A 115,343-nucleotide genomic window follows, 5' to 3' on the forward strand; every position below is an offset into this window, starting at 1 on the left:
GGCGGGTCGGGCCTCGGCCTGCCGATCGCCGCGACCCTGGCGGCCCAGCACGACGGCTTGCTGTTCGTCGAATCAGCGCAACCGCACGGGTTGGTGGTGACGGTATGTCTGCCCGCCGATCCGGCCGACCTTACATCTGAGTGAACTGCTGAATGAACGGTGAACATCGCCGTTCCCGCGCGCGGTTCGTCCGCGTCCATCCGAAGATCGAGCGGTGGCGCGGCGGCACTCGCGCCGCGTGGTCAGCCCATGGCGCTGAGTGTTACCGCAGGACAACGGGTAAGGAATCGAGATGGCACCGCAGCCGTACAACGGCCGTACGGTTCGGGTCGACCCCGACGCGTTGATCGACAAGGGCAAGAAGCTCGCGGAGTTGCCGAGCGAGCCGAATGGCCTGTTCGAGATCCTCACCACGCTGAACAACAACCTGCAGCGGCTCGGCCAGCCTTGGGGCGACGACAAATTGGGCAAACAGTTCGCCGAAGGCTCCGAAGGGTATCTGGCGGCGCGGGAATCGGTGGTGGGCAATGCCAGCACCGACTCCGACGCCACGGGCGCCGTGCCGATCTACGGGCAGCTGCTGGTGAACTACGGCCGGACTATCGAGCAGGCGGGCAAGGCATTCGGACTCGGCGAGGATCTCTACGCCGAGTGGATACTGAAGAACTACGTCGATGAGGACGCCAAGGGCGATCCGGGGCCGTACAAGGGGCCGGTCAGTTCCGACCCGAACTACGGCAAGAACGGGGACGGCGGCGGTGACAAAGGCCCCTCGGCACCGCCGCCGCCCCCACCCGGGTCGCACGGACCCGGTGGCGGTCCGGACAGCAAGGTGCCGGGTGGCGCGCCCGGTGTGGGCGCGGGCGGCCCCGGGCCAGGCGTCGGCTCCGGGCCCGGCGGCGGGCTGGGTGACGGGCCGAAACCCGAGATGCCGAAGCCGCAGATCGGCGGCGCGCCGCAGCCTCCGACCGCGGGCGAGTCCGGCGCCACCCCGCCACATACTCCGGATCCATCACTGCGGCAAGGAGATTCCAGTGTGCTGTCCGGTGGTCCCGGGTTGCCTGACCCGTCCCTGACCCCGGGGCCGCTGGGCGGTGTGCCCGGGGTGTTCGGTCCGAACGCGGTCAGGCCGATCGATCCCGTCACCGGTCTGCCCATAGACAAGCCTGGCGGTCAGGGCAGCGGATCCGGCACGGGCGGCAAAGGCGGGGGCCTCGGTGGTGCCCTGGGCAACCCGGCCCTTCGGTCGGTGGGCGCCTTCGACGGCGAGAAGCTGGCGGGCAAGAACGTGCCTGGTGTGAACCAGACCCGCGCCGTGGCGCCGGGTACCGGGCCGATGCCGGGCATGCCCGGTGGCATGCCCTCCGCTGGTGCGGGCGGCGGAGCGGGGGACAACCGCGACAAGCAGCGGGAGCGGCGCAAGGTATCGCCACAGGTCGACGAGCCCGCCGACAGCACCGACGTCAACGACCCGTGGCAGCGTTCGGGCTGGCGCACCGGAGATCGATAGCCGATGTCGGTTCCCGACGCCATCGCACAGTCCGATATCAAGCTGCCAGAGAACCTGCACTGGCTGAGCTTCGTCGCCGGTGGCGAATGGCCCACCGGCAGCGAGAACGGTATGTTCGCGCTCTCGGACGCGTGGTCGGAGGCCTCGGCCGCCCTGGCGGCGCTGGAAAACGGTATCGAGGACGCGATCAACGATGTCCTCGCGGCGTATCCCTCCGCGGCGGAACTGAATTCGTCGATGGTGCAGACGCTGAAGCATCTCACCGACGAATCCGGCGACGCGTCGTTGCAGGCCATCGCGAAATCCATGAACGATCTCGCCAAATCGTGCGACCAGGTCGGCTGCGCGATCCAAGAGAACAAGATCATGATCATCGTCGGCCTGGTGCAGCTGGTCTGGGAAATCGCCGTGGCCTGGCTGTTCCCGCCCACCGCTCCGGTGCAGGAAGTGGTGCTGATCGCCTGGTATCAGGTGCTTTTCCGCTGGCTGAAGCAGACGGTCTTGTTCATGGTGGTGGCCGCGCTCAAGGCCATGGGGCAGCAGATGATCCTCAATATCCTGCTGCAGCTCGGCCAGATGGCGGCGGGGCATCGGGACGGTTTCGACGGCAAGGCCCTCGGTCAGTACGCCCTCGGTGGCGCGCTGGGTGGTGCGTTCGGCTCGCTGTTCGGCAAGATCGGCGGTGACCTCTTCAAACTCGCGGGCGGCAAGATCTTCCGGAGCGAGTTCGACAAGCGGTGGCAGCAACTGCTCGTCGGATTCGTGGAGGGCGGTGCCGGTGGCGTCGGCGGCATGGTCGGCGGTGGTGTCGCCAACCAGATCATCAACGGTGGTCCGTTCGAACTGGACCCCCGCATGCTCGGTGCCGGTGCCGCGGGCGCATTTGCCGGTGGCGCGCGCGGGTGGCGCAGTTCCGGTGTCAAGCCGCACTTCGACACGCCCGAGACGCCGACTCTGCGCCCGTCGCCCGGTGGCGGACCTGTGCTCGGCGACGACGGTGGCAGCGCACCGCCGCCCACCTCGAAGATCGAGGGGCCGCCGAACGGCTCGACGCCGACGGACCAGCCGCCGCCCAGCGGCCGGGACGAAATATCCTCGCCGGGAAGCACTTCCGGTGGGCGAGCCGAGGCGCATGACCAGTCTTCGTCCGGTGCGGGGCAGCGCGACGGCTCCGTGGCGGCGAATAGCGGCGGCGCGACCGGTCGCGACACGTCGGCCTCGGGTGGTGGGACGTCTTCGGGCTCGCCGAGTTCGGGGTCGTCCGACGCCTCAGGACAGCAGAATTCGACCGGCCGGAACGGGCAAGCGGGCGACTCGGTCGGTGAGGCGAGCGGGACCAGGTCTGGGGCCGGTGCCTCGGGGTCCACGGTCGGCTCCGGTGATTCTGCTGCCACTACGCCTGGTACGGGAGCCGGCGCTGCGGGCACCGGCGCGTCGGGTGCGGTTGGTTCGGGCTCGGGCGCTTCGGGTGCGGCTGCGTCGGCGGGTGCGGTCGGTTCAGGTGGTTCGAGCACGGCAGGTGCGGCAGGCTCGGGTTCCGGCGCATCAGCAACGGGTACTTCGAGCGCGACTGGTGCCAACCAGGCCGGTTCGAATGCAAACGCTTCTGGCACGGGCGGTTCCAATGCCAACGCTACGAATGCTGGTGGATCGCAGGGAAATCCGGCCAGGGCGGGGGCGCCGGGCGCTGGTTCGGCCGGTACACCGCAGTCCTCGTCGGTCGGCGCTTCGGCTCCGACGCCCGCGCGCGCGTCGTCCGCGAGCAACGATCAAGGGCCGACCGGTGTGGACGCGAGGACGTCCGGCAGTACCGCACCGCCGGCCAATCGCCCGTCGGCGCCGGAGCAGGCCTCGGTGCAGTCGAAAGCCGGAGCGCCGGATCCGCAGCCGAGCGGCGCGCGCCCGAAAACGGCTGATACGCAACAAAACGGCGGCGATCGCAGTCCTGCGGGCACGGAGCGGACGCCGTCATCCGTGAAACCTCGTGCGGGGGATTCGACCCGTAGCTCCGCTACGGCAGACTCCCGTGCCGGTGGCGCGGGCCGCCAGGACGGCGAAGCGGGCCCGGCGTCGGCCGGTACTCGTAAGCGGGGGAATTCGGATGCGGTGGACGCGCCGGATGTCGGCAGGCGGGGAGATGCGAATCCGGCCAACCCATCCGGCCGTGCCGGTGGCGAGGGGGACGACGGTACGCCCGTCGGTGCCAAGGGTGCCGCAAGGGCGGATGCACCTGAAGGTGTGGGTAACAAGGGCGATTCAGACGCCGTTGCCGCCCCCGTCGCTGGCGGCAAGGGGGAGGCACACTCCGGCGACGCCTCCGATGGTGTTGGCGGCAAAGGCAATCCGCGCTCGGACGAGGGGGTCGAGAGCGGCAGCAGGGACGATGGCTCGCCCACCGGGACGCGGAGTGCCGCGAGCACCGATGCGGCGGGCAGTGCCGGGCCCCGTGCCAGGGCGAGCGATGGTGCGGTCGCCGACGAGCACGGACCCGCCGGTACGGCTCGGGTACAAACCGAGGACGGTCACCCCGAGACCGGAGGTGCCGGGCGCTCGGATGCGCGGTGGCGTCGCGTCGACGCTGCCCTGCTCGGACCGGTTTGGCCGGGCGGTAAGGCGTTCCTGCGCTACCTGATTCCCATGCAGGACACGATCGGGCTGATCAGAGGCGCCAAATCGCCGCACGAGGGTCGCGATCCCTACCGGGAACCCGCGGGTAACGACCTGGAGTTGCGGCCCGGGTTCGGGCAGAAGAAGCCGTCGGGCGGCAAGATCGACGATGACAGCACGCCCGGTTACGACAAACCGCTTTCGCGCGGTGTCTATCGGTTGACCGCTGAGGAGATGGCTGAGTACCGCTACGTATGCGGGCCGGACGGCCGCTGGGTCAGAGACCCCGATGTCCCCGTGCGTCAGTCCGATGACGCCACCGACACCGCGCAACGGCCGGACCGGTCCAACTCGTCCGGGTCCGAGGACGAATCGGACGGTTCGTCCGCGCCGACGTCCAGCGCCTCGAATTCCGGCTCGCGTCAGTCGAATGCGGCGTCAAGAGGAGACTCCGACAGCGACATGGTGCCCGAGAGCGGCACCCCGATGACCAAGCTGCCGCGTAGCGGTCCGTTGCTGGAACGCTGGGCCGGGCGCAGTGCTCCGGTGATGCGAACCGTGATCGGTGACCACGACGGTAATTGGTACATCAGCGATCTCCCGCACGAGTCGTTCCACCACGCGGGCGTGTACACGGCGTTCAAGGCCCAATTCGTCGACGGGAAGATGACCGCGGTCTACGACTGGGCGGGCGCCTACCGCCCGGCTCCGGCACGGGTGCAGAGCGCCCTCGGCGCGCACTACGACGAGATCGCGCACTACAACCACAACGGGCACAGGTATACGGCCGCCGACCGGGAGAAGTGGCCGCCCGCCGCCGCACCGACTCCTCGTGCCGCGGACCGAGATCCCGCGTCCGATGCCGACGACCAGGCCGACCGCGACGCCGAGACGACACCCCCGGAGTCGGAGTCCGCGGCGAACCGGCCACCGCTACCCGACGGCATGGCGTGGGACCGGATCGACGGTCTCGGGTCCGATCCGCGCGTGCTGACCAAGGAGCAGTTCCGGACCGCGACCACCGCCGAGGCGGATCTGGTGGTGCTCGGCGACGAAACAACGGCGTATTACATCCGGCGGCGTTCTGACGCCGCAGTGGAAGACGGCGACGCCCCCGACACCGGCTGGCGCCGCGTGGACACCGACGAACCAGTCGAGCGTTCCCTCGACGACCTGCTCGCCGACCCGCGACTGACCTCGGTTCGTATGCCCGGCGAGGCCGAGGTGAGCCTCGCCGACCCGGTGCCGCCCCGTGACTTCGAAGCGGTGGCGCACCGACTGGTCGAGGAGTACCAGCCGCAGGACTGGAGCGGGCTGTCCCGCGATGATCTCCGGGAAGCCTTGGCGGGCGGCAAATTTCACTCTTCCACCGATCCGGACGAGGTCGCGGCGTACGAGCGGGCCGTGACGGCCACCATCGAGCTGATCCGCCGGGAGACCGCGAAGCCCGACGGTGACGGCGGGAAGACGCTGTACTTCACCCAGGTGATGGCGGCCATGGCGATGCGGCACGGCCCTATCAACATGGCAGCGGGCGAGGGCAAGACGCTCGCGTTCCTCGCCGACGCGATCCTGCACGTGGGCTCCGGTGAGTCGCTGCAGGTGTTCACCACTCGCGACACCTTGGCGCACGACGCGTACACGCTCTATCAAAAGGTGTTGGGCCCCTACGGATTCAAGATCGGCCGGATGAACCCGGACGATGGGCCCGATAATGCCTACCCCGTCCAAGAGGACGGTGAGCCGACGGTCTATATCGGCACGTTGAACGATGCCGGGTTCGGCCATCTGCGCGGCAAGGTGGTGCCGGGGCGGATGGCCGTGCTCGACGAGATCGACGAGGCGCTGGTGCACGCCGAGACCACCTGGATCATCTCCGACGGCGTTGCCCAGCCCGCTCCGGCAGGCACCGTCGACGCCGTGATTCGGGCCAAACAATTCCTGGACCAGCAGCTGGAATCCGGTGCGTTGCGTCCGGAGCATTTCGGCCGCGGCCCCGAGCAGATCGGCGGGCCGGCGCGGCTCACCGAGGAAGGTCTCGCCACGGTCACCAAGCTGCTGGATCCGGACGGTTCCGCCGATCCGCAAGTACTGGAAGCCGAAGTGCGGCGGATCAATTCGGCGGCGACGGCGCGCTGGGAGTTCGTCGAGAACGATCACTACATCATCGACCGGTCCGAGGGGAAGATCGTCATCATCGATCAGACCACCCACGGATTGCTGCGTGATCCCAAGACCGCCACCGAGAGTCGGTGGAACGGTGGTCTGGCCCAGGCCGTCGAGGCCAAGCACGGCCTGCAGATCCGCGCGGATTCGTCGGGCTCGCGCAGCGTCACCGCGGGCGAATTGTTTTCCGATGAGAACTACACCACGGTGTCCGGTGCCTCGGGCACGGCCGAGGGTGTCGCAGGTGCGCTGTCCGATCGGTACGGCATGCCCGATGTCGTGGAGATCCCGCGCTACCGTGCCTCGAAACTGCGGTTCCTGGAGGATGTGCTCTCGGTCGATCAGGCCGGCAAGCACCGCCAGATCGCCGACCACGTGGCCGCCGAGTACGGGCCCGACGCGCAGCCGCAGCTGGTGATCGTCAACCGCAACAGCGAGGCAGCGCCGATCTCGGCGTTGCTCACGGCACGCAACGTCGAACACACGGTGGTCGACGCGCAGTGGTTCCTCGACAACGGTGTGCACGCACAGGATCGGTTGACCGCGATCTTCGCCGAGGCCGGTGAACGGGGCAAGGTGCTGGTGATCAATCGCCAGGGCGGTCGCGGCGTCGACATCGCGGTCAGCGACGCGGTGAGCGCAACGGGCGGTCTGAAGGTGCTGGTGTCGGGCAGATCGAGCTTGCACGACATCGACATCCAGGCCGAGAACCGCGCGGCTCGTAACGGCCAGGAGGGCAGCGTCCGCTACTTCATGGCGGCCGATGACACACTCTTCGCGCACTCGCCCCAGCACGCCGTGACGGTAACCCGCTACACCGACGCGGTGGCGGCCCACGAGCGGGCCGAGACCCGGCACCAGCAGGCGCAGACAACGCATGAAACCCTCGCGGCGAGTAAGCGTCCCGTCGATTCGGGTCGTCTCGATCAGGCGCGTGCGGATCTGGAGGCGACGCGGGTGGCCAGGGATCGCGCACATACCGAGCGACGTGCCGCCGAAGCCGACATGGTCGAATTGGTGTCGACATTGCAACGGCACAATGGCGCACATCTGGCACGGACGAACCTCGCGAGCATGCAAGGGGCGCTCGCGCAGGCCGAGCAGAGCGCGTCGATCCCCGCCCCGGCGCCAGCGATCGCACCGTCGCCACCGGTGCCGGAGACGATCGACCAGGACGGGCCCGGCCCGACCCGCGACGACCCTCCCGCCGCGGACGTGCCAGGGGATCGCGCACCGGAGCTCGACATGCGCACGCCCCCTGCGGACATGACGCCGACGATGCCGGTGACCGTGGGCGAATTCCCGCACGCGACCGTGCTTTTCAACGACAGCACCGGCCGGTTGGTGACCCTCGACACGATGGACCCGTTGCCGGTGCTGCCGAGTGACGAGCGCGACGGGGTCCGGGTACAGCTGCCCGATGGCGCCTCGGTCGTGATCTCGGCGGAACTGTCCGCGTCGGTGTTCCGCCGGGTCACCGGGCCGGATGGTGCCGAGCAAGTGGTGCCGGTCACGACGGGAGTGTTCGTCACCGACAATGACGGCGACGTGTTGCAGCTGCTGCCCACGACGGCGCGGGTCCGACCGGATCCGGGGCACGAGGGCATGATGCAGGTGGATCCGGGGGGCGGCATCGGCTGGCTTTCGGTGGTGCCGGAGCGGCTCGGCATCGATGTCCGCCCCAGCGCCGGGGCGCTGTTCGGCGGCGTGGACGGGTTGCCCGCCATCGAGGACCTTCGCAACGGCGTCGCCGCCACCAGCTATCTGCTGTCGGATCTGCGCGCGTTGGCGACTCGGGTGCCCGGGCTGATCAAGGACATGATCCGCGTGCGCACCGACGCCGACGGCAAGCGGTTGTTCAGTGTCCGGTTCTTCGACGCGGCGCAGGGCCGTTGGGTGTGGGTCACGGTGGACGACACCTTCTACGCCGATGCCTCCGGTGCGCTCCCGTACGGCGTCGAGCAACCCGGACAACCGTTGTGGCCCGCGGTGTTCGAGAAGGCGTTCGCGGTATTCCGCGGCGGCGAGAAGGGATTCGCCGGTGTCGGCACCGGCCGGGCTCGGATCGCGACCGAGGCGACCGAATCGTCGGTCGCATCGCTGGAAGTGAGCCATGGCGTGCTTGCCTCGATCGTGCGCGAGCCGGGCTTGCTTGCCATGTTGCTCGAGTGGGCGAATCGGTTCTTCGCGACTTCGGTGCGCGGCACCGTCGACGCGACCCGGAAAGCGTTCGCGGAGTTCCTGATTCGCGAGGTGGCCACGGCAACGGACCGAGTCGGTGCGGTGCTGGACGAACAGGGCCTGACCCCCGATCTCCTTGCCGCGCTCGAGCACACGGAGCTGACCGTGCTGCTGGGCGAGCGCACCGCCGACGCCGTGCGGGAGGCACTGGCGCAGCGTCCGGAAACCGGTGGCCGAGCGGAATTCCTGGCCTACCTGGGTGCGCACTGGCGTGCGTCGGTGGCGGCCCTGCCGGGGCAACTCGACGCGTGGAAATCCGATGCCGAAACGAACGACGGCCCGATCGCGCAACGGGCGGACGAACAACCCGACCGGCCTTCCAGCAACGATGGCACGGAGGCCGTGGTCGAGCGAGCGACGGAGGCCACGACGCCGGCCGCCCTCGGTACGACCCCGGCCGCGCCCGGTACGACTCCGCCCGCGCTCGGCACGACTCCGCCCGCGCTCGGCACGACCCCGGCCACCACTCTTGGTTCGGCAATCGACGGCACGGCCCACCAGCCGACCGGTATCGACCAGTCGACCGCGGCCGGTGGCCCGTCGGCCGTCGCGGCATCCGGTACGCACTCAGCGAGCGTGCTCGGTCTGCGCGGCCCGGTAAGGCAGCACGCGTCGTCGGCAGCGCGGCAGTTCGTCCCACCGCCCGAGCTGCCCTCGGAGCTGACAATGTCCGGCTCAGTGGTCGACCTGCGCAATCGTGCAGACCAGACGGTCCACTGGTGGGATCAGCACGGCGGACGTTGGTGGAACGCACTGCGTTTCAACACACTGCCACCGGCGGAGCAATACGAGTTGGTGACCCGCTACCACCGGCTGCGCAAACTGGACGGCATCCCGGTCGGTGTGCGCGACACCCTCAACCGCACCTACCTGCGTGCTGAGCTTTCGAGACTAACTGAGCGCGAGCAGGCTGGACAGCTCACCGCGAACGAGCAACGTCTGATCTCCGTTGTGCGGGCGGTCGATTCGACGCTGACCGACGCCGGTCAGGTGGCCGCGTGGGTGGCCGAGCGCTCGGGTATCGCGACGCCGCAGGTATTTCTGCAACGGTTCGAACCGCAAGCGTTCGGTGGAACCGGTTCCCTGATACTCAGTTTCGGGGACACCGACCTTGCGCGATCGGTCGTGTGGCACGTGCCGGGAGCGGAGCAGTCGGCGGGGCCGACCCTGCGTCCGGGGCTGGAGCTCGGCGCCGACCGGTACGCGGCGCTCGAGCACCAGGATGCGCGCGGCCGATCGGCGGTCGTGGTCTGGCTGGGACACGGGGGAGTGTCTGGGTCGGACCGCGGCACGCGGGCGCGCCGGTGGGTGTCGTCGCCACTGGTCAGCGGCAGGCAACGGTTCGCCGACGCGCTCACCACCTTCGGGGTCATGCGCCATGGCATGGAACGTCGCGGTCTGCTGCGGCGGCCGGAGTCAGTGGAGGTCGTCGATCGCCGCTGGGGCACGACCGTCGAACGTACTGGCCGAGGCATGGATCCGCTGTGGAACGCCGAGTTGTCGCTGCCGCGAGCCGAACTCCACCTCACCGATCCGGTCGTGTTCACCTCGACCGAGCCGCTGACCCGAGGCAGACAGGTACGGCTCGCCGCCGGTACCACCGTGCCGATGTATCGGAGTCCGGATCGGCCGGACCAGGTCCTGGTTCGCGACCCCGCCGCCACCGACGACGCGACGGCCTGGCATGCGGTGCCGGAGCGGATGTTCGGCACAGTGGTACCCACCCTTGTCTGGCTCGGCGGACCGCTGTTCGCCCCCGACGGTATTCCCCGGGAAACGGACGTGGTGTGGGACAACACCGAAATACACAGCGGCGCACAGTATTTGCATGCCGAGCTGATTGACCTGGTGCGGGAACGGCCCGGCTGGGTGCGGCGGATGGTGCGCGAGCGCCCAGACGGGGTCTTCGAGGTCCGTTTCACCGCCCCCGACGGAACGGCGCAGCGCGTCGCGGTCGACCGCAGGTTCTATGCCTACGACGGCAGAATTGCCTACGGGGCGCACGTTCCAGGGCAGCCGCTGTGGCCCGCGGTGCTCGAGAAGGCCTGGACGCTGCTGCGCGGCCCGGCGCTCGGCGACGCCGGCGAGGGCGCGGAGTTCGGGGCGGTGCTGCGCGGTGGTGCGACCGTCCTCGATGACGCGATGGTCGGGGCGCGCCTGCCCAGCGCGACCACCGCGTTGCGTCCGGCCGGAGAATGGGCGCCTGCGGGGCGCTGGCGTGCGGGTAGCGGCGTCGAATCCCGGGAGATCGCGCACCCGATGCGGATGGACGAGCGCACGCTGACGCGGGTGCTCGGGGATGCGCGCGTCGCGCGAAAAATATTGTCACACAAGGATTCGTGGCGTGCGAGACGCATGGTTGCCGGCAACCTCGAGATCTGGGAGGATGCGCGCGCCCGGCTCTCGTGGTTCCGTGCCGAAGGCATCGACACCGACCCGCTGTGGTCGTTCCTACAAACCGCGCGTATGTACGACGATGCCGCGTTCGCGCGTGCACTCATGCGAACCCTCGGTACGGAGGGCTGGCCGTACGCCGGACCGCTGCGGGAGCTGCGGGAGCACTTGCGCGAGTGCGGCCCGGCGGTGTGGCGCGGTTGGCCTGCGGTATTCGACGCTTTGCTGCACGCCGAGAGCGCCACGCAATTCACGAATTGGATGCGGCACAACGATGTGCGCACTGAGGCCGGCTTCCGCGAGTTCCTGCGGCAGCAGTTGCCCCCTGGGGACTTCGAACGTCCCGCTCTGCGTCTGCTGTTGGACAGCATGTCCGACTGGGAATCGGATGCACCACAGGGCGATACACCGCTGACCCGGATGGCGGGCGGCAAGATCCGCCGCCTGTTCGAGCGCAGTTCGACATTGGTCGTCGCCACAAGGCCGCGCTGGGTCACGAGTCCCGCCGACACCACCCTGCTCGGTGACTACCGCTACCTGGTTTCGGACGTGGTGTACGACGAGTCGACCGCCACGGTGACCGAGGTGCTGCTCCTCGACGAGTCCAATCGGCAAACAACGGTCCCCGCACGACATTTCAATCAGTTCGCCGTGTTCTCGGCATTCGGCTCCAGTGAACGGCAGACCCGCAGGGCCGCGCGGATGTGGGTCCCGCCGAGTGTCGAGTCGCCGATCTCGTTCGCGCCGCTCGGCGAGTGGAGCAACGAGCCATCCCTGGAGCCTGCCGCGATCGGCCCGCGGCCACGTCGTCTCGCCGGACCGATCTTCGCCGCGGGCGGTCCGACGGAGGCAGACCTTGCGCACCTGCCGGATTGGTCCGTGACCCGGGAACTGCGCGCGCGGGTCGCCACAGCGGGGAGCATCGCGAATATGGTGCGCTTCGTGGTAGCGGTCGGCGACCACGCGGTCGCGGTTCGCGGCGACATCATCTACGCGCGCGGGAATCGAGTCGACTCCGCTGGAAACGTGGTGCACGACGCTACCGGCGACGTGGTGACGGACTACGTTGGCAACCCAGTCGGCGACGGTGTGGGAAACATCGTTCGGGACAGCGATTCCGGGCTGGTGATCGATAACGCCGCAGTGCTCGGCCTTGATGTGCTGCTGACCGTGGCCGGTGCGCCGCGGTGGGTGCGCGTGGGCCGGTCCACCGCGCTGCGCGTCAGTCAGCCGGACCATGCGCCGATCTGGCCGCTTCTGCTGCTGGAGGCGCATGTCGCGGTGCATGGCAACGATCGCGTGGATGCGGCGCGGACAAGCCACCCACCGGCAGATCCGGGGTATCTGGTCTTCGAACGGCAGCAGGGACCGCTGCTGCTGGAACAGGGACTACCGGCGGACGTGGCCGCCGGTACCGCGCCCGCGGCGTCCCAAGACAGCGCGACCGTTGTGGGGTTCACCGGTGTGCATGCGGCTTCCGCTGCGCAGACACCGGGTGTTTGGGCGTCGATGCGGGGCGGCGCGGAGGCGGCTACGGTTGTCGCGTCCTCGAGTGCCTTGGTCGAAGGGGTGCGTGCGCCACGAGGTGGGGTGTGGAAGTCCATGCCGGGTGATGGGAACTGTTTGTTCCATGCGCTGGCGACCTTGCTCGGGATGAATGATGAAGGCGCGCACGATGATTTGCGTGCCGCGGTGGTCGAAGGGTTGAGCGTCAAAGCCGATCGGCAGTGGGCCGAACTCTTCGGCGCCTTCCGGCCGGGGGAGCCCGAGGCCGTGCGGCAGGCGAGTTTTGTGCAGCAGCTGTCGAATTTGCTGCGGGACAAGATGTTCCGTGAACCGGCCGCCGAGTTCCTGCTGCCGTTCCTGGTGCGTGAGCTCGGACTGAATGTGGACATCGTGCGTCCGGCGGTCGACGGTGTCCCCGGCGTGACCACCGCGCTGCGGCACGGCGGTGGGCGTCCCGTCTTCACGCTGCTGCGGGCGACGGGCGCGGGCGATGGGCACTATCACGTCGCGGTGGACACGGACGGCGCCCCGTTGCGTCAACCCCTGCTCGATCGCAGCGTCACAGCGACCGAACCCGCGACCGACCGGTTCGGTGATCGGAAACCGATCGCGCACAATCAAATTCGTGCGTCGGCGCGGATCCTGCTGGATCATCGGTTTGCCCAGGAAATGGCCGCCGCCCAATGCGACGGTACCGCGGCGGGGCTTGTGGCGGTGCGCGAGCAGCTGGCGCGCTCGGAGCACCGGACCGATCGTCTCGCGGCACGGGTGCTCGACCGCTTCGTGCTCGCGTCCGAGGATGTCCGAGTCGGCCTGGCCGAGCTCGAGGGCCGCCGATTCGATCCCACCATCGAGCAGCTGCGTGCCCTGTGCGCCGCCGGTCTCGAACTGCGTCGGGTAGCCCCGGACGGCAACTGCCTGTTCACGGCATTCGTGACGGCGGTGAACAGCCACAAGGACCCTGCGAGTGTGCGCGCCGAAGCCCTGGACCACATTCGGGCGAACCGGCAGCGGTTCCTGGACCTGTACCACCCCGCCGGCGTCGAGCAGGAGCGGGAGCGTGCCGCGCGTTTCGAACGTGAACTGGCCGAGCTGGGCGTCGATGGCGCGTTCAACAACGACCTGGCGGATCTACTGATCAAGGCGATCCAGGAATCGCAGTCGCTCCCACGGCCGATCGTCGTCGTGGACGAGCGCTTCGCGCCGCCGGTGGACGATCTGGCCGACGCCGACTGCGTGCTCGTTCGCGTCGACTACGCGGGCGGGCACTATCACGCCGCGACCGGTGCCTACAGCGGACTGGACAGCATGCTCGCCCTACCGCAGGATTGGCTCGAACCGCGGCAGGCGCCGACCGCACCGGCATGGTCGGCATCGTCGGCTCGGCAAGCGCCATCGCTCGCCGAGGCGGGCGCGGTGCGCGCGGTGCCGTTCCCGGCGCGGGTCGTCACCAACGGTACGTTGAAGGTGACTCTTTCCGACGGCGAACTGTATGAATTCCGTTCGGGCGCAATAGACAAAGATTGGTTCCTGCGCGACATCAAGACCGGGGAGATCTGGGTCTCCACCACGACTGGGACCGGTCGTGCGATGATCGATCCCACTGCGTGGCCCGACCTCGAGGTGCGCATCGATCCGCCCGGCGACATGGCCGAGTTGCGGTGGTCCGGCGCGAATCCGGGGTTGCGCTTCGCGGCCGTCGGTGACCGCGCTCCGGTGGCCATTGAGGACGGCGCGACGTGGCTTGCTCTGTTCACCGCCGACGGCGGGCTCGTCGTGCAGGATCCGAACCGGACGGACGGCCGATGGTATCGGGTGCCGGTGGCGTTGGAGGACGTGCTGACCCTGGTTGTCCCGGCCAACCGCAACGCGAGTCCCTTGTTCGACAACGATATGCCGTCGCCGAACGACGTGGAGCAGGGCACGATCGGCGACTGCTATCTGTTGTCGGTCTTGAAGAACATGGCCACCCACGCGCCGTGGGCGATCAAGGAGATGATCCACGAGTACGAGGACGGCACCGTCGGTGTGCGACTGTTCCGCGCGGACGGGCCGACGTGGGTCCACGTGGATAAGAAGATCTACATCAATCGGTACACCCGGCATGGACACTATGCCGGGCATCGGGCAGGGTATCCGATCTGGCCCGCGTTGATCGAGAAGGCGTACGCGGCGGAATTCGGTGGGCACCTCGGTTACTTGGGAATCAGCAAGGGGGGCGAGATCGCCTATGCGGCCAGTGCGCTGCGGCAGGGCTTCCAGGAGACCGGGAGTGCGGGCCGGGTGCTGCCGCCCATCACCACTGGGAGCAGTTTCTTCTTCTTGCATCCCAGCGGTTTCGGTCCGGACGCCCTGCACGAACAGTTCGGTCCTCGCGATGGCGCCGGACGCGACGTCGACCCGAAACGGGAGTTCGCGACGGCGTTGGTCTCGGCCATGGCACAGCGGCAGCGGCTCCTGGAGACCACCCTGGATGCTTTGGGGCGACAGTACGCGCCAACGGACGCTGCCTACCTGAGCGTGTTGCGGCAGTTCGAATCCGACCATGAATTCCAGACCCCGCTGGGCATGGATCGGCTCATGCGCGAGACATTCGATCGGGATGGTGTCAGTAAATGGGCTGTCGAACGTGCGCGGATCAATCGGTACATGGACGATATCTACGCCACCGAGACGCACCTACGGTCCGCCGCTCGATATCCGATCCTGGCCCGCGAATTCGCCGCCCGCATCGACTACGCGCTGTCCCGTGGTGACCAGGTCCTACTCGGCACGCCCCTGTTCGGTCCAGGCAAGGAAAATACGAGTTTGGTTCCCGGACTGGTGGGCACGCACGCGTACTCGGTGATCGGTGTGGAACACGATGCGCGTGGCAACCCGGTGCGGGTGGTCATGGACAATCCGTGGAACATGTATCCCGCCGCGGTGCCCGGGCCTGGTATCGAGTATCGCCCGAACATTGGGCGGGGCGTTATCGCCGTCGATGTCGAACATCTCGCGAAATTCGACAGGGTCGCTACCCAGGGCCGAGCCACCGCCGCTCTGCATGTCGCGGAGTTCCGCTACCACGCAGCCGTCAACCATGCCGCCGTTCCTGACGCGGTCGAGACGGTGGCCGAGGTCGGTGACTCGCTGCGCGGCGGAGCGGACGAGACCACGGTGGCCACGGAACTGAACAGGGTGGTCGAGGGCGTCGCCGCGCCTGCCGGCCTGGTGTGGAAATCCATGCCCGGCGGCGGCAACTGCTTGTTCCACGCGATGGCGGCGATGCTGCGTATGCCGGGCGAGACCGCGCACGAAGATCTGCGCGCCGAGGTGGTGGTGGCGCTGCATCAGCGGGCGGCGGGCGCCTGGAACGGATTCTTCGACGGGTTCCTGGACGATGCGCCGGAAGCGGAGCGGCGCAAGGCATTCCAGGAGCAGCTCGCCGTATTGCTGCAGGACGGGGCATATCAGGACGCGGCAGCCGAGTTCTTCCTGCCGTACGTGGTGCGAACACTCGAGTTGAACGTCGACATCGCACGTCCGGGGCACCTGATCGAACATCTTCGCTACGGTGCGGATGGGCCGGTGCACACGGTGCTGCGGGCGACCGGCGACGGGGCCGGGCACTACCACGTCGCGGTCGGTGCCGACGGCGTGGTGCCCGCCGAGCCCGACCCTGGGCAGATCGGTTCCAACGGTGTTCGCCGATTCGAGACCAACTCGGACGGAGCGCGATACGCCACTCGCTATCTGGCCGGCATGCGGGACTTCCAGGGCACCGAGTGGTTCGCTGTGCGTCAGGCGGTGCACGCCTATGAACGAAACACGTGGGTGAATCTGATTCTGCGCAGCATCGCCGGTGTCGACTCGGTCGAGGCCGAAATCGGTGCATACGTAGAGCGATTGCGGCAGGCCGTCCGCGCTATCGAGGAACTGAAAGGCGAAGACCACTACGCACTTCCGACAGTGGAGGAACTCGAAGAGGACCGGACACTCCTGATCGAGGATGGGGCCACGGTCGAGACCAGTGCACGCCTGCGCCTGATCGAGGAAGTCCTGAACGATGCGCGGCGCGACACGCGACTGGCGGACCTCCAGGAGAAAGAGGAGCTGTACGACTCGCTGCTGGATTACTACGGCGTCGACGAGGTGACACCGGCGCCTGTGCTGCGGCAGGCGCGCCTGCTCGATCAGGCCACCGTGCGATCGTTGCGGCTGTTCGAACCGATTCAGGTGATTCGCGTCGTGGAGACCATCGGTTTCATGCTCGACGCGGACGGCCAACCGCTGGGCGACGGTGATCCCCGGCAGCTCATCGGAACCATTCAGACCGAGCGCGGTTATCTGTCGACCTCCGTCGGGGCGGAAACGATCGTGGCCTCAGACAGCGACTATTGCCTGGAACTGGTGGTGTGGCCGGGCGCGCACGGCATGTACATCGGCGCGCTGAGCGCCGCGCCGGGCGGGGATCAGCAGGAACTGGTGCTGCCCCGCGGTACCAGCTACCGGATCAACGACGTCAGGGTGGCCGCGACCGGTCGGACCATTCTCACCGCCGATGTGCTGCTGCCACCTGCCGCCGTGGCCGACAACGACGCGGTGGGGACCGCGCTGCCGTATCGCGGGGGAGGGCAGGTCCTGTCCGCCCGCCGTGCCCGCTCCGCCCGCGCCGCCTCGACCCAACAGCGGCCGACTCTGCCGCGGGTGCGTGCCGGGTCAGCGCGCCGAACCCGGGATGTGGTCGGTGGATTCGTCGGCGCGCTGGGTCAGGTGCTGCGCCGGCGTCGCGGCGCGGCGGGCCCGACAGCTTCCGCCCCGGCCACTGGTTGGTGGCGGCGGCACCGCAGGCGGGCCAGGGTTCCCCTGGCGCACGTTGACCGGAATGACGCTGTGCGAGTGGATAATCCGAGTGCTCCCGCAGTGCGCGAACCCACTCCTGCGCTCGAAACCTCGCTCGAACAACAGGTCATGGTGCCGTCTCCGGACGCGCCGGTGCCAGTAGCCGACGAACAGTCTGTGCCGCCCGACGAGTTGGCCGGGCTGCCCGCTGATCCGGTGCACTCCGTAGTGGATGAGCAAGCCGCGGTGTCTGTTCCGGATGGCTCGGTGCCCTCGTCGGCGGTAGCGCCGACCTCATCGTCGGAATCGGTTTCGGCACCGGGTGACTCGGTCGCGTCGGACCCGACCGGCCCGGTACTCGCGCCTGCGGTCGTGGGGCACGGTGCGGACCACGCCGCGAGGCAACAGTTCTTGGCCGACACCGAGGAGCTGGTCCCACCGCCGTCCACCACCCCGGTCACCCTGGCCTCGGTCCCGCTGCCAGAGGGTCTGGTGTTTCGTCGGGTAAGCGAGCAGACCCGGGCCGAGTACCGGCTCGTCGTCGGGAGCAACGGACGGTTGTACCGCGCGGTGGACGGCTCGCTGTTCGACACCACCTGGGGTGCGCGGATGGGTGCGGCCGATCCGGACATCTTCGGTGCTGCCCAGTGGCACCAGCATCCGGCGAACCGGCGCGCGTTGCTGGTGCTCGACGTCTTCGGCAACATCTATGCCATCGCCGACGCGCAACAGCCACAGACCCGGCTCACTCATGCCTCGCTGCTGCACGGTGCGGCTGCGACCGCTGCGCTCGAAGTCGAAGTGCGCCAGGGTATTCCCATGGTCTTCGCCTATCGGAGCGGGGAGTACCAGATTCCCGACGACCTCAACCAAGAGGCACTGGCCTTGCTCACGGCTGAGCCGTACCGGCTGAGAATGCACCGCGACGCCCGGATACTTGCCCCCGCCCTGGGCCGTTGGTGGGAAGACGAGGAGGTGCTGCCGGTGGACTCGGTTCGTGACGACTTCGAGGCCGCGCCGGTGCCGTACGACGGGCCCATCTCGTTGGTCCCGGTGGGCACGGTGACCAACGAAGCGCCGGTCCGAACCCCACGGGGCGAGCAGGTTCGGCTGCCCGACCCGGGCCTGCGCACCGACCGAGGCCTGGCGATGGTGCCGATCGCGGGCGGACTGCTGAACTATATCGACACCCCGGCCGCCCAGCGCACGATCGACGGTGTCGACTACCTGTGGGTGACCGGCGCGAACGGCCCCGGCTGGGTGGCCCAGCAGGATCTGGTCAACGCGGGGTTCGCATATCGACGTCGGTGGGCGCGGCTGGCCCAAATGATCACGGTGACCGGACCGGACGGTCCGGTCCGGCTATATGGGTACGAACGGGTCGAGCGGGCTGCTACCAGAATCGAGGAGGACGGGCGGAATTCTGTTCTGCTGCAACGGCTCGTCGACGACACCCAGGTGTGGGTCCACGGCGAGGGAGTCGAACAGCTCGGTCTGCCCCGATGGTGGGAGCTGACCGGTCCCGCCTGGCCGGACGAGGTCGGTCCACAGCTCGCCGACCTGGAGCATCTGCCGGATACCCCGGAAGTCGCGCAGCTGCGGCAGTTGGTGACACAGAGTCCGGAACGGATCCGGAGCATGATCCGTTTCGACGAGCCGGGGGTGGTCGATGTCCATCTCATGGTCGAGGGTCGGCCGCAGTGGGTCCGACTGGACCGTGCGACCACGCTGCCCGGCCCCGCAGCGGATTCCTCCTGGGACGGCCACCCGAGCTGGCCCGCCATGGTGCTCGAGGCGTACACCGCCGCACGGGAACACGACAACGAGGCCCGGGAATTCCTGGCTATCTACGACCTGGAATACGCCGACATGGGCAGCGAGGAGTACCCGCAGATCCCCACGGCGCAGCGGTATGAGCGACTGGCCGGACAGGTCGAGCAGTGGCTGGCGCGGCACGGGGCCGATCTCGACCCCGCCGACCCGGTGCAAGCGGAATACCATGTGCCGCTGCGGCCCACCGGATCGAGCGAGACCGATGAGAACGGCGAGACCTGGCTCCAGTTCGTCGAAGTCCACCGCGGTGAAGACGCGTCCGAAACCGTGGTGCAGGTGCGGCGGAGCCTGACGTGGTTGACCGAGAACCATTATCTGTACCTGGAGGAGCGAGACGTATTCCATCGCATAGTCGGCGGGCCGATTGCGCTGGCGCCCTACGTGATGGACCGCTCTGCCCCGGTGTTGCGGCACACCCCGGCCAGCGAACGGACACTCACTACCGCGGCGGTCGACGAGTTCGACGCCACTCGGATCTTGCCGGTGGGTGCGTCGGTGCGTATCCGTTCCGACATCAACCTTCCCCACCTGGTTGTGCTCGAGGCGGCCGGGGATTCGGTGACCGTGCGCAGGGATTCGCTCGAGTCGATGGGGCTGTCGATGCCGCAGTCGCTCGGCGGCCCGCTGTGGGCGACGAACGGCCCTTCGGTACAAGACCTTGCCGACCTGCCCGCCTCGGCCGCGGTGCGGCAGTTGCGGGCACTGGTCGAGGAGGACCCCGCGCTCGTTGTCACGCGCATGCGGAGGAACCTCGACGGCACCGTCGATGTGCACCTCATGGTCGACCAGGCGGCGCGTTGGGTGCGGGTCGATCGGGTCAGCGACCTGGCATGGGCGGACGACCGGCCGATTTGGCCCGTGCTGTTTCTGCGCGCCGTAACGGCGGTCGAGGAGGGCCTGCTCGAGAACTTCGTCGCCGACGACGAGGTCCCCCTGATCGGTGATACCGGAGTGCCAGTGCCTGCCCGCAGTACGACTGTTGCGACGGAACTGGACCCGGTGTGGGCGAATGCCGCATACCCGGCCTTGATCACGGATGAGCAGCTCGAGCAGCTGCGCCTGGTCGTCGGCCAGGACGGGCGGTTGTACCGCGCCGGTGACGGCGTTGTCTTCGATACCGCGGGTCGGCGCGCGCTGTTCGTCATGGACCGATACGCCAATATCTATGCGGCGCAACGGTTGGCGGACACTGAGTCGCAGGTCACCCACGCGTCCATGCTCCGTGGCACGCCCGCGACGGCCGCGGCCGAGGTCGTGGTGCGAGCGGGCGTCATCCAGATGCTCGTCGATCGCGGCGGCGAATACCCGAACACCACGCGCTACAACGACGAAGCGTTGGATTACCTGATAGATGTCGCGAATCTGCGGCTGGCGCCGAATCTCCTGCTGCTCGGCTTCGACGCTGTCCACGGACGGGAGGTGGACCGCACTCAGGTCAGCCGCGGTGCCCGGCTTTTGTTCAACGCGCCGCGGCTGTACACCGCCGCCGGTGAGCTCCTTCCTCCGCATCTGGGCGGGTATCTGCTGCACCCCGATCACCCGGCCGCGCGTCGACGGCACAACGGGGTCGACTGGCTCTGGGCCAGTGGTGCCGGACGAACCGGCTGGTTGCGCACCGCCGAGCTGACCGACGTCGGCTATCGCTGGCAGCCCGGCACCGGTCGGCTCTTCCGCGGCGTGCAGATCGGCGGACGCACGGCCGCCGGACAGCAGCACAGCATCGTTGTCCACGAATCGGAGCGGGTTGTCATCGACGAGAACCGGGTGGTCGACGACGACGGGACGACGTGGGTTCGGTTGATGCACGATGGCAACGAGCTCTATATTTTGGCGGAGACCGCCCACCAGCTCGGGACATTGCCAGTGACCCCGTTGATCGGACCGCTGTGGGGTCCGCGCGGCCCGGTTCCCGCCGATCTCGATCATCTGCCCAATACGCTGCCGATCCGGCAGTTGTGGGAGCTGACGCAGGTACCCGAACAGCTCATGCGTGGCCTGGTCGAAAACCGGGACGGCACCATTGATGTCAACTTGGGATCAGGGTGGGTGCGGGTGGGGCGCCTCACCGACCTACCGTGGCGGCCCGATCCCGAGCGACCGATCTGGCCGGCCATCGCGCTCGCCGCGAGCGTGAGCGCCACAATCGACGGCTTGCTACGCGACGCGTCGGTCGACGCCGACCTCCAGTTCACCGCGCTGCCCGTGGCGAATCAAGACGAGCAGCACATCGAGACGCTGGCGATGGGCTCGACCCCGGACGATCTCGGCGACCACCAGGACCTCCCCGAGCGCTGGGGGACACCGGACCTGAGCTCGCGGGGCGCACGGGCCAACGTCTCCGTGCGCTCGGTGCTTTCGCAATCCGGAGGCGACGGCGCACAGGAGAACTTACTCTCCTCGCAGGCTGTCAGTGCGCTGCGGAGCTTCCTCGACAACGGAGCCGTACCAGCCCAGCACAACGCGCAGGAGAACCTGTTCTCCGCTGAGGCTCAGGACGCATTGCGGAGTTTTGTCGACAACGGTGTCGCGCCCGTGACCGGCTCGCCGCTGGAGCCGGTGGACGGGCCCACCCCAGGGGCCGCGTCTACCCCAGGGAATCTGTCTGTGCCTGCTGACGCGCCCGCGGCTAGCCCGGCACGCCCGGCGGCGGAGTCGAACCCAGACCAGGTCGTGGTCGGCGACAGCATACCGGCGAGTGATCCTGCCGAGAGCGAGTCCCGGCCGGCCGAACAGCCGACGCCTCGGAACGATTCCGCAACAAGCGGTTCCGGCCCGGTACCCACACGGTCGACGGTGCCGACCGCCCCGGATACCATCGCGCAACCCGACGACGGTGCGCCGGGTAGTTCGACCGGCGCGCGAGTCCTGCCAGCCGGGCCTGTCCCGCTCGCGTCCGAGGTCGGGCCCAAGATGCGTAGCGACCCGCTGCGGCCCACCCAACGTCACATTCGGCTGCCGTTCACTGCTGTGTACACCGATCGTGAGGCGGTGCTCAGACCGAATGCTTTCGGTGTGCTGCGGTCCCCGAACGATCCGTGGAATCGGTACACCGACGACACCGGAACCAGGTATCGAGTGTTCGGTGCCAACGGGGCCGGGTGGGTCTGGGACGCGTCGCTGCGCGCGGCCGGGTTCCGGCTCGGCGCGGATGGCGAGACCTTCCGATACGCCCACGACCTGCCCGGCATCGACGGACCACACGCGGTCTATCAGCGTGAAGACGTGGTAGTAGACGAGTCCACCGGGTCGACCGAGCAACACGCGGGTGCGCTGCGCTTGCATCTTCGGGGGCGGTCGATCTGGGTCGACGAGTCCGCCGCTGCCGCGCTCGGGTTGTTTCGCCCGCTGCCGCTGCGCGGACCGTTCTGGGTGGATGGTGGACCGCGAGCCGCCGATCTCGACGGCTTGCGCGGGCCGGTCTTCGGCCAGTTGCGCTTGCTGGCCCACCAGCACCCGGAATTCCTTCGGGACATGTTCCGCGTGCAGGACAGCGGAAGTGTCGACGTTCGCCTGCTGGCAGACGGGCGAGCTCGGTGGGTGCGGGTCGCCCGGTTCGACAGCCGTGGTCGTGACTGGCCGGCGGATCGTCCCACCTGGCCGTTGCTCGTCGTAATGGCGACCGAGGAAGCGGCCTGGCACACCATGACAGAGGCCGCGCTGAACGATCTGTTGCCCGACCACCCGGATCTCACCGACGTGGATCTGTCGCTGCCGCCCGCGCACGCCGTGGCGCACCGAGATCGGCTGACTCTGCGGGGTCCGCAGCTCTACCTGCACGGGCCGGTTCCTCCCGGGCCGCTGCGGCTCACCGCGGCCGAGGTGGCCTCCGACTCGCCGATCATCCAGGCGCCCAACGGTGTTCGGGTGGCGATGGCCGCCGTGCGGCTGACGACCTGCGATGCGGAGGAGATCGATCCGTTCGCGGACGGGTCGTTGACCGTCGACCACACGGCACACGGCGACGAGTCACGGCCGGTGCCCGACGCCGGGCGCGGGTGGCGCTGGGTGGTGGGCGACGACAGCCAAGGCTGGGTCGATGTGGTCGAGCTCGCCCGGCACGGTTTCCAGCAGGTACCAGGAACCTTGGAACTACGGCGCAACATGACGCTGCCCGCGGATGTCACGGTGTACGACGGCGAATTGGTCGAGATCGCACCGGGATCGGCGGTGGATGAGATGGTGTTGCGTCGCGCGGACGGCACGACGGTTTCGCTGGATCGGGACACCGCCACCGCGCTCGGCCTGCGCTTTCCGCACCGGCTCGACGCGCCGCTGTGGCAACCGGGTGGTCCGCGTGAGGTCGATGTCGCGGGCATGCGGCCGATGCCGGTCCCGGCGCCGCAGCGTGCGATCGAGCAATTGCGCAGGCTGGTCTCGCTTTATCCCGATATCATCACGGCCTCGGTACGCGCGGTCCCCGAACAGGACGCTGTCGACGTCCGCATGGTGTACGCGGACGAACCACGCTGGGTGCGCGTGCGCCTGCTCGGCGACTGGCCTGCGCTGCCCGCCGGGCACGTGGGATGGCCCTACATCGTCCTTGCGGCGCATCGGCTGCTGTCGCTGCAAACCACCACCCCCGCCCCCTATTACCTAGAGGACAGCGAGTCAGCGAGCCCGACGCGATCCGCCTCCGAAGCAGGATTCGACGAGGCGCGGCCTGCGCCGTCTACTGGCCGGGGACCTGGCGAGCGAGGGGAGGAGAGCACGGTGTCGCCGAGCGGTCCGTCGGGTTCGTCCGAGCAGCAACGTTCCGGTGACGCGCCGAGTGGCGTGGACTTCTTCGACCGCAGCGCCTTCGGCGGGTGAGCTACGTCGGCCGACCGCCCCCGGCGTGTGCAGGGGGCGGCCGCGCCGATCAGCTCTGCGCGGGGAGGTGGCAGACCTGGATGAGGTCGCGGCCGCGGGTGCGCGACACCAGCAGGCCGCGGCCCGGCGGATACTGCGCGGGGCGCACGTCGCCGAGCAGCACACCCTCGTCCTTCGGTGTGCTCATCAGAATGCCGTCCACCGACATATCTTTCATCGGCCCGAGCACGGGGTCGTAGAGCGCACGGGCCGCGCCGCCCGCGCGCCGCGCGATGATCACGTGCAGGCCGATATCGCGGGCCTGCGGCAGCAGATCCATCAGCGGCAGCAGCGGATTGTTCGACGCCACCATGTCGTAGTCGTCGACGATCACGTACACCTCGGGGCCGGTCCACCAGTCGCGCTCGCGCAGCTGGGCCGGCGTGATGTCGGGTCCGGGCAGACGTTTCGACACGAACCCGGCGACTTCCTTGAGCGTGGGCACGGAAGTCTGTGCGGAGGTGGAATATCCGGCCAGGTGCGGCCCGTCGATCACGCCGAGCATGGTGCGGCGGTAGTCGACCATAATGACCCGCGCCTCGTTGGGATGGGTGTTCTCCACCAGTCCCTGCGCGATATTGCGCAGCAGCGTGGTCTTGCCGCAGCCCACGTCGGCGAACACCAGCAGGTGCGGTGACTCCTCGAAATCGAGCACCACCGGCGCCAGTTCCGATTCGCTCAGCCCGATCAGCACCCGCTTGTTGTTCATGGGCAGGCCGAGATCGCGTGCGGTGGCCAGTACTTGGTCGCGGTCGAGTTCCGCGGGCAGCATGCGGACCTCGGGCGCCCTGCGCTCACCATAGAGCTCGACCAGGCCCGCCTTCGCGGCGGTGACGCCGTCGGAGAGCGTATCCGGATTCACCTCGCTGTCCAGGCGGGGCAGGGCGATCAGCATGTGCAGCTTGTCGGTGGTCATGCCGCGGCCCGGACGGTTGATCGGAACATGCACCGCCGCACGGCGATCCATTTCCGAGTCCGATGGATCGCCGAGGCGCAGCTCGATTCTGGTGCCGATCTGATCCTTCACGTTCGGCCGGATCTCGGCCCACCGGTTCGCGCCGAGCATGACGTGGATGCCGTAGGACAACCCGCGCGCCGCCAGGGCGAGCACCTGGCTTTCGATCAGGTCGAAGTCCTCCCGGAAGGCCGCCCAGCCGTCGATCACCAGGAACACGTCGCCGAACGGGTCGGCGGCGAGTGGATCGGATGCCCGTTGCTCGGCGCTCAGTTCCGCCAATTCGGCTTTGCGCTTGCGGAATTCGCGCATGTTCGCCACCCCGAGTTCCAGGAAGCGGGCCTCGCGGCGGCGCAGCAGCGCGCTGAGTTCGGCGACGGTGCGCCGGACCCGGTCGCTCTCCAGACGCCCGGCCGCCGAACCGACGTGCGGCAGTCCGGTGAGCGCGGCCAGGGTGCCGCCGCCGAAGTCGAGGCAGTAGAACTGCACCTGTTCCGGGGTGTGGGTGGCGGCGGCCGAGACGATGATGGTGCGCAGGGTGGTGGATTTGCCCGATTGCGGTCCGCCGACCACCGCGACGTTGCCCTGGGCGCCGGCCAGGTCGAGCGCGAGTACGTCCCGCTTCTGTTCGTACGGCTTGTCGACGATGCCGATCGGCAGCCAGAGGCCGCCGTTGCGGTTGGCTTCGCTGCGCCAATCCGGTTCGGGCAGCAGCATATCGACGGTGGGGGAGATGTCGAGCGGGGGCAGCCAGACCTGATGGGCGGGCCTGCCGTGCCCGGTCAGCCGTTCCACCACCACCTGCAGCAGCGACCGTTCGGGTGCGGCGGGCGGCGTTTCCCCGAGCAGGGCGCTGAGATCCGGCAGCTCCACCGGGATCGGCTGCTGCACTTGCTCATTCGACTCCAGCTCGGTTCGTTCCGCGACAGCCGCCGCGGTGAACAGATCGACCGCGGCCGCTGCGGCGGCGGCCGGTCCACTCGTCCGTCCCGCGACCGGCGGCACATATGGCCCCGACACATACGTGGTGTTGAACCGCAACGGATCCGACGAATCGCTCTTCAGATAGCCCGCCCCGGGCTGCGCGGGGAGGTGGTAGGCGTCGGTGATGCCGAGCACCTGCCGGGATTCGCCCGCCGAGAAGGTGCGCAGGCCGATCCGATAGGACAGATGCGAATCCAGCCCGCGCAGCCGGTTCTCCTCGAGCCGCTGCGAGGCGAGCAGCAGATGCACCCGAAGGGACCGGCCGAGGCGCCCGATCATCACGAACAACTCGGCGAAATCCGGTTTCTGCGACAGCAATTCGGAGAACTCGTCGACGATGATGAACAGCGCGGGCAGCGGGTCGAGCGCGGCGCCCGCCGCACGGGCCTTCTCGTACTCGGTGACGTTGGCGAAGTTGCCCGCGGCGCGCAGCAGTTCCTGTCTGCGGGTCAGCTCACCGGCCAGCGCGTCGCGCATCCGGTCCACCATCGAGAGCTCTTCCTCGAGGTTGGTGATCACCGCGGAGACGTGCGGCAGCGGGTCGAGGCCGAGAAATGTCGCGCCACCTTTGAAGTCGACCAGCACCAGATTCAGCAGATCGGGGGAGTGGGTGGTCACCATCGACAGCACCAGCGTGCGCAGGAACTCCGATTTGCCCGAGCCCGTCGCGCCGATGCACAGCCCGTGCGGGCCCATGCCGTTCTCGGCGGATTCCTTGATGTCGATCTCGACCCGGGTGCCATCGGGGGTGACGCCGATCGGCACCCGCAACCGTTCGCGTGCCGACCTCGGCCGCCAGACCGCGTCCGCGTCCAGGCTCGCCGCGTCCGCGACGCCGAGCATCGCCATCAGTCCGGGGTCGACGCTGACCTCGGCCCCCAGGTCGACCACCTGTGCGCTGGTGGCGATCCGGTACCGCGACAGCCCGCGCGCGAAGGTGGTGGCGACCGCCGGGCTCACCAGGTCGGGACCCGCGAAGTTCTCCACGGTGCCGCCGGTCCGCGCGCCTATCACCGACTCCTCGACCACCAGTTGCAGGCCGCGCCGGACCGCTAGACCGGTCTGCGGCGCGGTCAGGTCGAGCACGGTCACCGAGTCGAGCCCGGCGTCGCTGACCGTGCGTTCGGATCCGCTGACATATCCGTCATCGATCACCACCACCAGGTGCACTCGGCCCGTCGTCGCCGGTGCGTTGCGCAGGAAGCGACCGCGCTCGAGCAGATCGTCCGACAGCGAGGTCTCCAGTTCCGACAGCGATTCGAAAAGCATGCGCGCCGAGCCGATCCGGTCGGCCTCACGCGGATGCTGTAGGTGCGGCAGCCATTTGGTCCAGCTCCACGCCGCGCCGTCGGGATCGGCGGTGACGATCGCGAAGAGCATGTTGTCCGGGCCGTGAAAGGTGGCCAGCTCCATCAGCATCGATCGGACCAGCGCGCGGCCGTGCTCGCGCGGCCCCTCGATGTTCACCGCGGGGAACGCGCGCAACGAGATCGCGGTCGGCAGGCCGTGCACCACCGAATGGGTGCGGACGAAGCGGCGCAGCGCCACGGTCGCCACCGGCTCCAGGTCCTCGAGCGGAACAGTCTCGGGCCGAACGAGTTTGGTGGCCAGGCGATGGCTGCCGACGCCGATCCGGATATGCCCGAAGTCGGGGTCGGTGGGTCTGCGTTCCCACATCCGGCGGGTGCCGATCAGCGCGTGCAGATCGCGCGGGTGCGGATGACTCCAGAACAGGGCTTCGCGCTGGGCGGTGCCGGTGCCGCGGACATCACGACGCAGCTGGTCGAGGTAGCGGAAGTAGTCCTTGCGTTCCTCGTTGAGCTCGGCGGCCTTCTTGCCGCCGCCACTGGTGCGATTGGCGAACATGCCGATCATCGACATCAGCATCATCATCGGGAACATCATGGCGAGCGGATTGGTGAACATGGAGCGCCCACTCATGGTGAACATCAGCCCCATCATGCCCACCATGGCGACCACCATCACCACCGGCAGCAGCCGCTGCCACAGCGGCGCCGGAATCGGCGGGGTGATCTCCGGCGGTGCGTTGAGGATTACTTCGCCGCCCGGTGACCGCGGCGGGGCGATCCTGGCCAGCCGGATGAAACCCTTTGTACCCACTGGCAATTCCTTCGATTAATCGTCGCCCGGCAGGACGAGGGGCCTGCGCTGTTCGCGCCGGAACGGAATGGAGAGGATGAGCACCAGCGCCAGCAGCGTCAGGCAGCTCGCGGCACCCGCGAGGCCGATGCGGCGCGGCCACGGGCTGATGAACGCCGGTGGCGTCGGGCCTGCGATCGCGACGCCGGCGCCGGGATCGTGGTCCTGGCGCACCGGCGGCAGCACCGCGGTGAGCGCGGCCACCGGGTCGATGAGACCCGCACCGAGGCGTACATCGCGGCCGTTGCCAGGGGCGTGCGCGGTGCGGGTGATGCGTTCCATCACCTGGGCGGCGGACAACTCGGGAAAGCGGGACCGCACCAGGGCGGCCAGGCCGGAGACATACGCGGTGGCGAAGCTCGTGCCGTTGACCGCGGCCACCTGACCGTCGGCCTGCGGGGTGCCGTTGACGAGCCCGGTGCCGCCCGGGTTGCTGTCCAACGACATCAGATTGCTGCCCGGCGCGGCGACCGAAACCCAGGGGCCGTACAGGGTGAACGGCGAGGGCGAACCGTCCGGCTCGACCGACGCCACCGACAGCACATAGGGCACGAACCACGCGGGGGTCGCGATCGTCGCGACCGCGTCCCACCCGGCGAGACCGTTCTGTTCTTTGCACGCCCCCTGCTGTTGCAGATTCCCCGCGGCGGCGACGACCACGACGTCGTGTTCGAAGGCGTACCGCAGCGACGCGCCGAGCGCGGCGTCCACCGGGTCGGTGCCCGCGGGGCGGCAGGAGACCGCCGACAGGTTGATGACGGTGGCGCCGCTGTCGACGGCGTGCACCACCGCGGCCGCGAGGGTGTCGACGGTGCCGTAGCCGCCCGCCGACATCGCCCGCGGGTCGTCGGAGCGATAGCTGTTCTTGGCCTGGTAAGCCAGGCTGGTCTGACGGATGGCGAGAATCGAGGCCGCGGGCGCGACACCGGAGAAGCCGTCGTTGCCCTCGGGTTCGGGATGGCCCGCGATGATGCCCGCCACCAGCGTGCCGTGCCCGTCGCAGTCGGCGGTGCCGTCCGAATCGGCGACGTAGTCACCGCCCGGGCGCACCGACAGCCGCGGATGCGGATTGACGCCGGTGTCGATCACCGCGACGGTCTGCCCCGCGCCCTGGCTGAACTGCCAGGCGCGGTCGAGCCCGAGTATCTTCTGCGCGACGGGCACGCCGATCGGCGCGGGCCCGGTCCAATTCGGTTGGGAGCACAGCAGTTTCTGCTCGGCGGGCACCGGAGGGGCGACCGGTGCGTCGGTGATCGACGTGCCAGGGTCGACCACCGGCGGCGGCACGCCGAGCGCCGTGCCGATCGGGGCTGCGGTCAGTGCCATGGCCATCGCGACGACCAAGCCCGAGCGGCGCACCGCGGACTCACGCATTGCGCGCGAAGGCGTAGATGTCGAGAATCCAGAAGACCAGCGGACCGATCACGCAGATGAGGGCGTACTCCACGATCTCGCCCGCCCGCTGCACGACCGGCGACACCTCCATGTTCGGCCCGGCCACGCCGATCACCATGCCGAGCGCGGCGACCAGCAACAGCGCACCGACGGCGGGCAGCGCGAGTTCCGGCATCCGCACACCCCACAGCACGGTCGACCCGATCAGCACCGCGCAGCCGCCGGCCACCAGTACTGCGGCCTGGGTCAGGTCGGCGAAGGCCCGGCCGCGTCTGGCGAGGACGACGCCGACCGCGGCGGCGAGCACCGCGCACTGCCAGCGATGCTCGGTGGTCAGCGCGGTGACGACGAGCGTCGCGAGCACGGTGACCGCGACGACGCCGCAGATCATGCCGGACTGAAAGTCGTTGGCCCGCCTGGACCGTTGCTCGAGGCCGGCCGCCGAGGGGATGGCGGTCGCGCCGATGGCGCCGATGCCCTCGATGGTCGGGCGCGGTTCGTGATCGCGCGGGTCGATGGCCGCGCCCGCGGTCGGCACCGGTGGCACCGGCAGCCGCGCGGCCGCGACCGCGATCCGCGGGGCGAGCGTGATGGCGAGCAGCGCGAAAACGATGACACCGCTCGCGACGTGCACCGGCGTGCAATCCCAGATCGTCACGGTGGCAGCGGCGCCGGTGGCGAAGGCCGCGATCGTGAGGACGCCGGTGAACATCATCGGGCGCACCGCGATCATGCGCATCGCGATGACCGTGAGCAACACGATGGCGGCCCCGCCGAAGAGCAGGTGTGGCGCGCCGGGGCGCCCCGGCACGAATGCCGCTGCGCCACTTCCCATCAAGAGCAGCCCGGCCAGGGCGAGGACCGTCGCGGGGGTGGTCGCCGCGTATTTCCTGGCGACCACCGCGGCGCCGATCGAGATCACCAGACCGGTGCCGACGCCCACCGATCCGGCCAGGACGCCCCAGCCGCTGCCCGCGGCGAACAACAGCAGAAAACACATCGCGACCACCGCCGCGATCGCGCCGCCCATCCCGGCCCGGCCCGCCGATTCGCTCGACCAACCGCGGAAGGAGTCGTCGGTGAGCCGTGCGACCGCGTCGATCACGTCGTCGAACAACGGCGGTGACTCGACCGAGTCCACCGCGCGCAACACCAGCAGATCGCCGTCGAACACCTCGGCCTCGGTCAGCGTCCGTTCCGGGTCGATCGCGCTCTGCCCCGGCATCGCCAGTGTCCAATGCTGGGCGGCCAGTGGGCCGTTGTCCTCGTGTTCGGACAGGTCGGGATTGCGAGAAGCGATGAGCGCCACCACATCCGGGATGAAGCTCGCGATCGCGACGGTGGCGGGCAGCACCACATCCACCTGGGTATTGCCGCCGATCACCGACACCCGGCACAGTTGCGGCTCGATTGCCGTGGACTCCAACACGTTCGGGAAATTAACAACGGACTCGCGCCCGCGCAGCGCCCGGACCTCGAGTTCGCCTAGTCGTAACCCGCGCCGAGCGGTGACGTGCGATTCTGCGCGCCAAGCGGTTTCGTTCGGTTAAGCGACGGTGAATGCGACGTACGCGTGCGTCGGCCGCGGCGTGACGGCACCGCACCGCCGCGCTACGTTGCGCGGCATGTCAGCGATTCGTCAAGCGCAACAGGTCTTCGACGCGGGCGTGCTGTCGTTGGGTTTGACCGTCGACGGTCAACAGGCCGCCAAGAACCTCGAATACGCCAAGGTGGCCTTCCGTCGCGCCACCGAGCTCGACCCGGACATGTGCGACGCGTGGCTGGGCCGGCTCGCGGCCGGTGATGCCTCCGCCGAGGTGTTCGCGCAGTTGCATCGCACCTCGACGACCTCGCTGCTGCGCGAACAGCGCAGGCTCGGGCTGCCGCCGCGCCAGTTGGCGGGACGCTGTCAGATCGGCCAGTACATCGACTATCCGGTCGCCGGGCTCAGCGAGATCTGGATCGCGCAGGCGATGCAGCTGTTGGCCGACAAGCAGTTCGACGACGCCCAGCAGGTGCTCGACGAACTCGATGAGCGCCGCAAGAAACTCACCGACGACCCCGAACGCGAGGTGGACGATCGGCTGTGCGCCTACGCGCGCGGCGTGCTGTACTTCACCGCTCAGCTGTGGCCCGACGTGATGGCGGTGCTGGCCGGATCGGCCGAATGGCCGGACCAGTACATGGCGGTGGGCGCCCACGTCATGGTCGGCACCGCGTGCGCACATCTCGGCCTGTTCGGTGAGGCGACGCGGCGGCTCGAACTCGCCGAGCGCGGGCCGATTCCGGCGGCCCGCACCGCGGCCATGTACTGCCGCGGTCTGGCGTTGCGGGAGCAGGGCAACGAAGACGAGGCGCGCGCGTTGTTCGAGACCGTCTACAGCCAGGTGCCCGGGTTCGCCTCGAACGCGCGCGCTCTGCACGATCCCACCTTCCGAATCATCGTCACCACCCGCGAGCAGATCGAATCCCGCACCGACCGTTGGGATCCCGCGACCGCGCCGTCCCTGGACGAGGCCGCGCTGCAGGAACACCAGGATCGCGCCGAGGAGATCTTGGCCGCCGCCCGCGCGGAATTGCAGGCGCAGATCGGCCTGGCCGCGGTGAAGGTCCAGGTCGCCAAGCTGCAATCCTCGGCGGCGATGGCGAAGATCCGGGCGGAGAAGGGCCTCAACAGCATGCCCCGCGGCCAGCACCTGGCCTTCACCGGTCCGCCGGGCACCGGAAAGACCACCATCGCCCGCGTTGTCGCCAAGATCTACTGCGGCCTGGGGCTGTTGAAGACCGACAAGGTGGTCGAGACCAAACGTTCCGACTTCGTCGGTCAGCACCTGGGGTCCACCGCGATCAAGACCAACGCGTTGATCGACTCGGCGATGGACGGCGTGCTGTTCGTCGACGAGGCGTACACGCTGATCCAGTCGGGCCTGTCCGGGGGCGACGCGTTCGGCCGCGAGGCGGTGGACACCCTGCTCGCGCGCATGGAGAATGACCGCGACCGGCTGGTCGTCATCATCGCAGGCTACGACGGCGAGATCGATCGCTTCCTGGCCAGCAACGACGGCCTCGCCTCCCGGTTCGCCAAGCGCGTCAAGTTCGACTCCTACACCCCCGAAGAGCTCTGCGATATCGGCGAATTCATTGCGCGCAAACGCGATTCGTCGCTGTCACCCGATGCGGTCGGCTGCCTGCGCGCCGCCTGCGCCCAGCTGTACGCGACCGAGCGCACCGACCAGAGCGGCCTGCCACGCCGCGGCGTCGACATCGCGGGCAACGGCCGGTTCATCCGCAATGTCATCGAAAGTGCCGAGGAAGAGCGGGAATACCGCCTCGCCATGGACGAGTCGCTCGACCTGCGCGCCCTCGACGAAGACACCCTGATGCGCATCGAGGCCGACGACATGAGCAAGGCGCTGGAGAGCGTGCTCGCTACGTTGACGTGAGTGCTGCTCGCCGCGCCGGTGTGCGACCGGTGCGGCGAGCAGCGAGGTCAGGAGGATCGCGCCCGGCGCCGATCCACGAACACCAGCACCGGCTCCACCACACGGGCGGCAATCGGTCCGAGGACCGCCATCAACAGCACGTAGGTCGTTGCCATCGCGGTGAATTCGTCCGGTACCGCGCCTGCGGAGACCGCGAGTCCGGCGATCACGATGGAGAATTCACCGTGCGCGACGAGCGCGGTGCCTGCTCGCGCGCGCCCGAATTTGGACACCCCGCCCCACTTGCCCGCCCACCAGCCGGTGGCGATCTTCGTCGCCACCGTGACCGCGGCCAGCACGCACGCCCAGCCGAGGACCGGCGGGATGCTCGCCGGGTCGGTGCTCAGACCGAACAGGACGAAGAACATCGCGGCGAACAGGTCACGCAGCGGTTCGAGTAGTTTGGTCGCGTTGTGCGCGGTGGATCCGGAGATGGCGATGCCGAGCAGGAACGCGCCGACCGCGGCCGAAACCTGCACCGCCGAGGCGACTCCCGCGACCAGCAGCGCCGAGCCGAGCACCTTCAGCAGGAAGATCTCGCGATCCTCGCTGTCCACGATCATCGACACGTAGCGGCCGTACCGCAGCGCGATCACGAGCACGACGGTCACCGCGGCGAGCGCGATGCCGAGGGTCTGCAGCCCGGCGAGGAATCCGACGCCGGCCAGCACCGCGGTCAGCACCGGCAGATACCCGGCCATCACCAGATCCTCGAAGACCAGGATGGACAGGATGATCGGGGTTTCCCGGTTACCGAGCCGACCGAGGTCGTTGAGGACCTTCGCGACGATGCCGGACGAGGAGATGTAGGTGACGCCGGCCATGGCGATCGCCCCGGTGGGCCCCCACCCGAGCACGAGCGCGACCAGCACACCGGGTGTGGCGTTGAGCACGAGATCGAGCACGCCGGCCATCCACGACTTGCGCATCCCGGTGACCAATTCCGCCGCGCTGTACTCGAGTCCGAGCAACAGCAACAGCAGCACAACGCCGATCTCGCTGGCGATGTGGATGAACTCGTCGACGTGTCCGAGCTGCACCAGCCCACCGGACCCGAAGACAAGGCCGCCGAGCAGATACAACGGAATCGGCGACAGACCGATCCGGGCGGCCACCCGCCCCAGTAGTCCGAGACCGAAAAACACCGCCCCGAGTTGCATCAGCGCAAGGGCGGTTTCGTGTGCGACCACCGGCTCAGCCGTCGGTGAGAATCGTGGCGGCGGCGTCTAGGCCGTCCGCGGTGCCGACGACGATCAGCAGATCCCCGGCCACCAGGACCAGATCCGGGCCCGGCGAGGCGATCGGATTGCCCGCGCGCATCACCGCGACGATGGACGCCCTGGTGCGGGTGCGCATCTCGGTGTCGCCCAGTCGGCGCCCGTCATAGGGCGAGCTCTTGCGGATCGCCAGCTGCCGGGTGGTGAGACCTTCCAAGTCGCGGTGTTCCTCGCGCAGCTGAGCGACCAGCTGCGGCGCGCCGAGCAGATTCGCCAGCGTGGACGCTTCCTCCTTGGTCAGGGGCAGCTGTTCGGTCACCTCGGGATTGTCGGCCTTGCTCAGGATCAGGTCGATCGACCCGTCTTTACGGTCGATGATTCCGAGCCGGCGGCGCGCGCCTTTCAACGGAAAGTCCTTGCGTACACCTATCCCCGGCAGGGGTGTCACCTCGATATTCACACATCGCACCCTAATCACGCCGTCCGCGCGGCGCGCGCCACCTCGCCCGATCTCCCGCCGCGCCCTTCCGATCGCACAGATCAGCTTCGCGCGCGGTGCGGACATGCTGGATGCGCGCACACGCACATGCATATGTAGCAACTATTTAGCTAATGGCATATTTTGGGCGAATGTCGCCCAGGCGGGTTTTGTCCGTGTAGCGACCCGTATGCGTGTCCGATATAGGGTGAATATGCCTCAAATCACCCAAAATTCCCGACTTTTGGTAGAAATGCCGTTCTATCAGGCATTTTCAGCGATGTGCATTGTGCATAATCCCCCGTGGGGATCTTCGTGTACATGCACAATTGATCGCTTCTATTGACGGGTTGGCGCATGGCGCGCACTCTTCTCCGCAGTCCAACAGTTAACCGTTGGCTAACAACTTGTGGAGAGGAATGTTCTATGCGAAGAAGTTCCGTCTGGGCAGGGGTGGCCTTGCTGTCCGCAGTCACCGTGGCCGCGCTGCCCGCTGTCGCCACCGCTGATCCGGTTGTCCAGGAGAACAACACCTACGTGTCTCCCGGGGTCGTCGGACCGCCGCCGGTCCCGCCGTCATGGCAGAACCTGGAGGACGGACGCACCGATTTCGAGCCGGGTACCAACGGCGTGCTGAACCCGAACGTGATCGACCCGCAGTACTTCGACCTCGTCCAGCAGCGTCGCCATGACCTGGTCGCGGCCGCGGTCCTCGACGGCGCGGTCGACGGCGCCGCCACCGGCGCCATCGCCGGTGCCGGTGTCGGCGCGGCCCTGGGCGGCACCGCCGGAGCCGGTGCCGGCATCGGTGCCGGCACCGCCGCCGGACTCGTCGCCGGTCCGCTCATCGGCGCGGCGACCGGCATGGCCGCCGGCTGCCTCGTCGGCCTGCCCGCCCTGCTCGTCGGCTGCGTGCCCGGCGCCATCGTCGGCGGCACCATCGTCGGCATCGCGGGCACCATCGTCGGCCCGCCCGCGGGCGCCGCCGCGGGCGGCCTCGTCGGCGGTGCCGCGGGCGCCACCGTCGGCGGCGCGATCGGCGCGGGCATCGGCACCGGCGTCGGCGCGGCCATCGGCGCCGCCACCGCCGCCTCCGAAGCCAACAGCCAGTACGCCCAGCAAAACCTCAACGACCTAGAAGGTTTCGCCTACACCCGCAACCGCTAGTCACCCCAGAAGCCGGCACCCGGTTCGTCACCCGGGTGCCGGTTTCCAGTTCTCCCGAAGCTCCCGCCGCGCGGACGAGCTCGGCCTACTCTCAGTCCGTGGTTCGACGGGCGATGACTCGCATATGTAGTCCGCGTGGGGCGATAAAGGTGGCGAGTTTCGGGCGAACTCGGTGGCGGGGATGCTGCTGCAATCTCCAGCGGGACGTGATGGTCGCCAGGGTGAGAACGGCGTCGGCCGCGCCGAGCGAGTCGCCGATACACTTTCGGCCGCCACCGCCGAACGGTATGAAGCCTTCGTGTGGTATTCGGCGGTCGGGCAGCCATCGATCGGGGTCGAAACGGTCGGGGTCTGGATACAGGTCTGCGCGGTGGTGGATGATGTACGGGCTGTAGACGATGTTGGTTCCAGCGGGAATTACGTACTTGCCGAGCTGGGTATCAGTAGTGGCGATGCGAGTGAGCAGCCACACTGGCGGCCATAGCCGTAGGGTTTCGTTAATGATCCGAGTGGTCAGCGGCAGGCGAGGCAAGTCTGCGAAGGTGGCATACCGTCCGGCAAGGACAGCGTCGACCTCGGCGTGTAGGTCCTTTTCGATTTCGGGATGTTGGGCCAACATGTGTAGCGCCCATGCGAGAGTAGCTGCGGTGGTGTCGACGCCGCCGATGAAGAACGCCATGATCGTATCGACGATCTGGGAGTCGGTTAGCTGTTGCTCGTCGCTTTCCGGGGCGCGGGCGCTGAGCAGCGCTGTCAACAGGTCGCCTTCGTCTGTGGCTTTGGCGCGCCGGTCGCTGATGGCGGCGTAAATGGTCTCGTGCAGACGAGAGTTTGCTAAATCGTCGCGGCGGTTGCCGAGTATGCGTAGACGGTCCAACGGCGGGGGTAGCAGCATTCGCCAAAAGACGGCGGCTAGGACGATGTCGAGGTCGGCGAGCACTTGCGTTTGCTGCTCGGGCGCCACGCTGGTGGGGAATATCGCGGCAAACAATCCTTTAGACACTATTGTCCGTGTTTCAGCGGCGATGTCGAGGACTTGACCGTCACGCCAGCAATCGATAACGGAAGCCACTGTGGTCATCTTGACCTGGGTGTAGTCAGGAATGCGTTTCCGGTGAAAGGTTGGTTGTGCCAGGCGTCGCAGGCGTCGGTGCTGGTTGTGTGGGCACAGGCCCAAGCCATCGCCGATGAGCTTCCGGCCCTGATCATAGAGCGGACCACCCTTGTCGAACGTCCGGTCGTCGCGCAGAAGTTGGCCGGTCAGGGAGGGGTCGCACACCACGACTGCTTTGACTGGGCCGATGCGGATTCTTACTAGATCGCCCTGCGCCGGCAAAGATGCAAGAAAAGGCCCGAGCCGCCACAGGAGGGTTACGTGCCCGATAAGCGGTAGTTCACCTTTGACGGTCGGGATCAGTGCGGTGACTTTGACGTCGTCTTTATGTCTATGGCTTCCAGGCTCGTGCCGGCGATGCGGTCGTAGACCGCCTGAGCGTGATTTCACAGTGGTCTCCGTTCTCGACGCGCCGCATTCCGCGCAACGCAGGCGAGTCAGACGGGAGGCAATCAGCCATCGCGAGGTGTCCGTTCTGCCCGTGGGTGCCAATTTTAGAGCCGTGGGTAGTTAGGGACGCCAAAATAATTTGTACCCTCGAAATTTTTCCAGCACGAGCCCTTGGAGTCTCGAGCAGATTCTCGGCGCGACAACATCGTGGAAGGTGTCGAGGCTGACCGGAGGTTGCGGCTCTGGCGCACCGGGTCTCTTAAAATCTCGGCGTATTGGTGCCAACATAATTTGGATCGCTGTAAATCCGTGGCCAGTACGCAGCCGCCGAGGCCGCCGCCGGTCAACTCGGCGCCCTGCCTGCCGATACCCCCATCGCCGAACTCGTAGGCCTGGCCAAGGTCCGCTGGCGCATCGAACACGACTACCGCGAACTCAAAACCGGCCTCGGCCTCGACCACTTCGAGGGCCGATCCTGGCTCGGCTGGCACCGCCACGCCACCCTCGTCACCGCCGCCCACCTGTTCATCACCACACCGCGACTTACCGACCCGAAAGCAACGGGGCAGGACTGACCTTCTACGGCATCCTCCACAAATCCAATGCGCACTAGCTATTTGGATCGGCACCTGCCCACTCTGCCGCCACACCTTCCCGACCTAACAAAGCACTACTAGGCCGTGTAAATGCCCGCATAAATTTTGGAGGGCTACTTGCGCCCTGCTCGACGTGTCCTCGGCTCTATTATGGTTGCAAGGTTGCTATCGTGCTTGCTGCACCCTTCGGCGGGGCAGGTGGACTATCTGCAGGCCTCCCTTCCGTTGTGCGGTTAGCGCGAGAAACGCGCCGCGTGGCCGGAGTCGGACGAAGCCGTCAATGCCTGCCTAGAGAAGTCGAGGAGATCAGTGCTTTTTGAGTGCTTCATGGTCTTGATGGCTGTCGTGCAGATGGTGCTAGCCATCCGACTGTTGGCCGCCGGGTTGCGAAAGATGCGTAAGCCAGCGGAGACAAGAATTGCAATGGCGCGATATCGAGTAGTGCCCGAACCCCTGGTGACCTTTATGGCGGCGGCATTGCCAATTGTAGAGATCGCGATCGGCATATTCCTGCTCGTCGGTGCGTCTGTGCGATGGGCGGCATGTGCCGCCGCAGGACTGCACATTGGATTCGCGATGGTGATCAGCGTAAATCTCTTGAGAGGCCGTTCGTTTGATTGTGGGTGCCATGGAGCCGACGCTGGTCGGACAATCGACTGGGCACTCGTTGGCCAGAACCTTATCTCCGCTGTCGCGGCGGCACTGCTTGCGATCCATCCTTTACCCAGGATTCCCGGCATGGACACGGTCGCAGTAATCGCGGTGACTGCGATGGCGTGGTGCCTCGCACGGCTGCTGGTCACCATGCGCCATGTGGCTGCGCAGGCCGGCCAGGTTGAAAGTCATTTGCTGTGGAGGGTGATCTGATGACGTGGCCGTGGATGATGGTGGTGCTTGCCCTTGTTGTCGTGGTCGTCGGGCAGAGCATCCTGCTGCTCGGACTGATGACGCGATTAGAGCCGACTCTGGCCAAACTGGAGACCCTATTCGGGCCGGGCACAGAGTTGTATCCCGCTACTGGCAAACAACTTCCAGAGACTGAGTTGTACGACGGCAGCGGCGGGAGTGTCCGCTCCGGTCAGTGGCTCGGGACGCAGCAAGTGTTGCTGTTCGCTGCCGCGTCGTGTCCACCGTGTATGCACTTACTCGACGGTCTGCGTGCAAGCCCCGCCCGAGAACCTGATGTTCCAGTCATGCTCATTACCAATGAGGCTTCTGCGCAGGTCCTGCGCGATGCCACGCTCCCTGACTGGCTCATAATCCTCCACGAGTACGAGGACGGGTTGGCTGAAGGCCTCGGAGTGGACCGTACACCGTTGGCAGTTCTGGTCGACGAACATAATCGGGTTCAGCACACGACCGTCCCCAAGACGGTCGATGATATTCTCTCTGCTCCGAGAATCACTGCCGAACGGATCTTGTCCGGTCCATAATGCGAGTTTACGCCAAACCGTCCCACAGCACCGACCATTCAAGAGTTCACTTGCCGACGTGTCCCAGCGCCGCAGTCAGACGCCATCAAGTGTTAGTCGACGCCATTTCAGGATAATTGGATTACCCCAGTATCAGAACGGATGGAGTTCGACCATGTGTGCATCTCCTCGACCCGCCGATCGTGTTCCCCGAGCTTCGGTGCCGACCTCTCGTCGAGCGCTCATCCGAATGATCGCTACCTCTGCGGGAGCGGGTGCGCTCGCGATGATCGGCATGTCTACGGCCCGAGCGCAACCAACAACCTGCAATTGGAAACCTTCTGCTACATATAAGGGCGTCTGCGGTAGTGACCAATCCTGCGAAGATGAATGCGTAAGGCGCAACGGCGCGAAAGGTGGACGGTGTTACTACGTATACCCGGCGCACCGCTGTGAATGCTGTCAATAAGAGCGATGTGGTTCTCAAATTCCGATTGCCACGTCCTCTCGTCGACAACAGACCGGCGAAAAGAGCCAAGGGGCAGAAGAAGGCTCTGCTCGAACCTCACCGGGAGGTACCTGTGGTGCGGCGCATCTTCGCCTTGCTGGGCGCTGCACGCGCCGTTGCTGATGTCGAGGCGGGGGTGGAGCGGCTGGTGCGCGAGCTCTCGCCGGGCCGAATCGGAGAGTTCGACGTCTTCTATGGGTGGGCGGCGACTCCACATCGGTTGCGTGCAGGGCTACCCACCGTACCGTCCCGCTGTCATCGGCACTCGCCGAGGAAGTCGGGTTGCCTGATCGAGGAGGTGGGGTGCGGCAAGATATCGACCCGTTGCGCGGCGGTCTCCGCGCGGAGTTCCTGGGTGTTTGAGTGCTGGGTGGAGTGGGTATCCCCGCTCTGACCCGGACTAAGTCCAGGTCAGAGCGGGTGTGGCGCCCCCGGCGGGGCACCATATAGATGGGAACAGTGCCGACCAGCATCTTCTTGGTGGTCGGTTGGTGCTCGAAGCTGACTTCGCGCTGTGACGGCCGCCGATTGTTGTGTCGGTCCCAATCATGCGGCGTTTCGAACAGCATCCATACAAACGTCTACCCCTCGTGAACCGGCCTACTGACCGAAGAAATACGAGCTGGGATGCCTTGCAATTGCCGAAGTATCTCGAAAGGCGTGGGCCCCAGACGGTCGTCCGCGGGGCGGCCATCAGAACGTGCCTGGCACAGCGATTCGAACAGCTCCTCGGCGACAGCTTGAGATTCGCTCACAAATCCATCATCCATCCAGCTGCCAGGCCCTCCGCTCCTCTTTCCCGACTTCGGCCATGCTGGCCTGACAACTTCAGGCCGCCGAAGGTGCGCCGAAGCCCAGTGCACGTGAGCGGTTGAGGTGACTGTGCGAGCGGCACCGATCCAAGGTAGTCGTGGCTACGAATACCAGCTTGGTGTGCACGACCAACCTGGCGGCACACGGTCTTTGGCGGTCGATTTGAATCGCTAAGGCTTCTTGTGTCCGTATCTTGCCGGGCTCGATCTCCTGAGGAGCGGTGTGTTTCAGTCTGGAATCACTTGTGCAGGGTTCGTCAGAGGCTAGTGTGTGCCGGGTTTTGTTCGTTTCCTTGGAGGTTCGCCGGACCGCGGAGGTTTGACCTGCATGTTCGCTGGAGGTGGGATCAGCTCGTTCGTTCGGACAGTGTGCCCGGTGTCGCTGGTGTTGCTGCTGGGTGTTCCCGCCGCTGGTGTCGGGTTCGCGGAACCCGGTATCGACAAGGCGCAGACGATGCAATCGCCGGAGGGCTGGGAGATTTCGATAGCCAAGACCGAAGAGACACTGGATGCAGTGCCGCCGTTGAACGCTGCGGCGTTCTCTCGTGAGGCGTTCTTGTCGGTTACCGCCAGTGCGACGATTGGTGGACAGGGCACTACCCCGGTGCGGGCGGGGGTGATCGCGGCAGGGGTGATGATCGGCTGCAACACCGATGTCTCCCCGGGACTGACGTTGGGCTTGAACGCCAACCTCGGGGCGAACCTCGGTGCCTCTGGTAACGGGACACTGTCGCAATCCCCTGCCGGTACCGCTGGTCTCAACGGAGGTGCTAACGCAGGACTCGGTGGCAATGTTCAGGTGACGTTGCGGCCGGGCTCGATCACCACTGTGACCTTGGCGTCCAAGCCGATTGCCGCTGCGACGGGAGACTTGGCGTTGAAAGGGGTGGCGTTGCACGTGGATGCCTGTATCGGGCAGGTGGCGATGCGCACGATCGCCTCGTTCACCGTGTCCACCGCGACTCGCGATGACTCGGTCACTGTCTATGGCGAACCCCAGTCGTTCTGATCACGTCACCGGCCTCCCCGTGGTGACCGGATTGTTGCAATCGGCAGTCATTGATGCAGGTCAAGGCAGTGTGGTAGCGGAGTAGCATCCCGACAGTACTGATCTGATGGTGCTGTCGTGTGAACAGCTCTCCCCGCATTCTCCTAGTTCGACCACGGCTGTAGAAGCAGGCGAAGGGAGCATGGGCAGTGACTACAGAAGCATCGACCGCGGCGGGTAACCCTGGAGGGTCGTCGGCAGCGGATTCTGGTGAAGGGCTGGTGCGTCCGGTGGCCGCTCTGGTGGTCGGGCTGGGTGTGCTGATCGCGGCGTTCGCGGTGTTGAATCGGATACCAGGATGGGCCGATGACTATGGTGCGATCTGGGTGTATTTGGGCTATTTCGTGGTCATGTCGATCGCGGGCCGATTGTTCTGGCAAGGTGCCGACGCGCTGATCGCACGGATCCGTACCGGTGAGGCCGAGCCCGGATCGGGCCGGTGAGGACCTCCACCGCGGTGTCTTCAATGCGGCGGCGAGTAGCCGGGTATGTGATGGCGGCCGCGGTCCTCGCTGGTGGTGTCGCGGCGTTGTGGGCCAGTCCGGTTGCGGCGCAGCCGATCTGTATTCCCTCTCCGATCGTGTCGTGTCCGCCCCCGCCGCCTCCGCAACCTCAGCCGGGGGCGCCGAGCACTGCGCCGGTGCCGACACCGGTCATGCCCACGGTTCCCGATCAGCCCGGCACGGGTGGTGGACCCAATGGTGGTGCTTTCGTTCCGCCCGCACCCGGCCCCTACAACGGCACTCCCATCATCCCGGTCCCCGGTGCACCCGAGCCTGTTCTGCCGGGCAACTTGCCTCCAGTCCCGCCAGCCCCCGCGCCGGCACAGCCGGGGCTAGCACCGGCTCCCGCACCAGAAGCCCCCGCGCCTCCACCACCAGACGCAGATATCGTGACCCAGCTCGAACGTGCCGCGAAGCTACATGAGCAGGGGTTGCTGTCGGATCAAGAGTTCGCCGACCTCAAACAACGCCTGCTCAACGGCAAGGTCGCACCACCGCGACCACCCGCCCTCGAACAACCCACACAACCGGAGCCCACGACTTCGACCGATTCCCACCGAGGGGGTAGCGACAAACGCATTCCGGCGCTGCTCCTCGCCGGACTGACAGCATTCCAGGCGGCGGGCCTGCGGCGGCCGGTCCGCAATGGTCCCGCTACAACACAAGGCATCGGTGCCCCGTTTGCCCGGTCGCGGCCCGCCACCGCGGCGGGTAGGTTCGGCGGCTTGGTCAAGGAAGCCAACAGCAAACCCGAGATCGGTGCCGGAGGCGGTGGGGGGAAGTCCGGTGCCGGGCAGTCGTCGTCGATGGGGACGATGGGGATGCTGGCTGGTGTCGACCCCGTACCGAAGCAGCAGCCCGGAGTCGGCGACCTGCCCGACGTGATCGACATCGTCAACCAAGGCACACCCGAACCGGGCCAGAGCAGAACCCTCCCCAGCGGTACCGGCGTGCAAACCAATCCCGGAGGCACCAGCACTCAGTGGTCTCCGCCGGGAGGCCAACCGTTTACCACCGAGACCACCCCACCCCGCCCGAAGCAGCAATCCACACCTTCCCCCTCGCAACAGTCGTCGATCACGCCTCAGCAGTTGACCGGTGTCGAACCGATGCCGACGCAACAGCAGGGGCCGATGGACCTCATCGATGTCCTCGCGTTGACCAAGCAAGGACCGATCAAGCCGAACACGACCACGGAACTGCCCAGCGGCTACACCATCGAGAACACGACCACGACCACCGAGAACGGTGTCACCGTCAGCACCAACACCTACAGCTACCCCGGCGCGGAAACCACCAGCCGCACCGAATACACGCGCACGTTCAACGAACCCTTCAACGGCGAAGGCAGCTCCTACGACGCCACCGTCGATGAAAACGGCAACCTCATCTCCGTCACCGTGCACGGCTCCAAGACCATCAAACAGATCACCTTCAACCCCGACCACTCCTACACCGTCACCGGAACAGACGGCAGTACACAACGATTCGACCCCACCGGCAAACCGATCACCAAACCACCCACCGACCTCGACAACCCGAAATCACAAGCCACCAAAGACTGGCTACGAGAAGGCTGGCACACCGCCACCAGCCTCAACCGCTTCATCCAAAACCTGCAAGGCGCCCGTGGCGTCGACGGATTCAAAGACGGCGCCGAAACCCTCGGCAACGCCGCCACCGCCTACGGTGAGTGGGCACTCAAGAACCAGAACAACCCGAGCGCCAACGCCGAACTCCTCGCCAAATTTGGACAGAAACTGTTCCGTTACGACGAACTGGTCCAATACGGCCCGCAGTACTGGCAGCAGAAGATGGGCCTCGATATTGCCACCGCTCTAATCGGTGGAGAAGGCGCTGGTGCCGCCCGGCCGTTGCTCCGTGCGGGCGACGAAGCAGCAGAAGGCCTCGGCGCAGGCGCGACCGCACCGAAAGGCGGGGCGGCGTTGCCCGGTACTGTCGATCCGTACGGCATGAAGCTCGACATCGACGGGCCACGGGCTTTGGAACGTCCGGGTCCGTCGAATAACCTCGGTTTGAATGCTGGGGAACTAAGTTGGTCCAGGACGGCTGAAGGTCATTTCGGGGACTACGGAAAAGGGCTGGACCCCTATCCATCGCGACCCTACATGCGCTCCAACGAATTCACGCAGATGATCATCGACGCTGTTCCTCCCGTGCCCGACCCTCAAGGATATCCCGGGGCTATGCTGTGGGAAGCGCCGGGATCGTTGCGTGGTACGCCCGGAACCTACGAGTTAGTGATCGATGTGCCAAATCAGACAATTATTCATTACTTGTTCAAGGGGGACCGTTGAGTCGGCTGGAATTTCGTACACACCCGGGTGATCCCCTTGAGCTGACCCCGGTCTATCGGAAATCGGAGCACTCCTTCGATGTGACACCGACCACTATCGAGAGCGGATTCGGTAGACGCGGTGTAACCTCGCTCACCATCAAGTACCTCCAGCTCGAGGTGGACATAGAATCCGCGCGGATACTGCACGTATGGGGCCTGCACTACAGTCCGAATTGGTCGAGTGCGAACCTGGAACCGCCGGAATCCGAACCTGCGATAGTGACCGTCTGGTCGGACCCTCCGCTACTTGCGGGAGTTTCTATCAGCCTCGATGAAGGCACCGACTGGACTACCGAATACGACGAACGAACGGGATGGGTGCGAGTAACTCGAGCCGATTCTCGGCCCGGGCAAATACTTGAAATCGCAACCGGAACGTTGCTTGAACTCAGTCACGAGGGGTTGACCTCGATATGGGTTCGCCCGAAATTCGTTGACTAGAACCGGCAGACCGGCAACCGGCAGACCGATTGCAGACCGCTGCAACCGCGCGATTCGGTCCGGCGACTTCATCGTATTCGGCGGTGTGGGCGGTGCCGCTGGTTTCGATCGCGGCGATGATCACACGGTGGGCGTCTTCGCTGCCGAGGCCGAGCTGGCGGCATACGGCCAGTAGTCCGGGTAGTAGGGCGGCGTGGGTGATGCCCAAAGGCCTCGCGCCCGGCACCGGGAAAGCTGCGACCGCTTCCGATGCAACTTGGCGGTCAGGTACCCACGAGAAACCAGCCCCTGACCGGCAGCCAGATCTCGGGCTGCGGACGTTGATGGTGCTGAGGCAGTCAAACGTCCCACGGCCGAGTCACTCCGAACCTGACGAACACCGGTTGGTCCTTGGAGAAGTCGTGGGATGGCTTCGCCGTGCACACGGAGGCTGGCTTCAATGTCGGCAAACCCTGCTACGGCCACAAAGCCCGACTCGTCCCGCACCCGGTACCGGCGAAAAGAGCCAAGGGGCAAAAGAAGACCCTGCTCGAACCTCACCCGGCGCAGGCGCCTGTAGTGCGACGCATCTTCGCCCTGCGGTGCGTGGAGCGGCTGACGTATCAGTAGATCGCCGATCGCCTCAACCTCGATCTGGTCAGCAACCCGCCTCCGGTCCCGGTTGATCCGACGACAGCGGTCGGGCGCTGGACCTGGTCCAACGTCCGTGAAGTCCTGACCAACCCGAAACACACCGGCCACATGGTGTGGAATCGGAGGGGCCGCAAAGCCAACAAGAATCGGCGCAATCCTGTCGCGGAGTGGGTGTGGTCACCGCAGCCGGTCCACGAGGCACTGGTCAGTATGGAGGACTTCCTGGTGGCCCAACAGCCCAGCGCCCGCCACCGCTCCCGCGCGGGAGCGCAGCCCAACTCGCATCCGGATACCAAGCGCACCTATTGGTTCCGTTCATACCTGAAATGTGATCACTGCGACCGCCGCATGTTTGGCAAGACTCGCAAGGTCGCGGCCTACTACGCGTGTCAGCCGAAGAAGGGGTACGCCGCCGAGGACCACCCCAGCGGGGGATCGTTCTTCGTCCGCGAGCAAGACCTGCTCGAACATCTGGGCACCTTTCTCAACGAGCAGGTGTTCGGTGCCTATCGGCGCGCCGCACTCGAGTCCGGCGACGCAGATTCTGACGCCGAAGACGAAGGCCAGCGGAAGCGCGAAGCGCTGCGCGCGCAGATTGCCGATGTCGAGGCCAGGATGAGGCGGCTGGTGCGCAACCTCGAGTTGCTCGACGACCCAGATCCGGACTTTGCCGCCGACATCAACCAGCGCCGGGCTGAACTCAACGACGAACGAGCTCGTCTCCGCGGCACACTCGCCGCCGTGGAAGCCGAGGTGGTCGAGACACCGAACCTGAATCTGATTGACGCGCTTCCAACTGGGTATGTAGATATCCAAGCCTTGCCGTACGAACTGGCTCGGCAACTGTTCGAAGCCTTCCGACTGGAGGTTCGCTACAACAAGACCCACCATCGCGCCAAATACCGGGTGACACTCACCGGTCAGACGTTGCGCCTGGCGGCCGATATCGCGACCACGGCCCTGGGGACCGCGAACGCCGCCACCCGATTGGGTGGCGGCGGGATCAGGCGCGTAGATGGGAACAACGGTGTTGTTCCCATCTACATAGCGCCCCCGGCAGGAATCGAACCTGCGACCTAGGGATTAGAAGTTCCTCAGCCCGAAACGGTGTGCTGACCTGCATAAATGCTGCTTCTGCGTAAGCCAGTCGGCAAAATCCCTAGGTGCGTACTACTGCTCTTGTGACCTTGCTCTCTGTCCGGGTCGACTCCGCGGGCTCGAAGCGCGAACTTCGGCCACGGTAATCTTACGAGCGTGATTTCTGCGGTCGTCTTCGATGTCGGTGAAACCCTGGTGGACGAGACACGTGAGTACGGCACGTGGGCGGACTGGCTTGGTGTGCCCAGGCACACCTTTGCGGCTGTCTTTGGTGCTGTGATCGCGTCTGGCCTCGACTACCGCGAGACCTTCCAGGTTTTTCAACCCGGCTTCGATCTGACTGAGCAGCGAGCGGCCCGAGCCGCGGCGGGACAGCCGGAGTGGTTTGGGGAGGACGACTTGTACCCGGATGTGCGGCCGGCACTGAGCAAACTCCAGGAAATTGGAGTGTGGGTCGGCGTCGTCGGGAACCAGACGGTCCGAGCAGGGGAGCTTCTGCGGCAGCTCGACCTGCCCACTGATTTCATTGCTACCTCCGATGACTGGGGTGTCCAGAAGCCTGCAACTGAGTTTTTCAGCAAGGTGATCGAGGCCGCAGGGCGTCCAGGTGACGAGATCATCTACGTCGGTGATCGGATCGACAATGACGTGGCGCCAGCGAAACTCGTCGGCATGCGCACGGCGTACCTTCGCCGCGGTCCGTGGGGTTGGATTCATCGGGACAAGAACGAGGTCGCTGATCTGTCAGATTGGCAGATCAGCGACCTGACGGAATTGGCTGGGATCGTCGCTGCTGAGAACCGCTCCGGCTAGCTGACGAGAGAGTTCACCGTCGTGTGCCAGTCATACAGTCGCTCGTCCAATGCGCGAACGGCAGGGCGAGAGTCCCACTGGCGGAGCGACTGCCGAACGGATTTGATGCGATCGAGAGCTGTGGCGTACCAATTCCGTGTGAGGAGATCGAGCGCCTCTTCAAGCAGTTCGCAGGCAGCTTCCGGGTTCTTTTCCAGAACGCACGCCGCTGCTGCGTCTGCCAGATAGATCGGTTTCTGCTTCACCTCTTCAGGAGGTAGATCTTCGATCACAGCCGTCAATGTCTCGCGTGCTTCACGCCCGCGTCCTGCGGTCAGCAGGGTATTCCCCTTGAACCCCGCGAGTCGTGTAGGCGAGAACCAATCCATCCAGGATGGCGACGGATCGACGTCTGGGTCGAAGCTCGCATACGCCTCCTCCGCATGATGGATTAGCGCAAGCGCTCTCCGGCTATCGCCGAACCGGGTTTCAACTTCGGCTTCAACGGCGTCGAGCCACGCCGTGAACTCTGCGTTTGCGCCGCCCCGGCGCGAGAACGCGCGGGCTGCCCGGAGTCGTTCCCGTGCCTCCTCTGCTCGTCCAGCTTCGCCGGAGAAGGCTGGCGCGAATGCCATGTGGGCTAGAGCGGCGGCTCCCAGGAGGGAGTCTGAGGCCTCGTGGGCTGCTTGGAGGGATAAAACGAGACTCGTGTGCGCCGCCTCCGGTTGCTGGAGGTCGAAGAACTCGAGCCGACCCGCGAGCAAATTTGATTCCGAGGCTGCACGAGCCAAAATTTCCTTCGCAGTTCCGGTCACTTGCGGCAGTAGATCGATTCCGAGCTGGGCATGCTCGGTGACGATCCGGTGCAGCCTGGTCGCCGGGATGGACCAGTACAAGTGACGGTGAGCGACGGTCACCGTCGCGAAATCTGTTGCGACCGAGGGGGGAAGCTGATGTGCAGCAGTGTGAAGGCGCTGTCCGGATCGTGCCTCGGACGCGGAGCTGACGCGTTCGGGCGATGACCTGTCTTCGGCCCACGGTGGAGTGAACCCCAGGTCGGTGATCGGGCGCCGAAATAGCGCCTCAAGCACTGTGACGTGGTCAGAGTGTGGCCACGGAGGTTCTGCTGACTCCCATCTGCGAACGGTCCGGGGAGCCACCTCTGCGCGCAGGCCGATCTCGCGGGCCGTATTCGTCAGCGCCGTAGCCAGAGCGGACTGAGACCGGATGCCGAGGGCCTGCCTGGCGGCGCGAAGTGCTGCGTTACCTGTGGTGGGCATAAGGCCAGTCTAGTGCTGCATGTGGCCGTTTACAGAGAAAGTGGCCGTGATATGGCCCATAGATGTCCTATATTTTGGCCTTTTTTAGGACTTATCGCCGAGAGAGCCTGTCTTGGAAGAACTTTCCGTATCTCCCAGGAGGCCTCCATGACACTGAATCTCCCTGCTAGCCCGGTCCCCGAGGACCTCATCACTGTTCGAACAGCGGCATCTCTGGTTGATGTCGACGCCAAGACGATCAAGAACTGGATCAAGGCCGGCGACCTTGAAGGCTGGTTGGTCAACGGGAGTCGGTGGCGGGTCCGCCGTGCTGCGGTGCTGGCGCTGGTGCAGTTGGCCAGCGTGTCCGGTGTCGGTGGTGACTCGAAATGACCACGCCAAACGACCGCACGCTACAAGCCCGAATAGCCGCGCACGAATCTTGGTCGAGGACTGACGATCGTGCGGCACGAACCGCGAAGGCCCGCGATGCGCTACTCACAAAATTCGACCGCGTCGTCGACCCCGACGGATTGCTTACTCCTGAGGAAAGAGCGTATCGGGCGGGACAGGCGCGGAAGGCGCACTACACACGTCTCGCATTGAAGTCGGCGCGGGCACGCCGAAACCGCCGACACGAGGGCGGTGAGTTGTGATGCGCCCCAGGACGTTTGGTCTGGCTGTGGCTGCGGTGGCGGTCGGCTACCTGATCCTGACGAATCCGGCGGTGGTCGGGTTTACTTTGCTGGTACTCGGTGCGCTGGCGTTGTGGCGGTCGAGTCGTCGGTGGGGGGTTCGGCGATGAACACGCCGCTGCCTTCTGATCCTTTCGACGGTATTGACCCGTACGTGCGCGATGCGATGTCTGCGTGGCGGTCGCTGACAGCCGAACAACGTGATTATGCAATGGGTTTCGTTTGCGCTTGGGCGCCCGATGTGGTCTTGAGTGCGTCGAAAAGGGCTGTGGAGATCTCGCGGATCGATCAGGAGCTTGTACGAATCGAGTCGCAGGTCGCTTCACCCCGGAATCCGGCTGTGCCTGGCCAGGATCTGCAGCCCAACCGTCGACTTGTCGAAGCGCCTCAGGTTGATCGGGGGCGGTCGCGGTGAGCGCGGATTGGCGGAACGCCCCGCCACAGCAGGTGCACACGGTCTATGTCGATCGAAGCAGGGCGCATACGCCGTTGCATTCGATGGCGGGCCCGGAGTTCACCGGTGTGGGTGCGGTGTACGCGCCGCTGGGTTTGCTGCCGCCGGCGCTGCGGTTGGCCGCGATCGCGGTCCTGTTGTTGGTCGCGATTGGTGGCTGCACCGCGGCGTGGGTGGATTACAAGCAGTACACGCCTTCCCCGAATGTCTGCCGATCGGCGAATGCGGGTGTGCCGGCGGAGAAGCCAGGTTCGTGTGTTCGGGCCTCGCAGCTGCCGGGGGTGACCCGATGAGCGCGCCGGCCGATGACGCGGACCGGTTGTGGTCGGACTACCAGCAGATCGCCGAGGTCCGCGACCTCTTCGATGACATCGACGCGGCGGCGTGGGCGTCGATGGAACGCAAGAACTTCGCCGACTCGACGGCGGAGATCGCCAAGCTCGCCCAGATCAAGGGTGCCCGGGCTGCGGTCGGCGGCGAGGTGAAGGAGGTCTTCGACCGCTACCTCGAGGCGTCGGCACGCACGGCACCGGTCGATGAGATCACCGCGGCGGTCGAGGACTTGTCCCGGCGACGTCGACGGGGGATCGAGAGGTCGCGATGAGCGGGTTTCTCGATCCGGACGGTGCCCGGCATGGGTTGCCGACGTGGCCGTGGGGGATGGCGCCGCAGCATTTGAGGACGTGGCGGCAGCTGGACGCGGAGAACAAGCGGCCAGTCGGTGAGTACGAGGCGCAGGTTCGCGGCGCGGGTTGGCGGCAGGCATACCTGTACGACTCGCGTGAGGTACGGCCCAAGCGCGAACCCTCTGCGGCGCAACTGGAGTCGTTGCAGATCGCGCGCTGGACGCGGTCGGTGGATGCGTGTGAGCGGCGCGGGATCGACGCGACGGACATGCGCGAGGTGATCGAGCAAGCGCGCGCCGATATCGCCGCTCAGCGCGCTGCTCGCCAAGTCCCGCGCGGTGGAAGGGAGCGAAACCGATGAACCACAACACGGGTAGGACCACCGGGCGCCCTGATCGGTATTCGGTGCTCGAGGTCGAGTACCGCAACCAAATCATCACCGGGCTGCGCGGGGTGGGGGTCTCCTATCAGGAGATCGCCCGCACCTTGAACATTCGCACTCGCCGGGTGGAGGCGACCTTGGGTGAGATCCGCGTGTTGGCGGGGCAGGGCTGCAGTCAGCACGAGATCGCCCGCCGGGTCGGTCTGCCGCGCACCACGGTGCAGGATCTGTTGCGGGACAAGAAATCCGGTCGTTCGACGCCACGCAAGACCGCGGTGAAGGCCGCGATCTCGGACATGCATGGCATGCAGCTCGACGTGTTGGGCTGGTTTTTGGGCATGGAACGCAACCACGTCCACAGCCTGGCCAAACAGTTGTTCGACGAGGGGGCGATCCACGAACTCGAGCAGGTCCAGGCTGGGGCACCGTGGGTGGTGCCGACGCGGGTCACCGCGGCCCGCTATTTGGGTTGGCGGCCCACCGATTGGCATCCGCCGTTGGGGTTGGCTGAGCACTACCGGGCGGTCGCGCAGGCGCGGGTGATGTTGGTCGGCGCCGACCGTGCCCTGTGGGTGCCCGAGCGTGTGTTGCGGCACCGTATCGGCAAAACCGCCGGCGGAAAGTCGAAGTCCGGTGAGGTGCTGGCGTCTTCGGGGCGCACTCCGGTCCTGGGTTACCCGCATGTGCACGACGGCCGGTTCCTGGGGGTGGTGGAAGGCACCTACGGCTGGTGGGCCCTCGAGGTCGAGTTGTCGAAGAAGGACCCCGAGCACATGGATATCGCCCTGAGGGGCGCGATCCGCGCCGCGCGTGACGCCACCGAGGAGTCGATGGTCGGGGTGCTGTATCTGTGCCGCACCTCGACGGTGATCGACAACGTCAACGCCGCCTATGAACGCCTGCCCGACAACGAATTCGGTGAGGTGCTGGCGATGGATCTGAAGGTCCGTGACTTCGACAAGAAGTGGCGCAAGTTCCTCACCCACTATGCCGCGATGCGCGAGGCCGCCAAAGCCGAGAGCTCGAATCGTCGCCGCCGCACCATCATTCACCTCTCCCAGGAAGCGTCATGACCCACCAGAACTGCCAACCCATCCTCACCCCCTTCGACTGCGACCCCCTCGGTACCGCCACCGCGGCACCGCCGACACCCACCCCGGCACCGGCGCCTGCCGATCAGGCACCCCCTATCGAGGTACACCCGGTCAAGCCACCTATCAAACAACTCGACCGCATCGACCTGCCCGACCTGTCCGTGGTCGGTCATCATGCGGGGACGGCGGTGGTCGCCGGGCTGGTGCTGATGGCCATGCTGGTGCTGATCGTGGCGGTGGCGACGTATTGGCCGTTGACCGCGCACCGGCTGCGTAACTTCGCCATCGCCGCGTTGCTGTTGCCGGTGGCCTCGATGGTGGCGGGTGGTTCGTGGACGACCCCGGCATCGCTGTTGTGGTCCGGCGCCGAACGCGTCGGCGACGGTGACTGGTCCGGGTTGCGGATGATGCTCGCCCTCGGCGCGCCGTTCGCCGCGATCACCGCCACCTATGTGCGGGCCCGGTTCGTGCACAAGGTGCGCACGGTCGGTCTCAAGAACCTCGGCCGCACCGAACGCGTCAGCGAGGCGATGCTGGCCCGCGAGTTCGCCCGCGCCGCCAAGGCCGCGCAACTCGGCGCCCCGTACACCACCGCAGAAGGGGTGGTGCTGGGTCCGTTGGTGAAACGTGGCACCGCCGACACGCCAGGGTTGTGGCGGGAGCTGATCGCACGTCACGAGCAGTGGATGGTGATCCCGCACAAGCAAGCTCGCCGAAATATCGGGTTGGTCGGCACGACCGGCAGCGGCAAGACCGAGGTGATCAAACGCTACTTCGTCGGGATGCTCGACTACGAATGGACCGCCTGGCAGGCCTGGAAAGACGTGCCCGGCATGCGCAACCGGTACCGGCGCCCGTTGCAGGTGATCATCTCGTGCAAGGGCGGCCAGGACGATGTCGAACTGGGTCGTGAGATCCGGGACATGGCCCTGGCCAAGGGAATCGAACCCCACCGCATCGCGATCGTGGTGCCCGGCGGGGACCGGCTCGAAATGTGGGCCAACACCCCGGCGCGTGACCTGCGTGCCGCGGTGGGGGATCTGCTCAACGCCGGTGAGGCCACCACGAGTGAGGGTCAGCATTTCGACGAAATGCGCCGCCGCATCGTGTCTTTGGCGTGCATGGCCCCGATCGGGGCACCGGGATCGTTCGCCGAATTCGTTCGGCGGTTGGACAAGGCGGTGCTGCTCGACGCATGGGGCGGGGACCCGAACGTGAAACGGATGCTCGACGCGCTGCAGGAGGAGAAAGTCCCCCAGCTCGACGACGCACTCATCAAGGCCAGCAACCTGTTCGAGCTGTTGTGCGACCAGGACGGGCAGACCGTGTTCGACGGCGGCCGCGATCTCGACGAGCTCGACGTGCTGTATGTGACCGTCCCCGGACTGGACAAGGATGCCGCCCGCGCCCAGGTCGCCGCCATCTTGCGGATGGTGATGCAACGCGCCGGACGCACCTCGAAAGATCAGCGGCGTTCGGTGACCCTGATCATCGACGAACTCTCCGCTCTGACAACAGCGAAAGGGTCGATCGGGCTCGCTGATGTGTGCGAGCGGGGCCGCTCCCAAGGGGTGGCGTTGTTGTTCGCCGCGCAATCCCAGGAAGGCCTCGCTCCTGATGCGTGGGGGCTGAACCGGCTGCTCAAGGCGTGCGCGGGCGGGTTGATCCTCGGTTACAACGAGAACGCCGGCGACCTGTGCAAACACCTCGGATCGTTGCGGTCGATGCTGCCCTCGCGGCACCTGATCAAGGGCCAGCGTCACGGCGACGAAGGCCAGGTCTCGGTCGGGGAGAAATGGCTGGTCGACCCGGATGTGCTGCGCCAGCTCGACACCGGCGAATTCGTCTACGCCCGCGGCCGGCGCGCCGACTGGGTCCATGTCGTGCGCGTCGCCGATCACCCGCTGACTCCGATGCGCGGCACCCCCGCCGCACACGCCGCCGCCAGCCGGGGCCGCAAACCGCTGATCTCCGGTGACACCGCCGTCGCCTGATCCACCCTGTCCGCTCTATCCCCATTCGAACCTGTTGAAAGGCAACCCAATGCGCTACAGCCGCGAAAACGACCACAACGACGACGACCCCGAGGACTACCAGCCGGGTGGGCCCGCGCAGCCCGCGGACGAGTCGCGTGAACCGAAGGCGATCGGTGACATCCTCGCCGCACAGTTCGCCAGCTTCCTCGCCGACGCTGTCGCCAAAGTCCCACCGCCAGAACCGGACCCCGACGACACCACCCCGGCGACACCGCCCCGCCCGAACCTGCGTCTGGTGACCACCCAACCCGACCACACCGCGCCCGCGGACGGGGACGAACCGTTCACCGTGGAGGCCGCCGTGAACGCCGCGCGCACCGCGCGGCGGAAGGTGGTGCGCGGCGCGGCCAGCGGCTCCACATTTGTGGTCGCCGCTGGTGTGTTCGCGGGCTGGGGCGAGCCGCTGATCGTGGCCGGTCCGCTGGCCGTCTACGGCGCGGGCTGGTTGGCCTACCTGTGGTGGAACGCCGCCCTGCGCCCCTCCCTTGGTCAGGTCCTCACCACGGTTTTCGGCGCTCTCCGGACCGCGGTTGCGGTCGTGCTCACCACCCTCGCCGGGATCGCACGCGGGCTGCTCGAGCGGGTCGATACCGCACGGGCACGCCACGAAACCACCCGCACCTCACCAGCCTCGCCATCGGCATGACCTGAAAGGACCCAACCATCATGAATCACACCACTATTCGTGCCATCGCCATCGGTGTCACCGCCGGAGCAGGCGTGTTCGCCGCCCTGTTGGCGTTGGTCGAGTACGACCCGTGGCACGTGGTCGCCGAGCAGATCGCGCGGCGACAGCTCAGCCCGGCAGAGCGCGACGAGCTCGAACGCCTCCGTATCGAGCAGCAGGACCGAGACAGGCGCAACCGCGCCTACATCGAGACCGAGCAGCAACGCCGGGCCGAGCGGGACGCGGCGGTCGCGGCCGGTTTCAACCCGGATCTGCTCTCGACTGCGACTGTGCCGGTGGGCGATCCGCACGAGTTGACTCTCGCGGACCTGGTAGCCGAAATCGAGCACGCCGAACAGGCCTACCGCCACCGCGACCGCGGATTGCTGTACCCGCATCGAGAAGCCCTGCACCTCGAATTCACCCGCCGCAACGACTGGCAAGCCCGCATGAGCGTTTCGCGCGCGGACCAGCTGCGCCTGGACCTGGCAGCCAACCGCGTCCAGGCCGCCCGCTCGCAGCCGCTGGACTACTGCCCACCCCCACCGATGGTGTGCGACGGATACTCGGACTTCACCGGCCCCGACCTTGCCGACCTCGACCCTGAGAACGGGTGGTGACCGGTGATGCCTGAGAACCAGAACGCTCCCATCCTGCCGGTTCCGTCCGAGCTGTATCGGGACATGAGGGAGCTCGGTGACCACATCGAGGCCCTGCGCGACGAGCTGGCATCCATGCGGGCCCGCTACCGCGAGCTCGGCGCCTGCCCGGAGTCGCTGGCAGTAGACGCACTCGGCGAACCGATCGAGCCGAGCGAGGCGAACGAGCGGATCCTGGGCGGCCTCAAGTTGACCGACAGCGAGTTGCAGGCCGCCGCCGAATGGCTCGACACCACCCGCACCCGGTATGCGAGCCGGTTGAAACTCACCGACGCCGCCGACGCCGAACGCGAACGCCGCCTCACCCAGGCGCGGCGCAGTCCCCGCTTCCGGCAGTTCTGAAACCCCTTATCCCCGAAAGGAACACCAACAATGACTGACCGTAGCCCTGAAGATGAACTGTTCGCCGAGGCGATCAAGTTCGGTCGTTCGTTTCAGCAGATGCTGCGCTTGTATGCCCAGGCAGGGGCCTGGCTGGACAAGCGGCGCATCCGCAAGCAGATCAGTTTGGCGTTGCGCGAGCAACGCCGCGAGGAGCAGACCTTGCGTGCCCATCAGCTGGATTGGACCCAGCAGATGGTCGACCGCTACCGGGTGCACGCGGAGACCGTCGCCGAACGCGCCGATGATCCGACTATCGATCACCAACGCCGCTACCACGATTCGCGGATCTTGGCCGAGCACGGCGATTTCCTGCGCTCGAAGATCATCGCCAATCCGCGCCTGACCCCGACCGAGCAGGGGATCGCCCTCGACGGGCTCGACGCGGCTACGACCTACCCGCAGTGGACGACGGGAAGGCTGTTCGACCGCGCCCACAAGGTGAAAGGCATTGAGGCCCTGCGTTACCGGGCACAAGTCCATCGGGCGAAGGCCAGCCTCAACACCGTCGACTGGGAGGCCGGCCGCGACCGCGACCAGGTGAGCGTGAAGCGGCCGGAGCGGTACGCGGTGCAGATGACGTGGACCGATCCACGAGGCTGGGTGTGGAGCGAGTTCGGCTCGGCAAGAACCGTCGACGGGGCCGCGGCATGGGTCAATGACAACGTCGCACGCTCGGACTGGATGTCAGACACCACCGTCGAGCTGAACATCACCGACACCACGGACGAGTCGGCGCCGCGTTATCGCGATGGTGGTGAGCCCCGCGAGGTCGCCGAAAACCTGCTCGACTACACCGGCGCCCGGGATCGGGCGGCCCGCCGTGACGCGGCAGCACAGGCCGCGCAGGGGCGGCGGTGGACCAGCGTTGTGCGCTATCACGCGCCCGGTGATCTCGCCGCCGAACAGAGCCGGGTGGCGCGCGGGTTCCACGACGAGCGCGACGCCGCGGCGCGGTGGGTGCACGACACCGTGCAATCACTCGAGATCGAGCCGCGCACAAGGGTGTCGGCGACGCTATGGGACAAGGACGCGGTCCAGCCCGCGCATATCGCTGCAGGCCGGCCCAGCGACGTCATCGAGGAGGTTCGTCAACGCTGGCACCGCTACACCGCCCAGTTGAGCTACGTGCCCGAGGGCGCGGACCGGGCGGTGCACGAAACCCGCGGCCATAACAGCGAAGCTGAAAGCGCCGACTGGGTCCGCCGTGAGCTCGACGCGGTCGGTGTCGAGCCAGGCTCGCGAGTTGAGGCCAGCGTCTACGACGGTGACCGCAGCGACTACGAGCCGGTGTTCCGCGCTGAGGGCCCGATCGGCATGGTGGCCGACGAGATCGACATGCTGCGCGCCCAGCACCAACACCGCAACGACCCGCAGCGGGCGCGCTCCACCGAGCCTCCCGATGTCGGTGTCGACGATTCCCGGATCGCCGAGGTCGAGCGGCAGCTCACCGACATGGCCGCCGACCGGGACCGGCTCGGTTCCCGGGTCGAGATCCTGCAACGAGGCCTGGACGCGGTGACCGCCGACCGCGACGAGATCCGCCGCAAGCTCGGCAACGCCGAGTCCCAGATCGAGTCGTTGAAGAACCGCAACCAACGTTTGGCCGCCGAGATCGGCGAACTGCGTGATCGGCCCGCCGTGGAACAGGTTGCGGCGGAACGGGATCGCTACAAGCGTGAACGCGACGAAGCCGTCACGAAACTCGCCCAGCGCACCCCTCAGCAGCAGCGCTACGGCAGCAAGGAACGCGTCGAGTTCGACAGGCTTGGTGACACCCAGCGTCAGCCCCGCGACGCCGTCACCGGCGATGCCGATACTGCCGCGGATGCGGCGGCGCGTGAGGCCTATGGCTGGGCGATCGCCGAGCAGATGTCGGCCGACTTCGCCAAGGTCCACGGCGATATCTACGACGAGCCCAAGCTGCGTGAGTTCGCCCGCGAATGGCTGACCAACGCCGCCAAGGAGCATCAACAGCGCAGCGGCAACGACGGCGGTAGCGAGCGTAACGGGCAGTCCCGCAACGGGATCGAACGGAGCCATTGACATGAACCGCGACGATAATCCGCAGCCCGGGCCTCGTTACGCCGAGATCGAAACTGCGGCAAGGGAATTGCGTGAGACTATCGCGCTCGAGACAGGGCGTCTGGCCGACCGGCTGCTCGGTCGCCCGGAGTTCGGTAGCGCGCAGTGGCAGCTCGAGTGGGACCAGCGTGGCACGCCGGAAGGCCGGCGCCGACAAGTCGACTGGTATCTGGTCAAGATCCGCATCGATGCCGCGGCTGGCCTGGACCCGCACGGCAACGCGGTCAACGCCCGCGGCTTCGGTGCCAGCTGGGCCGAGATCGGTGATGCCTACGGAATCAGCGCCGAGGGCGCGGCCGAGCGCTGGGAACGCGCGGCGACCGACTTCATCGAACGCTATCGCGGCACCGCCCTGCTCCCGGAGTGCGAAACCCCGCCCACGCCAACGCAAGTTGAGCCGGGCAAGGAACGTCCGAATATCGGGATCGAACGGAGCCGCTGACATGGAACACACACAAGATCAGCAGCCTTCACGCCGGTATTGGGGTCCGGCCCAGTTCGCTACCGCCCTGGGTATGCCCACTGGTGTCTTCGACCGTGCCCTGCGTTCCGGGGTAATCCCGGCCGCCGATGCCGGGATACCGTCGCGGCCGGCGCGCTGGACGGCTGAGACCGTCGCCGAAACGGTCGGCCGGGTCGAGGAGATTTGTGCCCAGGTCGGCCGCCTCGATGATGTGGGCGCGGTGCGCGCTGCGGAAGCATTGTCGGCGACCTTCGGCCGCGATATCGACCCAGCCACCGTCGAGGAACTCGGCCGATCCGGTGTGATCCCGGTGGTGGGGCAGTTCAAGGGGCATGTGCTGTATTCCGGGTCGGCGCTGGAACGTTTCGACGACTCGATCGTGCTGGAGCAGGCCGAACAGCGTGGCCGGTTGTTCAGCCTCGAACAGGCCGCAGCCCACCTGCGAGTACGTGTCGCGGATTTGCGTCACGTGGTTGACGGGCGCTGGCTCGTACCGGTCAAGCATGTGCATTCACGGTGGCAGCGCCGCCGCGAGGCCCCGAAGGTCGCGCTGTTTCGGGCGGCGGACCTCGACGCCCTGGCCGTCGATCCCGCGATCGACTGGGACGCCGTGCGCGCCACCCCGGCAGGGCGTCCCTCACCCCTGGCGCCGCTGAGCGGCACTCGAATCCGCAGGGGGCGCTGAGATGCACGGCGAGCACGAGGAAGCGATGCGGGAGGCGTTCACCGAACTCGATCGCCTCACCCGCCTGGCCTACCGGCCGCAAGCCAGCGAGGCCGATATCCAGCGCCTCTACACCGAGGGCGCCGCGATCGATCAGGGCTGGCACTACGGCCCGCATCAGCGGCAGTGGGAATTCTTGAAAGCTGTTCGCAGTCAATGGGAATGCGAACCCGAGGCCGTGCGCCAGGCGCTGCGCTACTGCGGCGGCAACGGCGGGTTCGATCCAGTGCAGCGCCGAAGCATCGAACAAGCCCGCATCCTGTCCGCCGCCGCTCCGCGCCCGGATATCGAGCGGGGGAGGTGAGGAAGTGGGCACCGCATCCGGGGAAGAGAACTCGACCGCCACGGCTTGTGGCCGGTGTGAGCGGGTCAAACCGCCGCTGCGTCGCGGGTTGTGCGGTGCCTGCTACGAACGCACCCGCCAACGCGGAAAAGCCTACGGCCGATGGGATCCCGACCGCACGGCCGCGGACCCGGTGCGCAAACACATCACCCGCCTGGAAAAGGCCGGTCTCAGTCACCGGCGCCTGGCAGAGCTGGCCGAGCTGCACCGCTCGACGCTGGGCGCCCTCCTACACGGGCGACCGGGACTGGAACCGCCGCAATGGATTTCCCACGCCATCGCGCAGCGGATCTTGGCGGTGCCGGTGCCCGAATCGGTGACCGCGGTCGCCGCGCCCAACGCGTCGGTGCCCTCGATCGGGGCGCAACGTCGCCTGCGGGCGTTGGTGGCCGACGGCTGGCCGCAAGCCACACTGGCCACTGATCTGGGCATGACCGCCACCAACATGGGCCCGCTCATGCATGGGGACCGGCCGATCACCGCGCGCCGGCACCGCGCCGTTGTCGAGTTGTTCGCTCGCAAGCAGCTCACCCCGGGCCCGTCGCAGCGGGCCCGGGAGTACGCGCGGGCCCGCGGCTGGGCGCGGTCGTGGCAATGGGACGAAGACAGCATCGACGACCCGAAAGCACGACCGGACCCGGCCCATTGGCGACGCACCCGTCAGCCGCGTCCCGAACTCGGGTGGGGCGTCCACGCACCCGGCCCGACAACTCCGGCGTCCGGGGGCAACTGCTGCGTGCACGACCTCGCCGTACCCGTGCGGCACCGCCCGATCCAGCGCGGACGCTGAACAACCCTGCACCCCAACCTGTTTGGGCAACCGACACAGAAAGGAACCACCCGACATGGACTCCGAACACGAAGAGGCCATGCGCGCCGACTTCGCCCGCAACAACGAGTTGCGTGCTCGAGCATGGCGTGCCAGCACTCCCGAAACCGAAATGAACGAGCTGTTCGCGCAGATGAGTGCCACCAACCGTCGCTGGCTCGAGGGCCCGCACCGCGAGCACTGGCAATACCTCGACGACGCCTACTCCGATTGGCATGCCCGGCCCGACACCATGGCCCGCATGCTCGACAACGTCGAGCACAACCGCGCCCAAGGCCATGACTTCCTGACCGAGGTCGAGCACCGCAGCCAACTCCAGGCCCGCGACATCACCGACGCCGAACGCGCCCGCAAGCGCGACCGGCCGCCCCGGCAGCGGTGACCGGTCATGGACGAGCCGAAGAGATTTCGTGTACTGGTCACCGGGTCCCGGACCTGGACCGACCACAGCGCAATCCAGTACGCGTTGGCGCCGTTCAGGTCCCGTGACGCTGTCCTCGTTCACGGCAACGCACGCGGCGCCGATCGCATCGCCGCGGGGATCTGGCACGCATGGGGCGAGCACGACGAACCCCATCCCGCGGACTGGGAACGAGAAGGCCGCGCGGCTGGGTTGCGGCGCAATCAGCGCATGGTCGATGCGGGCGCGGATGTGTGCCTGGCGTTCATCCAGGACAACTCTTGCGGTGCCAGCCACACCGCCGACCGCGCCCAGGCCGCCGGGATCCCGACGATGCGCCACCGCCGCACCACCATCACTCGCGCGCCGATTCAGCGGGAGCGGTGACGATGAAACCTCAACAGCCACCCGGTAATTCGTGGAAGGTCATCACCACCGCACTGGAGAAGGCGATGGGCCCCGGTCACGGCAGCGGAGACCCGACGCGGTGGACGAACTACCTGTGCCCGGTGCACGAGGGCGACGGCCGCCCGCACACCCCGAGCCTGGGGGTTCGCTACGACCCGACCCAAGCCCGCACGATCGTGCGCTGCTGGGCCACCTGCGACGACGAAGCCGTCCTAGCCCGGATTCCGCACCCCACCGAGAACCGGCAGCTCGCGGTACGTGACATGTTCGACCGACTTCCGGAACGGCGATATGACACCGGGCAAGGGCGGCAACGGGGAGGGGCTGAGGTCGTCTCGCCGGTGGAGAAGGCGATCCTGGCTGCCCGGTTTCCGATCCTGTCCAAGCCGGATCTCGGTGCGCGGATCGGGCCGCCGGAGAAGGTCGAGGCCTACCTGTATCGGTGGCCGGACCGGCACGTCGAGGGTGCCGTGATCCGGGTGCACACCCCGCACGAACACGGACACCGCAAGGACTTCTACCAACGCCATTGGACCGGAACCGAATGGGAGGACGCCGGTTTCGCGCCGATCCCGTTCCAGCTGCCCGACATCCGCGAAGCCCTCGACACCGGCCGCGAAATCTTCGTGTGCGAGGGGGAGAAGGACGTCCTGCGCGCCAACCGGGCCGGGCTGATCGCGACCTGCAACGTCGGCGGCGCCGGATCCTGGACACCGCAGCACGTGCGCTGGCTCGCCGGCGCGGGACGGGTGATCGTGGTCGCCGACCGCGACCGCCCCGGATACCGCCACGCCGCCAAAGTCGCCGACTCCCTCACCGGCCGCGTGGGTGAGGTGCGAGTGCTGCAGGCCCGCGGCGGCAAAGACCTCGCCGACCACCTCGACGCCGGATACGACCTGTCCGAACTCGACCCCGTGCCCTATCTCGACCGCCCTCGCCAGCAGCCGCCCCGATTTCAAGACCGGGCCGTGAACCGGACGCGCACGCGCAGCCGCTGAAACCCCAACCACCACAACGGAAGGACTACTCGCGATGACCGAATCAAATGCAGCCGAAAACATGACAACCGACGATCCCGGCACACAGCCGGTACACGCCGACGAGAGCGCGTCTTGGCCTCGGCGGCCGATGCGGGCTTGGCCGGTGTTGCTGCTGGCGTTGCCGGCGTTCGTCGCGATCTGGTCCGGGTGGGTCGGGCTGGGTGAGTTAACCGGGTTCGGGCCCGTGCGGCCGTTGCCGGGTATCGCGGACACCTTCACGATCAACACTGCGATCACGTTGCCGATCGGGATGGAAACCTATGCCTCTTACGCGCTGTATGTGTGGCTGGGCAACCGGATCCGATCCGCGGGCACCCGCCGCTACGCGAAGTTCTCCGCGTTCGGCAGCCTCGCGCTGGGCGCGGTCGGTCAGGTCGCCTACCACCTCATGCAGTCCGCAGGGGTGCGGACCGCGCCGTGGGCGGTGACCGTGCTCGTGGCCTGCCTGCCCGTCGCGGTGCTCGGCATGGGAGCCGCGCTGGCACACATGATCCTGCGCGAGCACCACCCCGCCACCGCCGAGGAGACCATGCGAACGGTGGTGCACAGCGGTGCAGAACGATCGAATCCTGCTCCGGAAACGGTGCGGACCGACGGTGCGCACCCCACCGTCGCTGCACCAGCGAACGCACCAGCGCTCGACCCTGTCGCATCAGGTGGTGCACACGCTCCAACCGGTGCACCACTGCGGCGGGCAGGAGTGGTGCGCACGCACCGGCGCGCTCGATCCCACGTGGGGCACCGTCGGCCCGGCCGCTCTATTCGCCCGCACACCGAAGGCCTCACCGCAGGCATCGCGGCTGATCAACCCGCATCAACCCGAGCAGCCGAAGCGGCGTCTCCGACGACCGAGCAACGGCTTCCGGCCGACCGTGACGCACTGATCCAGGAGCTCACGGCCCGAGGTATGTCGACCCGCCAGATCGGTCCGCTCGTCGGGGTGGCTCACTCCACCGTCGTGCGTGTGCTCGAACGCACCAAGGCTGCACCGGCCGATGCACCACCGGCGCGGCGCACACCAGTCAACGCACCACCGACACCAGAGCCGGTGCACACCACACCCTCGGCGCGGCATCCCGGGCTGCAAGTCGTGCACAACCGTGCGGGCGGACCGGTCGATGTGATCGACGCCGAGCTAGTCGAGGACACCGGACCCACCGGCGATGCCACGCGGAGGCAGGCATGATGAGTGGGATCGAGTGGACCGAGGTCACGTGGAATCCCGTGACTGGGTGCGACCGGATTTCACCCGGCTGCCTCAATTGCTACGCCTTGACGATGGCCAAACGGCTCAAAGCCATGGGCGCCGCGAAATATCAAGCCGACGGCGACCCGCGCACCTCCGGGCCGGGGTTCGCGGTGACGATTCACCCTGAGGCATTGGGGATTCCGGCGCGCTGGCGCACCCCGCGGCTGGTGTTCGTCAACTCCATGTCGGATCTGTTCCACGCCCGTGTCCCGGAGTCGTTCGTGCACCAGGTGTTCGAAGTGATCGCTTCGACACCGCAGCACACCTACCAGGTGTTGACGAAGCGGCCGTTGCGGATGCGGCGAATGGCGCAGGCGGGCTTGGTGTTTCCGCCGAATCTGTGGGTCGGTGTGTCCGTCGAGGACCAGGACAGCACCACCCGGATCACCCACTTGCAAGCGACACCGGCGGCGGTGCGGTTCCTCTCGTGTGAGCCGCTGCTCGGACCGGTCGATCTGGACACACACCTGTTCCCGCAGCGATGCCCGGGTGTCTGCGGGTGCCGTCGTCGCGACGACCCGGACCGGTATGAATGCGGTTGTGGTGGTGAATGTTCGGGCGGGAACCCGCACCCGGCGCTGGACTGGGTGATCGCCGGCGGCGAGTCCGGCCCCGGCGCCCGCGCGATGCGCCCGGAGTGGGTACGCGACCTGCGTGATCAATGCGTCGAGGCGGGTGTGCCGTTCTTCTTCAAGCAGTGGGGTGGGCGCACACCCAAACAGCACGGCCGCACCCTCGACGGGCAGATCTGGAACCAGATGCCCACCACCTGACCCCACCCCTGCAGCACGAATCCAGGCCCGCCAGGCACCCGCCAGGCGGGCCTTTTCGTGTGTTCAGACAGCGTTCCCAGCCGGGACCTGGACGGGAAAATGACGGGACTTGGACGGGACACTGACGGGAAAACCAAGTCCCGTCCAAGTCCCGTCAAGTAAACGCTCAGAGTGCCTCTGAGCTGGGTGTTTTGCGCCGTCCTCTGTCCCTGCCCGGCTGACACTCTCTATGGCTTCGCTGTTCATAGAGAGTGTCAGCCGGGCAGGGACAGAGGACAACACAAAACACAAAGAACAAAGATCAAAAGCAAAGGCAGGGAAGAGGAGAAGACCAAAAGAGAGACCACAAGGGAGGGGTTGGGAGCGGGGTTGCGTCAGGTGGGGAAGTTACGTCTAGAGCTGCGCCACCTACGGTGGCGTGTTCGCGCGCCGGGGCGCGCTCAGTGCGGGGATTAGGTCAGGTGCGGACGCGGCGGCGTAGGGCACGCGGATTCGCAGGCACGCCGGTTCCTGGGCGCGCGGCGGCAACCGAAGGGGCGAGCAAGGACCACAAAGCGGAGGGGGTGGCTCAGCGCAGCTGCGGGCGTTGAATTGTAGATATCAATACGTCGCTGATCGATATCAATTTCACTGTGGCAGCGCATATTTCGGTAAAATGGAACTAGAAATCAACTACCCGGGGAGGGTGCAATGAGTGTCGTTTCTGCTGCGATGGTCGCCGCGATCGATGAAGCGTGGGCCGGTGTACGCTCCCGGCATCCAGAGGTCCCCGACGTGATGATCACGATCGCGGCCGGGTCGGTCGGCCGGCGCGGTGTGCGCTTGGGCCAGTTCGGGCCCGACCGCTGGGTGCACGGCGATGCCCGGTTGCCGGAGTTGTTCGTCGGCGGTGAAGGATTCGTCGACGGGCCGCGCGAGGTGCTGGCGACGCTGTTACATGAAGCGGCCCATGGTGTCGCGCTCACCCGCGGTGTCAAGGACACCAGCAGAGGCGGGGCTTACCACAACGGCAAGTACCGCGAGATCGCTGTGGAACTCGGTTTGAGTGTCGATCGCAGCAAGGGTTCGGGATGGTCGGATACCGCCATCACCGATCGGGCTGTCGACAGTTACCGGACGCAGATCGACAAGCTCGGTTCCCTGCTGGTCGCGCACCGCCGCTCCGAACATGACTACCTCGACGAACTCGTATCTGCCACTGACGACGACAGCGGGGAAGGTGAGACCGAATCGGAGGCGAGCAACCCGAGTCCGCACAACGGTTACGCACTGAGATGTTCGTGTGACCCGGTGCGTCGGATCAGGGCCTCCCGCAAGGCATTCGACGTCGGTCCGATCGTGTGTGGGGTGTGCGCGGACCCGTTCACGGTGACCACCGAAGACGATGATTCCTAGGACTCAATTCGGGTGCTTCTCAACAGAAGTCGAGGATTCGTGACTCGCGCGCCGATACCTCCCAGGATATCGAATCTCACCGTCGGCGGGCGTGGTTCTGCCGTGAGCAATTCGAGCCGACTGATCGCGGGAACGAGACGATGAAGTTCTACCTGGGCACCCACCAACCCCACTGGCTTGCCCGCACCACCGAGCCACTGTTCATCAGTGACGCTCGTCTGCGTGATCGCAAGTCCTTCCCGCGAGCACAAGGCGAATGGGCCCTCGACAGCGGCGGTTTCACTCAGCTGCAGAAGTACGGGAGTTGGGATTCGGTCAGCCCGCGCCAATACATGGATCGGGTGCGGCGCTACGACGAAGAGATCGGCGGCCTGGCGTGGGCGGCGCCGCAGGACTGGATGTGTGAATCGTTGATTCGTCACGGCGGGGTGGGATCGCGAGGGATCCGTTTCGTCGGAACCGGGTTGAGCACCCGTGAACACCTCCACCGCACCGTCGGCAACCTCATCGATCTCCGCTCGCTGGACTCAGGCCAGCGGATCATTCCTTCGATCCAAGGTGAAAACCGCGAAGACTACGAACTCTGCATCGACCTCTACGCCAAGGCCGGCATCGACCTAGCCGCCGAACCGATCGTCGCGGTCGGCAGCGTCTGCCGACGACAAGCCACCACCGAGGCCGCTGACATCATCACCGCCATCACGGAAGCCGTGCCCGGGATCCGCCTGCACGGATTCGGGATCAAAACCTCCGGACTCGCCGCCTACGGCTCACTGCTGGCATCCTCCGACAGCACCGCCTGGTCCGACACCGCACGACACGAAGCGATCCTGCTACCGGGATGCACAGGACACAAGAACTGCGCCAACTGCATCCGGTGGGCCTTCCAATGGCGCCACAAGGTCCTCGCATCATTGGCTGGACACGCCACCCGAATCCCGCTGTGCGCGAGCCCGTCCGACCGTCCGCTGTCCAGAAAACTGGACAGAACCCTGTGTGCTTCACACCGGTTGGCGCTGTCTGGGTTCCGCGACGAAGCCGCCCGCCTCGAACGCGACACCACCATCCGTTGGGCCCACCGCGACGGTATGACCGTGCGACAGATCGCAACTCGCATGGACCTGAGCCCCGCCCGGGTGGGGCAGATCCTCGCCCAACCCGAGCAACGCGCGCTGCTGCCACAACTTCAGGACTTGCGCCGTAAATGGAACGTCGACGCAGAACCAGCAACCCGTGCGGCGGCCGACCATATCATCGCCACCCTCACCGCCGCAGAACTAGCCACCACCTAGGGCCAGGGGGTCGCTGCAGTCACACACCATCGACCGGGAGGTCGCGGCAAGGAGATCAAATCCGGCCAGACGACGATCGACCGCGCGATACCATCGTCTGCGGGATCTGCGCAGCCCTTCACTATCCAGGGCCAGCTTGACGCATAAGCCTCAATTCGGCCCACCATCCGGTGGTCACTCGCCCAGTCTGGGGATCAAATCCGTTCGTGCGCATCGAAACCCGGTTTCTGTCATACCCGGTCGCTACCGTGATAGACGGCCGAAGTCCGCGTGGTTGTGCAGGGGTGAGCGATGGCCATGGCTGATCGAAGTCGGCGCCAAGGATCGCGTAGCGGCGCTGTGATGATGACTGCGGCGCTGACGCCCGGACGGGAGTATGTCGACATCAGCCACGATGTTGTTTTCCAGGCATGGCATGGTCGTGCCGGATTGACATGTTTGGGCTGCAAGGATCGGCTCACCGTCGTCGCTCTGCCGACGGGTACGCGGTTTCTGCGCCACGAAGCTGGCAGGAAGGCGCGCACCGGCGTGGGGGAGCACCACAGCGGTGAGGAAACCTATCTGCACAACCGTGCCAAGCACTGGGTGCGCAACCAGTTGCGGTCGGTCGGCGTGACCGATGCTGAGGTCGAGCGTGCCATCGCCAGCCGGACACCCGACGTGTCCGGTCACTACCAAGGGCACCTGTTCGCGGTCGAAGTCCAATGGTCCCCGCTGACGGAAAACATGGCTCGCGAACGAACCGCTGCACTCGGCGCGGCCGGCGTCGACCACCTCGTATGGCTGACCCAAGACTGCGACTGGGTCTCTCGGCTGCCGGCGCTCGGGATTGCCGACTTCGACCCCGCCGAGGACGAATACGAGGCCTTCACCGGCTTCTACCGCGGGCACTCGCGAGGAATGCGCGAGACACGACACCCGGTCAGTACTTTTCTGCGGCAATGGATCAACGACGAACTCGGCTGGGCACACATCGACCTCAGCCGCCGAGGATGGGCCATCGTGACCGACTGGGAACAACGCACCCGACAGCAATCCGCCACCCTCACCGACCTCAAACGTCAACTCGACAACCGAGTAACCGAGAACGCTGAACTCGAGACCGCACTCGACGCCGCAACCACGTCCGCGGAGAAGGCTGCCGAGGATCTGATCAAAGCCGAGATCGTCGTCGATCAGCTCAAGGACAAGAACCGGCGACTCGCCACCGAACTTCGCCACGAAACGGGTCTAACGCACACCGCGGCTGGCTTTGCTGGGGTTCTCGGGATCGTCGCGCTCATCCTGCTGGTGCTGCTGCTCGTGCTCTAGGCGGCGGTATCGCGCACTGGCTCCGAGCCAACGGTTGGCTCCCGCTCCTCGCCGCTGCAGCCATCGGCGGCCCCGTTCGATAGTCAACCAGACCCACTTTGCCACTCGGTTAGCCGAGCGTGTCGGGGCCTGTTTGTAGGCTCGACGTGGCGCGCGACTGTGATCACGCAGTTGGCCGCCGCGGCGGACCGCACGAAGGAGGGTACATGCCTGCTTGGGCGCTGTTGACGAAGGCTAAGGGCCGGAGTTGGGAGAGCAATGAGGGGTACCCCGATGTGCTAGGGAGCGAGTATGTCTACGACAGTGCGGTAGGTAACCACCGTCAGGTTGCGGTCGGTGACGTGGTGGTCCTCCGAAGCTCGGAAACGGTCTATGGGATCTCACGTATCGATCGAATTGACACCGAATCAACCGTGAAGACCCGGCTGCTGTGCCCCAACTGTGGCAAGACCGGCTTCGACCGCCGGACTTCAATCAAACCGATATTTCGGTGTGGATCCTGCCAACACACTTTCGACACACCGAACAAGGCGGAAGTACCGATCGTCCGATACAGGGCCGGCTACGCACAGCGGTGGCACCCTCTGGACGGTGAACTGACCAGCAAACAGATCGAGCCAGCTCTCGACAACGCAAAACAGAGCGCAATTCGCCGCTGTGATCTCGATATTCTTGCCGGAATACTCGACGGGATCGGCGTTCGAATCCCGGATCCGGTCGACACCTCGACGACTTCAGCACACAGCGGCCCCGCTTCCGATGTCAATGTCACCGCTGTGGGTGACGAGATCAACGCGACCGATAGCGCCACTGTCTGGAAAAGGGCTACGGTCTCGATTCCAGCTATTTCCGACGATGAGACACTTGGCCCTGATCTACTCGGCATTGCGCCGGACGCACGTGCGCTAGCAGCACTCCTCGCGTCAAAGAACTTGATCACACCGTTGGCTGTGGCGCTGTATGGGGAATGGGGAGTCGGCAAGACGTTCTTCATGAACCAGATTCAGGCATACATCGATGCTTTCACCAGTAGTGACCCGGAAGGCACCGTCTTCCAACCCGGGGTGCAGCACGTCGTGTTCCGGGCATGGCACTACGAGCGAGGCGACCTCATGGCTAGCCTCCATCAGCACATCTTCGAAACTCTCGATCTGCCGCCTGAGACCCCTGCAGAGAAACTGCAGAAGGCGCACGACCGCGTCGTGGCCCTCGCCGAATCGGTTGCGACTGCCCGAACGCAAGTAGTGGCGATCGAAGGAGAAATCGACAGACTCGGTGCGAGGATCGAGACTGTCCGAATTCGTCACGAAGCAGAACTGGAATCGCTCAAATCTGTACGACCAGAAGACATCTGGTCGGCGGCTACCGACGGTGACGCGTTGCGTAGCCAGTTCGAGACGGCCGCCCAACAGATGAAGATCTCGGAGGCAGTCGACAGTGTTCGAGAGTTGCGTGACTCTGCCGATGAGATCGTCGCGCAATGGAGCAGGATCCGGCTGCTCGGAACCCCGTCAGCGCCGCGGCGCACATCGCCACTACTGGGTGGACTCCTCGCCGGCCTGTTTGTCCTGATATTGACGCTGATTCTCGCGAAGGTCGGTCCTGATGACTACCACGCGGTGGCTACATCGGTCGGATGGTTCGCGGCGGCGATCGCAGGCGTCGCAACAGGTTTGAGCAAACTTTCCAAGCTGATCTCAAAGATTCTTGCGCCGGCCGAGCGGGTGCAACGGTGCATCGCACGCCGGGTCCAAAATAAGAAGATTGACCAGGCAGTCGAGCTTGCGGACCTAGAAAAAGAAGTGGCTCAGAAGCGTAGCGAGCTTGCCGAGGCCTGTCGCGCAAAGGTCGACGCACTCAAGGAGTTGGACGAGGCGCGCCGCGAACGTGATGATCTGAAACCGTCGATCGTGTTGCAGCGCTTCATAGCCGACCGCGCTGCAACGGTGGAGTACGAGGAAAACCTCGGTGTGACCACCCGGATCCTCCGCGATCTACGGAACCTGTGCCAACATCTCAGCGACGCAATCGCCGAGCCTGAGGCCAGAACCAAACGTGTGGTCCTCTACATCGACGATCTCGATAGGTGCTCAACAAAGACCGTCGTAGCTGTACTGGAAGCAGTTCACCTGTTCCTTGGCCTCCCCCATTTCGTGGTCGTGATGGGAGTTGCCCCGCGCAGTCTGGATCGATCCCTCCGAGCATGTCATCCAGAACTGCTCGAATCCGGAGATTGCGCTCCCACACCGTCGGACTACCTGGAAAAAATCTTCCAGTTGACTTTCACCTTGCCGCCGATGAGTCCAGAGGGATGCAGAGCCATCCTGCGCGAGGTTGTCGACCGCAACGATGGACCAATCCCGAGAAGCGGTTCGACGGAAGTTTTGCCAGACGATCAGATCAACGAGGTCCCCGGTCCCGACGAGACCGACAGTGCTGGAGACCTGCCCGGAACTTCGGCCGACGGCGTTACAACCGAGCAGGACAGTCCGGCAGGGCATTTCGATGCGATGCCCGACGAACTACTTACCGAATCGTTGGCGCTGTCCGAGAGCGACCGCGAGATTCTGGATCTAGTGGCACCGCTCGTAGCAACGACTCCGAGACGGGCCAAACGTTTCGTCACTGTCTACACCGTGGTCCGAGCGCGGCTCTCTGCAGAACCACACGACCCTGCCGCGCTCGCAGTTCTCGTCGCGGCCTTGCTTGGTGCACCCGAAACTCTCGGCTGTGCGCTTCGCCATTGTGATGCCGCGACCGAAACGGCGGAATCCTTCGGGAACTGGGCTGAGAGCATCCAATATCCCAGTGTCGCAACTCTAGAGGGAAGTCGGGTCGCGGCGTTTCTTGCCAAAGCAGACCGGTTGCTCGACCTTCCTATGGAGACCGTTCTAGCCAACCGGCATCAGGTCTTGCCCTACACAATCGGCATCACCAACAATCCGCCACTGCCCGGAAACGAATCCGATGATCCCGCGGACGGTGGCGATCTCGAAGTTCAACCGTTCGATCCCGACAGTCGTGCGGAGCCAGCGATTCCGGTGTGGGTAAGCCGGTAGGGGTGTAGCACAAGGCGACGGTAGGTCGGAAAGCGATCGGATCACGCCCGCGGCGGCATCCAGCCGTCCTTCTCGGGAAGATGAGGAATCCACGCTTCAACGAGTTCAGCCGCTTCCTGTAGTTCCTGGAGAAGGATGCGTGCTTCTTTTCGCGTGCCTATGAACCCGCACTGCCCGAACATCTCTGCCTCTATACGAGGATTTCCCGGCGTTCCGTCGGCGCTGATGTTGCAAACCAAAGTCGCCATGAACTCGAGCGATCCTTTAGCTAGGTACCTGGGGATAGAGGTACCTGCCGAGTCGCTCATATGAAGGACGTCCTCACGGCATTTTTCTATGGTGTGTGTCTCCGTGCACCAGTCTGGACACGCATATTCGGGGATTAGTGAGGTCTGCGTGACTGTATTCACGGGTTCCGATTATCGCGACCAGTAGGAGAATCACAGGTAGGCGCGCCCGGAACGTACTTCGCAAACCGACAATGAAGTCAGCACTACCGCCGACCTCGGCCGGGCGGTCATTGCGGGCGGGCAGTGCTGACGTCGAAGGGTAGAACTTCTGCCTTCCAAGCAAACACCGCCACGGAAGCCGGGCGACAACAGCAAGCTAAATAGTTCAGCGTCGGCGTTGACGGCGCAGCCACCGCCAGCGTGATAGAGAGGTACCGGGCGCTGGTTTCGGTGCTGCTGCTAGATCGATGGTGTGCCGGTCTGCCCAGGCGCCGGTGAGCGTGCGCCGTACCGACCCTTCACCGACCACGCGCGTGGCGATAGCCAATGCGCCCGGCTCGTCACTGAGCTCCTCAGCCCGCAGCTCAGTGCATGCCGCGGCGGCTGCGGCGATGTCGGGGTGCAGCGAGAGGTGCACGACTGCACCGGTTTCCGACGTGATGACCAGTATCCCTACCGCGGTGCTGGCGGTGTCTTTTGCCAGCCGGGTCTGCTTGTCGAGCACTCCGCCTGGCTTGGCGCCGAAGCGGTCGACGACCTCGATGCGGGTTTGAGCCAAGTCCAGCCACAGGCATCGTTTCGCGATATCTCGTTCGCTGATCCCGAGCGTGGCGACCAGCTCATCCATGCTCGGCGGTGGGTTCGCTGCCCAGGCGTGGATCAGTTGTTCGTCGGCTGCCGCGTCCCAGTATGGGATTCCTTGCTGGGTGTGCGCGGTGCGCGCCATCTGTTCCCAGTCGAAATCCGGTGAGGCGGCCATCTGTCGCAGTTTCCGTAGCGCCATGGTCTCGCCCCAGGCGTCCAGCAGCAGTAGTTTCGCGCGAGCCCGGATCGCGGTGAGACTGCGACCGAGGTGGTCGGCTATTTCCTGGTCCGACATCGACGTGCGCAGCGCGGCAACGAATTTCTGATAGTCCTCGCCGTTCCAGAAACTGTCCCGACGATCCTCAGCCCCCAGCGTCATGAGCACATCCTCGCAAACGGCACCGACACGCTCTTGTGCCCGCTGGGTTCAGGATTCAGTTGCGCGGTGTGTTGGTCAAGTAGTCGGTGCCGACTGTCCAGCGAGGTGCGCCGGAAATCCGCCAGGCGCGCCCCGGGCGATGTAGATCAGTAGCAGTCGAGGTGGCCGGCGAAGCCGATCCGATAGTCCGCGACCGCTTCGGCAAGGAACTGGAGCCTGCGCGCGACCACATCCGCCGGTCCGGCGATCTGCCATCCGTCGCCGTCCGCGCGAAGTCCGCCGATGTTGGGCAGCGCCAGCAGCTCCAACGCGGCAGTGACCTCGTCACAGGTTGGTGCCGGGTCGAGGGCGCGGCGAACGACTCGGAGAATGTCTGCGGTCGCGAACCCGCCAGTGCCGTCTTCGTCGTCGATCGCGGCCATCACCACCGAGAGCACGTCACCGGGCCGTTCTTCGGATGTCGTCATCAAGAGCTCCTGCGGTTTCTCTTCGGTTCGATCAGCGAACGCCGCGGGCACCACTGGAAAGCGGGAACGTGGCCGCGCTGATCGGCGGTGGGGATCACGAACGAGCACAACCCGATCCAGGAACCGTCGATGCACTCCGCCCACGCATGAACCAGTCCTGGCACTGTCCGACGCAGGTCTAGGCCGGCCGATTTGACGCGCAGCGAGGCGCCGCCACCCCGTAGGTGGGTGATGGTAGAGATAGCTGTGCCGAGCTCGACGAGAACTGGCTTCGGTGGGTCGACAACCCGCCAAAGCGACGAGGAGAACTCATCGGTCCAGTACTCGAACATAGTTTCGAATGTTAGCGCGTGTCGACCCTGGTTAGTCGGACGCTCAAGTTAGGCTGCGATCGTGGCGTTCGTGGAAGGTTCCAAGGTCAAGATCGGTGCCAACGGCGGCTCCGAGTTCGTTGTGATCGAAGTCGAGCACAACGGAGACCCCGGCGTCGTGCTGATCAAGCCGGTCATCGACGCCGGCTACGAGTTCCCGATGCGCGTCGCCGATCTGGTGCTCATCGACGACCACCCCGAAACGGCCTAGCGCCGGGCTCTACTCTGTCGAATCGCGCGGCGGCAACTGTTGGAGCTGCTCGTACAGTGCGGCGATGGGGCGCATGCCTCCCGGGTCGTACTCGTCGAGGGGATCGACGGGGCGGTGATCGGTCTTGCGTCGTGTGATCTCGAGTTCGCCGACTGCCTTGTGCCACCGTTCGTAGGCCGCTTGTTTGGACTTTCCGCACGCCGCGCCCACCTGCTGCCACGTCGCGCCGGCGAACCGCGCTGCCGCTACCGCGCCACGAACATCCATGTTCGCTTTGCATAGAATTCTGAGTTTGGTCAGTTCCAGATTCAACCGCGTAGGAGACCGGTCGGAATTGTTCCCAGCATTCAATTTCGATACATCTTCGCTGTTTGTCGCATTACCAAGCAGTAGCTTCGTGGCGAGTTCGCTGCATTTGGTAATCATTGCTAGCTCCAGGTCGGTGGCGGCCTGGGCAATCTCGTCGTCATCAGGGCACCGCGTAAGGTCGTCTACGTTGTCGCGCTGGTTCTCCATGGGTAAAGGATTCCTTGACGCAGCTAACCGTGTCAAGATTTTCTTTATCGTCATGTTTTCAACATCTTCCCAGCGTGTCGGTTTGAAACAGCGCTGTTCCCATTGTTGGCAGTGACTCAGATCACCAACTGACTGTGAGGTTTGTTACACCCGATTCGGGAACTTTGATCTTGATAACCGATGAGGCATTCCGTTTTGAGTGCTTCAACCAGGGCGAAATCGGGAATTATCGCCATTTGGTAGCAAATGCATCGCGGTCGACGCAATGTTATCGCCCTGTGATCCGGGCGAGGTATGCAGCTAAAGTCTGAAGCAAGCGTTGTGGTGGGCTGCTGTGCCCAGCCTGAAACAACGAGTGGTAACCGATGCGTGTCCGCCCCCGTGCCAGCGAGGGCGGATCACGGGTTTCGACAGCCGCCGCAACGCGTCCGATAACCGCTACAATGCCGGAGCTGTCCTTGCCAACGATATCGGTTGCTGCTGTCCCATTCAATCGAACATGGTTGTTCGAAAGAACATTTGCAAAATCACCTGCACGTACATCCACGACTCTAGAGCACCGTAGCACTCTCCTGCTGGGGGGCTCCCGTGGAGAATGACCGGCTGGACGGCGGTGCGCCGCCCGCTCCCTTTCGTCAGTTCGGTGAGACCTACACCATCATCGGCGTCGTGCCCTCGGACCGGGCGTCGCTGGCGACCGTGCAGACCGCCGAAGAGCTCGCCCGTGCTCTGCGGCATGTCCAGATCGAGGTCAACCTCAGCATGGCTGAGATTGCCCGGCGTGCAGGCGTCTCCCAGATCGCGGTGATGAATATCCTTGTCGGTAGGCAGATCCCGCGCAGCCGGCACTCGTTCCTCGCGATGGTGCGCGCGCTGGGCATCGTGGACCTCAAACCATGGAACGCCGCGTTCAAACGTGTGCGAGGCAACGCCACCCGCTTCCAGCGGGGTCTGATCATCGGCGACCACGCCGACGTCAACGGCGTCGGTACTCCCGCGCCGATGGAATCCGTCGATCCCGAAACTCTGCATCAGGGCTTCTGGTCCGACTTCCTCCAGCAAGCACTCTCCCAGGCCCACAGCACCTTCCGATGCGCGATGTTCTTCACCTCGGTCGGCGCGCTGATCCTGCTGACCGGCGCCTGTCTGGCCATCGCGAACGCCAAGAGTGCCGACGGCAATCTCTACGCGGCCGCCGCGACAGGTCTCGGCGGACTCCTCATCACCACCATCAGCGGCGCATTCACTGTCCACGCCAACAAAGCCCGCCGCCACCTCACCGACCAAGCCGCGCTGATTCACCAAGCCATTCAATCCGACAGAGTCCTGAACCAAGCGCTGCAGCTGATCGACTGCGTCGAAGATCCACACCTTCGCGACCGACTCCGCAGCGTCACCACCGCCTGGGTACTCGGCCTCGGCCCCGCACCCCTGGACATGACGAATCACGAGCCGCCACAACAAATCGAAGCTGCTCGCGATACGGAGATGAACTAGGCGAGGCGTCCGGATCGGTCGGCACAGGGAGCTTGCCGAGGAAGGGGAAATAACGTAAAGCCGCAGTCGAACGAGCCGGGATCGCAATGTGTTGGACCACACTCCCCAGTGTCGTCGGTAAGGCCTTGTTCGCCGATCTTGTTCAAGCAAAGTTTGGAGTTTCCGATGTATGGCTGCAGATTGCGCGAGAAGCTATCTAGTTATCGGATTGAACCCTCGGTTACCCTCGGCGGGCCTGCTAGGTCTGGGAAACTTGACAACTAAGCAAAACGACCCAGGGCAGGAGAGAACTGCATTGGAGTTCGGGCCCGACGATCGGTGGCCGCCGCACACGGAACCGTTCTGGCGGGAGACACTTGACCACGCCAGGGCGCGCGGCTGGTGGCTCCACCGGTATACAAGCCATGCGTTCGGCGTAATCAAATGCATGACGGGCGAGTGCGAGCGTCAAGTTCCCTGTACAGCCAGGGGGTCGGAGAGCATCGCTCGTGATGTTCGTAAGAAGATCGATCAGTGCACGCACGGTAGTTCGACTATCGGACTACTGGCGGCGGTCGACCAACGGCTCAATCAGGCTCACAACTTGATCGTGGCTGCGAAGGCGATGGTCCTCAGAGGGCGTGCTGAAGCGGTGCTTACACTGCTCGATGACGCTGAATCGTTGATCGACGGTTCCGTGGACTACGACGAGTTCAGTCGGCGCGTCGATGAGGTTGACGAGCAAGACATGATCATCGAGGGCGCAGCGCAAGCGGGCGGCTTCGATGTGCCGAGCACGCCAGCGAAGGCCGTTGACCTCGCCAACTCGCAGGTCAGGGCCGCGCGCAAGACGCTGGCTGATGCACCGTTAAGTGCAAGCGAAGTCAGAGCGCGGCAGCGGAGATGCAAGGAGCTGCTTGCGGAGATTCGTACTGTGAGAAAGTCCCTATTGTGATAAAGCTGATCGCTTAGTCATGCCATCATTGAGGAGTTGGCGATTGTCAACCAGTGCGGGGCGACTGCAGGGAGGAGCGGGTACTGCATGTCAATGTCTGTAGAGCTGCAGGTAGAAGGCGTTGACTTGGCGCAGGAAGCAACGCAGCAGGCCATCGCAACTTCCGACCTGTCGTCGGCGCTCTGGTCTAAGGTCAACGGCATCGCAACTGCCACGGTTTACCCCACTTCAAACCACGTACCGAGCGAAGTCCTTGAGTTTGCCAGGCAGCTGGCGAGCTTGGTCCCAGGAGCTCGGGCGATTCGAGTACATCGAGACTTGGTCTCTGCAAGCGACATCGCTCACCGAACGGGCTTCTCTCGTGAGACTGTCCGGAAATGGGCAAGTGGCTCGACCGAACGTTCCTTTCCAACTCCGTTCGGCGCTGTTGGTGACGGGACGCGGACGTCGAAGGTCTGGTTGTGGCCCGACGTTGCCGACTGGCTGATCACCAATTACGCGTTACCGATCGAGAAAGACTGGCCGGACGAGTCGACGGTGGCGCACATCGACGCATGTCTCGCGCGTGTCCCGGACTACGCAACGCAGGAGTGGCATGCGCTCAAAGTCTGGAACGACACCCTTGAGCTGGCCCTGAAGCGGCATTTGCAGACCTGCCGACCGCGGGCTGCGCGGGTGCTGGCCACGAACTTTGCTTCCGAGCAGCAGCGAGAGATTGCTCGTGAACAAAGTGGGGTCATCAGTGCCTGAGTCTGTGGGTGCTCCACGTCCATCGCTGGTCGCGCGCACCAAAATTTGCGACGTGCTGACTGTTCAGCTGAGGGCCGACGTGCGGACGGTCAAACTTCCCGAGGAAGTCAACGCCAAGATTAGTGTCGACGAGCCGAAATACACATTTGAAGGGGGTGACCTCTTCATTCGTGTGACCTACGATGCCTCATTTTTTCCCGCTAGTCCCACTGGCGAGGACTCTACGGACGATGACAGCAAACTTGCGGAGATCCGCGTCGCGCACGTTGCCGTTATCAAGGTGGAAGGTGACGCCCCTGATCGTTCAGAGATCGACCGGCTGTTTGTTGAAAACGTAACTTTTATGATTCATCCTTACGCGCGTGCGTCCATACAACGGCTCGCAACCGACGTGGGTTTGCCGCCTGTGACCTTGCCGTATATGCACCGGCGCGGACCGATTGCAAACGCCGTCGCCGTGGTTGCGGAGTTGCAGGGAAAAGGGTCTAGCTGAGACCCGAGAATGGCCTCAGAGTATGGCCCCGGGGCCTGTCCGGAAACGGACTATGAGTGCACGGCCTACGACAAACGCTCACTTTGTGATCAGCACAGCGTCCGGACGGATCGACCTCTTAATTCAGAGCTGGTCGCCTAGCCTGGCACGTCGATGGGCATCGCGTGCACGTTCTTCAGCGACCGATGCGCCGTACCTGCCGAGCATCTGGCGCGACCGCCAGCCGGCCAGCATCATCAGATCTTGTTCTTGACCGCCGCTCGCCAGCCAGTTGTGCGCGAAGAAGTGTCGGAACTGGTGCGGATGCAAGTGTTCGATACCTGCGGCGGCAGCACGGCGTTCGATCATCTGCTGAATGCCGGACGCGGTCATGCGGCCCTGCTGACCGAGCCACAAGGCGGAATCGCCGCTTGCTGCCGCTCGGTGCCCGGCGCGAACGCGTAAGTACCGGCGCAGGCATGTCCTCGTCTTATCGCTGAACGGCAGGGTGCGCGGCCGACGGCCCTTGCCCAGCACCAAGACAGTGTTCTCGACGAAGTCGATCGCGTCGACATCCAGCGGGGCGAGCTCACCGATGCGCGGTCCGGAATCCGCGAGAAGACGGATGATCGCCATGTCGCGGCGGCTCTCGAAGTCGGTGCCCTCGCACTCGGCGATCAGTTTCCGGAGGGCGTCGATCTTGGGTACCGGAATCGGCTTGTCGGGGACAACCGGAGGCGTCAGCCGGTAGAACGGATCGGCAGGCAAGATGTCCTCCGCTACCAGGTATTTGCAGAATTGCTGAAGGCTGCGGTATTGCCGGTGTGCGTACTCAGGGGTGACCGGCCGCCCGGTGCGACGGTTGGTGCGGGTGAGGGTGTCCTCGATGTAGGCGCCGATATTGGCCCGGGTGAGCTGCGCGGAAGTCGTTGGGAGCTCCCTCGATTCGAGGAACTCGCGGAAGTAGCGGATGTCGCGGCAGTAGGTCTCGATGGTGCCCCGCGACTTGTTCTGCTGGCGCAGTTCGCTCGCGAAGTCCTCGGCTAGCTCGGCCAGGTCGTCGAAATCGCTCCCCATGCACGAAGTCTACTCGGCAAAGTTCCTTGGTGTTTGAGCGTTGTGCTGAGCGGGTATCCCCGCTCTGACCCGGAGTATTACCAGGTCAGAGCGGGAAAGCGCCCCCGGCAGGAATCGAACCTGCGACCTAGGGATTAGAAGGCCCTTGCTCTATCCAACTGAGCTACGGAGGCAGTGGGTTCCACCTTGGCCGACATTGGTCGTGCTGTCCAGCGCGCCAATTATAGCGACCGACCAGATGGCTAAGGGTCCAGCGTGACGGCGAGTACGAGCATCGCGGCCATGATCACCTCTAGCACCAGGTAGAACCAGACGGGGTAGAAGGCGGACGGGCTTTCGGCGACGGACGACCACACTCGGCCGAACGCCATGCCGCCGAGCGCGGCGGCCACCGCCAGGCATGCCCCGAATCTGAGTTCACCGACGTCTGCGGCGGCCAACCCGAGGATCACCGCGATGGCGATGCCGAAGCCGCCGTAGACGGCCCGCACCTCGGCGCGGGCGTCGGCGCGGTCGGCTAGCAGGCCGAGCGGGTCGACGAGTTGGCTGGGCCGCAGGAGCCCGAAAACGCCCATGGCGGCGAAGAACAACGCCACCAAGGCAATCAACACGATCGACACGACCGACACAACACCTCCGTGATCCGCAGCCCACAATATCGGCCCAAACCCGACGCGGCCACGCGATAGCCCTCGAACTACGCTCAGTCGTATGTCGTCTGCGCTTGGCCCGTCCGCTTCCCCTGATCTGGAGAGCACTCGGCCCGCGGCGACATATGCGGTGGTGATCGCGCTTTCCGCGGCGATCGCGGCGGTGGTCGCGGCGCTCGTGGTCGGGCTGTCGGCGGCGCAGGCGCTGAGTTTGCTCGGCATTCCCGATCCCGGCGCGTTGACCACCTACGGTCTGCCCGCGGTGCGCGCGCTCGCGGATCTGTCCGCGGCGTTGACGGTCGGCGCCCTGCTGTTCGCGGCGTTTCTGGTGTCGCCGCAGGCGAGCGGGCTGCTGGACGTTGGCGGATATCGCGCGGTCCGGCGCGCTTCCAACTTCGCGCTGCTCTGGGCTTGCTGTGCGGCGCTGCTGATTCCGTTGACCGTGTCCGACACGACCGGCCAACCGGTGCGCGACACGCTGCACCCGGTGGCGCTGTGGCGCGCCATCGATCAGATCGAGCTGGCCGGCGCGTGGCGCACGACGGTGCTGTTCGCGTTGATCGTCGCGGTCGGCGCCCGGCTGGCGTTGCGCTGGGGTTGGACGCCGGTGCTGTTCGGTGCGTCGATCGTGACGATGATGCCGCTCGCGCTGACCGGTCACTCGTCGTCCGGCGGCGCGCACGACGTGGCCACCAACAGCCTGATCCTGCACCTGGTTTCGGCCGCGGTGTGGGTCGGCGGCCTGTTCGCGCTGCTGGCGCACGCCCGCCGCGGCGGCGCGCACACCGGACTGGCCGCGCGCCGCTTCTCGCTGACGGCCACCGTCGCGTTCGTCACGATCGGGGTGAGCGGGGTGATCAACTCGTGGGTTCGGGTGCCCTGGGACGAGCTGTTCACCAGCACCTACGGAAAACTGGTGCTGGCCAAGGCGGCGGCCCTGGTGGTCCTGGGCGTTTTCGGTTACGCGCAGCGGCGCGCGGCGCTGCCCGCGCTGGCGGCCGATCCGAAGGACCGCGGCGCGCTGATCCGGTTCGCCGGGGTCGAGGTGCTGGTGTTCGCGGCGACCATGGGGCTCGCGGTCGGCCTCGGCCGCACCCCGCCACCGCCGCCGACCAGCATCCCCTCGCTCGCGGAGGTGGAGCTCGGCTACAACCTGGACGGTCCGCCGACGGTGGCGCGCATGCTGTTCGACTGGCGCTTCGATCTGATCTTCGGCACGTTGGCGATTCTGCTGGCGATCGCGTACCTGCTGGGCGTGCGCAGGCTGCGGGCCCGCGGCGACGCCTGGCCGATCGGGCGGACGATCGCGTGGCTGTCCGGCTGTGCGGTGCTGCTGCTGGCCACCTCGTCCGGCGTCGGGCGGTACGCGCCGGCCATGTTCAGCGTGCACATGGGCGCGCACATGGCACTGTCCATGCTGGCGCCGATCCTGTTCGCGCTCGGCGGCGCGGTGACGCTGGCACTGCGGGCACTGCCGCCCGCGGGACGCGACGGCGCTCCCGGTCCGCGCGAATGGATCCTGGCCGCGGTGCACAATCCGGTGTCGCGCTTGCTGACCAACCCGATCATCGCCTCGGTGATCTTCGTCGGCGGGTTCTACGCGCTGTACCTCGGCGGAATCTTCGACACGTTCGCCGACTCCCATGCGGCGCACCTGCTGATGAACCTGCACTTCTTACTCAGCGGCTACCTGTTCTACTGGGTGGTGATCGGCATCGACCCGAAACCTCGCCGGGTGGAACCGCTGACCAAGCTGGCCATGGTGTTCGGCTCGCTGCCGTTCCACGCCTTCTTCGGGATCGCGCTGATGAGCATGACCACCGTGCTCGGCGGCTGGTTCTATCGCGGCCTCGGACTCGACTGGAACGGTGACCTGCTCGGCGATCAACGCACCGGCGGCAGCCTGGCCTGGGCGAGCGGCGAGGTGCCGCTCGTGGTGGTGATGCTCGCGCTGCTGATCCAATGGTCACGCAGCGACAAGCGTTTGGCGCAACGCACAGACCGGGCCGCCGACCGCGACCACGACGCGGAGCTCGCCGCGCACAACGCGATGTTCGCCGAACTGGCCAAACGCGATCGGGGAGTACAGAAGTCGGCGAGCGACCCGGCGCAACCGTGATTTGAGTGGCACAGTGTGTTCCACTGACACTGTGTCTTGCGAAGGCAATCTTGCGAAATCCGTCTTGCGGGGCGGTGCTCCGCGACCGGAGACGGTGCTTTCGGACATGGTTCAGTCGTGGTCGAGTCGAATGTGGTCAAGGTGTGGTTGTGAACGAGCGTTCCATGGTCTTTCCCGAACACGACCACAGCGACCGTGTCCATCGTTCCGATGTGCGGGCCGCGCGCAGGCGACTGACCGGACGCACCCGTAAGACCCCGGTCTTCCACACCTGCGTCGACGGCCCGGACGGTCCGGTCCCGGTTACCATGAAGCTCGAATACCTCCAGTACGGCGGCACTTTCAAGGCGCGTGGCAGCCTCAACGCGCTGCTGGCTGCTCCGGATTGCGCCGAGCAGGTGGTGATCGCCTCGGGCGGGAACGCGGGCATCGCCGCCGCCCTGGCCGCCGCGCAGCTCGGGAAGTCCTGCACCGTGGTCGTTCCCGAATCGGCGCCGCACACCAAGGTGGCCGCGATGTGGTCGCACGGCGCCGAAGTGCTCTGGCACGGAACCACTTACGCCGAGGCGCTCGACCACGCCACCGAATTGGCAATGGAACGCAAGGCATTGCGTCTGCATGCTTACGACCTGCCCGCCGTTGTCGCCGGCGCGGGCGTGGTCGGGCTGGAGATCGAGGAGCAGGTGCGCGGCCGCCCGCCGGTGCTCGCCGCGGTCGGCGGGGGCGGGTTGGTCGCGGGCATCGCCGCGGCGATCGGCAGGCGCCAGCGGGTGATCGGTGTCGAGCCGGAGGGCATCCCCACCCTGCACGCCGCGCTCGCGGCGAACCGGCCGGTCGAGGTCGCGGTGTCGAGCATCGTGGCGGAATCCTTGGGCGCCACCAGGATCGGCGATATCGCGATGGACGCGGCGCGGCGCTACGACATCGGCGCACTGCTGGTCACCGACGACGCGATCACCACGGCACGTGATTATCTGTGGCGAGAGTTCCGGATCGTGGTGGAGCTGGCCGGTGCGGTGGCGCTGGCCGCGGTGCAGAGCGGTGTGTACGTTCCGGCGGTCGGCGAGCGGCCCGTCATCGTGCTCTGTGGTGCGAATACCGACGTCGCGTCGCTCTGAACGTTCCGGTTCTGATTCGACCGCTCCGGCTCCGATCCTGACCGCCCGGCTCCGATCTGACTGCTCGGGCTGATCTGACTGTTTCGCGTCGCGTCCAATGGCTCGGCGCGAAACCGACTGCTCCGGCTTGCATCTGACCGCTTCAGCGCGAATCCGACCGCTCCGGAATGAAATCGCCTGCGAAGCACCGCATATCCACATCCGGGAAAGTTGTGCACATTCTCGGCTCGCGCCGCCCGATCGGCGCCCGGATCAGCGACGCTGGTGACACCCCAGCAAGGGGGCGGAACTTCCCGGGCAAGCCGGCGGAATGCGAAGGGGCGGCACCATGTACGAGGCGAATGCGACCGTGATCGGCACGATCGTGAACCATCCGGTGAGGCGGGACCTGTCCAACGGCGAGCAGGTGCTGACCTTCCGGATGGCGAGCAACTCGCGCAGGCTCGACCACACGACCGGGGAGTGGGTGGACAACGGCACGTTGTTTCTCACCGTGTCCTGTTGGCGCAGACTGGTAGCGGGCGTAGAGGCGTCATTGCGCCGCGGTGACCCGGTTCTCGCATACGGCCAGTTGCGCTCGCGGGAGTACCGCGGCAAAGACGGCATGGCACGTCGGGATCTGGAAATGCGCGCCACCGCGGTCGGTCCCGACCTCGCCCGCTGCACCGCCCAGGTCACCCGCTGGTCCGCGGAGCGGTGGACCGACGAGCCGGCACCGGCTCTCCCGGTCGCGGCGTCCGGCGTGCTGTCCGACGCCCTCCCGCCGGAACAGCCGTCGCACCCGGTGACACAAGACGAGGCGCTGCCCGCTCCGGTGTGACCGCGCGACGCCTTCGCCCTGCTCCGGTGGTGTGCCGGCCGAGTCCTCGGCCGTCCTCGAACGACCCCGCGACCGCGGCGCGGTGGGTGCCGGTGGGGTGGGGAATCCCGGTGATCCGGTGCTGGTTGAATGTACGGGCCCGTGAGCTGCGAGGGTGGGGCAGTGGGGCGTAATCGTTGATCCCCTTACCGATAGGCTTCCCTGTATGGCTGAGTTCATTTACACGATGAAGAAGGTTCGCAAGGCGCACGGCGACAAAGTCGTGCTCGACGATGTCACCTTGAACTTCCTTCCCGGCGCCAAGATCGGTGTCGTCGGCCCGAACGGTGCTGGTAAATCCAGTGTCCTGAAGATCATGGCCGGACTGGACCAGCCGAACAACGGCGACGCGTTCCTCGCGACCGACGCGACCGTCGGCATCCTGATGCAGGAGCCTGCGCTCAACGAGGAGAAGACGGTTCGCGGCAACGTCGAGGAGGGCCTCGGCGAGGTCAAGGTGAAGCTGGATCGCTTCAACGAGATCGCCGAGCTGATGGCGACCGACTACTCCGACGAGCTCATGGACGAGATGGGCAAGCTGCAGGAGTACCTCGATCACGCCGACGCCTGGGACGTCGACTCCCAGCTGGAGCAGGCCATGGACGCGCTGCGTTGCCCGCCGCCGGACGAGCCGGTCACCAACCTCTCCGGTGGTGAGCGTCGCCGCGTCGCGCTGTGCAAGCTGCTGCTGAGCAAGCCCGACCTGCTGCTGCTCGACGAGCCGACCAACCACCTCGACGCCGAGAGCGTGCTCTGGCTCGAACAGCACCTGGCCGCCTACACCGGCGCCGTCCTGGCCGTCACCCACGACCGGTACTTCCTCGACAACGTCGCCCAGTGGATTCTCGAACTGGACCGCGGTCGCGCCTACCCCTACGAGGGCAACTACTCCACCTACCTGGAGAAGAAGGCCCAGCGGCTCGAGGTGCAGGGCAAGAAGGATCAGAAGCTGCAGAAGCGGCTCAAGGACGAGCTCGCCTGGGTGCGCTCGGGCGCCAAGGCGCGCCAGGCCAAGAACAAGGCGCGCCTGGGTCGCTACGAGGAGATGGCGGCCGAGGCCGACAAGCACAGGAAGTTGGATTTCGAGGAGATCCAGATTCCGGCGGGCCCGCGCCTCGGCAACGTGGTCGTCGAGGTCGAGCACCTGGACAAGGGCTTCGGCGATCGTCAGCTGATCAAGGATCTGTCGTTCACGTTGCCGCGCAACGGCATCGTCGGCGTGATCGGTCCGAACGGTGTCGGTAAGACGACGCTGTTCAAGACGATCGTCGGCCTGGAGGCGCCGGACAGCGGCACGGTGAAGATCGGCGAGACGGTCAAGCTGAGCTACGTCGACCAGAACCGCGCGGGCATCGACCCGAAGAAGAATGTGTGGCAGGTGGTTTCCGAGGGCCTGGACTTCATCCAGGTCGGCAACCAGGAAATGCCGTCGCGGGCCTACGTCAGCGCGTTCGGCTTCAAGGGTCCGGATCAGCAGAAGCCCGCGGGCGTGCTCTCCGGTGGTGAGCGCAACCGGTTGAACCTGGCGCTGACCCTCAAGCAGGGTGGCAACCTGATCCTGCTCGACGAGCCCACCAACGACCTGGATGTGGAAACGCTCGGATCGCTGGAGAACGCGCTCGAGCAGTTCCCCGGTTGTGCCGTGGTCATCTCCCACGACCGCTGGTTCCTCGACCGGACCTGCACCCACATCCTCGCGTGGGAGGGTGACTCGGACAGCGAAGCCAAGTGGTTCTGGTTCGAGGGCAACTTCGAGGCGTACGAGGCCAACAAGATCGAGCGCCTCGGTGTCGAAGCGGCCCGTCCGCACCGCGTCACCCACCGCAAGCTGACCCGCGACTGATCCCGGTCGTTCCGGGGTAGGGGCCATGCGCACCTACCCCGGTCAGTGATACCCGAAAGACCTCATCGCACTGTCTCGGATCCGGCACAACGGCGACCGGCCCGCGCACACGACCCGCGCGGATCTCGCTAGGGTGGGACACGTGAATGCGAAGGCGCAGTTCGAGCAATCGGCGGTCCGCTCCGCCGACCTGGTGGCCGAGCTGAACCGAGGTACTTCGGCCCCGTTGCCGCCGCGGAAAGTACCTGTCGCGCACACCTGACGTTCGTGGGTCCGGACCGATGCTGTGCCGAGATCATCCGTTCGAGATCGGCAATCGCGTGGCGAACACGGCGGTTGAGGTGAACAACCCAGGATTGGAAGGGATTTCACCCCCGCGTCTTCGGCGTACAGCTACTCTCGGACCGGCGTCGCTTTGTTACGGAACCGAATCCGAGGAGTTGGCGAAAAAATGACGGTCTCGTCCGAATTGTCCAGTGCGGCGTGGGCCGCGAGTTTGCCGCAGGCACTGCGCGGCGAACTGGCGACCCTCGAGGAGGCGTATTTCCGCCACGTCGACGCTGGCGATGTGGACTGCGCGATCACCGGCATCACACAGATCTTCCGGCGGCACATGGAATTGGCCATGCACCGTCCGGCAGGCCGGGCACTAGTACGGGTGTACCACCCGGATGACAGCTCCGGCCTCGGCGCGGCGGTACAGGTCGTCACCGACGACATGCCGCTGCTGGTCGAGTCGATCACCTCGTCGCTGAGCAGGCTCGGCGTGAGCGTGAGCGAAGTTATCCATCCGATTTTCGAGGTCGAGCGCGACGCGGACGGACGCCTCGAGCAAGCCGCCCCGCACGAGGTGGACGGCAACGGCGCGGCCGGGCTGCGCGAATCCTGGATGCACCTGCAACTGCATCCGGCCACCAGCCGGGCCCAGCTGAGCCGGATCGAATCCGGCCTGCCGAACGTGGTCGCCGACGTGCGCCAGGTCATCGGCGACACCGAGGCGATCAAGCAGGTGCAGAGCGGGCTCGCCGACGACCTGGAGTTGGCCGCGAAGTCCGGCAACGCGCCGTTCTCGGAGACCGACCTGGTCGACACCGCGAACCTGCTGCGCTGGCTGGCCAGCGGCAACTTCACCGTGCTCGGCTACGCCCGCTACCGGCTGAGCTCGGATCAGGACCAGGAAACGTCCAACGCACTGCCCGGCACCTGCCTGGGCGTGCTGCGGCCCGACGTCGGCACCGATTTCCAGGTGCCGATCAACGCGATCGATCGGCCGCTGCTGATCCTGACCCAGGGCCTGGTCCCGGCCACCGTGCATCGCTCGGTCTACCCGTACTTCATCGGGGTGGCCGATTTCGACGAGGCGGGCACCATCGTCGGCGAGCACCTGTTCATCGGTGTCTTCACCGTCACCGCCGTGCACGAGAACGTGCTCGACATCCCGGTGATCGAGCGTCGCGTGCGCTCGGTGATCGAGGAGAGCGGGTTCGATCTGGAGTCGTTCTCCGGGCAGGCGATGCTCGAGGTCATCCAGTCCTTCCCGCGCACCGAGCTGTTCTCCTCCGACAACGACACGATGCGCAAGACCGCCGTCGCGGTGCTGAACGTCGGGCTGCGCAGGCAGGTGCGCCTGTTCCTGCGCGCGGACGGCTACGGCCGCTTCGTGGCCTGCCTGGTCTACCTGCCGCGCGATCGCTACACCACCCGGGTGCGCCTGGAGATGCAGGAGATCCTGGTCAGGGAGCTGGGCGGCGTCGACATCGACTACTCCGCCCGGGTCGCCGAAAGCGATTTGGCCAGTGTGTATTTCACGGTGCGCATGCCCGCGGCCGAGCGCGGCGCCCCGCGCTACGCCGCGGCCCCGGCGGCCGACACCTCCGAGGCCAACCGGCTGCGCATCCAGAGTCTGCTCGCCGAGGCGAGCCGCACCTGGGAAGACCACCTGAACGACGAGGTGAGCACCTCGACGATGCTCGATCCGGCGGTGGTGCAGCGCTACGCCGAGGCGTTCCCCGACGCCTACAAGGAGGACTTCGAAGCCGATCGCGCGCTGGCCGATATCGTCCGGCTCGAACACCTGCGCGACGGCGGCATCGACCAGTACCTGTACCGCAACGCGGGCTCGGATCCGGGCAGCTGGCGCTTCTCCCTCTACGTCGGGGGCGCGGGCATCTCGCTGAGCCAGGTGCTGCCGGTGCTGCAGAGCCTTGGTGTCGAGGTCGTCGACGAGCGGCCCTACCAGCTGGAGCTGGAACCACAGCTCGGCGCCGACCCGAGCAGCGGCGGGGAGCGCTGGATCTATGATTTCGGCCTGCTGGCCCGGCCGGAACTGCTGCGCAGCGCGCTCGATCGGGATCTGGACGCCGAACTGCTGGAGTCCTCCAAGCGCGCCGCGGTGCTCGAAGCCGAGGTGCGCGGTCTGCACGACCGCTTCACCGAGGCGTTCGAGGCGGCCTGGTACGGCCGTGCCGAAGCCGACGCGCTCAACGAGTTGGTGCTGCGTGCCCGGCTGCCGTGGCGCGCGGTGTCGATCCTGCGCGCCTACGCGAAATACCTGCAGCAGGCGGGCTTCCCGTACAGCCAGGCGAACATCTCCCGGGTGCTGCTGACCTATCCGGACGTGGCACGGCTGTTCGTCGATCTGTTCGGGGCGCGCTTCGACCCCGACACCGTCTCGGCCGAGCACGCCGCCGAACTGGAACACCAGGTGCGCAGCCGGATCGACGAGGTGGTCAGCCTGGATGCCGACCGCATCCTGCGCGCCATCCTCAACCTGATCCGTGCGACGCTGCGCACCAACTACTACGTCACCGATGCCGAAGGCATGCCGCGCGACTACCTGTCGATGAAGGTCGAGCCGCGCGAGATCAGCGAATTGCCCAAGCCGCGGCCGCAATTCGAGATCTTCGTGTACTCGCCCCGGGTCGAGGGCGTGCACCTGCGGTTCGGTCCGGTCGCGCGTGGCGGGTTGCGCTGGTCGGACCGCCTCGAGGATTTCCGCACCGAGGTGCTCGGCCTGGTCAAGGCGCAGGCGGTGAAGAACGCGGTGATCGTCCCGGTCGGCGCGAAGGGCGGCTTCGTGGTGAAGCAACCGCCCGCGGCCACCGGTGATCCGGTCGCGGATCGGCAGGCACTGGGCGCCGAGGGCGTCGCCTGCTACCGGACCTTCATCTCCGGCCTGCTGGATGTGACCGACAACGTCGATCGCGCCACCGGCGAGGTCGTGCCGCCCGCGCGGGTGGTCCGTCGCGACGGGGACGACACCTACCTGGTCGTCGCCGCCGACAAGGGCACCGCGACCTTCTCCGATATCGCCAACGATGTGGCCAAGCGCTACGGCTTCTGGCTCGGTGACGCGTTCGCCTCCGGTGGTTCGGCAGGCTACGACCACAAGGCGATGGGCATCACCGCCAAGGGCGCGTGGGAGAGCGTCAAGCGCCACTTCCTGGAGATGGACATCGACACCCAGGCAGAGGATTTCACTGTCGTGGGCATCGGTGACATGAGCGGTGACGTGTTCGGCAACGGCATGCTGCTCTCCGAGCACATCCGCCTGATCGCCGCGTTCGATCATCGGCACATCTTCTTGGACCCGAATCCCGACACGGCGGCGTCCTACGCCGAGCGGCAGCGCATGTTCCAGCTGCCGCGCTCGTCGTGGGCGGACTACGACGCCAAGCTGATCAGTGCAGGCGGCGGCGTGTGGGACCGCACGGTGAAGTCGGTGCCGATCAGCCCGCAGGCGCGCAAGGCCCTCGGCCTCGCCGACGATGTCGAGTCCCTCTCGCCGCCGGAGCTGGTGCGTGCGATCCTGCTCGCCCCGGTCCAGCTGCTGTGGAACGGCGGCATCGGCACCTACATCAAGGCGAGCACCGAGTCCAACGCCGACGTGGGCGACAAGTCCAACGACCCGGTCCGGGTCAACGGAAACCAGTTGCGCGTCAAGGTGATCGGTGAGGGCGGCAACCTGGGTGCGACGGCGCTCGGCCGGATCGAGTTCTGCCGCAACGGCGGCAAGATGAACACCGACGCGCTGGACAATTCGGCCGGTGTCGACTGCTCCGACCACGAGGTCAACATCAAGGTGCTGCTCGACGGCGTCGTCAGCAGTGGCGAGCTGCCCGAGCCCGAGCGCAACCCGCTGCTCGCCTCGATGACCGACGAGGTCGCGCAGATCGTGCTGGAAGACAATGTGGCGCAGAACTTCCTGATGGGGATCTCGCGCACCGACGCACCGCAGATGCTCAACGTGCACATGCGGCTGATCGACGACCTCGAGCAGCGCCGCGGCCTGGACCGCGAACTGGAGGCGCTGCCCTCGGAGGCGCAGATGCAGCGCATGCTCGAAGAGGGTGTCGGCCTGACCTCGCCGGAACTGGCGAATCTCATGGCACACGTGAAGCTTTCGCTCAAAGCGGATCTGTTGGAAACGGACCTGCCGGACAGCGCCTACTTCACCACCCGGCTGCCGGACTACTTCCCGACACCGCTGCGCGAGCGCTTCGGTGCGGCGATCAAGAAGCACCGGCTGCGTCGCGAGATCCTCACCACGATGATCGTCAACGAGATGGTCGACTACGGCGGCATCACCTACGCGCACCGGTTGAGCGAGGAGACCGGCGCCACCGCCACCGACTCCGTCCGCGCGTTCGCGGCGGCGACCGAGATCTTCGGCCTGCCGCAGATGTGGGCACGGATCCGGGCTGCCGATGCCACCACCTCGGTGCGTGACCTGCTGGAGCTGGAGACCAAGCGGACCCTGGACCGGGCGTCGCGCTGGTTCCTCAGCAACCGGCCGCAGCCGATCGCGGTCGGCGCGGAGATCAACCGGTACTGCCGCGGCGTGCAGGAATTGGCGCCGAAGGTGCCGGGTTGGCTGCGCGGCCACCACGTCTCGACGCTCACCGACCAGTCGGCCGAGCTGATCGCCCGCGGTGCGCCGACCGATCTGGCCACCGAGGTGTTCGGGTTGCTCAACCTGTTCCCGCTGCTGGACATCGTGGACATCGCCGACATCACCGATCGGGACGGCGACGAGGTCGGCGCGCTCTACTACGCGCTGAACGAGCACCTCAAGATCGACTGGTTGCTGGAGGCGGTCAGCCACCTCGAACGCGGCGACCGCTGGCACTCGCTGGCCAGGCTCGCGCTGCGCGACGACATGTACGCCTCGCTGCGCTCGCTCACCCTCGACGTGCTCTCCGCCGGAGACCCGGAGGAGAGCGCCGACGAGAAGATTGCATACTGGGAGTCGAAGAATCAGTCGAGGCTCGGGCGTGCCCGTGCCGCGCTGTCGGAGTTGTTCGAGTCCGGAACCCACGATCTCGCCACGCTGTCGGTTGCGGCGCGGCAAGTGCGAAGCATGGTGAGCGGGGTGGGCGCCCAGTCGGAGGTAGCAGCACGGTGACGAGTCCGCGGAACGGACACGGGGAGACGCAGGGCGGCCAAGCGGTGCTGCCCAAGCGTTTCCACACGCAGGTCGAGGTCCGCTGGTCGGACATGGATGCCTTCCAGCATGTGAACCATGCCCGCATGGTGACCCTGCTGGAGGAGGCGCGCATCCCGTGGCTGCTCGAGCCCGGCCGGCCGACCGCCGCGCTGGGCGCGGGCTGCGTCCTCGCCGATCTGCGTGTCCGTTACCGCGGCCAGTTGCGGCACGAGGACACACCGCTCGACATCGCCATGTGGATCGAGCAGTTGCGGGCCGTCGACTTCACCATCGGCTACGAGGTGCGGGCCGCCGCGGCGGCACCGGACTCGCCGCCCGCGGTGATCGCCTCGACGCAGATCGCCGCGTTCGACATGCGGGCGCAGCGGCTGCGCAGGCTGACCGACGATGAGCGGGACTATCTCGCGCAGTGGCGTAACGACTGACACCACACGGTCGTGATGTCTGAACAACGTGTGTTGCACGTGTCCGATCCGGCGGAGCGGGAGAATCTCGCGACGTTCCTGACTCGGGCGGTGCGGCTGGACCCCGCGGCGGTGGTGCGAATCCGCCGCCGCGGGGAGCAGTACGTGTCGGCCTGGGTGGCAACGGGTTTCGAGACGCTCGCGGTGCGCACCGTGGTCGCCGAGCTCGGCGTCGACGATGTCACCGTCGACGCCGAGCTGGTGTTGACCGGATTGGGCTCCGGCCTGCCGATCGACCTCGGGTATTCGATGGATTCCGCCTGGCGCGGCGCGCTGCCCCCGCCGGACGGTTTCGCGCACATCGACGATGTCCCGGCGCGCACCCTGGTCGAACTCGCCGAGCAGGGTGCGCGGTTGGCGAAGGAACATGGCAGCAGCCACGGTCCGCCCGCCTCACTGCTCGATCAGACGGTGCTGACCGTCTCTGGGTCGGGCACCCAGGTGCAAGTTCCGATGCGGGTCGTCTTCGCCCTCACCGCGATGGATTTCATTCCGCACTCCGGTGACAAGGCGGACTCGCGGCGCATCAGGCCGACCGAGATCGTCCGCGTGCGGGCCAGCCGAACCTGGCTGCGCATCGACGCCCGCTACGGTTCGGTCGCGCGCCGCATCGGCGGCGGAATACCGCTCTCGCCCACCTGATCACGCGCACCCAAGGAGTCGGGGGCACCGTGTTCTGCGGCTGGGTTGGTTCGCCGCTGCTGACTAGCCTTCCATGTGGGTGGGATGTATTGAAAGGCAAGGGATTACGGTGACATACGACTTGTCCGTTCGGGAGGGAGAACCGCCGTCGGATGAGGTCGTGTGCTACGACATCGATCAGGATCGGCTACGCACTGAGTCGCGTCCGAAGCATTGAATAGGTTGCCGTGCAACATGTCTCGGCGCTCAGGCGACGCCGAGAAAACGTAGGAGTGCGGTCGTCGCGGCGGCCGCGAGGATGACCACCAGGATCGGCAATTTGCGCCACGCCAGCACACCGGCTACGAGAACCCCTGCGGGCAAGGCGAATCCGAGATGACCGGTGCCCGCAGGCAGCGCGGTCACCGCGACGAGTGCGGCGAGCAACACCACCGCACCGACCTCGAGCACGCGAACTACCCGCGCGGGGAAGCGGATTCGCTCGCGCAAGGCCGGCCCGGCCCAGCGGAAGGCGAACGTGCCCGCGGCGAGCGCGAACATTCCGGCCAGCAACATCATTCGCAACTCGGCTCCAGGCTGGTGGGTGTGCGTTCAGGCGCCGGCACGGGTTGTTCTCGCCGTGGAATCGCGACCAGTACGCCCAAAAGTGCCACCAGCACCGGCATTCCGGCGGGCAGGAACGGCGCGCTGAGCAAGGCGAGTGTCACGCCGACCAGCACTGCGCGTAGCGTCGCGCGGTCACGCGACGCCGGAATCACCAGCGCGAGCAGCACCGCGGGAAATACCGCGTCCAGTCCGAGGATCGAGGTGTCGGATACCGCCGAGCCGATCAACGCGCCGACCGCAGCCCCGGTGGGCCAGGCGAGCAACACGCCGAAACCGGTGGCCCAGTAGGCCGCCCGTCTGCGTGCGGCGTCCGGTTGCGCGAGGGCCATCGCCACCGCTTCATCGTTCATCAGGTGCACGCCGACCATGCGGCGCCAGCCCGTGCCCACCACGTCCGGCACCGACAGCCCGTACGGCAGATGCCTGGCGTTGACCACCAAGCCCGCCAGCACGGCCGCGATCGGACTGCCGCCTGCCGCGACGATCCCGATGAACAGGAATTCCGCCCCGCCCGCCAGCACCGTGACGCCGAGCACGATGGGCAGCCATCCCGGAAGTCCGCTGGTCACCGCGGTGGCACCGTACGAGACGCCGATCACCCAGACCGCGAGACAGACCGCCGCGATTCCGGTGGACGTGTCCCGGCCGAGTGTTCGCCATATCGAACGCATGTTGTTTATGGTGAACATGGTGGCCGGATTCGTCAATATGGTTTTCTGTTGAGCGGTCTGCTACGTGAGGGGAGCTGGGATGGTGCGGGACGAAGCGACGGCGACGACGCCGCAGGCGATCATCGCTGTCGCGCTGCGGCGGGAACGGGCGCGGGCCGGGCTGTCCCTCACCGAGGTCGCGGGTCGCGCGGGCATCGCGAAGTCCACACTCTCGCAATTGGAATCGGGCACCGGCAATCCGAGTATCGAGACGCTGTGGGCGCTGTGCGTCGCGCTGGACATGCCCTTCTCGCGCCTGCTCGATCCGCCGCGACCGCGGGTTCAGGTGATTCGCGCGGGGGAGGGGCCGGTGCTGGCGGCCGAGCGTTCCGACTATCGCGCCGCGTTGCTGGCGGCCAGCCCGCCAGGCACGCGCCGCGACCTGTTCCGGGTGACCGCCGAACCCGGGCACGCGCGCAGCTCGGACCCGCATATGCCGGGCTCGGTCGAACATGTGCTGCTCGCGGCGGGCCGGGCCATGGTCGGTCTGGCCGACGAGCCGGTCGAACTGCACCCCGGCGACTACACCTCGTATCCGAGCGATCTCCCGCACGTCTTCGAGGCGCTCGAACCCGGCACCTGGGCGATGCTGGTGAACGAATACCCGTGAGCCACCGAGGCGTTCGGGACGGTCAGGCCGCGCCCTCGCCGAGGTACTGCAACCAGACCGGGTCGAGATCGGCCGTGGTGGACAGCAGCCGCCAGTGCGGGCCCTTGGGCGAGACCAGCGGTGCGCGCAATGTCCAGCCCAGCTCGCTCAACAGCTTGTCGGCTTTGCGGTGATTGCACGGCGCACAACTGGCGACGCAGTTCTCCCAGGAGTGTTCGCCGCCCCGGCTGCGCGGGATGACGTGGTCGATGGTTTCGGCCTTGCTCCCGCAGTAGCCGCAGCGATAGCGGTCGCGATGCATGAGGGCGGCGCGGGTCATCGGCACGCGGGCCCGATACGGCACGTGGACGTAGCTGCGCAGGCGGATCACCGAGGGAATGGTGACGGCGGACTCGGCGGAGTGGACTACCGGGCCGTCGGCGTCATGATGGACGGTGTCGGCCTTGTCGCAGATGAGCAGGACGATCGCGCGGCGCGCGGACAGAGCGGTGAGCGGCTCGTAGGTGGCGTTCAACAGCAGCACTCGGCGCTTCAACCAGCTCGGTGTCTCACTGGGCGGCGGTGCGAAGCGGTGCGCATGCTCGGGATGACCGTGATGCGCGCCCGGATGATAATCGGACAAGATATGCAGCGGAGTAGCCCCCGACCCACGATTGTGGACGTCGGCGGGCTGGAGTTGTCGATGCGCTCGCGCCTCGTGTGACCTGGCGCTATGCCGCTGCTTCATCTGGACCTCAATTTCATGATTGGCAGGATCATGCTGTTAGCTCGGCAGAGATTGCCACTCAGTTGACCATGGAACGACGGCCATTGCACGGTGATTTTCAACAATGTCCGGTTAACTGTGGCTGAAGAGCCACCAGTCCGCGATTTTCTACCGCCGGAAACGGCCATGTGGGCGGGCTGTGCGACCACGAGCGCGGCGATCGGAGCGCGCTTGCCCGCAACGGCCGCGCGCCGCGGAATTGGCGATCGTCGCGATTCTCGGCGATAACCGTGGGGATGGGGCAAAGGTGACGGGGCGCTGGGAAGGTCGCACAATGGTTGAGGCGCATCCAGCGAATCGAGAGGGTCTATGACTTCGGGCGAGCAGGCAGCAGCGGCAACGGCGGGCGAGCCGACGACGTCGTTCTACGAGGCGGTCGGCGGGGCGGAGACGTTCCGGCGCATCGTCGCCTCGTTCTACCGCGAGGTGGCGGCCGACGAGGTGCTCCGCCCGCTCTACCCAGAGCAGGACCTCGGTCCCGCCGAACGCAGGCTGCGGATGTTCCTCGAGCAATATTGGGGCGGCCCCCGCACCTACTCCGAGGAGCGTGGCCATCCGCGGCTGCGGATGCGGCACAACCCGTTCGTCATCGGGCCGATCGAGCGCGACGCGTGGCTGCGCTGCATGCGAATCGCCGTGGCCGAGATCGAACCCGAGCTGCTCGACGACGAGCATCGCAAGGCGCTGCTCGACTATATGGAGATGGCGGCGAATTCGCTGATGAACGCACCCTGGTGAGGTCGCCGCACGCGCGTACCCCTGCGGCCCGAGGTACTTCCCGTCTCGGCCGACGCATCCGCGCGCTCGCTGGCAATTTGCCCGAAGTTGAGATTACTGCTCCGCCTAAGGGTTTTTACCGTAGATCTTTGGCACTATTGCCTGTGTGACTGATACACCAGCCGGGCCGGCGACGGTGGATCGCAGCACACCACCATGGTGGCGGTCGGCCGTGTTCTACCAGGTATATCCCCGATCCTTCGCGGATTCCGACGGCGACGGCGTCGGTGATCTCGGCGGGGTCCGCGACAAGCTCGGCTACCTGGAACTACTCGGGGTCGACGCGCTCTGGGTGTGTCCGGTGATGCGCTCGCCGATGGCCGACGGCGGCTACGACGTCGCCGATCCCCGCGATATCGACCCGATGTTCGGCGGGCTGGCCGCGATGGACGAGCTGATCGCCGAGGCGCACTATCGCCAGATCAAGATCACGATGGACCTGGTGCCCAACCACACCAGCAGCGAGCATCCGTGGTTCCACGAGGCGCTCGAGGCGGGGCCGGGCAGCCCCGAACGCGCCCGCTACATCTTCCGCGACGGACGCGGGCCGGGTGGCGACGAGCCGCCGAACAACTGGCCGAGCATCTTCGGCGGTCCGGCCTGGAGCCGGGTCCGCGAAGCCGACGGCACGCCCGGTCAGTGGTATCTGCACATCTTCGCGCCCGAACAGCCGGATCTGAACTGGGAAAACCCGGAGGTGGCCGCGGACTTCGAGAAAACGCTGCGCTTCTGGCTCGACCGCGGCGTCGACGGCTTCCGGATCGACGTGGCGCACGGCATGGCCAAGCCCGAAGGGCTGCCGGACATGGCGAAGGTCACCTCCGCGTTGCTCGTCAACGATGACGACGATCTGCGCTTCAACAATCCGGCGGTGCACGAGATCCACCGGCGCATCCGCACGGTGCTCGACGAATATCCCGACGTGGTGTCCATCGGCGAGGTATGGGTCAACGACAACGTCCGCTTCGGTGAATACGTCCGTGCCGACGAACTGCACCTGGCGTTCAACTTCCGCTTGGCCGAGACCGAGTTCGACGCGGACAGTGTGCGCGACGCGATCGACAACTCGCTCGCCGCGGTCACTCCGGTAGCCGCCGCCCCCACCTGGACGTTGTCCAACCACGACATCAAGCGCGAGGTCACCCGTTACGGCGGCGGACCGGTGGGGGTGGCCCGGGCACGCGCGATGATCCTGCTCGAGCTCGCGTTGCCCGGGGCCGTGTTCATCTACAACGGTGCCGAACTCGGCCTGCCGAACGTGGACGACCTGCCGGACGACGCGCTCCAGGACCCGGCGTGGGAACGGTCCGGGCACAGCGAACGCGGCCGCGACGGTTGCCGGGTGCCGATTCCCTGGGAGGGCGACACGCCACCGTTCGGATTCACCACCGGCACACCGTGGTTGCCGATGCCCGCCGCCTGGGCGAGCGATACGGTCGAGGCGCAGTTGGAGGAACTCGGCTCGACCCTTTCGCTGTACCGGATGGCCATCGAGCTGCGCGGCATGCGGCCGGAGTTCGCGGGCGACCGGATCGAGTGGTACGGCAGCCCGCCCGGTTGCCTCGCGTTCCGTCGTCCGGGCGGACTGGTCTGCGTGCTCAACGCCTCGAACACGCCGACCCAACTGCCACCCGGCGACGTGCTGCTCGCCAGCGTCCCACTCGAGGGTGGGCTGCTGCCGCCGAACGCGTCCGCCTGGCTGGTCTAGTGATCACCCGAGTGCGTGTGCACAGCTGAGCCGGAGTGCGTGCGCAATGGCAAAATCGCTGGGCGCCAAGGGATTTGCTGGAATTCCAGCTGCGACCGAGCGTGGTCCAGTGCGTTTGCGTGGGTCTCGCACCTGATCGCGGGCGGGCGGTCGCAGGGTGCCGCGACGGGTCCGGACGGAGGGCGACACGGTGGGTGAGGGCCACCAGAAGGCGAACTACTACACAGCATCGTCTACCGTTGGACTGTGAGCATTCTCGAGACAGTGCTGATCTTCGGCGGCATCCCGCTGGTGATTTATGGCGCGATCGCCGGATTGTCGTATCTCGGTAAGCCACTCGCTGGTGAGAAGCCGGCCCACTACGACCTCGGTCAGCAGTGGACGTCGGCGCCGGTGCTGTGGAGTGCGACCGACGAGGTGACCTCGGCGGTTCATCACGAAAGGGCGGAAGAGGCGCACGGCGGGCATGCGGAGCCGCATGGTCATCACGCGGCCATCGACGCCCCCAAGGCGGAGCTGATCGGAGGCCGGGCAAGTGGCAAGTTCTAAGTGGCCCGCGGTGGTCGAGGCCGACCTGCCGCACGGGTACGTCGTCACCAGCAGCGGACGCGTGTCCGGTGTGCACGAGGCAGGCGACGTGTTCAAGGAGGCCCCGTTCAGCGATGAAGAGCGCCTGACCGTCGACAACGTGCTCACCGAGGCGACCCGCGCGACCAAGGTGCGGTTCAACATCTACATCGGCGATCTCGGCGCCGATCCGGCCGCGGGCGCGGACGCGATCTTCCCCTCGACCCCCGAGGCGAAGGGGTCGGTGCTCATCGCCGTCTCGCCCAACGACAAGGCGATCGAGGTGCGCTCCGGTCGCGATGTGGCCGACCGCGCGAACGACCGCGTCTGCCAGCTCGGCGTCACCGCCGCGCTGAGCTCGTTCCGGCAGGGGCAGCTGATCGACGGACTGGTTTCCGCGGTCCGCGTGATGGCCGCCGCCATCGGCCGCTGAGTATCCGAAACCAGGCGTTACCGCCGCTGGGCGGTCGCGTGCCGCATCGGCGAAACCGCGAGCGTGTTCTTCTTCCGGCGCGCACACCCGAGCAGGGTGTGCGCGCCGGTTTCGTTCGCGTGCACCAGCGCGCGCAGACGTGATCCGATTCTTTTCGGCAAGCACCAGATATAGGGGTTGTTGGTCGTCGCGCCGCTCGCGCACCGTGGGGAGATGCAGATTCTTGTCACGGGAGCCACCGGCAACATCGGTCGCAAGGTCGTCGATCATCTCGTCGCGGCCGGAGCGCCCAACGTGCGTGCGCTCACCAACAACCCGGCGCGGGCCGCGCTGCCCGCGGGCGTCGAAGTCGTCGAGGGCTACCTGGGCCGCGTGTCCTCGCTGCCCGCCGCGTTCGAGGGGGTCGACCGGATGTATCTCGCGCCGCTGCTGGACACCGTCGACGAGGTGGTGGCGCTGGCCGAGCAGGCTGGTGTCAAGCAGATCGTGGATCTCTCGGGCGAAGCCCATTGGACGCCGATCGTGACCGCGGTCGAGAACTCGGGGATCGACTGGACGCATCTGTTCACCGGTGACTTCATCGAGAACTCCACGATCTGGGCCGATCAGATCCGTGCGTCCGACGAGATTCGCGATCCGTTCCCCGAGGTCGCGAGCATGCCGATCACGATGGACGACATCGCGCGGGTCGCCGCGGCGGTCCTGCTCTCCGACGGTCACACGGGCCGGACCTACGAGCTCACCGGTCCGCAGGCACTCACTCGTGCCGAGCGCGTCCAGCAGATCGGCACGGCGCTCGGGCGGCGGCTCACGGTGCGAAAGGTGCCGCGCGAGGAGGCGATTCAGATCTTCGCCCGCAGCATGGGGGACGGCGCCGAATGGTACGTGGACACGACCGGATCTATGGTCGGTTGGCAGCCCGAACCCACCGGCACCGTGGCGGAGCTCACCGGTAGTCCCGCCACCACGTTCGCGAGCTGGGCGGCGGCCAATACCGCGGCCTTCGCGTGAACGACGAAGCCCCCGCCCCGGTCCGGTGATCCGGCGGGGCGGGGGCACGACGCACTAGCGCGCGTCGAACGCGCGGGCGCGCAGGGCGCGTTCGACGCCCGCCTTGCCCTCGCTGACCAGGCGGCGCAGGGCGGGCGGGAGGTCACCGGCGAGGAACTTGTCGGCGGCGGCGACCGCGTCGGCGCTGACGTCCCAGATCGGGTACAGGCCGACCACCACGGTCTGCGCGACCTCGCTGGAGCGCCGTTCCCAGACCTGCGGTACCTCGGCGAAGTAGCGCTCGACGTACGGCGCGAGCAACTCGGCCTGACCGACCGGCGCGAAACCGGCGACGATCGCGCGGGTGGTGATGTTGGAGACCGAGTCGTCCTCGAACACCGTGTGCCACGCCTGCGCCTTGACCTCCGCGATCGGACGCGCGGTCGCCGCCGTGGCCGCCTGGCGCTTGCCCGCCGCGGTCGGGTCGTTGGCGAGCTCCTGGTCGATGAACGGGGTGGCCAGGCCGTCGGCGTCGATCTCGCCCGCGATCGCCAGCGCGATGACCAGGCGCCAGCGCAGGTCGGTGTCGACCACGAGGCCGGGCAGTCCGACCTTGGCCGGGTCGCCGTCGAGCAGCTCGCGCAGCACCTCGGTGTGCCAGGCCGACAGCTTGGCGCCGGCGAGCGCGTTGACGAAGGCCAGTTGATGATCCGAGCCCGCCTCGGCCTCGCGCGCGAGTTCCAGCAGCCGGTCCGCGTACTCGGTCCAGCCGGTGCTCGCCGCCCATTCCGGGTCGGCGTAGCTGGCGAGTGCGAGGTTGGCCTGCATCAGGAGTCGTTGCACCACACCGATTTCGGTCTCCGCACCGACGCCGCGCTGGACCAGCGCGAGGTAGTCGCGGGCCCGCAGTTCGGCCTGCCTGGTCATCTCCCACGCGGCCGACCAGGCCAGGGTACGGGGGAGCGGCTCGGCGATATCGGCGATTCGGTTGATCAGCACGTCCAGCGAGCCCGGGTCGAGGCGCACCGAGCAGTAGGTCAGGTCGTCGTCGTTCACCAGTACCAGCTGCCCGCTGGATGCGCCGACCAGCTCGGGCACGTCGGTGCGCTCGGCGGGGTCGAGGTCGAGCTCGACGCGCTTGGTGCGCACCAGCTTTCCGTCGTGGTCGTCGTACACGCCGATGGCGAGCCGGTGCACCCGGCGCTCGCCGGCGCCGGGTTCGGCGCCGTCCTGCACGACCGCGAACGAGGTGAACTTGCCGTCACCGTCGACCTCGAACTCGGGGCGCAGGGTGTTCAGGCCGGTGGTCTTGAGCCACTGCGCGCCCCAGGTGGAAAGGTCACGCCCGGAAGATTTTTCGAGCGCGGTGAGCAGATCGTCGAACGTCGCGTTGCCGTAGGCATGGTCGGCGAAGTAGGCGCGCAGCCCGGCCAGGAACGGCTCGAGCCCGACGTAGGCGACGAGCTGCTTGAGCACCGAAGCGCCCTTGGCATAGGTGATTCCGTCGAAGTTGACCTCCACTGCGGCCAGGTCCGGGATGTCGGCGGCGATCGGGTGGGTGGAGGGCAGCTGGTCCTGCCGGTACGCCCAGGACTTCTCCACGTTCGCGAAAGTTGTCCAGGCACTGGTGTATTCGGTCGCCTCGGCCTGGCACAGCACCGAGGCGAAGGTCGCGAACGACTCGTTCAGCCACAGGTCGTCCCACCACTTCATGGTGACCAGGTCGCCGAACCACATGTGTGCCATCTCGTGCAGCACGGTCTCGGCGCGACGCTCGTAGGACGCGCGCGTCACCTTGGACCGGAAGACGTAGTCCTCCAGGAAGGTCACCGCGCCCGCGTTCTCCATCGCGCCCGCGTTGAACTCCGGCACGAACAGCTGGTCGTACTTGCCGAACGCGTACGGCACGCCGAAGTTGCTGTGGTAGAAGCCGAATCCCTGCTTCGTCTCGGTGAACAGCCGCTCGGCGTCCATGTGCTCGGCGAGCGAGGCGCGGCAGTAGATGCCGAGCGGGATGCTGTCGTGGTCGTCGGTGTAGACGTCGGTCCACTGCGCGTACGGGCCCGCGATCAGCGCGACGAGGTAGGTGCTCATCCGCGGGGTGGTGCGGAAGACATGCTTACCCGGTTCTGCCGCAAGGGTTTCCACGACGGCGCTGTTGGAGATGACCTGCCAGTCCTGCGGCGCGGTGACCCGCACGTCGAAGGTGGCCTTCAGGTCCGGCTGGTCGAAGCACGCGAACATCCGCTTGGCGTCGGCGGTTTCGAACTGGGAGTACAGGTAGACGGCGTCGTCGGTCGGATCGACGAAGCGGTGCAGGCCCTCGCCGGTGTGGGAGTACTCGCAGTCGGCCTCCACCACCAGTTCGTTGGTCGCGGCCAGGTCGGGCAGCGTGATGCCGGTGGACTCGTCGTAGCCGGTGACGTCGAGCGCGGTGCCGTTGAGCACCGCCGAGCGCACGCCGCGTGCGACCAGATCGATGAACGTGCTCGCGCCCGGCGTCGCGGTGAAGGTGACGGTGCTGCGCGAGAAGAAGGTCTGTTCGCCCGGTTTGCCGGCACCGTCGGTCAGGTCGAGGTCGATGCGATAGTTCTCGACCGAGACGGTCGAGGCGCGTTCGATGGCCTGGTCGCGAGTCAGGTTCGGTGCGGACATAAGGCTCCTTCGGGTTCGAAGAACTACTCGGGCGCTCCCCACGATGCCACCTGGGTAAGGTTGCCCGCGCGGGACTTTTTTCTGAAACCCTATCCAGGAATGGAGCTGCGCAGTGAAGCATGTGCACGCCGGCAAGGTGCGCGACCTCTACGAGGACGGCGACACCCTGCTGCTCGTCGCGTCCGACCGGGTCTCGGTCTACGACGTGGTGCTGCCGACGCCGATCCCGGACAAGGGCGCGATGCTGACCCAGCTGTCCAACTGGTGGTTCGACTACTTCACCGATGTGCCCAACCATGTGATCTCCGCGACCGATGTGCCCGCCGAGTTCGCCGGCCGTGCCATCCGGGTCAAGCCGCTGAAGATGGTGCAGGTCGAGTGCATCGCCCGCGGCTACCTGGTCGGGTCGGGCCTGAAGGAATATCAGCAGACCGGCGCGGTGTCCGGTGTCGCGCTGCCGCCCGGCCTGCGCGAGGGCGACAAGCTGCCCGAGCCGATCTTCACCCCGACCACCAAGGCGTCCGAGGGTCACGACGAGTCGATCACCTTCGACGATGTGGTGCACCAGGAGGGGCGCGCGGTGGCCGAGCGGCTGCGCGAGCTGACCCTGCACATCTACACCCGCGGTGCCGCGCACGCCGCCGAGCGCGGTGTCATCGTCGCCGACACCAAGGTCGAGTTCGGCTGGGACGGTGACACCCTCACCCTCGGTGACGAGGTGCTCACCTCCGATTCGTCGCGGTTCTGGCCCGCCGCCGAGTGGGAACCGGGCCGTCCGCAACGTTCCTTCGACAAGCAGTTCGTCCGGGACTGGTCCACGTCGACCGGATGGAACAAGGAATACCCCGGCCCCGAGATTCCGGCCGACATCGTCGAGGTCACCCGCCAGAAGTACCGCGAGGCTTACGAACTCATCACCGGCAGCACCTGGTCGTAGCCCGGGTCACGCCTGCGCGAGCTGCTCGCGCAGGCGATCCAGGTACGGGCGCTGGCCCGCGCCGAGCTTGTCGCGCGCGGTGGTGAGATCGAACCAGTCGGCGCGGTCGATCTCCGGAAAGGTGGCCTGCTTCCCGGAGCGAGGCGGCCATTCCATCTCGAAGGTGCCCGGCACCATGTCGGTGAGATCGAGGTCGGCCTCGACGGCCCAGACGGTGAGGGTCTTCTTGCCTCGGCCGCTGCTGTAGCGCACGTCGCCGAGCGCGATCCACTCGCCCGGTGGCACGAAAAGCCCTAGCTCCTCGTGGAATTCGCGGCTCGCGGCGGCCCTGGCGTCCTCCAGCTCCGGCTCGTACTCGCCCTTCGGGATGGACCACGCGCCGTTGTCCTTGCGCGCGAAGAACGGGCCACCCATGTGCCCGAGCAACACCTCGATCGTCTCGTCGTTCGTCCGCCGGAACAGCAGCACGCCGGCACTGGTCTTATCCGTCACCCTCGCAGTCTGCCCGCACCTGCCCGTCGCATGACACCCGGCGCCCGCGCATGTCGGCGCACGCCTGGCGCAGGCGGGCGGCGCGCAGGGTGAGATAGCGGTGTTCGGGGACACTATGCGTGCGGTCCGCGGCGGCGAGGTAGGCGGCGATCGCGGCCTCGGGATCGCCTGCCATCTCGTGCAAATGGGCGCGGACGGCGTCGAGCCGGTGGCTGCCTGCGAGGCGGTCGCCGAGGGTGTCGACCAGGGCGAGACCAGCGTCGGGGCCCTGCACCATCGCCAGCGCGACCGCTCGATTCAAAGTCACCACCGGGTTGTCCGAGAGCCGGTCCAACAGGTCGTACAGGGTGAGGATCTTGGCCCAGTCGGTGTCCTCGGCGGTCCGCGCCTGCGCGTGCAGTACCGCGATGGCCGCTTGGATCTGGTACGGCCCACCGAGCCCCGCGGTCAGCGTGCCGGTCGTCAGCGTGACGCCCTCGACGATCTGCGCGCGGTCCCACAGCGCCCGGTTCTGTTCGGCCAGCGGGATCAGTTCGCCGTGCGCGCCGGTGCGGGCCGCGCGCCGGGCATCGGTCAGCAGCATCAACCCGAGCAGGCCGGTGACCTCGGTATCCGTCGGTAGCAGCCGATGCACCATGCGGGCCAGCCGGATCGCCTCACCGGAAAGGTCCGTGCGGTGCAGTTCCGGACCCGACGTGCTGGTATTGCCCTCGTTGAAGATCAGATACAGCACGTGCAACACCGCGGCGAGCCGCTCGCGCCACTGCGCCGAATCCGGGTCCGCCGTCGCCGCGAACGGCCGGTCCAGTGTCGCCAGCTTCGCCTTGGCGCGCGTGATCCGTTGCGCCATCGTCGTTTCCGGTAGCAGGAAGGCCCGCGCGATCTCCGCCGTGCGCAATCCGCCGACCGCGCGCAGCGTCAGCGCCACCGCGCTGGCGCTCGACAGCGCCGGATGGCAGCAGAGCAGGAACATGGCCAGCGTGTCGTCCTGGTCGATCGGCCTGGCATCGATCACGTCGCGGTCGAATGCCGTTGTCTCCCTGCGTCGCCGGGCTACCTCGGCGCGCACCGCGTCGGCCATCCGGCGCTGTGCCACCTGGATCAGCCAGCCGCGCGGATTATCCGGAAGACCCTCGACGGGCCACTGCGTCGCGGCGGCGACCATGGCCTCCTGCAGCGCGTCCTCCGCGGTATCGAAATCGCCGAAACGGCGGACCAGCGCACCGAGGACCTGTGGCGCCAACTCGCGCAACAGGTCCTCGGCCCTCGCCGGGAGCGGTGTGTCGTCGGGCACCGCTCGCCGGTTGGTCACTGCTGGGTGGCCGGAGCGTGCATGACCGGTCGCACCTCGATGTATTCGCCGATCGGTTTACCACCCGGACCCGGGGCCGCCGAGGCTTGCGCGGCGATCTCGTAGGCTCGTTCCGGGCTTTCCACATCCACGATCCAGTACCCGGCCAAGAACTCTTTCGTCTCCGGGAACGGTCCGTCGGTCACCATCGGCGCGCTGCGGCCGTCGGAGCTGACGATGCGGGCTTCGGACGGACCGGCGAGCCCCTGCGCGTCTACCAGCTCACCCGACTTGGCCAGTTGCTCGCCGAGGGCGCGCTGAAAGTCTATGTGCGCCTGGATCTCTTCGGGGGACCACTCGTTGATCGGTGTGTCGCAGTGGGCGGCGGAGCCGTAGGTCTTCAGCAGCATGTATTTCATCAGCGGGTCCGTATCACAGTGGTTTCGAGGTGTCGGCGAGCGCGTCCGGGTCGACCGGTGCGCCGTCCAGGATCAATTCCTTGATGCGATCTGTCACGTCCCAGACGTTGACATTCATGCCCGCGAGGACGCGATTGTCCGCGTCCAGCCAGAACGCGACGAACTCGCGGCCCGCGACATCGCCGCGGGTGACCACCCGTGCGTAGTCGCCGGGCGCGGCGAAGCCGGTGTACTCCATGCCAAGGTCGTACTGGTCGGTGAAGAAGTAGGGCAGCCGGTCGTAGCTCGCCTGCTTGCCGAGCATGGTCGCGGCCGCGACGGCGGGCTGATTGAGCGCGTTCGCCCAGTGCTCGACTCGAATTCGGCGGCCGAGCACCGGATGCTGCTGCGCGGCGATGTCGCCGACCGCGACGATGTCCGGGTCGCTGGTGCGCAGGTGTTCGTCGACGAGCACGCCGCCGTCGACCGCGAGCCCGGCGGCCCGCGCCAACTCGATGTTCGGGCTGGCGCCCACCGCCACCAGCACCGCTTCGGCCTCGATGACGCTGCCGTCGCCGAGTCGCACGCCCGTGGCCAGATCGGTCGCGATGCCCTCGGTGGTGGTGATCGCGCTGACCTGCGCGCCGAGCCGCAGGTCGACCCCGTGCGCACGATGTAGGTCGGCGAACACCGCGCCCATCTCCGGGCCGAGCGCGCCGAGCAGCGGTTGCTCCGCGCTCTCGACGACGGTCACCGAGACGCCGGCACCGCGGGCCGCGGCCGCGACCTCGAGGCCGATCCAGCCCGCCCCGATGATCACGATGCGTTGCGTGGCGCCGGCGAAGAGCTCGATCAACGTGTCGGAGTCGTCGATGGTGCGCAGCGTGTACACATTGGGCGCGTCGGCGCCGGGCAGGGACAGGGTGCGCGGTGTCGATCCGGTGGCGAGGGCCAGCTTGTCGTAGGCGACGGAGGAGCCGTCCGGCAGCGTGACGGTCTTCGCGGCCGGGTCCAGGCCGGTCACCGTGGTGCCGAGGCGCAGATCGACATTGTGGTCGCGGTACCACTGGGCCGGATCGACGGTGAATTCGGCGAGCGCCTTCTTGCCGAGCAGGTGTTCCTTGGACAGCGGTGGTCGCTCGTACGGCAGGTGCCGCTCCGCGCCGAGTACGGTCAGTGGCCCAGGAAAATCGTTGGCGCGCAATGCTTCCGCCAGCTTCGCCGCGGCGAGCCCGCCGCCGACGATGACATAACGCTGCCCCGAACTCATAGCGGACTCCTTGTCGAGAGGAAACCGGACTCCTGCGGCTCAACCCTAACCGGGCGGTGCGGGCCGTGGCGGAAAACGCCGCCGCGGACGGGAACGAATCGGCGCCCGCCGTGGTTGCTGGGTATAGCGGTTGGGGGGACACCGCCCCGACGAGCATGCGATTCGAGAGGACCCGCCGTGAGTGACAATGGCTCCACGAAAGATGTTGCCGACTTCTGGTTCGACCCGTTGTGCCCCTGGTGCTGGATCACCTCCCGCTGGATTCTCGAGGTCGAGCAGGTCCGCGACATCGAGGCGCGATTCCACGTGATGAGCCTGTCGGTGCTGAACGAGAACAAAGAGGGCCTGCCCGAGCAGTACAAGGAACTGCTTGCCACCGGCTGGGGGCCGGTGCGCGTCGCCATCGCCGCCGCCCAGGAGCACGGCGAGAAGGTGCTGTTGCCGCTCTACACGGCGATGGGCAGCCGGATCCACGACCGCCGCGCCGAATACGAACGGGACTCGCGCGCCGAATCGCTGGCCGCGGTGATCGCCGACGCGCTGGCCGAGGTCGGCCTGCCCGCCGAGCTGGCCAAGGCCGCCGAGAGCACCGACTACGACGAGGCTCTGCGCAAGAGCCACCACGCGGGCATGGACAAGGTCGGCCCGGATGTCGGCACCCCGACCATCCACATCAACGGCACCGCGTTCTTCGGTCCGGTGCTGTCGCGGATCCCGCGTGGCGAGCAGGCGGGCAAGCTGTGGGACGCGGCGGTGACGCTGGCCGACTACCCGCACTTCTTCGAACTCAAGCGCACCCGCGACGAGGATCCCGCGTTCGACTGAGCGAACAGCAACGGGTGCCGCGGGACAGTGCCGCGGCACCCGTTCGCTATTGGACCGGCTTCGGTGGGAACGCCGGAGTCTGACCGTACGAATTCGGATACGCGGGCGGCGCGCCGGTCCAGGCCGGCGGGCTCGGCCGGAACCAGAGCTTGCCGTGCCTGCTGCGGTCCCGCAGCGCCCACATCCGCCAGGTCAGCACTGGATGCGAGGACATGGCGTTGACCACCCAGACGAAGAAGCCCTTCTCCGAGGCGGCCCGATCGGCCATCTCGTCGAAGCCGACCAGCGTGTTCAGATACTTGCCCGCGGCCAGCGTGCCCATCGCGGCGGGCGCGCCGGTGTGCCGGTTGCAGTAGCCGTGGTTGTCGGCGGTGTACTCCTGCGCGCGGATCAGCGAGTTGCCCAGCAGCGGCAGGAACGGGACGAGGAACATGCCGAGCTGGCGCCAGTAGGACGTGTGGCCCGCCGCGATGTGCCCGACCTCGTGCCCGATGATGAACGCGAGCGCGTCGGGTTCACGCGCCGCGCCGCCGATCTCGAACAGGTCGCTGTACACCGCGACATAGCGGCGGAACCCGTGCCCGCTGGCGAACGCGTTGATCTGACCGTTGCCGAGCACCACGTAGGCGTCGGGCACCTTGGTCATGCCGAACCGGGCGGCGGCCTCGGCGACCATCCGGTAACCCTCGGGGAACTGGGTCGGCGACATGCGCACCCCGTTGACCCGCTGGGTCGAGTAGGCGAGGCCGCGACCGAGCCACAGCAGCAGCGGTGCGGAGACCAACAGCAGCACGTACTCGTTGTCACTGCCGGTCACCAGCAGCAGCACCGCGATCGCATACGCGATCACGGTCAGCGTGACGATCACGATGAGCATCGGGATCTCCCAGCTGTGCCTGGCCGGCATGCCGAACGGCGAGAGGCCACGCGGTTGCTGCTGGGGCGGCGGTGGCGGAGGTACCGGCGCGCCGGGATACGCGCCGTAGAGTGCCGGCGGCGGCGGGGAGCCGTAGGGCGCGTTCGGTACCTGCGCCCACCCGGCCGAGGCATACGGGTCGGCCTGCTGGCCCGTCTGTGGGGGCTGGGGATCGTGCGGCTGCATGAAGTGAACTCTATTCAGTTGCTGGGAACCGGTGGTGCCGCGGCGGCGTGCGGACCTCGGTCCGCCGCGCGCACGGCGTATCTCTCGATTCGCGGCAGCCGCCCCCGGCGTTAATCGAGGCGCCTGACAGAATGCCTGCCATGCGCGTATACCTCGGTGCCGACCATGCCGGTTTCGAACTCAAGAATCTTGTCAAGGACCATCTGGAAAAGGCGGGCCACGAGGTGGTCGACTGCGGCGCGCTCGAGTACGACGCGCTCGACGACTACCCGGCCTTCTGCATCGAAGCGGCCCGCCGCACCGTCGCCGACCCCGGCAGCCTCGGGCTGGTCTTCGGTGGCAGCGGCAACGGCGAGCAGATCGCCGCGAACAAGGTGCCCGGCGCCCGCTGCGCCCTGACCTGGAGCGTGGAGACCGCCAAGCTGGCCCGCCAGCACAACAACGCTCAGCTGGCCGGCATCGGCGGCCGCATGCACTCCACCGAAGAGGCGCTCGCCATCGTGGACGCCTTCATCACGACCCCGTGGTCGGAAGAGGAGCGCCACCAGCGTCGCATCGACATCCTGGCCGAGTACGAGAAGTCCGGCGACGCACCGGCGGTCCCCGCGTACTGACGCAGACCGGCTGTGCCTGAAGGACATACGCTGCACCGACTCGCGAAGCTGCACCAGCGGCGGCTCGCGGGCGGTGTGGTGCGCGTATCGAGCCCGCAGGGCAAGTTCGCCGCCGGTGCCGCCCAGGTGGACGGGCACCTGCTGACCAAGGCCGAGGCGTGGGGCAAACACCTGTTGCACCACTACGATTCGGGCCTGGTCGTGCACGTGCACCTCGGGTTGTACGGCAAGTTCTACGATTTCGAGCTGCCGATGGGGGAGCCGGTCGGGCAGGTGCGCATGCGCATGCTCGGCGCACCCGACGGGCAGCCCGGCTTCGGCACCGACCTGCGCGGCCCCACCGCGTGCGAAGTACTGCTGCCGCCGGAGGTTTCGGCGCTGACCGACCGGCTCGGCCCCGACCCGCTGCGGCGCGGTGCCGACCCCGAGCGCGCGTTCGCCCGGCTGCACCGTTCGCAGCGCCCGATCGGCGCGCTGCTGATGGACCAGAAGGTGGTCGCCGGGGTAGGCAACGTCTACCGGGCGGAACTGCTGTTCCGCCACAACATTTCGCCGTTCCGGCCGGGAGCCACGCTCTCAGCGGCCGAGTGGGACGCGATGTGGGTCGACCTGGTCGCGTTGATGAAGGTGGGTGTGCGCGTCGGCAAGATGATCGTCGTGCGCCCCGAAGACGATCACGGGGAGCCCTCCTACGCCCCCGACCGCCCCCGCACCTACGTCTACCGTCGCCAGGGCGCCCCCTGCCGCCACTGCGGCACCCCCATCGCCCACGCCGTCATGGAAGCCCGAAACCTCTTCTGGTGCCCCACCTGCCAACTTCGTTGAACTGTCTGGTGAGGGTATGGCTCCCTCTACTACCGTGAGTATGGCGGTATACTGGCGGTATGTCCGATATGACCACCATAAAAGTACCCAAGGCGGTCCGAGATCGCCTGCTCGAGGTCGCCGCATCGAAAGGGCTGACGTTGGGCCAGGCGCTCGATCATCTACTCGGCGAGGTCGGTGTACGGCCGAAGCCGACAGTGGGGGGTTATCGCAGCCAGCGGCCGCTTTCGGCCGAGGAGATCGATCGAGAACTCGGCGCGGGTTTCGGGGCCTAGATGACGATAATTGTCGACACGAGCGCAATCCTCGCTTTGTTCGACGAGGCGTACGCCGAACATCGGAAACTCGCGCAAATCATCGCTGAAGCCAATGAGCGACTTGTGGTTTCACCGATGGTTGTCGCGGAGGCGGACTACCTGCTCTACACCCGGCTCGGGTCCCGCGCGGCGCACGATTTCGCCTCCGATGTGGCCGGGGGCGCATATGACCTTGCGGCGTGGACATCCAACCATCATGCTGCGGCTCTGACCATTCTCGACCGATACAGCCAGGACTACATCGGGATCGCCGACGCCTCGAATGTGGTTATCGCCGATCGGGAACGCACCAACCGGATCATGACGCTCGACCAGCGCCATTTTCGGACGCTACGTCCATTGTGGGGTTTTGACAGCTTCGTTCTCTTGCCGTATGCCTCCTAGGCGAATAATTCCGGCCTGGTGGGCCTGGTGAAGGCGGACTTGCGACGCTGTCGTGCCCATGCTACTACGCGGGTACGTAGATGCCGTCTTTGGTGATACCCAGGTACTTGTCCACCCAGATCGGTGCGATCAAGGGGGCATCGGGCAGATCCTGGCCGGAACTCGCATCCAGCGAGACCGCCTGTTTCCTGTTGCCGCCAGTAGTTCCGTAAAGTATTCCATGGTATGCCCCGCTGATTTCGGGGGCTACCCGGCTGTTGTCGGAGGACAGTTGCCACGTCGTCCGGTTGGGGGAGCGGGTGTCGATCGAGATGATTCGTCCATTCGCGATCTTCTCCTGGCATGCGAGCGTTGTGAATTGATCGAATACACAATCCAGCCGGGGTTCAGGTCACCATTGGTTTTTGCTTTTTCGGTGTAGAGCGCTGTTCCGGAGGTAGGATCGAGGACACCATGCCCCTGCCGACATGGCCCGAAGGAATTTGTCCTTCTTCCACCGGATCTGCTTCGTTTGCCGATCTACCACCCACGTCGCCGCCAAGCCGTCGGCCCATCCACAAAAGTCGTCTCAGCTGCGGAAATTACGATTTCATCGTTCACTCCGACGATTCTGAGTTGGCTCATTGGTGACGAACCGATATCGACGATGCTGTTCCAGCGCGGGGTTCCAGACGCTGGGTCGACAGCGAAATCTCTAGAGATCGCTAGTCTCGCGCGGTTCCGCCGGCCTCGCGTACGCCGCCGAACGCGGTGATCAGCAGATCGCCGGATCGCATCGGAGCCGCTGGGCTCCAACCGCCGCCGGTGCCCCATCCCAATTGCGTGACAGCTGTGTCCTGGCTGTCCACTGCTGCTCGTCACCGGAAGGAGCGATAGCCGCGAGAATTCCTGCGCCGGAGGCGCAGTAGACGAGACCGTCGCCGAGCAGCGTGTCGCACAACTGTCCCTGCATCATCGCATGCTGCGAGCTGGTAGTGGTCGAGATCGGCACCGAGGGCGTCGACTGCTCGGCGCACCTGGACCAACCGCCGCAGGCCCGATTCGGTTCTCAACCTGGGTGTCTAGCGGCTTCGGTTGTGAAAGCTATTGCTGTGCACAATAACCGGCCTCGACCCGGCGGCGGCCTCGGCCCCGCTGCTTCGGTTGCCGAACTCAGTGTGGGCACAGGTGAGCACCTCGGCGCGTTACGTAGCAACACCCTGCCTGCTGGGTCAAGTCTTCGCTCTGGTGGAGCGACACGGCCGGGCTAACCGGCGACGGCCGTGTCGATCTCGGGTTCGTCGGCGAGGGCGAAGCGGCGGCCGCCTGCTGTTTTGGCGGAGTACATGGCGCGGTCGGCGCGGCGGAGCAGGTCGCTGAAGTCGCAGGGACTTCCCGGCGGACTGTAGGCGGTGCCGACGCTGGCCGAGACCGGGACCGGGCCCGCCGTCGACCAGACCGGGTCGCGCAGGGCGGCCACGATGCGATGGGCGAGGTCACCGAGGGTGTTGTGGGGCGGGTTCACCGCGAGCACGAACTCGTCGCCGCCGTAGCGGCAGATCACCGTGTCGGGCGGGCACACCTCGCGCAGCCGGTTGGCGAGCTCGACGAGTACCTCGTCGCCGATCGCGTGCCCGTAGCCGTCGTTGATCTGCTTGAAGCGGTCCAGGTCGATCAGCAGCAGGCCGACGCCGCGGTTCGGGTCGGTCGACATCGTCCGGACCCGGTCCTGCAGCAGGGTGCGGTTGGCGAGATCGGTGAGCGCGTCGTGGGTCGCCTCGTGCCGGAGTCGATGCTGCAGCGCCGCGATCTCCTGCACGCGCAACGACACCTTGGCGGACAGGTTCTGTTCCTGCTGTGCCAGCGCGCGCTCCTGCAGCGCCTGGGCGTAGCTGTCGATGGCCTGGCTCGCGACGAACGGCCAGCGGGTGGCGACCAGCGAACCGGGCGCGCCGGAGGGGAAGCCGAGCAGCCACCGGGTGGCCTGCGCGAGCATCCGGATGCGGTCGAACGGCGCCTCGGCGAGCCGGGCGCCGAGCATCCGCGCCTCGGGCACGGGGAACGGCTCGGACCTGGCCAGGGTGAGCAGCCGATCGACGATCTCGATCAGTACCGGTTCCAGCTGCTGCGGCGTCGTGCCGGAACCCGGCTCGGCGCACACCGCACGGGCCCAGGCGCGGGCCATCGCGGCGACGGGGGGCTCGATATCGATCGACATCGAACTCACCCGACGCAGGTAACGTCGGTGCCTTGCGGCACGCCGCCGGCACTGGTGCCGGTTTCACCCCGATCCTTCGCACTGCTACGCGGTTGGGTCCACCTCGCTCGGTGCACGCTCACCGCCCCCTTTCCAGATACCCCCGTCCGGCAAAAAGGATCCTAGCAAGCCACCCGGGATCGAAAAACGCTGTTTTACAACGTGTTCTCGATCCCTCGCGAATGGCGATCGGGTATGTGATCGCAGCCATCGCTCCGGCGTTACACCAGGATTTCGTTCGCTGTGAAGTCGCGCCAGGACGCGCTGGCGACACGCTGCCGCGCCACGCCGAACGAGTCGTCACGACTCCCCGCGATGCTTCGACGCCGTGTGGCCGGGCTGGTGCCCTGCCGGTCCATGTTTCGGACCTCGGCGCAGAAGTAGCCGGAGGAGTAGCCGAGGATGCGCGAGTCTTCGGCCCGTCAAGGGTGTTGGGCCGGATTTTCCTGCCAGCGGCACGCTCGGTGGTCGTCGGCACAGGGCAAGAATCTGCTGCCGCCGTTGCGGCGAGTCGTGATGTCCGCATGGGTGGCATCCTCTCCGCGACCGGTCGAGCGTGACAGATGGCCACCCCGTGGGCCACGGCTCCCCCCGACAGGAGTCGTCACGCGACCCATATGCTCCCCGTTTCCGGCCCGACACGCCCGAGTTTCAAGGAAGAGATCCCTTTTAATTTCATTTAGTTCTCGGGCCGCGCGCCGCGCGCTGACCGGGGCGAGTGTCGTGCCAGACTCCTACCGTTCGTTGCGACGACAGCCGGAACCGGCACCTGCGCGATCCCGCTGCGCGGGGGGCTGATTGGCATTTGGGAAGCCGGGTTCGGTACAGTCACAACGCACACGACATCGTGGCGATCCCATAGATGTCGTATGCCTGCGGGTGTAGTTCAATGGTAGAACCTCAGCCTTCCAAGCTGATGGTGCGGGTTCGATTCCCGTCACCCGCTCCACACAGGATTCGACCTCGGCGGCGGCCGTCTACCGCCGCGAGGAACACGGGGTGTAGCGCAGCTTGGTAGCGCATCCGCTTTGGGAGCGGAGGGTCGCAGGTTCAAATCCTGTCACCCCGACAAGTTTTCTTCGGTACGCGGCATCGGCCGTGCTGTCGGTGCCCCGCACCTTCTGAGTTGTGCTCGGGATGGCGCGGGGCGGCGGACAGGGTGCGTGCGTCAGGCCGGGATCGGGCCGGGGCGTCTGGCGTTGAGGGTGAAGGTCAGTTCGGTGCGGCGGGTGATCTCCAGTTTGCGGTAGACGCGGGTCAGGTGTTGTTCGACGGTGCTGGTGGTGATGGCAAGGGCGGCCGCGATCTCGCGGTTGCGTTTGCCGTGCGCGGCGAGCTCGGCGACCCGGCGTTCGGCGGGGCTGAGGGCGTCCACGCCGGTGGGGCTCGAGCTGAGCGCGGAGCCCGCGGTGGCGGGCTGGCGTTCGCCGAGTAGTTCGTGCAGCAGTGGGTCGGCACCGCAGGATTCGGCGAGGCGCACGGCCTCGCGCACGAGCATGCGTGACTTCTCGTGGTCGCCGACGCCGCGGTGCGCGGCGCCGAGATCGCCGAGGACCGTGGCGAGTTCGAGGTCGCAGCCTGCCGAGCGCGCGATGGCGGTGGCCTCGCGCAGCAACCGGACCCGCTGATAGCGGTCGGCGGTCGCGGCGAGCACGCGCAGCGAGACGCCGCCGGAACGATGCGCCGTCGCGCCGCCGAGCAGATCGAGATGGCGGGTGGCGAAGGCGCGGGCGTGCCGGTACTCGCCGAGGGCCAGGTGCGCGACGGCGACATCGTTGCGCCACGGCACCAGCCACGGAAAGTCCATCCGCCAGCGGCGCATCAGGTCGCCGCAGCGCCGGAAGGTGCGCAGCGCCTCGCGCGGCTGCCCCGCGGCGAGCTGGAAGTGGCCGTGCGCGTGCAGGTACGGCAGGCCGAAGCGCGATTCGAACAGGGCGCGCGGCACCGGTCTGCGCAATTGCGCCTCGGCCTCGGCCAACCGGCCCGCGGCCGTCAACGCGCGCACCCGCACCGCGATCGGGATGCCGACCCACACGCCGAGATGTTCGGCAGGCACATGATTGAGGGCGAGCGCGGCCTCGTTCGCCGCGGCGCGCGCATTGCCCTTGCGCAGCATGGTTTCCGCGCGCAAGCCTGCGAAGATCGCCTGCCAGGTAGGGGCTTTGCGCGCCTCGGACTCGGCGAGCAGCGAGTCACACCAGGCGGCCGCGGTATCGAGCCGGTCGGTATAGATCAGGCAATGCACCGCGGCGGCAAGGGTTTCCACGGTGGTGGAGGCGAGCCGGTGGCAGGTGAGCAGGCGCTGGGCGAGCGTGGTGGTGTCGTCGGCCGGATGGGTCGTGCACAACCGGGTCAACAATTCGGCGCCGAGCAGATGGGGCGGTCGTTGGTCGGGCGGCATCGGTCTTCGCGGCTCGGCCGCCTCGGCCGCGGGTTCGGGTAATCGGTCGTCGGCGGGTAGTCGGCCGTCGGCGAACAGGCCTTGATGGCGCGATACGTAGGGCGGATGGGTGAACCGCAGCCAGGCGCGCAAGAACTCGGCCTGTGGCGTCGGTTCGTCGCGCGGGCACGAACCGAGCTGTCCCAGCGCCTGATCCGCACGCTGGGTCTGCCCGTGCCAGAGCAGGAACATGACGGCGGCGGGCAATTGCGCGGCGGGCACCCGGCCGCCGCGCAGCGCGGCCCGCATCCGGCTGAAGTTGCGCGTCCGGTTCGACGGGCTGCTGCGCCAATCGACGCAGACCAGCCGGACCGCGAGCGCGCCACGGGCACTCGGCTCCCTGGTCGCGCGGTATGCCAGTTCCAACCGGTCGGCCGCCCGATCGATCTGATCGTTGGCCAGTGCCTCCTCCGCGGCGGCGAGTAGGACCCGTGCCGCCCACGG

The 115,343-nt window shown here is 66.6% G+C and carries 83 protein-coding genes, 3 tRNA genes and 1 pseudogene (2 of these 87 running past the window's edge); 61 read left to right on the top strand and 26 right to left on the bottom strand.

Annotation, left to right across the window (positions count from 1 at the left end; genetic code table 11):
* The 3 genes from F5X71_RS08275 to F5X71_RS08285 form a co-directional block, all read left to right on the top strand.
* Positions 1-144, top strand: the final stretch of a protein-coding gene (locus F5X71_RS08275) for a sensor histidine kinase (protein ID WP_167461412.1). Its footprint begins 1,248 nt before the window's first position; only the last 144 of its 1,392 coding nucleotides appear in the window; its start codon lies beyond the left edge, outside the window; it ends in the stop codon at positions 142-144.
* A 148-nt stretch (positions 145-292) separates the two neighbouring features.
* The gene (locus F5X71_RS08280; protein ID WP_167461413.1) at positions 293-1,510 is read left to right on the top strand and encodes a hypothetical protein; all 1,218 of its coding nucleotides are present in this window, start codon (positions 293-295) and stop codon (positions 1,508-1,510) included.
* Positions 1,511-1,513: 3 nt separating this feature from the next.
* Positions 1,514-23,890 carry a C2 family cysteine protease gene (locus tag F5X71_RS08285; protein WP_167461414.1) on the top strand — a complete coding sequence of 7,459 codons (22,377 nt, stop codon included), beginning with the start codon at positions 1,514-1,516 and terminating at the stop codon, positions 23,888-23,890.
* Positions 23,891-23,939: 49 nt separating this feature from the next.
* Here the strand turns inward: F5X71_RS08285 and eccCa are convergent, their stop codons facing one another.
* Genes eccCa through eccD form a run of 3 tightly spaced genes read right to left on the bottom strand, consistent with a single transcriptional unit; the run spans position 23,940 to position 30,852 of the window.
* The gene (eccCa, locus tag F5X71_RS08290) at positions 23,940-27,989 is read right to left on the bottom strand and encodes a type VII secretion protein EccCa (RefSeq protein WP_167461415.1); all 4,050 of its coding nucleotides are present in this window, start codon (positions 27,987-27,989) and stop codon (positions 23,940-23,942) included.
* Between the two features lie 15 nt (positions 27,990-28,004).
* Complete coding sequence (mycP, locus tag F5X71_RS08295; protein WP_167461416.1) at positions 28,005-29,402, bottom strand: type VII secretion-associated serine protease mycosin; 1,398 nt, start codon at positions 29,400-29,402, stop codon at positions 28,005-28,007.
* Positions 29,395-30,852, bottom strand: coding sequence for a type VII secretion integral membrane protein EccD (eccD, locus tag F5X71_RS08300; protein WP_167461417.1), 1,458 nt, complete (start codon positions 30,850-30,852; stop codon positions 29,395-29,397). Before eccD ends, mycP begins: the two co-directional genes overlap by 8 nt.
* Positions 30,853-31,048: 196 nt before the next feature.
* Here eccD and eccA point away from each other — a divergent pair, with 196 nt between their 5' ends.
* Positions 31,049-32,866, top strand: a complete 1,818-nt coding sequence (gene eccA / locus F5X71_RS08305; protein ID WP_167461418.1) for a type VII secretion AAA-ATPase EccA — start codon at positions 31,049-31,051, stop codon at positions 32,864-32,866.
* A gap of 47 nt (positions 32,867-32,913) precedes the next feature.
* Here the strand turns inward: eccA and F5X71_RS08310 are convergent, their stop codons facing one another.
* A complete protein-coding gene (locus F5X71_RS08310; RefSeq protein ID WP_167466309.1) occupies positions 32,914-34,065 on the bottom strand; it encodes a cation:proton antiporter in 1,152 nt (383 codons plus the stop codon).
* Between the two features lie 34 nt (positions 34,066-34,099).
* Positions 34,100-34,582 carry a cation:proton antiporter regulatory subunit gene (locus tag F5X71_RS08315; RefSeq protein ID WP_167461419.1) on the bottom strand — a complete coding sequence of 161 codons (483 nt, stop codon included), beginning with the start codon at positions 34,580-34,582 and terminating at the stop codon, positions 34,100-34,102.
* 444 nt (positions 34,583-35,026) lie between these two features.
* Between F5X71_RS08315 and F5X71_RS08320 the strand changes: the two genes are divergently transcribed.
* Positions 35,027-35,767, top strand: coding sequence for a hypothetical protein (locus tag F5X71_RS08320; RefSeq protein ID WP_167461420.1), 741 nt, complete (start codon positions 35,027-35,029; stop codon positions 35,765-35,767).
* Between the two features lie 91 nt (positions 35,768-35,858).
* On the opposite strand, the gene F5X71_RS08325 is transcribed toward F5X71_RS08320, so the two are convergent.
* Positions 35,859-37,184, bottom strand: a complete 1,326-nt coding sequence (locus tag F5X71_RS08325; RefSeq protein WP_167466310.1) for a cytochrome P450 — start codon at positions 37,182-37,184, stop codon at positions 35,859-35,861.
* A 434-nt stretch (positions 37,185-37,618) separates the two neighbouring features.
* Between F5X71_RS08325 and F5X71_RS08330 the strand changes: the two are divergent.
* The 8 genes and pseudogenes from F5X71_RS08330 to F5X71_RS08370 all read left to right on the top strand — a co-directional run.
* Positions 37,619-37,846: pseudogene (locus F5X71_RS08330) on the top strand (transposase); the annotation flags it as partial.
* A gap of 330 nt (positions 37,847-38,176) precedes the next feature.
* On the top strand, positions 38,177-38,734 hold the full coding sequence (locus F5X71_RS08335; protein ID WP_167461421.1) for a MauE/DoxX family redox-associated membrane protein: 558 nt from the start codon (positions 38,177-38,179) through the stop codon (positions 38,732-38,734).
* The gene (locus tag F5X71_RS08340; protein WP_167461422.1) at positions 38,734-39,300 is read left to right on the top strand and encodes a TlpA family protein disulfide reductase; all 567 of its coding nucleotides are present in this window, start codon (positions 38,734-38,736) and stop codon (positions 39,298-39,300) included. Before F5X71_RS08335 ends, F5X71_RS08340 begins: the two co-directional genes overlap by 1 nt.
* 1,675 nt (positions 39,301-40,975) lie before the next feature.
* Positions 40,976-41,608, top strand: a complete 633-nt coding sequence (locus tag F5X71_RS08350) for an MspA family porin (RefSeq protein ID WP_167461424.1) — start codon at positions 40,976-40,978, stop codon at positions 41,606-41,608.
* Positions 41,609-41,796: 188 nt separating this feature from the next.
* Positions 41,797-42,090 (top strand): hypothetical protein, encoded by a 294-nt coding sequence (locus tag F5X71_RS08355; protein ID WP_238815784.1) that lies wholly within the window; start codon positions 41,797-41,799, stop codon positions 42,088-42,090.
* Between the two features lie 449 nt (positions 42,091-42,539).
* A complete protein-coding gene (locus F5X71_RS08360; protein WP_167461426.1) occupies positions 42,540-44,468 on the top strand; it encodes an SHOCT domain-containing protein in 1,929 nt (642 codons plus the stop codon).
* Positions 44,469-45,583: 1,115 nt separating this feature from the next.
* Entirely contained in the window at positions 45,584-46,663 is a 1,080-nt protein-coding gene (locus F5X71_RS08365) for a recombinase family protein (RefSeq protein ID WP_275106796.1), read from the top strand.
* Between the two features lie 174 nt (positions 46,664-46,837).
* A complete protein-coding gene (locus F5X71_RS08370; RefSeq protein WP_167461427.1) occupies positions 46,838-47,494 on the top strand; it encodes an HAD family hydrolase in 657 nt (218 codons plus the stop codon).
* Here the strand turns inward: F5X71_RS08370 and F5X71_RS08375 are convergent.
* A complete protein-coding gene (locus F5X71_RS08375; protein ID WP_203218274.1) occupies positions 47,491-48,390 on the bottom strand; it encodes a hypothetical protein in 900 nt (299 codons plus the stop codon). The genes F5X71_RS08370 and F5X71_RS08375 overlap by 4 nt on opposite strands.
* A gap of 510 nt (positions 48,391-48,900) precedes the next feature.
* On the opposite strand from F5X71_RS08375, the gene F5X71_RS08380 reads away from it, so the two are divergent.
* From F5X71_RS08380 to F5X71_RS08485, 22 genes are all read left to right on the top strand, one after another.
* Positions 48,901-49,125, top strand: a complete 225-nt coding sequence (locus tag F5X71_RS08380; protein ID WP_167461429.1) for a helix-turn-helix domain-containing protein — start codon at positions 48,901-48,903, stop codon at positions 49,123-49,125.
* 1,045 nt (positions 49,126-50,170) lie between these two features.
* Positions 50,171-50,485, top strand: coding sequence for a hypothetical protein (locus tag F5X71_RS08385; protein WP_167461430.1), 315 nt, complete (start codon positions 50,171-50,173; stop codon positions 50,483-50,485).
* Positions 50,482-50,868 (top strand): hypothetical protein, encoded by a 387-nt coding sequence (locus tag F5X71_RS08390; RefSeq protein ID WP_167461431.1) that lies wholly within the window; start codon positions 50,482-50,484, stop codon positions 50,866-50,868. Before F5X71_RS08385 ends, F5X71_RS08390 begins: the two co-directional genes overlap by 4 nt.
* Positions 50,865-51,962, top strand: a complete 1,098-nt coding sequence (locus F5X71_RS08395) for a hypothetical protein (RefSeq protein ID WP_167461432.1) — start codon at positions 50,865-50,867, stop codon at positions 51,960-51,962. Before F5X71_RS08390 ends, F5X71_RS08395 begins: the two co-directional genes overlap by 4 nt.
* Positions 51,959-53,977 carry a hypothetical protein gene (locus tag F5X71_RS08400; RefSeq protein WP_167461433.1) on the top strand — a complete coding sequence of 673 codons (2,019 nt, stop codon included), beginning with the start codon at positions 51,959-51,961 and terminating at the stop codon, positions 53,975-53,977. Before F5X71_RS08395 ends, F5X71_RS08400 begins: the two co-directional genes overlap by 4 nt.
* A 49-nt stretch (positions 53,978-54,026) precedes the next feature.
* Positions 54,027-54,665 carry a hypothetical protein gene (locus F5X71_RS08405; RefSeq protein ID WP_167461434.1) on the top strand — a complete coding sequence of 213 codons (639 nt, stop codon included), beginning with the start codon at positions 54,027-54,029 and terminating at the stop codon, positions 54,663-54,665.
* Positions 54,666-54,685: 20 nt separating this feature from the next.
* On the top strand, positions 54,686-55,306 hold the full coding sequence (locus tag F5X71_RS08410; RefSeq protein ID WP_167461435.1) for a hypothetical protein: 621 nt from the start codon (positions 54,686-54,688) through the stop codon (positions 55,304-55,306).
* 6 nt (positions 55,307-55,312) lie between these two features.
* Complete coding sequence (locus F5X71_RS08415; RefSeq protein WP_167461436.1) at positions 55,313-55,687, top strand: hypothetical protein; 375 nt, start codon at positions 55,313-55,315, stop codon at positions 55,685-55,687.
* Positions 55,688-55,717: 30 nt separating this feature from the next.
* Positions 55,718-57,772 (top strand): hypothetical protein, encoded by a 2,055-nt coding sequence (locus tag F5X71_RS08420; protein ID WP_167461437.1) that lies wholly within the window; start codon positions 55,718-55,720, stop codon positions 57,770-57,772.
* 1 nt (position 57,773) lies between these two features.
* Positions 57,774-58,253, top strand: a complete 480-nt coding sequence (locus F5X71_RS08425) for a hypothetical protein (RefSeq protein ID WP_167461438.1) — start codon at positions 57,774-57,776, stop codon at positions 58,251-58,253.
* Positions 58,254-58,326: 73 nt separating this feature from the next.
* Positions 58,327-58,959: a hypothetical protein gene (locus tag F5X71_RS08430; protein WP_167461439.1), complete on the top strand. Its 633-nt coding sequence runs from the start codon at positions 58,327-58,329 to the stop codon at positions 58,957-58,959.
* A 1-nt stretch (position 58,960) separates the two neighbouring features.
* Positions 58,961-59,302: a hypothetical protein gene (locus tag F5X71_RS08435; protein WP_167461440.1), complete on the top strand. Its 342-nt coding sequence runs from the start codon at positions 58,961-58,963 to the stop codon at positions 59,300-59,302.
* Positions 59,303-59,306: 4 nt separating this feature from the next.
* Entirely contained in the window at positions 59,307-60,131 is an 825-nt protein-coding gene (locus F5X71_RS08440; protein WP_167461441.1) for a hypothetical protein, read from the top strand.
* Positions 60,132-60,186: 55 nt separating this feature from the next.
* Positions 60,187-60,552, top strand: a complete 366-nt coding sequence (locus F5X71_RS08445; RefSeq protein ID WP_167461442.1) for a hypothetical protein — start codon at positions 60,187-60,189, stop codon at positions 60,550-60,552.
* A gap of 6 nt (positions 60,553-60,558) precedes the next feature.
* Entirely contained in the window at positions 60,559-60,957 is a 399-nt protein-coding gene (locus tag F5X71_RS08450) for an SLOG family protein (protein WP_167461443.1), read from the top strand.
* Between the two features lie 2 nt (positions 60,958-60,959).
* Entirely contained in the window at positions 60,960-61,976 is a 1,017-nt protein-coding gene (locus tag F5X71_RS08455) for a toprim domain-containing protein (RefSeq protein WP_167461444.1), read from the top strand.
* Between the two features lie 61 nt (positions 61,977-62,037).
* Positions 62,038-63,204 (top strand): hypothetical protein, encoded by a 1,167-nt coding sequence (locus F5X71_RS36570; protein WP_238815786.1) that lies wholly within the window; start codon positions 62,038-62,040, stop codon positions 63,202-63,204.
* The gene (locus tag F5X71_RS08465; protein ID WP_428981456.1) at positions 63,201-64,040 is read left to right on the top strand and encodes a DUF5131 family protein; all 840 of its coding nucleotides are present in this window, start codon (positions 63,201-63,203) and stop codon (positions 64,038-64,040) included. The genes F5X71_RS36570 and F5X71_RS08465 overlap by 4 nt, the downstream gene beginning before the upstream one ends.
* 690 nt (positions 64,041-64,730) lie before the next feature.
* The gene (locus tag F5X71_RS08470) at positions 64,731-65,435 is read left to right on the top strand and encodes a hypothetical protein (protein WP_167461446.1); all 705 of its coding nucleotides are present in this window, start codon (positions 64,731-64,733) and stop codon (positions 65,433-65,435) included.
* A 140-nt stretch (positions 65,436-65,575) separates the two neighbouring features.
* Positions 65,576-66,727, top strand: coding sequence for a DUF7221 family queuine tRNA-ribosyltransferase-like protein (locus tag F5X71_RS08475; protein WP_174817025.1), 1,152 nt, complete (start codon positions 65,576-65,578; stop codon positions 66,725-66,727).
* A 339-nt stretch (positions 66,728-67,066) separates the two neighbouring features.
* Positions 67,067-68,038, top strand: a complete 972-nt coding sequence (locus F5X71_RS08480; RefSeq protein WP_238815787.1) for a hypothetical protein — start codon at positions 67,067-67,069, stop codon at positions 68,036-68,038.
* A 206-nt stretch (positions 68,039-68,244) separates the two neighbouring features.
* On the top strand, positions 68,245-71,097 hold the full coding sequence (locus F5X71_RS08485) for a P-loop NTPase fold protein (protein ID WP_167461448.1): 2,853 nt from the start codon (positions 68,245-68,247) through the stop codon (positions 71,095-71,097).
* A 41-nt stretch (positions 71,098-71,138) separates the two neighbouring features.
* Here the strand turns inward: F5X71_RS08485 and F5X71_RS37695 are convergent, their stop codons facing one another.
* The 4 genes from F5X71_RS37695 to F5X71_RS08505 form a co-directional block, all read right to left on the bottom strand.
* Complete coding sequence (locus tag F5X71_RS37695) at positions 71,139-71,507, bottom strand: DUF6907 domain-containing protein (RefSeq protein WP_428981457.1); 369 nt, start codon at positions 71,505-71,507, stop codon at positions 71,139-71,141.
* A gap of 205 nt (positions 71,508-71,712) precedes the next feature.
* Entirely contained in the window at positions 71,713-72,510 is a 798-nt protein-coding gene (locus F5X71_RS08495) for a hypothetical protein (protein ID WP_167461450.1), read from the bottom strand.
* Between the two features lie 146 nt (positions 72,511-72,656).
* Entirely contained in the window at positions 72,657-72,977 is a 321-nt protein-coding gene (locus F5X71_RS08500) for a hypothetical protein (RefSeq protein ID WP_167461451.1), read from the bottom strand.
* The gene (locus F5X71_RS08505; RefSeq protein ID WP_167461452.1) at positions 72,977-73,309 is read right to left on the bottom strand and encodes a hypothetical protein; all 333 of its coding nucleotides are present in this window, start codon (positions 73,307-73,309) and stop codon (positions 72,977-72,979) included. The genes F5X71_RS08500 and F5X71_RS08505 overlap by 1 nt, the downstream gene beginning before the upstream one ends.
* A gap of 61 nt (positions 73,310-73,370) precedes the next feature.
* Here F5X71_RS08505 and F5X71_RS08510 point away from each other — a divergent pair, with 61 nt between their 5' ends.
* Positions 73,371-73,559 (top strand): hypothetical protein, encoded by a 189-nt coding sequence (locus F5X71_RS08510; protein WP_167461453.1) that lies wholly within the window; start codon positions 73,371-73,373, stop codon positions 73,557-73,559.
* Between the two features lie 9 nt (positions 73,560-73,568).
* Here F5X71_RS08510 and F5X71_RS08515 read toward each other — a convergent pair whose 3' ends face one another.
* A complete protein-coding gene (locus tag F5X71_RS08515; protein ID WP_167461454.1) occupies positions 73,569-74,075 on the bottom strand; it encodes a hypothetical protein in 507 nt (168 codons plus the stop codon).
* 588 nt (positions 74,076-74,663) lie between these two features.
* Between F5X71_RS08515 and F5X71_RS08520 the strand changes: the two genes are divergently transcribed.
* The 4 genes from F5X71_RS08520 to F5X71_RS08535 all read left to right on the top strand — a co-directional run bounded on the left by F5X71_RS08520 (position 74,664) and on the right by F5X71_RS08535 (position 77,749).
* Positions 74,664-75,572, top strand: coding sequence for a helix-turn-helix domain-containing protein (locus tag F5X71_RS08520; RefSeq protein WP_167461455.1), 909 nt, complete (start codon positions 74,664-74,666; stop codon positions 75,570-75,572).
* 583 nt (positions 75,573-76,155) lie between these two features.
* Positions 76,156-76,506, top strand: a complete 351-nt coding sequence (locus F5X71_RS08525) for a hypothetical protein (RefSeq protein WP_238815788.1) — start codon at positions 76,156-76,158, stop codon at positions 76,504-76,506.
* Between the two features lie 93 nt (positions 76,507-76,599).
* Positions 76,600-77,256, top strand: a complete 657-nt coding sequence (locus tag F5X71_RS08530; RefSeq protein ID WP_167461457.1) for a helix-turn-helix transcriptional regulator — start codon at positions 76,600-76,602, stop codon at positions 77,254-77,256.
* A gap of 52 nt (positions 77,257-77,308) precedes the next feature.
* Positions 77,309-77,749, top strand: coding sequence for a hypothetical protein (locus tag F5X71_RS08535; RefSeq protein WP_167461458.1), 441 nt, complete (start codon positions 77,309-77,311; stop codon positions 77,747-77,749).
* 123 nt (positions 77,750-77,872) lie between these two features.
* On the opposite strand, the gene F5X71_RS08540 is transcribed toward F5X71_RS08535, so the two are convergent.
* The 3 genes from F5X71_RS08540 to F5X71_RS08550 form a co-directional block, all read right to left on the bottom strand.
* Positions 77,873-78,805 carry a tyrosine-type recombinase/integrase gene (locus F5X71_RS08540; RefSeq protein ID WP_167461459.1) on the bottom strand — a complete coding sequence of 311 codons (933 nt, stop codon included), beginning with the start codon at positions 78,803-78,805 and terminating at the stop codon, positions 77,873-77,875.
* Between the two features lie 99 nt (positions 78,806-78,904).
* A tRNA-Arg gene (locus F5X71_RS08545) sits at positions 78,905-78,978 on the bottom strand.
* A 69-nt stretch (positions 78,979-79,047) separates the two neighbouring features.
* A complete protein-coding gene (locus F5X71_RS08550; RefSeq protein ID WP_428981458.1) occupies positions 79,048-79,434 on the bottom strand; it encodes a DUF4345 family protein in 387 nt (128 codons plus the stop codon).
* 82 nt (positions 79,435-79,516) lie between these two features.
* Here F5X71_RS08550 and F5X71_RS08555 point away from each other — a divergent pair, with 82 nt between their 5' ends.
* The 7 genes from F5X71_RS08555 (at position 79,517) to F5X71_RS08585 (ending at position 91,946) form a co-directional block, all read left to right on the top strand.
* Positions 79,517-81,574 carry a cytochrome c oxidase assembly protein gene (locus tag F5X71_RS08555; protein ID WP_167461461.1) on the top strand — a complete coding sequence of 686 codons (2,058 nt, stop codon included), beginning with the start codon at positions 79,517-79,519 and terminating at the stop codon, positions 81,572-81,574.
* Between the two features lie 164 nt (positions 81,575-81,738).
* Positions 81,739-82,692: a serine/threonine dehydratase gene (locus F5X71_RS08560; protein ID WP_167466312.1), complete on the top strand. Its 954-nt coding sequence runs from the start codon at positions 81,739-81,741 to the stop codon at positions 82,690-82,692.
* 328 nt (positions 82,693-83,020) lie between these two features.
* A complete protein-coding gene (locus F5X71_RS08565) occupies positions 83,021-83,512 on the top strand; it encodes a single-stranded DNA-binding protein (protein WP_167461462.1) in 492 nt (163 codons plus the stop codon).
* 205 nt (positions 83,513-83,717) lie between these two features.
* Positions 83,718-85,394, top strand: coding sequence for an energy-dependent translational throttle protein EttA (gene ettA, locus F5X71_RS08570; RefSeq protein WP_167461463.1), 1,677 nt, complete (start codon positions 83,718-83,720; stop codon positions 85,392-85,394).
* A 451-nt stretch (positions 85,395-85,845) separates the two neighbouring features.
* Positions 85,846-90,798 carry an NAD-glutamate dehydrogenase gene (locus F5X71_RS08575; protein ID WP_167461464.1) on the top strand — a complete coding sequence of 1,651 codons (4,953 nt, stop codon included), beginning with the start codon at positions 85,846-85,848 and terminating at the stop codon, positions 90,796-90,798.
* Positions 90,799-90,842: 44 nt separating this feature from the next.
* Positions 90,843-91,265 (top strand): acyl-CoA thioesterase, encoded by a 423-nt coding sequence (locus tag F5X71_RS08580; RefSeq protein ID WP_275106797.1) that lies wholly within the window; start codon positions 90,843-90,845, stop codon positions 91,263-91,265.
* 15 nt (positions 91,266-91,280) lie between these two features.
* Positions 91,281-91,946, top strand: a complete 666-nt coding sequence (locus F5X71_RS08585) for a hypothetical protein (RefSeq protein ID WP_167461466.1) — start codon at positions 91,281-91,283, stop codon at positions 91,944-91,946.
* A gap of 246 nt (positions 91,947-92,192) precedes the next feature.
* Here F5X71_RS08585 and F5X71_RS08590 read toward each other — a convergent pair whose 3' ends face one another.
* Together F5X71_RS08590 and F5X71_RS08595 are read right to left on the bottom strand one after the other, a co-directional pair.
* Positions 92,193-92,504 carry an AzlD domain-containing protein gene (locus tag F5X71_RS08590; RefSeq protein ID WP_167466313.1) on the bottom strand — a complete coding sequence of 104 codons (312 nt, stop codon included), beginning with the start codon at positions 92,502-92,504 and terminating at the stop codon, positions 92,193-92,195.
* Positions 92,501-93,223: an AzlC family ABC transporter permease gene (locus F5X71_RS08595; RefSeq protein ID WP_167461467.1), complete on the bottom strand. Its 723-nt coding sequence runs from the start codon at positions 93,221-93,223 to the stop codon at positions 92,501-92,503. Before F5X71_RS08595 ends, F5X71_RS08590 begins: the two co-directional genes overlap by 4 nt.
* Positions 93,224-93,302: 79 nt before the next feature.
* Here F5X71_RS08595 and F5X71_RS08600 point away from each other — a divergent pair, with 79 nt between their 5' ends.
* Positions 93,303-93,872 carry a helix-turn-helix domain-containing protein gene (locus tag F5X71_RS08600; protein WP_167461468.1) on the top strand — a complete coding sequence of 190 codons (570 nt, stop codon included), beginning with the start codon at positions 93,303-93,305 and terminating at the stop codon, positions 93,870-93,872.
* A gap of 22 nt (positions 93,873-93,894) precedes the next feature.
* Here the strand turns inward: F5X71_RS08600 and F5X71_RS08605 are convergent, their stop codons facing one another.
* Positions 93,895-94,599 carry an HNH endonuclease gene (locus F5X71_RS08605; protein ID WP_174817026.1) on the bottom strand — a complete coding sequence of 235 codons (705 nt, stop codon included), beginning with the start codon at positions 94,597-94,599 and terminating at the stop codon, positions 93,895-93,897.
* A 348-nt stretch (positions 94,600-94,947) separates the two neighbouring features.
* Between F5X71_RS08605 and F5X71_RS08610 the strand changes: the two genes are divergently transcribed.
* The 5 genes from F5X71_RS08610 (at position 94,948) to F5X71_RS08630 (ending at position 99,134) form a co-directional block, all read left to right on the top strand.
* Positions 94,948-95,376, top strand: a complete 429-nt coding sequence (locus F5X71_RS08610; RefSeq protein ID WP_167461469.1) for a globin — start codon at positions 94,948-94,950, stop codon at positions 95,374-95,376.
* Positions 95,377-95,521: 145 nt separating this feature from the next.
* Positions 95,522-97,123, top strand: coding sequence for a glycoside hydrolase family 13 protein (locus tag F5X71_RS08615; protein ID WP_238815789.1), 1,602 nt, complete (start codon positions 95,522-95,524; stop codon positions 97,121-97,123).
* Positions 97,124-97,369: 246 nt separating this feature from the next.
* Complete coding sequence (gene ctaJ / locus F5X71_RS08620; protein WP_029895288.1) at positions 97,370-97,672, top strand: aa3-type cytochrome oxidase subunit CtaJ; 303 nt, start codon at positions 97,370-97,372, stop codon at positions 97,670-97,672.
* The gene (locus F5X71_RS08625; protein ID WP_167461470.1) at positions 97,659-98,123 is read left to right on the top strand and encodes a DUF5130 domain-containing protein; all 465 of its coding nucleotides are present in this window, start codon (positions 97,659-97,661) and stop codon (positions 98,121-98,123) included. The genes ctaJ and F5X71_RS08625 overlap by 14 nt, the downstream gene beginning before the upstream one ends.
* A gap of 213 nt (positions 98,124-98,336) precedes the next feature.
* The gene (locus tag F5X71_RS08630) at positions 98,337-99,134 is read left to right on the top strand and encodes an NAD(P)H-binding protein (protein ID WP_167461471.1); all 798 of its coding nucleotides are present in this window, start codon (positions 98,337-98,339) and stop codon (positions 99,132-99,134) included.
* A 54-nt stretch (positions 99,135-99,188) separates the two neighbouring features.
* Here the strand turns inward: F5X71_RS08630 and pepN are convergent, their stop codons facing one another.
* Positions 99,189-101,768 (bottom strand): aminopeptidase N, encoded by a 2,580-nt coding sequence (pepN, locus tag F5X71_RS08635; protein WP_167461472.1) that lies wholly within the window; start codon positions 101,766-101,768, stop codon positions 99,189-99,191.
* Between the two features lie 112 nt (positions 101,769-101,880).
* Between pepN and F5X71_RS08640 the strand changes: the two genes are divergently transcribed.
* The gene (locus F5X71_RS08640) at positions 101,881-102,705 is read left to right on the top strand and encodes a phosphoribosylaminoimidazolesuccinocarboxamide synthase (protein ID WP_167461473.1); all 825 of its coding nucleotides are present in this window, start codon (positions 101,881-101,883) and stop codon (positions 102,703-102,705) included.
* 6 nt (positions 102,706-102,711) lie between these two features.
* On the opposite strand, the gene F5X71_RS08645 is transcribed toward F5X71_RS08640, so the two are convergent.
* The 4 genes from F5X71_RS08645 to F5X71_RS08660 are packed head-to-tail and all read right to left on the bottom strand — an operon-like array spanning position 102,712 to position 106,156.
* Positions 102,712-103,197 (bottom strand): NUDIX domain-containing protein, encoded by a 486-nt coding sequence (locus tag F5X71_RS08645; protein WP_167461474.1) that lies wholly within the window; start codon positions 103,195-103,197, stop codon positions 102,712-102,714.
* A complete protein-coding gene (locus F5X71_RS08650; RefSeq protein ID WP_167461475.1) occupies positions 103,187-104,509 on the bottom strand; it encodes an RNA polymerase sigma factor in 1,323 nt (440 codons plus the stop codon). Before F5X71_RS08650 ends, F5X71_RS08645 begins: the two co-directional genes overlap by 11 nt.
* Positions 104,506-104,907 carry a YciI family protein gene (locus F5X71_RS08655; RefSeq protein ID WP_167461476.1) on the bottom strand — a complete coding sequence of 134 codons (402 nt, stop codon included), beginning with the start codon at positions 104,905-104,907 and terminating at the stop codon, positions 104,506-104,508. Before F5X71_RS08655 ends, F5X71_RS08650 begins: the two co-directional genes overlap by 4 nt.
* 13 nt (positions 104,908-104,920) lie before the next feature.
* Positions 104,921-106,156: an NAD(P)/FAD-dependent oxidoreductase gene (locus F5X71_RS08660; RefSeq protein WP_167461477.1), complete on the bottom strand. Its 1,236-nt coding sequence runs from the start codon at positions 106,154-106,156 to the stop codon at positions 104,921-104,923.
* A gap of 177 nt (positions 106,157-106,333) precedes the next feature.
* On the opposite strand from F5X71_RS08660, the gene F5X71_RS08665 reads away from it, so the two are divergent.
* Positions 106,334-106,981, top strand: a complete 648-nt coding sequence (locus F5X71_RS08665; protein WP_167461478.1) for a DsbA family protein — start codon at positions 106,334-106,336, stop codon at positions 106,979-106,981.
* A 46-nt stretch (positions 106,982-107,027) separates the two neighbouring features.
* Here F5X71_RS08665 and F5X71_RS08670 read toward each other — a convergent pair whose 3' ends face one another.
* Positions 107,028-108,083: a M48 family metallopeptidase gene (locus F5X71_RS08670; RefSeq protein WP_167461479.1), complete on the bottom strand. Its 1,056-nt coding sequence runs from the start codon at positions 108,081-108,083 to the stop codon at positions 107,028-107,030.
* Positions 108,084-108,223: 140 nt separating this feature from the next.
* Here F5X71_RS08670 and F5X71_RS08675 point away from each other — a divergent pair, with 140 nt between their 5' ends.
* Genes F5X71_RS08675 through F5X71_RS08690 form a run of 4 tightly spaced genes read left to right on the top strand, consistent with a single transcriptional unit; the run spans position 108,224 to position 110,223 of the window.
* A complete protein-coding gene (locus F5X71_RS08675) occupies positions 108,224-108,697 on the top strand; it encodes a ribose-5-phosphate isomerase (RefSeq protein ID WP_167461480.1) in 474 nt (157 codons plus the stop codon).
* A gap of 12 nt (positions 108,698-108,709) precedes the next feature.
* Positions 108,710-109,522, top strand: a complete 813-nt coding sequence (locus tag F5X71_RS08680; protein WP_167461481.1) for an Fpg/Nei family DNA glycosylase — start codon at positions 108,710-108,712, stop codon at positions 109,520-109,522.
* A 59-nt stretch (positions 109,523-109,581) separates the two neighbouring features.
* Positions 109,582-109,797, top strand: coding sequence for a hypothetical protein (locus F5X71_RS08685; RefSeq protein WP_167461482.1), 216 nt, complete (start codon positions 109,582-109,584; stop codon positions 109,795-109,797).
* Positions 109,798-110,223 (top strand): PIN domain-containing protein, encoded by a 426-nt coding sequence (locus F5X71_RS08690; protein ID WP_167461483.1) that lies wholly within the window; start codon positions 109,798-109,800, stop codon positions 110,221-110,223.
* A gap of 1,246 nt (positions 110,224-111,469) precedes the next feature.
* Here the strand turns inward: F5X71_RS08690 and F5X71_RS08695 are convergent.
* The gene (locus F5X71_RS08695) at positions 111,470-112,420 is read right to left on the bottom strand and encodes a GGDEF domain-containing protein (protein ID WP_167466316.1); all 951 of its coding nucleotides are present in this window, start codon (positions 112,418-112,420) and stop codon (positions 111,470-111,472) included.
* Between the two features lie 914 nt (positions 112,421-113,334).
* Here F5X71_RS08695 and F5X71_RS08700 point away from each other — a divergent pair.
* Both F5X71_RS08700 and F5X71_RS08705 read left to right on the top strand, forming a co-directional pair.
* Positions 113,335-113,408: transfer RNA gene (locus tag F5X71_RS08700), tRNA-Gly, on the top strand.
* A gap of 46 nt (positions 113,409-113,454) precedes the next feature.
* Positions 113,455-113,528, top strand: a tRNA-Pro gene (locus F5X71_RS08705).
* 99 nt (positions 113,529-113,627) lie between these two features.
* Here F5X71_RS08705 and F5X71_RS08710 read toward each other — a convergent pair.
* Positions 113,628-115,343 carry the 3' portion of a helix-turn-helix transcriptional regulator gene (locus tag F5X71_RS08710; RefSeq protein WP_167461484.1) on the bottom strand. The gene runs 333 nt beyond the window's last position, so only the last 1,716 of its 2,049 coding nucleotides appear in the window; the start codon falls outside the window, past its right edge — the gene reads right to left on this strand; the stop codon is at positions 113,628-113,630.

Origin of the sequence: Nocardia brasiliensis (assembly GCF_011801125.1) — a bacterium.
GTDB lineage: Bacteria > Actinomycetota > Actinomycetes > Mycobacteriales > Mycobacteriaceae > Nocardia > Nocardia brasiliensis_C.

Bases quoted from the DNA above. Each gene is read 5' to 3' on its own strand.
- F5X71_RS08685 (WP_167461482.1), top strand. From the start codon at position 109,582: ATGTCCGATATGACCACCATAAAAGTACCCAAGGCGGTCCGAGATCGC.
- F5X71_RS08285 (WP_167461414.1), top strand. From the start codon at position 1,514: ATGTCGGTTCCCGACGCCATCGCACAGTCCGATATCAAGCTGCCAGAG.
- F5X71_RS08445 (WP_167461442.1), top strand. From the start codon at position 60,187: ATGGACTCCGAACACGAAGAGGCCATGCGCGCCGACTTCGCCCGCAAC.
- F5X71_RS08500 (WP_167461451.1), bottom strand. From the start codon at position 72,977: ATGACGACATCCGAAGAACGGCCCGGTGACGTGCTCTCGGTGGTGATG.
- F5X71_RS08425 (WP_167461438.1), top strand. From the start codon at position 57,774: ATGAACCGCGACGATAATCCGCAGCCCGGGCCTCGTTACGCCGAGATC.
- F5X71_RS08585 (WP_167461466.1), top strand. From the start codon at position 91,281: ATGTCTGAACAACGTGTGTTGCACGTGTCCGATCCGGCGGAGCGGGAG.
- F5X71_RS08660 (WP_167461477.1), bottom strand. From the start codon at position 106,156: ATGAGTTCGGGGCAGCGTTATGTCATCGTCGGCGGCGGGCTCGCCGCG.
- F5X71_RS08600 (WP_167461468.1), top strand. From the start codon at position 93,303: ATGGTGCGGGACGAAGCGACGGCGACGACGCCGCAGGCGATCATCGCT.
- F5X71_RS08595 (WP_167461467.1), bottom strand. From the start codon at position 93,223: ATGCGTTCGATATGGCGAACACTCGGCCGGGACACGTCCACCGGAATC.
- F5X71_RS08575 (WP_167461464.1), top strand. From the start codon at position 85,846: ATGACGGTCTCGTCCGAATTGTCCAGTGCGGCGTGGGCCGCGAGTTTG.
- F5X71_RS08530 (WP_167461457.1), top strand. From the start codon at position 76,600: ATGTCTGTAGAGCTGCAGGTAGAAGGCGTTGACTTGGCGCAGGAAGCA.
- F5X71_RS08495 (WP_167461450.1), bottom strand. From the start codon at position 72,510: ATGACGCTGGGGGCTGAGGATCGTCGGGACAGTTTCTGGAACGGCGAG.
- F5X71_RS08385 (WP_167461430.1), top strand. From the start codon at position 50,171: ATGAGCGCGCCGGCCGATGACGCGGACCGGTTGTGGTCGGACTACCAG.
- F5X71_RS08695 (WP_167466316.1), bottom strand. From the start codon at position 112,420: ATGTCGATCGATATCGAGCCCCCCGTCGCCGCGATGGCCCGCGCCTGG.
- F5X71_RS08405 (WP_167461434.1), top strand. From the start codon at position 54,027: ATGCGCTACAGCCGCGAAAACGACCACAACGACGACGACCCCGAGGAC.
- F5X71_RS08390 (WP_167461431.1), top strand. From the start codon at position 50,482: ATGAGCGGGTTTCTCGATCCGGACGGTGCCCGGCATGGGTTGCCGACG.
- F5X71_RS36570 (WP_238815786.1), top strand. From the start codon at position 62,038: ATGACAACCGACGATCCCGGCACACAGCCGGTACACGCCGACGAGAGC.
- mycP (WP_167461416.1), bottom strand. From the start codon at position 29,402: ATGCGTGAGTCCGCGGTGCGCCGCTCGGGCTTGGTCGTCGCGATGGCC.
- F5X71_RS08435 (WP_167461440.1), top strand. From the start codon at position 58,961: ATGCACGGCGAGCACGAGGAAGCGATGCGGGAGGCGTTCACCGAACTC.
- F5X71_RS08675 (WP_167461480.1), top strand. From the start codon at position 108,224: ATGCGCGTATACCTCGGTGCCGACCATGCCGGTTTCGAACTCAAGAAT.
- F5X71_RS08450 (WP_167461443.1), top strand. From the start codon at position 60,559: ATGGACGAGCCGAAGAGATTTCGTGTACTGGTCACCGGGTCCCGGACC.
- F5X71_RS08380 (WP_167461429.1), top strand. From the start codon at position 48,901: ATGACACTGAATCTCCCTGCTAGCCCGGTCCCCGAGGACCTCATCACT.
- F5X71_RS08310 (WP_167466309.1), bottom strand. From the start codon at position 34,065: ATGCAACTCGGGGCGGTGTTTTTCGGTCTCGGACTACTGGGGCGGGTG.
- F5X71_RS08560 (WP_167466312.1), top strand. From the start codon at position 81,739: ATGGTCTTTCCCGAACACGACCACAGCGACCGTGTCCATCGTTCCGAT.
- F5X71_RS08395 (WP_167461432.1), top strand. From the start codon at position 50,865: ATGAACCACAACACGGGTAGGACCACCGGGCGCCCTGATCGGTATTCG.
- F5X71_RS08555 (WP_167461461.1), top strand. From the start codon at position 79,517: ATGTCGTCTGCGCTTGGCCCGTCCGCTTCCCCTGATCTGGAGAGCACT.
- F5X71_RS08630 (WP_167461471.1), top strand. From the start codon at position 98,337: ATGCAGATTCTTGTCACGGGAGCCACCGGCAACATCGGTCGCAAGGTC.
- F5X71_RS08505 (WP_167461452.1), bottom strand. From the start codon at position 73,309: ATGTTCGAGTACTGGACCGATGAGTTCTCCTCGTCGCTTTGGCGGGTT.
- F5X71_RS08565 (WP_167461462.1), top strand. From the start codon at position 83,021: ATGTACGAGGCGAATGCGACCGTGATCGGCACGATCGTGAACCATCCG.
- F5X71_RS08540 (WP_167461459.1), bottom strand. From the start codon at position 78,805: ATGGGGAGCGATTTCGACGACCTGGCCGAGCTAGCCGAGGACTTCGCG.
- F5X71_RS08485 (WP_167461448.1), top strand. From the start codon at position 68,245: ATGCCTGCTTGGGCGCTGTTGACGAAGGCTAAGGGCCGGAGTTGGGAG.
- F5X71_RS08400 (WP_167461433.1), top strand. From the start codon at position 51,959: ATGACCCACCAGAACTGCCAACCCATCCTCACCCCCTTCGACTGCGAC.
- F5X71_RS08610 (WP_167461469.1), top strand. From the start codon at position 94,948: ATGACTTCGGGCGAGCAGGCAGCAGCGGCAACGGCGGGCGAGCCGACG.
- F5X71_RS08410 (WP_167461435.1), top strand. From the start codon at position 54,686: ATGAATCACACCACTATTCGTGCCATCGCCATCGGTGTCACCGCCGGA.
- F5X71_RS08465 (WP_428981456.1), top strand. From the start codon at position 63,201: ATGATGAGTGGGATCGAGTGGACCGAGGTCACGTGGAATCCCGTGACT.
- F5X71_RS08590 (WP_167466313.1), bottom strand. From the start codon at position 92,504: ATGATGTTGCTGGCCGGAATGTTCGCGCTCGCCGCGGGCACGTTCGCC.
- eccA (WP_167461418.1), top strand. From the start codon at position 31,049: ATGTCAGCGATTCGTCAAGCGCAACAGGTCTTCGACGCGGGCGTGCTG.
- F5X71_RS08690 (WP_167461483.1), top strand. From the start codon at position 109,798: ATGACGATAATTGTCGACACGAGCGCAATCCTCGCTTTGTTCGACGAG.
- pepN (WP_167461472.1), bottom strand. From the start codon at position 101,768: ATGTCCGCACCGAACCTGACTCGCGACCAGGCCATCGAACGCGCCTCG.
- F5X71_RS08280 (WP_167461413.1), top strand. From the start codon at position 293: ATGGCACCGCAGCCGTACAACGGCCGTACGGTTCGGGTCGACCCCGAC.
- F5X71_RS08420 (WP_167461437.1), top strand. From the start codon at position 55,718: ATGACTGACCGTAGCCCTGAAGATGAACTGTTCGCCGAGGCGATCAAG.
- F5X71_RS08470 (WP_167461446.1), top strand. From the start codon at position 64,731: ATGAGTGTCGTTTCTGCTGCGATGGTCGCCGCGATCGATGAAGCGTGG.
- F5X71_RS08320 (WP_167461420.1), top strand. From the start codon at position 35,027: ATGCGAAGAAGTTCCGTCTGGGCAGGGGTGGCCTTGCTGTCCGCAGTC.
- F5X71_RS08455 (WP_167461444.1), top strand. From the start codon at position 60,960: ATGAAACCTCAACAGCCACCCGGTAATTCGTGGAAGGTCATCACCACC.
- F5X71_RS08430 (WP_167461439.1), top strand. From the start codon at position 58,327: ATGCCCACTGGTGTCTTCGACCGTGCCCTGCGTTCCGGGGTAATCCCG.
- F5X71_RS08475 (WP_174817025.1), top strand. From the start codon at position 65,576: ATGAAGTTCTACCTGGGCACCCACCAACCCCACTGGCTTGCCCGCACC.
- F5X71_RS08670 (WP_167461479.1), bottom strand. From the start codon at position 108,083: ATGCAGCCGCACGATCCCCAGCCCCCACAGACGGGCCAGCAGGCCGAC.
- F5X71_RS08415 (WP_167461436.1), top strand. From the start codon at position 55,313: ATGCCTGAGAACCAGAACGCTCCCATCCTGCCGGTTCCGTCCGAGCTG.
- F5X71_RS08655 (WP_167461476.1), bottom strand. From the start codon at position 104,907: ATGAAATACATGCTGCTGAAGACCTACGGCTCCGCCGCCCACTGCGAC.
- ettA (WP_167461463.1), top strand. From the start codon at position 83,718: ATGGCTGAGTTCATTTACACGATGAAGAAGGTTCGCAAGGCGCACGGC.
- F5X71_RS08340 (WP_167461422.1), top strand. From the start codon at position 38,734: ATGACGTGGCCGTGGATGATGGTGGTGCTTGCCCTTGTTGTCGTGGTC.
- F5X71_RS08605 (WP_174817026.1), bottom strand. From the start codon at position 94,599: ATGAAGCAGCGGCATAGCGCCAGGTCACACGAGGCGCGAGCGCATCGA.
- F5X71_RS08515 (WP_167461454.1), bottom strand. From the start codon at position 74,075: ATGGAGAACCAGCGCGACAACGTAGACGACCTTACGCGGTGCCCTGAT.